This window comes from Ruegeria sp. CL5, assembly GCF_056536485.1.
This window is the reverse complement of record NZ_JBQFPS010000003.1, coordinates 173,015-288,357: the sequence shown is the minus strand read 5'-3', so window position 1 is coordinate 288,357 and position 115,343 is coordinate 173,015. Positions and strand designations below refer to the sequence as shown.

The window sequence follows — 115,343 nt, the reverse complement described above, 5'->3', positions numbered from 1 at the left end:
CTCGCGCGACAAGACGACAGACGCCATCCGTAGTTCGAGTTTCATATTTTAGGCTACGCGAAATCGATTTGGCATCGAAAAAGCGGTCAACCTCGAACCGGAAGCGAGATGAACCCATGTAGGATATAAAACTCTCATCCGCCAAATCTCGTGCGTGAATGACGGATTTGTCTTCCAGCCGGTGGCCCTTGGGCAAGACGCAGTATACATCGTCATCCGACAGCATCAGGCTGTTAAAAGATGGGTTAGACGGGACGCTGGACGTAATCCCAAAATCAAAACTCTGCGATACCAGCCATTCCACAGAATCGTCATTGGCCTCAAATTCCAACCGCGCCATAGCCTCGGGGCAGGCCAATGCGAATAAGCTGATCAGATCAGGGGCCAGTTGCGTTGCGAAGGCTGGGGTGGTTACCAGGCTTAGCCGCGCGTGTCCAAAACTGCCGATCGCTGTCGCCGCCTGCTTGATATGTTCCATACCGCTGACGGCTTGGCGCACTTCCTGTACAAGCAGTCGCGCTTCGTCTGTAGGAATCAGAACCCTTCCTGAGCGTTGAAACAGAGCAAATCCGACTTCAGCCTCAAGATCGGCGATTAGCCGACTAACTGCAGGTTGCGAAATGCCCAGCATTGTCGCGGCTTCTGTTACAGATCCGGTAGAAACCACGGATCGAAACGCATCGACCTGTCGAAAGGTAATTTTCATCCTCTAGGTCTTTTCACTCCCGGGTCGCTTAGGCAAGGGTTTCAGGCACGGTGCCGCCAGCAGATTGTCACTACTGTGGCCGGGTTGAAACGGTAATGAACTCGATCTCGTCCGATAGGATATCGTGTACTCCGTGTGGTAGTTTGGCGTCAAAGCTAAGCGTGTCGCCCGTCGCCATCAGAAATTCTTCGGCACCGCACAAATACCGGGCACGCCCTTCGATCATATAAATGAATACGTGTCCCTCGTGTTGGTATTTGGGCAAGGTGTTTTGGTCTTGCTTAGAAATACGGATGCGTGCGGATTGAAAGGACCCGCCCGGCCCGCTGTGCTTACCCAGTGTCAGGTAGTCATGTGCGTGGTCATGCGTAATTCGCCGCGACGGCAACCCTGTGCCTGCGGGAACATGGTGAACGTCTGCCGTGTGCTCGGAATGGCTGAACAACGCCATCAGAGATACTGACAAGGCATCGGCCAAAGCCTGCAGTGTGCCAAGAGAAGGCGAAACGTGGCCGTTCTCGATTCTGCTGATCATCGCCGTCGACAGGTTTGCCTGAGATGCCAGTTCTGTGACGGTCAGGTTTCGCTCTTGCCGCAGTCTTTGCAGAGTGCGCCCAATCTCCAGTTCAGTCTCAGGTTTTTTGTCCTGCATCAGGTCACGTTGATCCCAAATATATGCATAAAGCAATTTGTGACCTGATTTTCAGGCGTGTAAAGTATGATCTACTCAAAAATTGAGCTGACTTTGATGAACTAGCTCGACCTGTGTGATCAAGGGCTGTTCTTCTCGGATTCATTTACTTAGTTTGAAAACGAATGGGTTTGTTATTTCCCTTTCCAGACCGGGTCGCGCTTCTCAGCGAAGGCCCTTGCGCCTTCAAGCTGATCTTCACTGGAGTAAAGTACATCTACCGTACGCAACTGCCGTTTGGTGATGCGGTTCATCGCATCCTGAAACTTGCTGTCTTCGGCTTCGCGCACAACTTCTTTGATCGCTGCATAGACAAGTGGTGGTCCTGAGGCGAGCAGGCGCGCAAGCTCCCAAGCGCGATCCATGAGCTGATCGGAAGGCAAAATCTCATTGACCAATCCCCAGCGGTGGCCTTCTTTGGCATCGAACCAGCGACCTGTCAGAAGCAATTCCATTGCGATGTGATAGGGGATGCGTTTAGGCAGTTTGACGCTGGCGGCATCCGCGACGGTGCCAGACCTGATTTCAGGCAAGGCAAAGGTAGCGTGTTCTGAGGCCAGAATCATGTCAGCTGAAATCGCAAGTTCCAACCCACCCCCGCATGCAATTCCATTGACGGCGGCGATGACTGGCTTGTTGAGGTCGCGCAGTTCCTGAAGCCCTCCGAAACCACCCACACCATAATCCCCATCCACCGCGTCGCCGTCGGCGGCGGCTTTCAGGTCCCAGCCGGGGCAAAAAAACTTTTCTCCTGCACCAGTCAGAATGGCGACGCGCAATTCGGGGTCATCGCGAAACTCAGCAAAGACCTGCCCCATGACGCGGCTGGTGGCCAGATCGATGGCGTTGGCCTTAGGGCGGTCCAGAGTAACCTCAAGGATTGCGCCCTCGCGGCGGGTCTTGATCGGGTCCATATCTCAGGCCTTTCTGATTAGGGCATCCACTGCAACCGCGCGGGTCGGTGTGCAAAGAAGCGGGTTGATTTCGACCTCGCTAAGCGTATCGGCATTGTGCACGACATAGTTCTGAACAGCCAGAACAGCGGCAATGATCTCATCCATATCAGCCGCTGGTTGGCCGCGATAGCCAGCCAGAAGCGGAGCGATTTTTAGCGCGCCGAGCGCACCACGAATTTCATCTGGCGTCGTCGGTATCAGCAGCGAAGTGGTATCACGCAAGATCTCGGTCAGGACACCACCCGCGCCGAGGGTCAGAACAAACCCATGGGCGGGGTCGCGCACGACGCCGACCAGCAGTTCGGCCACGGTTCCCGAGATCATTTCTTCGATCAGGATCTCGTCGGTTCCGATTTCTGTGGCAACTTTCGGCACGTCAGAGGCCTGAACTCCCAATCGCACGGCGGCGTGTTCGGACTTATGGGCAAGTCCGACGCCCTTGACGGCGAAAGGCGCGTTCATCTCGTGTGTCGCGCATTGGGCTTCTTCTGCACTCCGAACCGAACGGTTCTGGGGCACACGCAGACCATGTTCTGCCAGTGCCTGTTTGGCGTCCGCTTCGGTCAAAATTCGTTTGGCTTCAAGGTCGCCTGGTAAGCAGATTGGTTCGTGCGATGGCGCACAGATCTGACCCGCGGCCCGAGTAGCAGCGAGAGTTTCACTTAAACCCATGAACGGAACCACTTCACCCGCCATCAAGGTTTGCGCGACATCCTCTGGCAGAAGTTCGGGCAAGGTCGCCGCCACAGCAAATCGTGCGCCGGTTTCTTCTCGTACTTTGAGTGCCGCGTTCGTTGCACAAGCCCAATCCGTCAAGTCGGTGGTGGGATAGTCGACGATCGAGATGGTCAGATCGATATCGTCCCCGGTCATCCCGGCCCAGGCCCTCGCCATTGCTGCCTCGTCGCGCCAGACATACGTGTGATAGTCGAGCGGATTGTTCAGCGCGACCATCGGACCAAGCGCATCGCGCAATCGGGTTTCTTTGTCTTGGCTCAGTTTGGGAAAGCTGAGGCCTGTGCCAACTGTCATATCCGCGATCAGGCTTGCCTCGCCTCCGGAACAGCTGATCGATGCAATGTTGGCTCCTGTTAACGGTCCATAGCAGTGCAGCAATTTCAGCGTTTCCAGAAACTCTGGGAGAGACTTTAGTCGTGGGATGCCTAACCGGTTCAGCAAAGCCTGCGCGCCCGCGTCGCTGCCCGCCAGTGAAGCGGTATGTGACACAGTCGCTGCCTGCGCCTGTTCAGACGCACCAACCTTCAGCGCGATCAGGGGAACGCTTTTCTCAAAAGCTTTGGCGGCAAGGGCTTCCCATTCGCGGACATCCTTAAAGCCTTCGATATGCAGACCTACTGCAGTGACCCGCGGGTCATCGATTAGCGCTGCAGCGATCTCTGCCTGGCTGGTTTGTGCCATGTTTCCACAGGTCACCATATAGGCAATGGGCAAGGCACGGCGCTGCATGGTCAGGTTGATCGAGATGTTTGAGCTTTGGGTCAGAATGGCGACGCCGCGCTCAACTGGAACTGCTCCATGTTGGTCAGGCCATAACAGCGCCCCGTCCAACGCGTTGATAAAGCCATAACAGTTTGGCCCCAGAATGGGCATGGAACCAGCCACTTTGATCAACTCTGATTGCAAGTCTCCACCCGTATCATCCTCGGCCACAGCTTCCGAGAATCCAGATGCAAAGCAAACTGCACCACCGCTGCCCATTTCGGACAAAATCTGTACCGCCTCAATCGTGGCGTGTCGATTGATGCCGACAAAGGCGGCATCCGGGGCGGAGGGCAGGTCCTCAAGCCGCGCGTAGGCTTTGTACCCCGCGAGTTCAGCCGCCTTGGGGTGGATGGGCCAGATGTCCCCGGCATACCCCATGAGTTGGGATTGCTGGATAACCTGCTGGCACCACGCACCACCTCCGATGACCGCTATGGATTTCGGACGCAGAAGGCGAGAGATATCCTTGCTCATCTACGCCTCAGGCACCCAGAGGCCGCAGCAGATCACGGCTGATGATGTGGCGTTGAATTTCGCTCGTGCCGTCCCAGATTCGTTCGACCCGCGCATCCCTCCAGAACCGTTCGATCGGGAAATCGTCCATCAGCCCCATCCCGCCATAGATCTGCAGCGTGGTATCCGTCACCCGCGCCAGCATCTCCGAAGAGTAGACTTTGGCCGACGCAATCTCGCGGTTTGAGGGCAAGTCCTGATCCAGTCGCCATGCGGCTGAGAGTGTCAGCCAATCGGCGGCGTCGATCTCGGTGATCATGTCGGCGATCTGGAAGCTAACACCCTGAAACTTGCCGATTGGTTGGCCAAACTGCTTGCGTTCAGCGGCGTAATTCAGCGCGTAATCAAAACAGCGCCGCGCCCGCCCGACTGAGAAGGCAGCGACCGTCAGGCGCGTCGCGTAAAGCCATTCGTTCATCACGGCGAAACCGCCATCGACCTCGCCCAAAACCTGTGCGTCTGGCAGGCGGCAATTGTCGAAGTACAGGATGTAATTCTTGTAGCCCTTGTGGCTTACCGAATTGTACCCCTCGCGCACCTCAAAACCCGGCGTACCCCGATCCACAAGGAAGGTGGTGATACGCTTTTTTGGGCCTTTCGGGGTTTCATCCACACCTGTTGCGATGAACACGATGAAGAAATCAGCATGTTCTGCGCCTGATATGAAGTGTTTCGAACCGTTTACGACCCAATCGTCGCCATCGCGAACCGCCTGGCATTTCATGCCTCGGACGTCCGAACCCGCGTCGGGTTCGGTCATCGCCAGCGCGTCCATTTTTTCACCGCGTACAGCGGGCAACAGATAGCGTTCACGCTGCTCGTCATTACACGCCATCAGAATGTTTTGCGGGCGACCGAAGAAATGGGTCAATGCCATGGACCCGCGACCCAGTTCGCGCTCAACCAGAGTGAAGTCGAGATGCGACAGACCTGCACCGCCCACTTCTTCAGGGAAGTTGCAGGCATAAAATCCCAGATCGATGCACTTCTGCTTGATCTGTTCGCCCAATTCGGGCGGGACTTGGCCGGTCCGTTCGACCTCGGCCTCATGCGGATAGATCTCATTCTCGACAAAACTGCGCACGGTCGAGACGATCATGTCCTGTTCTTCGGATAAGCCAAATTGCATAACGCGGTTCCCCTGATGCCTGATAGAGAATGAAACGGCATTGTCAGAACCCATGACATGCACTAATCGTAGATAATCATGCCGAGTTAGAAAAAATTGACTGAGACCTACAACTTTTTGCTGTTCGATGGTTTCTCGAACCTGTGCCTTGCCAACATGGTTGAGCCGCTGCGCGCCGCGAACACTTTGGCGGGGCAGCACCTCTATGCCTGGCAATTCTATTCGCCAGACGGTGCACCTGTGGAAAGTTCCAGTGGGTTGCAGGTGGCACCTCACGGTACCATCGGGGCTGCAGTGGGCGATGCTCTGATCGTCATGCCGTCATATGGATATCTGGAGCATTCCGTTTCAGAAACGTTGCGCGCTTTGCACCGTGCGTCAAGTCGACATTCTCGGCTGGCTGGCCTGGATACCGGAAGTTGGTTGCTTGCTGATGCAGGTTTGTTGAACGGGTATCGCGCAACCATTCACTGGGATGAATTATCGCGGTTCGAAGAGGCATTTCCAGACGTTGATGCCCTGCAAGAGCGCTTTGTGATCGACCGCAACCGGATCACCTGTTCCGGCGCTATGGCGGCTTATGATCTGGCCACGGCGCTGATCCTTGCGGACCATGGACCATTGCTGTCGATGGAGGTCGCGCATCTTCTGATGAACCGCGGTGAACCAAGCGCTGCTTCGCCACAGATGAAATCCGAAGACAGGCTTGTGAATAGGGTGCTGGGCGTCATGCAAGGCACATTGGATGCGCCGGTATTGATAAAGGATATCGCCCGCCAACTCGGGTGTTCTCAAAAGAAGATCGAAATCCGTGTTTTGGCCGAACTGGGTGTAACACCGCAGGCGCTCTATCGTCGCTTGCGTCTGAATCTGGCGCGCAAACTTGCGGTCGAGACCCAACAATCCGTGGCCGAAATCGCCAGCCGCTGCGGGTATGAAAACCCCAGTGCCATGACGCGTGCGTTCCGGGCTCAATTCGGGCAGACACCGACTGCCTATCGGAACGGCGGGTAGCTTCCGGATCAGCTACGCACGCGTGAGAGGTCTGGGTCATAGGGGGAAGGTGCAATCACCTCGGCACCGATCATTTCTCCGCACAGGTCAAGCTGCATTCGGCTGCCGGGTTCAGAAAATTCTGGATTCAAAAAGCCGTAAGCAAGGTTTAACCCTGTTCGGTGGCCCCAGTCACCTGACGTGATGGTACCAACAACCACGCCGTCCAACATCAGCGAGGCTCCACCATGGGCAGGTGCTTTGGTTGTATCGATTTTCAGGCTTACCAGTTTCTTCTGCGGACCGTTCTCAAGGCGTCTCTGCAACGCGTTTCGGCCAATGAAATCGCCTTTGGTCAGTTTCACGAACCGATCCAAACCGGTCTCAAACGGATCAAACTCTGTGAGCAGGTCGGCTTTCCAGTGCATGAATCCTTTCTCCATCCGCATGGACTCGACGGCGCGAGCACCAAAGAGTTTCATGCCATGTGTCTCACCCGCTTTTCTGAGCGCCAGATAGGCCGCATAAAGCGAGGCGTTAGGGACATGTATTTCGTAGGCCAGTTCCCCTGAGAAGCTGATATTCAACACAGTTGCTGGCGCGAACCCGACAAAGCACTCGCGAACAGACAGCCAGGGGAAGGCTTCTCGTGACCAATCTCCTCGTGCACAAGCGGACAGCACGTCGCGCGATTTGGGTCCGGCTAGCACCAGAATGGTCTGATCATTGGTGAGCGAGCGGATTTGCACGTCTTTGCCATCACGCAGATGCGCCTTCAGCCAGTCCATATCGTGATATTCGCTGGCGGCGGCGGACCCGTACCAGACCCGCGCCGGGCCGCGATCACTGGCGGGCAGGTTGGCGATTGTGGCCTCGGCTTTGACCATCCCGTGGTGGTTCAGCAAATAGCCAAGGCCGACCCGCCCGTCGCGTTTCGTTACCGTGCCGCACATCAACCGATCCAGAAACTCATGCCGATCGGTTCCGGTGATTTCCAGACGGTTGAAGCCGTTAACTTCGGCCAGTCCGACATTTTCCTGAAGGTTCTTGATTTCCCTTGCGACGACGTCAAACGTCTCATCAAAACTGAAACTCAGTGTTGGGTGAAAGTCAGAGGCTGGCTTGATGTAGTCGACCCGCTCCCAGCCGTTGACCACTGTAAATTCGGCCCCTTCTGCTGCGAAGATCGGGGTCAGCGGTGTGGTTTTGGCAGGGCGGCCGGCAGGCCGGTGTTCGTGAGGGAAATGAAAGCGGAATTCATTTTGGTAGTCCTCGATTGCTTTCAACGCGGTCAGCTCCACATTGGTGTGGCCGGTAAACCGGCGCGGATCAAGGCACCAAGTGTCATAACAGGCCTCGCCATGAACGATCTGTTGGGCCAGCAGCCAGCCATGGCCACCCCCTTCGCCCAGACCTGCGCGCAGGCCGATGATGCAGAAAGCGTTGCGCTTGCCGGGGATTGGCCCGACCAATGGCGCACCATCAATCGTGTAGGTGATCGGACCATTCACCACGGTGTGGATGCCGACCTCCATCAGTGCGGGCATCCGGGCAAACGCACCTTCCAGGACATCCGTCACGCGGTCCAGATCGTCAGGGCACAACGCGTTGACAAAATTCGGATCGATCCCCTCCATGCCCCAGGTTTTGCAATCCTGCTCATAGAAGCCGACCAGCAAACCGTTCTTTTCCTGACGGCAATAATAGTCACTGATCGGACAGCGGAGCAGGGGCATGCGATGACCTGCGTCGCGGATTGCCGCGATCTCTTCGGTCAGGAAATACTGATGCTCCATCGAGGCAACGGGGTGGTGTACACCCATCATCGCGCCCACTTCGTTGACCCGATAGCCGCAAGCGTTAACCACTATATCGCAATCAATATCGCCGTGCTCGGTGTGAACCGTCCAAGTATCGTCCTTGTGCTGCGTCAGCCCGGTGACCGGAGTGTTGCGATAAACCTCGGCCCCGGTTTTGCGCGCACGGCGTGCCAGAGCTTGGCACAGCTGTGCCGGATCGATGTCACCATCAAGCGGATCCCACAGCCCACCCAATAGGTTATCAGTCGAGATCAGCGGGTGGCGGCGGGCGCACTCCTTGGCATCTATGACCTCAAAATGCACATCCATTCCGCGCGCCATGGAAGCAAAGTGGCAATACCCCTGCATCTGCTCCGGCGTGTTGGCTAGCCTGATACCGCCGTCGCCATGATGGTAGTTGATCGGGTAGTCTGGATCCTCGGCCAATTCCTTGTACAGATTGATCGAGTGCGTTTTCAGTCCAACCATAGTCTGATTCATGCCAAAATTGGTCACCTGCGCAGCCGAATGCCAGGTTGTGCCGCTGGTTAGTTCGTTGCGTTCTACCAGTACTACGTCAGTCCAACCCTCTTGGGTCAGATGATACAGTGTCGAACACCCAGCGATACCGCCGCCAATGACAACAACCTTGGTACGCGATTTCATGGCATCACCCTCCGGCTCGTTTTTTTTGGGGATTAGCGCGATCTGCGGTGTGGATCACAAGCGCTGCGACCTTTTTGATCACAAAATCGGAAATAAAAAAGCAAAATATCGCAATAAACTGCATGTGATCAACATAAGTGACCAGCATTATGTTGAATCGCTCAACCTCATGCACCCCGAGGATCACATGGGCTTTTTCACTAACGATATGGTGCAGGGCATGAAGCGCATTTCCACCGCCAAGGGGCGAGATCGCCTCTTTCGTTCGCTCGCAGACCGGGGCGATCCATGGCATGGGCAGAGAACGGAACATTAAAGGCCCGATTGCGGGCACCCAGGGGCGTAAGAGATTTGCAGGCCATTCTCACCGCTTGCCTATCCGTCGATCAGGATGGGCATATCCGGGAACAAACTAATATCTCTAAAGAGCTAAGGTCGGTTTTATTCAATCAATTTGAAACTGTCTGCCAGCCAAGGGATCTCCGCGCACAGCGGGGCGATGATACGGTTGCTGATCAGTGATCGTGTTTTATCCTCCACCAATTCTACAACGGATCTGGAGCAATCTGGCGTCGTGACCAGCGCCAGAGTGCGCGCAAAGCTTTTACCTGGAAACGGGTGCATACGCAGGTCGGCTTGAAACCGTTTCGCCCGCGAATACAGCAGTGGGGTTGTAATGGTCCAACCAGCACCGGCTGACACCATCGACATCAGCGTCTGGTTATTGCTGCATTCAAATCTGTGAGAGGCTGATATCCCTATCCGCCGTAGTTGAGCTTCTATCTGACGCGCGATGTAAAGGTTGCTGGAAAACCTCAGGAACGGAAGTTTAGTGCGGCCTTTGACAATATCGCTCAAAGGCGCCTCGTTGGCCCTGTGCAATATGATGACAAATGGATCACTTAGAAGCGGACGATCTTGCAGATCACGTAACCTTTCGCTGGGTGTGGTGGATATTCCCAGGTCCAACTGTCGATCTCGCAACATCTCGATAATCGAATGACTGGAATCTGTGTGATACATGAAATTGCAGGCAGGCATGCTCGATGACAGGTAAACGGCCAGTTCCGGTATAATGTCGCTGTCAAAATCTTCGATGGTCCCCAATCGAAGATGGCTGGCTTCGGATACGCTTCCTGCCGACGCCTCAGCCTTTGCTATCCGGATCAACTGTAATGCATCGTCAATGTTTCGTAGAAAAGCCTTTCCTTTTGGGGTCAGAACCATTGGTCTGCGCGAGTGATTGAACAGTTCAATCCCCAGATGGTCTTCGAGATTACGCAGATGGTGCGACACTGTGCTGACAGTAAGACCTGTTTCTTTCGCCGCTGCTTGCAGCGATCCTTTTTGAGCACAAATCTGAAACAGTTCCAACCATTTGAGACTAAGATCTTTGGGGGCAGATTGGCGCGGCATTTTAAATCCTATAGATACAGGCATACCTGCGAATAATTAAGCGGTTCATGCAAACATTGATATCAAATTATCGAAATCTGGCACCCGTTTCTCAAATACCAAACGGTGATTTGAAAATCTGCAATGCGACTTGCAATTGGTCTGCCCTGCCAAATACATTTGTACTTCGACGCCAGTCGCTTGATGTCGTATCGCCACCATTGTTTGCCTCGTTTGTGCTTGAATTTCATAGAATTTGGACGTTAAACAGGCCGATGCAGCAGAAAGACCGCACCGCATGGCAATACTAGTATTTCTTACTCAACTGGCCGGAGCCACAATGCTCTTGCTGTTTGCGGTTCGAATGGTCCGAACAGGGATCGAGCGGAGTTACGGCGCCTCGTTCCAGCGTGTGCTGACACGAAACAACAGCATGATGGGTTCCAGCCTGACGGGGATGCTTTTGGCAGTTGTTCTACAGAGCTCGGCTGCTGTGGCGCTGTTGGCCTCAGGGTTCGCGGCGGGCGGATATTTGGCTTTTCCGGCGGGTCTGGCAATTGTTTTGGGAGGTGACCTTGGTTCCGCCCTTGTGATTCAGATACTGTCATTCCGTCTTGACTGGCTCGTACCGCTACTATTGGCCATCGGTGGTTGGTTATTTGTCAAAACCGAACGAAAGCGGCCACGTCAGATCGGTCGAATTCTGATGGGTGTCGCCTTTATTTTGATTTCTCTGCGGTTTTTGCGTGAAGCAATGGACCCGATCCGGGACAGCGCGTTCTTACCTGCGATTGCTGACTATCTCGTGCGCGATTATGTGACTGCATTCATTGTCGGAGGTGCGCTGGCCTTTGTCATGCACAGTTCAGTTGCGGCCATTTTGATGTGCGTCACGCTCGTCCAGATAGGTGCATTGCCGTTTTCTGCCGGATTGTCATTGGTGCTAGGCGCAAATTTGGGCAGCGCGCTCATACCAGTTTGGTTGACGCGTGGGATGGATATACGTGCCCGGCGCATTCCTTACGCAAATCTTGCGCTTCGCGGGGTCTGGGCCGTGCTATGCCTGTTTGCCGCGAACTTGGCTTTGCGCGCTGGGATGATCAGCAGCGACTATCAGGGACAGATGCTGGTCAATGCGCATTTGGCGTTCAATGCTTCGCTCCTGATCTTGTCTTTACCCTTCTGCGGAATGTTGCAGGCTCCGTTCATGCGGCTGCTACCGGATGAAAAACCAGTCGTAGAAGCCAACCCGCTCGCTCGGCCCGCAAGCGCCCTTGATCCACAAGTGGCGGGGTCTCCAACCCTGGCGATCTCGGCCCTCAAACGTGAGCTGGTTCGAATGGCTGATCTTGTGCAGTTGATGTTCAGCCCCTTGCTGGGGCTCTACCGATCTGGTGAACCCGAGCAGATCAAGGCAATTCAGGCTATAGATCAGGATGTTAACCAATGCTTGACAGATATCCGGGCATTTGTCGCAGCGTTGCCTGCGGACAAGATGGATTCGAAAAACTCTGATGCAGCCCGCGATATGCTGGAATATGCAGTCCGGTTGGAAACAGCAGGCGACGTTGTGGCAAAGCGCTTGACGGTGCTGGCCGGTGAATTGCGGGAAACAGGGAAGCAGTTTTCGCCAGAGGGATGGTCGGAAGTGCAACAGATGCACGAGAAAATACTGGCCAATCTGAAACTGGCGACAAACGTCATTATTTCGGAAGATCTGGAAAGTGCACGGCTTCTGAACTTGGAAAAGACTGAGATCAAGCGTGCCGAACGTGACAGCAGAAAACGTCATTTCCGCCGTTTGCAAAATGGCATGGCAGAAAGCTTCGAAACCAGCGATGTGCATCTCGAGACTTTGCGGGCGCTTCGAGAATTCAATAGTCATATCGCCGCTATTTCGACGCCGATCCTCTACTCCAGCGGTCAGTTGCTTGAGACTAGGTTGATCGAAGAATTGCCCCCCCGTGAGCAAGAGGCTGAAACCTAGCAGGCACATGACGGCTGCGACTTCTGCGGCGTTGAAACATCCGTCGGCTAAGCTCGTATGACGAGGCGATTACAATTCGGCCGGAGTGGGGATTGTTCGGAAATCATCTTCCAACCACTGGAACCGCGATATCATAGGTTCGGTGACGTGTTGACGGATCAGCTTTTGCAATACGTTGTGGATCAACCGGGTCGTCGATGACGGATATACATCCGTTGTAAATAACGACACGGTGCGGGCAAAACTTTTGCCGGGAAAAGGCATCGCCCGCGTGTTTTTGTGGAAGCGACGCGCACGATAGTAGCTGGCGGCGGTTGTGATGGTCCAACCACTGCCTCCTGCGACCAACCCGATAATGGATTGATTGCACTCAAGTTCGAAGCGGTTGGGTAAAATTATCTTGCTTCGCGTAAGCTGCATCTCAATAAGCTTGCCGATGGCGAGATCCCGCGAGTATCGCAGAAACGGCAGAGTACTATCCGGGTTTGCAAGGTCTTCAACCGGACCGTCAAAGGCGGGTGGAATAATCACGATGAAGGGATCACGAAGAAGAGGAAACTCTTTGAGCCCCTCGACATGGTAGGAAGGTCGAGTTGCGACTCCAGCATCCAAACCCTGCGATTGAAGCTTGTCGATGATCTCGTGGCTTTGGCGCGTAAAGTGGCGAAAGCTGCATCGCGGCAGCCGAGCCGAAAGAAGAGTAAACAAATCGGGCGCAACACGGCTGTCGAAATCATCTATCAAACCCAAACGCAAATCAGTTGCATGCTGCCAACTGCCCGAGCGCAGCTCAGCCTCTCCACGTTTCAGAGCCATCAGGCCTTCGTGGACATGTCGGGAGAACACTGTGCCAGCAGGCGTTAATCCCATCGGTCGGCGGCTGTGATCCACCAGTTCCACGTCCAGAGCCCGTTCAAGGCTGCGCAGATGATTTGAAACCGTGCTGATTGACAAACCGGTTTCAACAGACACCTTTTGGATCGACCCCAATTTCGAGACCAGTTGAAAGATTTCAAGCCATCTGAGGCTAAGTGATTTTTTGGTCACTGCAGGCCCTTCCAAAGAACTATTTATCAAAAGCGAAACAAAGTTACGGTTTTTTCGCAACATGTTTTTTGATTTACGAAATTGAACCTTACCGACTATGGTTTCTCTTACTGATCCGTAGTCGACCATCGGAAATGGTCGAACTGACGGAACCAGCAGGGAGAAAATAATCGAAATGATCAAAAAATATCTGCTTACAACGGCCTATGCCGGGATTGCCGCTGTAACCGCCTCACAAGCCGCAGCGCTTGATGAAATAACGGTTGCGTACTTTTTGGAATGGCCGATGCCGTTCCAGTATGCGAAAGCAAACGGGACCTATGAAGACGAGATGGGGGTCAAGATCAATTGGGTGTCCTTCGACACGGGCACTGCAATGTCTGCCGCCATGGCTTCAGGCGACGTTCAGATCGCGGTCAGCCAGGGTGTACCGCCTTTTGTCGTAGCCACGTCTGCCGGTCAGGATCTGCAGGCCGTGGATGTCGCGGTAAGCTATTCGGACAATGACAATTGTGTCGTCGCTGAAGCGCTTGAAATCGACAAGACAAATGCAGGTGAGCTGAATGGCAAGAAGGTTGGCGTTCCGATTGGGACCGCCGCGCATTATGGCTTCTTGTCACAGATGGACCATTTTGGCGTCGATCTAAGCTCGCTGGAAATTGTCGATATGGCTCCTGCCGATGGGGCAGCCGCCTTTGCGCAAGGCAACCTGGACATGGTATGCGGCTGGGGTGGTGCGCTGCGGCGCATGACCGAGCACGGCAATATCTTGCTGACTGGTGCTGAGAAGGAAGAGCTTGGCATTCTTGTTTTCGATGTGACCAGTGCTCCGTCTTCCTTCATCGAAGAAGAACCGGAACTGCTCTCGAAGTTTCTCAAAGTGACCGCAGACGCCAATGCGCAATGGGCCGCTGGGGACAACAAGGATGATATGTTGGCAGTCATCGCCAAGGATGCAGGTATGGATCCAAGCGATGCTGCAGCAACGATCGCTACATTCAGTTTCCCGACAGCCGAAGAGCAATTGTCGGACAAATGGCTTGGTGGTGGTGCTCAAGACTTTATGAAGGGCGTCGCAAACGTCTTTGTATCAGCGGGTAGCATCGATTCCGCGCTGGATTCCTATGAAGGTGCTGTGAATGCAGATCCGCTGAGCTCAGCCTCAAACTGAGATCGGGACGAACATTCGACAACTAAAATAATGCAGATCGCTGGGGACTGGTCCGGTTGCGGGCCGGTCCCCAGATGCAACAGCAGGAAGGAAACAGAATGCCTGAATTGGACATCGTAGACCTGTCCATGCGTTTTGACTTGCCTAACGGTACTTCAGTGCAGGCGCTCCAGGACGTATCGCTTAGTCTGAAAGAAGGTGAACTGGTCTCGGTTCTTGGCCCATCAGGATGCGGCAAGACAACTTTGCTGAACATTGTTGCGGGCTTTCTTGCACCGACCTCAGGGCGCATTGAGCTGAATGGGCATTTGGTCAAAGGTCCGGATGCGGAACGCGGAATGGTGTTTCAAAAAGGCGCCCTATTCGAGTGGATGAACGTGCGCGAGAATGTGGATTTTGGGCCACGTATGAAGGGCATGCCAAAAGCGGAACGAGACAAGATATCGGATCATTTGCTTGAGGTCGTGGGCCTACAGGATTTCAAGGAAAAGGCTGTTTACGAATTGTCTGGGGGTATGCAGCAGCGTGTCGCACTGGCGCGATGCCTGGCAAACGAGCCCGATGTGATCCTGATGGATGAACCGCTTGGTGCTTTGGACGCGTTGACACGTGAAAAAATGCAGGGCCTGGTTCTGAAGCTATGGAAAGAAACTGGTAAGACAATCATTCTGATCACCCACTCGGTGGAAGAAGCCCTGTTGCTGGGTGAGCGATTGATCGTCATGGCCCCGCGCCCTGGACGAATTCACAAGGAATATAATCTGCCATTTGCCGAGCGAGGTGTGAACGCTGACCTTCGTGACGTGAAAAAGTCCGAGGGCTTTGCGGAAACGCGCGACGAAATCCTTTCGATGATTTGGGAAATGGAAGAGGAAATCATGGGCCGGACGGAGCAAGCATCATGATGGTACTTCTTTTTTATATCGGCCTGTTCGGCGGCGCATTTCTGATCGTGCATCTGCTGCGCAGGGGTTTGCAAAGCCGTCAGGACTTTACGAGCCTCAAAACTGTGACGTTTGGCGATGAAAGTGCTGTACGCGCAGACCGGGCAGCGTCGATTATCTCGATCCTTGTGATCTTTGTGATTTGGGCCGCGTTTACCGGTTCAAAACTGCTGCCCATCCATGTCCCTGGCCCCTTTGTCGGGGATTTGCAGTTTACGTACACAGTCGAAGACGCAAACGGCAACACAGATGATGCCACGATCTATGTAAAGGTTCCCCCTTTTGGAGAGGAGGCGGAGGGCTTTGAAGTTGAGCCTGGTGACGGCTTTGCCAAGGATGTCGCCTTTGTCGCGCCCAGCGGTCGTTCCTCAACCATCTTGTTCGACAAAAATGATGAGGTGAAGCGCAAAGATGGCGCGAAGATCATCGCCATCAATGGCACGGCGATTGGCGAGGATGGTTCTGTTAGCGTGGGCGATGGCACAGTATCACTGACCGGAAAAGGTGCGATCAGCTTCACTCCGGCGCAGGGTATGCAGATGAACCCGATCTGGTTGCCGGCACCCGAAACTGTTGTCGCGCGCTTCTTCGAGATAGCCAGCGAAGGCTATCAGAACTTCTCGCTTTGGCAGCATCTTGGTTGGTCGTTGTTGCGGGTTATCGCGGGCTTTGTCGCCGGAGCGCTCATAGGCATTCCGCTCGGATACGCCATGGGATTGTCTGGCTGGTTCCGGGGCTGGTTTGACCCAATCGTAGAGTTCATGCGCCCTGTGCCGCCATTGGCGCTGATCCCGTTGGTCATCATCTGGTTTGGCATCTGGGAGACCGGCAAGATCGTCCTGCTGTTCCTAGCGGCGCTTTGGATCATGACTATTGCTGCACGTGCAGGTGTGTCTGGTGTGAACATCTCAAAAATCCACGCGGCATACTCGCTGGGGGCGTCGAAGTGGCAGATCATGCGCCATGTGATTGTACCCAACTCGTTGCCCGAGATATTCACCGGCGCACGCGTCGCCATGGGTGTATGCTGGGGTACTGTTGTGGCGGCCGAACTTGTCGCGGCACAGAAAGGGGCTGGTATGATGATCATCGCGGCCTCGAAATTCCAGCTGACGGATATTGTCATCATGGGCATCGTGCTTATCGGCATCATTGGCTATGGCATCGATATCCTGATGCGCAAGGCTGAAAACTGGCTGGTTCCGTGGAAAGGCCGGAGCTGACCTTCATCACCGAAGTCAGCTTTTGCTGAATTAACAATTAAGCTGCCTCCGAATAATATTGGGGGCAGCTCTTTATTTGAAGCTAGTCTCTTGCCTCGTGTTGGTTGGCAGCAAAGCACTTCTTTGTTTCCATATCCAAAGAAAGTCCGATGTTAGATAGCGTGAGGATCTAGCTGCGCGCTCTCAGGGGAGTAAAATGTGGCAAGCACTTCATGGCGTATTGCGATATCGGTGTCGGGATATTGGCGGACGCCGATGCACGGTTTCTGGATGGTCTGATCTCAAGGCTGAAGAGAGTCTTGACCAATTGGTTAACGGGTGAGGCCGCACCAATCATACTTGGCTGGATCATGTTGGTGCTCTGTCGCTTCGGCTGATCAGGTTCTCAGCGTCGCCAGCGTGCCTGCGGGCACAATCTGTCTCATTTCATATAGCTCAAATCTTGCGACAAGATATTTGTAGAGGAACTAAGTTGATCCGCAGATAGCTATCTGCTTGGGCAAGACCTGACCGTGTTGCAGCCAAACTGCCAAATTCACTGCGTTTGAAGGGGCATAATATTCGCTGAAGGGTGACCTCAAGATGTTTTCCATCACTTCCGGCGTCTGTCCAAAATCAGAGGTCCTGCGCCCAGGGTGGGTTTGCCCCGGCGCGCGATACGGTCACCGCGGCAACTTTTGCCCCAAACTCCAGTGCGTCGCGTAAACTGTTTGACGGCAAGGCGCGCAGGGATGACTTATCTAATTGATCCGCGTGACTTAGTGCGGCCAGAACGCCCGCATTGAATGTATCTCCGGCACCGACGGTATCGACGACTTTAACCTTCTGAACTGGTACCGAGACCTCAGTTCCATCCGCTAGATAGCCGGATGCACCGTCGCCCCCTTTGGTCACGATCACGACAGCAGGACCTGCTTGTAGCAGCAGTGGGACTTTCTCGGCATGGCTTTCGGGACCGGGGATAATCCAATCAAGATCCTCGTCTGATACCTTAATTATGTCAGTCTTGGCTATCATGTGGTTCAGCCGGGTCCGGTATCGGGTCTGATTTTTAATGAACCCCGGGCGAATGTTCGGGTCCAGCATTACCGCACGCTCTGCGCCATGGCGTTCAAGCAAGGCAGCGTAGGCATCGGCGCAGGGTTCGCAGGCCAAGCTGATCCCACCAAAATACAATGCCGAGATGCCCGGTAGTTTATCGGGCATATCTTCTGGCCTCAGCATTCGCCCAGCAGAATTCTCATCAACAAAACTGTAGGTGGCATGCCCGTCTTTCAACTGCACAAAAGCCAGCGTCGTTGGACGATCCGAGCGAACAGCATGTGTAGTTGTGACGTGGCTGATTTGTAGGGCGGCTATTAGTTGTTCCCCGAACATATCCGTTGACAAACCTGTCAATAGACCCGTCGAGACACCCAAGCGCCCCAACGCGACCGCGGTATTGAAGATGGCTCCGCCGGAGTGAGGAACAAAACCCTTTGCACCCGAAACCGTTGGTTCTGCGATCATGTCGATCAGAGCTTCTCCGCAGCACAGGATCATCCTGCAGTCCTTCGTTGTTCAGAAAAGGCGTGGTTAGTTTAACGTGCGAGCGCATTCTTACAGAAATTGTTAGCGCCAACAATGCCAAATTCATCCTGTTCCGAAACATACAAGTTCATCGCTTTACGCAAATCATCGAAACGTCCGCCAGCGTTGAATGCACGTAGAAAATCCTGACCGAACAACCAACGGTTCTTTTCAGCCACCCCTCCAACTAGAAACACTCCACCTGTAGGCGTCAGGGCGACGGCAAGGTCTCCCATAAGTGCACCCAGATGTTCAGTAAACATACGAGCGGCTTTTACCGCGCAGGCATCAGAGCCATCTTGCGCATCCTGAAGAATGTCTTTTGCCGAACGCATGGTGACATTGAGCTGACCCTCAGTCATCCCAATCGCCTGATAAAGCACCGGCAGCCCGGTGCCGCTTAGAAACATCTCGGCTTCGATGGCCAGCGTATCACTGAAGAAACACTCTGGTACGATCTGACGTGCGGCGTTAAAAACCTCGACCTCATCCAGATGGCGCGGCGATAGACCCATATGGCCCCCCTCGCCAGACACAGTGTGAAAATGACCCTCGGAATAGAGCAGGGCGCCTACGCCCAATCCTGTCCCCGGCCCGACGACCAAGCGCGTCCCTAGAGGCGGTGATGCCTCACCCTGCAGAACTTCGACATCATTCTGGGTAATTTCGGCAACTGACCAAGCAGCTGCTGTGAAATCGTTTATGACATAGGTGTGATGCGCGCCTGTGGCTTTGGCCAGAGCGCCCTCGGAGAGATCGAGATTGGCGTTGGTCAGACGAATTGTGCCATTCTTAACGGGTCCTGCACCTGCGGCGACAACCGCGCGCGGCTGGGTGCCAATTTCGTCACATAATTCATGAAGCGCCTCCTGCAGATCGCTGACGGTCCCGGTGGGGTGCTTGCGCAGATCAGTCAGTTCCCCCTCAGTCACGACGCCAAGTCTTGTATTGGTGCCACCGATATCGGCAACAAGGTTCCAATGCGCGTGCAGCCCTCCTTTGGGGCGAACCCATGGCGCAGGTTGGCTGCCAACATTCAGGAGTAGCTGAAGCGCATCGGCTGTGCTGCTACTCTCGTATTCAAAGAAAGCCCCTTGAATCAAGCTGCCCTGTTTCAGAGCGATGTGTATCGCATCCAATCCATGGGTCAGGTCTGAAGCATCATTCGAAGCCACATTGATGAAAACCGGCAATGGCTTTTTGTGTTCAGGAATTATGTTCAGTACGGTGTCAACATCGACGTCCTGACTAACTGTCACGCTGAGCCAGTCAATCGGTTCTGCGATGGTCGCTAAATCATCTGACCAGTTGTCAGGAAGGTAGTCCTTCAATCGATCCAGCAGACCCTCGGGGTACTTCGCGTTCAGAATTGAAGCGAGCGAGACTGGTTCAAGCTCTCCGCCTAGGTTGGTCAAACCATAGCTGCGCATTTCTTGACGAGCAGCGCCTTGAGCAAGCAGTTGATGGTGCAGGCTGCGCGCTTCGATGCGTGGGCTACCTTGGTTTTTTGTAATCAGGCACGAGGTTGAGACCTTGAATAGGCGATCGCCCATCCGCGCCACGATTGTTTCAGCGAAATCCGAGAAATATGCGGCTATTTCTCGATTGCACCAGCCGCCAATGTCTTCCAGTGCTGGGGGTACCTCTGAATGATCTAGCACCACACATGGCCGGAAGTTCAGAGACAGAATTTGATCGATCCGCTGTTCGCACCGATCCAACGCATCAGTATCAGGTGTGCGACCATCTGGCAGGATATCAATCCAACGGATCGGCATGCGGTACATATCCAACCCTGTGACTATTTCAGCAGAGGCATTCGCCCCAAATAGGAAGCCATCGGGAAAGTCTGAACGGGTGTATTTCATTGTCGCAACCTGTTGGAGCCATGACCTGCGTCATGCCCTGTATCAGGTTATGTTAGCGGTATCTATATTAACGTTGATATGAGGCGTGTTTCCTGAACATGACATCACAACCTTGGATCTGAAGGCCGTTCCACGAAACTGGATGCGCATTGTAATTGATAAATGCCTCATGCGACTGCGTCTCGCGCCGTCGTAGTCCCGGTGGCATTGGGTGGAGCATAAGATTGGTTTCCTGAGCAGCCATCTTAATGACCCGATCCCAAAGCAACACATCCGGGAATCCGGCCAGATACCAAAGCCCCGCTTCGCCATGGAGAGCTGGCGTGCCATCGGCAAAGGTCAGCAGGGTCTTGGCTCCACCCGACAAACGTTCAACCCAATGTTCCGACTTGCCACCCCCGTCGACGGTGCGGACCACGCTGGGTGGTAGCGTTTCGATCAGGTCGACATGAGTATCAAGATAGTCAAGGCCGGGACGCCCTTCGCGAGGGATTTGAAAGTCTTCCGTGATTGCTCCGCTACGTGGACCCAGAATGGCCAGATCACAACCCTGTATCAGCCGCTGTTCCAGATCGCCCAGCACAGCTACACCCGGTGCGAGGATCAGGTTGTAGTGCCTTTCGCCGACCATAGACGGAGAAAGAAAGTCTACTGACAATCCGGCGCGTCGCAATGCGCGATAGGCTGAGAACACCAACTTGAAATAGTCGAACCCGGCACCTTGAGGCTGCGTGGCCCATGCCCAGTCCGACGCATAGTCGAACACAATCGCTACAGGCGCGCGTGCCGGATGGATCTCGTCCAGTTCGGCCAGATCGATGGCAGTTTGGCGCGCCTCGGCCAATCCGGATGCGTCGTGGCCGTTTGGGGCCAACAGGCCAGCATGCATCTGTTCCTGACCGAACGGTGCTTGTCGCCAGCGGAAGTAGCTAACAACTTCGGCCCCGTGTGCGACAGCTTCAAGCGACCACAGGCGCACCATGCCGGGCAGGGGGGCTGGGTTGTATGGGGCCCAATTTACCGGCCCCGGTTGTTGCTCCATCACCCACCAGCGGCCATGACCGACAGCGCGGTAGAGGTCGTGGTGAAAGGCCTGCATGTCGGGATCGCCCTGCTTCAGAAACGCGGTTTTGTGCGCCTCATCCGCTTCCAGACGATCCGAAAGGAAGCCAATCGGATAGCTGTCCCATGTGGCGATATCGAGATCATTCCCGACATCGAAATGATCGAATTCCAGCACGCGGCCCATATAGTTGTGCAGCAATGGTGCATCCGTCAGCGGGCGTAGCGCGTCGACCTGGGCCTTGTTGAACGCCACCACCTGATCCGAACTGAACCTGCGAAATGCCAGTACATGCGCTGGGTTGGGCTCGGTCACGGTTTGGTTCGGCAACTCGATCTGATCGAAGCTATTATACTCCATCGACCAGAACACATTGCCCCATGCTGTGTTCAGTGCCTCGATCGAGCTGTAGCGGTCCGCGAGCCAGCGGCGAAACGCTTTCAAAGCGGCGTCGCTGTAGCTGATTGTCGTATCGTGACAGCCATACTCGTTGTCGATCTGCCACGCCGCGATATGCGGGTTGCGGCCATAACGCTGACCTATAATCTGCGCGATCCGCGTGCATTCGTTGATATAGCCGGCATGACTAAAACAATAGTGTCGGCGCGAACCAAATTTGCGCGGATCGTCATTGGCGTCCATGGCCAGCATGTCGGGATACTTATCCAGCATCCAACGTGGCGGAGTTGCCGTCGGTGTGCCCAGCACAATCTTCAAGCCCGCAGCGCCCAGGGTTTCAATCGCGCGATCCAACCAGCCAAACTGTAGATCGCCCGGAGTGGGCTCCATCCGGCTCCAAGCAAATTCTCCGATCCTGACCCAGGTCAGGCCGGTCTCGATCATGCGTGCCGCGTCTTTGGCCCAATTCTCTTCGGGCCAGTGTTCAGGGTAATAGCAGACGCCAAGTTCTGGCTTCATATGATAACTCTGTGCTCCGCTTGACCTTCGCCAACATTTGCGGCGGCGAGGGTCATGCCGTTTGCTGGTGTTTTTGTCAGTGTGTCGGCTTCAAGCCCTTGTCGGGCGGAGGTGCAAAACAACGTTGTCAGATCGTTGCCACCAAAACTCGGGCACGACGTGTGTTTGGCGTTGAAATGGACTGATTTCAAGAATTGACCGGCTGGCGTATAGGCCGCGACCCGGCTTGCACCCCATTGAGCGATCCAGATATTGCCGGTGCTGTCGACAACAGCCCCATCCGGGTCCAAGCCGTCGCTTTGCAGGTCAAGGAACACGGCGGCTTCGCCCATGGGCCAGCCAGTCTCCGCATCCAGTTCCCAGCGCATGACCTGTTTGGTCAAAGTATCGCTGTAATAGGCACAGGCGCGGTCAGGCGCGAAACAGATCGCGTTCGAAATCGTCACATCCCGAACCAATGGCCTTAGCTCACCTTTCCAATACCGGTAAATCGATCCGGCGCCTGTTTCAGCATTCTTGCCCATGGTGCCAATCCAGAACCCGCCCCAAGGATCGGCGCGGCCGTCATTAGATCGAGTCACCAGGTTGTCGGCCTCAATCGGAACAATCAAATCCTTGGCGTGGCTACCCAGCTCAAATCGCCACAGACCTGTCTCTGATGCGATCAGCAGGGTTTCGTTGTCGACCCAACCAGCGGCGGAGACATGTTCTTCAAATTCCCAGACCCGAGCTTGGTCGCCTTCTCTGGACATCAGGCGATTGCTAAGAATGTCAAACCAGAAAAGCTGTTTTCGCTCCGGGTGCCACAATGGTCCTTCACCCAATTCGCAGGGGCGATCATCGTAAACGTGGCTCATTTCGTTGACTCGTCATAGGCTGCCACGATCTGCTGGGCGTGGTCTGATACTTCAGCAACAGACATGCCAGGCTTGTAAAGCGCTGAGCCAATCCCGAAGCCATCGGCACTGGCCTTGATCCATTGATCAAAATTCTCTGGGCCCGCGCCACCGACGGCATATACCTGCGTGCCAGGTGGTAGTATGGCCCGCATTGCGGCCAAGCCTGAGGGGCCTGCCATCGACCCGGGGAACAATTTCAACCCAGTTGCTCCAGCTTGTAGGGCCGTGAAAGCTTCGGTCGTGGTGAAAACGCCTGGCCAGCTTTGCAATTCAAGTGCAATAGCACGTTGGACTACCGATACATCGCAATTCGGTGAAACGATAAGTTTGCCGCCAGCGTCCGCTACCGCATCAACCTGATCAGGGGTAAGCACAGTTCCTGCGCCAATAAGTGCCCGATCACCGATATCCGAGGCTAGGATACGGATGCTTTCCAGAGGATCGGGTGAATTCAGCGGTACTTCGATCCGGTCAATACCCGCTTGCACCAACGCGTGCCCGACAGGCCCCGCCTCATCAGGTGTCAGCCCGCGCAAGATGGCGATTATGGGACGGCTCATGCGGTTTGCCTCGTGAGTGTGCGGGCCTGTGCCAGCCCCGCAAGTGTTGTCGCGGTTGCGTCAACGGTTTCGACCAATGCGCCTTGTTGCTGTAGTGCGGTGGCGTAGGCCTTGGTTAGACTTTCCGAGCCGATGACTGCCAATTGCTGACCCAGCCAATAGGGCCGCGATGCGGCAAGCTCTGCTCCTATCAGGAAGCCCGAAAGACTGGCGTGCGCGATGTTCTTATTCTGACCATGCAGCAAGTCAGCCGCCCGTAATCCAAAGAGTCGCGCAGCAAGCTGTTCAGGTTTCGATAGCGTATCCGCCACTGCGTCAATGAAGCTTGCTTCGTCCCATCCATCATCAATTGAATGCCGAAGAACGGACTGCCCGCACAGCAGATCAAACATCTCACCGGTCATAAAGGTTCGGAAACTGACGACTTCACCAGCACTGATCTGGGCCCATTTTGTATGCGTGCCGGGCAGGCAAATCACACCGTCCCAATTCTGATGCGCACTGAGGAACCCTGCGATCTGAGTCTCTTCACCGCGCATCACATCGGGGGGGCTGTTCTGCTTTAGTCCCGGAACTACGAAGGCCCGAATACGCGGATCGGTGTTTGGAACGCGGAAGGGTACGACCGGGATTGGCTCGGACGGCACGGCGGAATAGGGCGCCTCGACCCAGCCCTGCCGCGCACCAACCATTCCGCAGGCGATCACGTCTACTGGCTTCTCAGGCAGCCAGTCTTTGATCAGAGCCAACAGGGCTGCCTGAAAATCTCCCCCAGCCGTGCGCGACATACCATCCTGCGAAACCGCCTGAGCGATCACTCTTTCTCCCTGCATGGCCCAAACGCGCAGATGAGAGGTACCCCAGTCAACAGCGATCCACTCAACATTCATAGCGTTACCCCGTTACCACAACGCCGCCGTCGACAACCATGCATTGACCCGTCATGGCACGGCTTGCGCTTGAGGCCAGAAACAGGGTTGGTGCGATCATGTCTTCGGGCGTTAGATGTTCTTTCAGGCATTGGCGATCCAAATGCGCGGCCAGATCTTCGGGCGTTGCCCACATGTCCAGCTGTTTCTGCGTCAGAACCCATCCCGGAGCCAATGCATTGACCCGGATTTTCTGAGGCCCAAGCTCGCGCGCCAAAGAGCGAGTCATACCGGTGATTGCCGCGTTTGAGCTGGTGTAGATCGGATAGCCTGCGTTCCCCATCATGTAACTGATTGAACTGAAATTGATGATCGACCCGCCGTTGTCTTTCATCTGCCGCGCGGCTTCCTGACAGGCAAAGTAATAAGCTTTGAGGTTCACCTCGATCATCCAGTCCCAGAAATCGGGAGTGGTTTCCTCAAGCGAGTGACGCTTGTCATTGGCTGCATTGTTGACCAGCACTTTCAGCGGACCGTGGGTCTCGGCTGCTTTGGTCATGGTGGCGTGCATCAGTTCGGTATCGGTCATGTCACCCTGCAGAAATAGAGGGGCGCGGCCATGCTTGTCACGCATCTCTTCGACGAAAGCGCTCGCATCGGAACGACCTATGAAGGCAACATTTGCACCTTGGCCCATGAAGCCATCGGTTAGTGCCGCGCCAACACCCGATCCACCGCCGGTAATGTATACGGATGCACCGCGCAGGTCATGAAATGTAGCTGGTTGATCCATCAGTGGCTCTCTCTCGTCACAAGGCGTGTGTCTTTGCCCACAAGGAAATCAAGGTCGGCGCCCTGATCGGCTTGCAGCACGTGGTCGATATAGAGTTTCGCATATCCACGCGTGTAATGCGGATCGTCCGGTTGCCACAGGGCGCGGCGGGCGTCCAGTTCCTTTTCGTCAACCAGCAGTTCCAGTTCGCCTTTGCTGGCGGACACTCGGATGCGGTCGCCGGTATTGACCAAGGCGAGTGTCCCACCGGACTGCGCCTCAGGGCTAACATGCAGGATCACCGTGCCGAAGGCTGTGCCCGACATGCGCGCGTCCGAGATACGGATCATGTCGCGCACACCTTCTTTGACCAGCTTCGCCGGGATCGGCATGTTCCCAACCTCCGGCATGCCCGGATAGCCTTTGGGGCCACAGCCTTTGAGCACCAGAATGGTCTCGGGTGTGACAGGCAGGTCGTCGCGGTCGATATTTGCTTTCAGGTCCTCGATGCTCTCGAAAACATATGCTTCTGCCTCGGTTTCCAACAGTGCGTCTGTGGCCGCCGAAGGTTTCACGATCGCCCCGTTGGGCGCAAGATTTCCGCGCAGAACCCGCAGGCCAGCGGCGGGTTTTACCGGATCGTCGAAGGGGCGAATGACATCTGTGTTGAAACACTCAGCGCCTTCATAATGCGCCGAGATATCCTTGTTCAGAACCGTTTTAGCTGGGCGCAGGAAAGGTTTGAGTTCGCTCAGAACCACTGGCACGCCGCCTGCATAACAGAAATCCTCCATCAGGTATTTGCCAGAAGGCATGCAGTTGACTAGCAGTGGGATTTCTGACCCGATTTCAAAGTCTTTCAACGTCAGATCGACGCCCACGCGCCCTGCCAGCGCCAGAAGGTGGACCACTGCATTTGTTGATCCTCCGACGGCCGCATTGGCGAGAATGGCGTTTTCAAAGGCTTCCTTGGTCAGAATGTCCGAGGGTTTGAGGTCTTCGTCCACCATCTCGACAATTCGTTTGCCGGTCATATGCGCCAGTGCCATGCGGCGGGCGTCGACGGCGGGCAGGGCGGCGTTGGTGGGCAGAGACATGCCCATCGCCTCAACCAGCGAGGCCATGGTACTAGCGGTGCCCATGGTCATGCATACACCCGCGCTGCGCGACATGCCGGATTCCGCGCTCATGAATTCCTGCAGGGTCATTTCTCCGGCACGAACCGCCTCGGAAAACTTCCAGACATCCGTGCCCGAGCCGATATCCTGACCCCGGTACTTACCGTTCAGCATCGGGCCTGAGCTGACCACGATGGATGGCAAATCGACCGAGGCTGCCCCCATCAGCTGCCCGGGTGTGGTCTTATCACATCCCCCCAGTAGGACAACGCCGTCGATACCATAGGCGCGGATGGATTCCTCAACATCCATCGCCAGCAGATTGCGAAATAGCATGGCGGTGGGCTTCATCTGAGTCTCGCCCAGCGACATTACCGGGAATTCGACAGGGAAGCCGCCCGCCTCCCACACACCCCGTTTGACACCCTCGGCCAGGTCACGCAGACCCGAGTTGCATGGGGTCAACTCCGACCATGTATTACAAATGCCAATGATGGGGCGTCCGTCGAACGCATGGTCCGGAAAGCCCTGGTTCTTCATCCACGACCGATGAATGAACCCGTCCTTGTCAAGTTTTCCGTACCAATGTTGAGAACGGCGTTTTTTGGTCATTTTTGGCTCTGTCTGTCTGGCTTGCGATGGAGTTGATTGTTTTTCGAATAGATGAAGATCAGGCCGCACGGGCTGATTGGCACCAATCGGGTAGCCAGTCGCCATGGGCGGAAAGCAGATCAGTGACGAGGCTGCGAATTTGGCGCAAATCCAACTCCGCCGCAGTATGGGGATCCAGCATGGCGGCGTGATAGATATGTTCGGGGTTCTGCTCTGTCAGCGCCCGAACTGTCAGTTCCTGCACGTTGATCTGAGTCCGCATCAGCGCGATCAGCTGGGGCGGGATGTCGGTGACGACAGATGGCTGCACACCGTTGCTGTCCACAAGGCAAGGTGTTTCCACCGCAGCGCCCAAAGGCAATTGCGGGATCTGGCCTGTATTGGGCAGATTGCCATAGGCTGTGTAGGGTGTGTTGGTGACGATGGCGTTCATAAGGTCAGCGGCAAATTCGTGGCTTCGGGTTACTTCGATATCCCGACCATCGGTCAGTGTCTTGGCTTGGTCCTTCCAATTCGACACCTGCTCGACGCAGCGGGTCGGGTATTCGTCCAGCGGTATGCTGAACTGTTCGATCAGGTCATTGCGTCCGTCTTTGATGAACCACGGAACGTATTCTGCAAAATGCTCGGAACTTTCGGTGCAGAAGTAACCGAGTTGATCCATCACTTCGTACCGGACTTTGTTCGGACAACGAGGCATGAGAAGCGGAGGCTTGGGCAAGTGCCCGGTGAGATAGCCCTGTCGCAGAGCAGGATAGATATCGCGGCCCTCATGCTCGAGTTTGAGAAAGAAGGCGACGTGGTTAATGCCTGCAACTTTGTAGCGTATATCCGCCTTGGGCAGATCCAGATCATGCGCCAGTTCCTCGACTGTGTTCTGAACGGAATGACACAGTCCCACATGTTTCAGAGCAGGGAAGCGCTCGGCCAGGGCCCAGGTATTGATGGCCATCGGATTCACGTATTGCAGCAGCGTAGCATTGGGGCAGAGTTGCATCATATCCTGCGCGACACCCCACAGAACGGGCACAGTACGCAGGCCGCGCATGATACCGCCTACACCCAGCGTATCGGCGATGGTTTGGCGCAGGCCGTATTGTTTCGGGATTTCGAAATCAGTCACAGTGCACGGCTCGTATCCGCCGACCTGAAAGGCAGTAATCACGAAATCCGCGCCGTCCAGCGCCGCGCGGCGATCCGTGTGGGTCGAGACGGTCGCACCCGTGCCGACTGATCGGATCATGGCCTTGGCCACAGCCTCGCTCTCGGTCAAGCGCACCGGATCAATATCCATCAACGCAAAATGGCTGTCGGCGAGGGCAGGGGTGAGCAGGGCGTCGCCCACGATATTCTGCATGAAGATCGTGGAACCCGCACCTACAAAGGTGATCTTGGTCATGAGGTAAACCTCTGGTTTGGCGTTATTTTACAGCACCGAGGGTCAGGCCCGCGATAAAGTGTTTCTGCATCAGGAAGAACATGGCAACAGGTGGTAGGGCTGCCACAATTGAACCGGCACTCATCAGCTGATAGGCGGCGCGGAACTGGGCGTTGAAGCTGGTGATCCCGGCGGTCACGGGCTGACTTTCGGCGCCTTGGGTCAGGACAACCGCCCAGAAATAATCGTTCCAGATGAAGGTGAAGATCAGCACGCTGAGCGCGGCAATTGCGGGCTTCATTAGCGGTAGGACCACATACCAGAAAATCCGCCATTCGCTGATACCTTCAACCCTCGCCGCCTCGATGAGTTCGAAGGGTAGGGCGCGGATGAAGTTGCGCATGAAGAGTGTGCAGAAGCCGGTCTGGAAGGCGATATGGAACAGAACAAGCCCGGTTTTGGTGTTGTAGAGGCCCAGTTCCAAAGTCAGATCGCGTACGGGGACCATCAAAATCTGGAAGGGGACAAAGTTGCCCGCCACGAACATGAAGAAGATCCAAAGGTTCGATTTGAACTTGTAGATTCCAAGCGCAAATCCGGTCATGCAGCTGAGCGCCACGGCTCCGATCACGGTGGGTACGGTGATCAGGAATGAGTTCAGCAAATATCGAGGCATGTCTGAATTAAAGAAGACCTGCCCATAGTTGAAAGCGCCCTCAAAGCTGGACGGCATGCCCCAATAGTTCGCGTTGGTGAAGTCTGCCGCCGGTTTGACCGAGAACAGGGCGACCGCCAGCAACGGCCCCAGCCACAGCAACAGCGCCAGAGGCAGCATCGCCTGATAGGTGATCTGGGCTGCGCGGGGTTGTTTTTCGATGGGTTTGGGAAACATCTCAGTGCCCCTTTTCTTCGCGATACATCGACCACAGGAAATAGGCGATGAAGCAGAGCATGATGAGGAACAGGATCACCGCGATGGCGGCTCCATATCCCATGCGGAAACCGTATTCGGACAGGGCGACTTCGAACATGTAATAGGCCAGCACACGGGACGACCCAAAAGGCCCCCCCTGTGTCATGATCGAGATCAGGTCAAAGCTGCGCAACGCACCGATGATGGTTACGACAAAAGCGATGAACGTCGCGGGTCGCAGTTGCGGCAGGATGATGTGCCACAGCATCCGCCCACCTTTTGCACCGTCAAGCCGTCCGGCCTCGATTTGCTCGGGGTCAACGGCGTTCAGGCCGGTGAGGTAGAGGATCATGCAATAGGCGGTTTGCGGCCAGAGCCCTGCGAAGATGATGCCATAGGTAACGAACCGTTCGTCGCCCAACACATTCAGCGGGCCCATACCGAATAAACCTAGGAATTCGTTCAACAATCCGAATGTCGGGTCGTAGAACCATGTGAAAACAAGGCCAACAACAACCTGAGAGATGACGAACGGAAAGAAGAACAAAGACTTATAGAGCCGTATGCCCCAGACCGTCTGATTCAGGAACAGTGCGATGAACAGGCCTGCGGGAATTGCAGCAAGATACAGGACCAACCAGATCAGGTTGTTCTTGAGCGAAATGTAGAATGCGTCACGGTCGACCCATTCCCAATACAGATCCTCATAGTTGCGCATGCCTACATATTCGGCGGCTCCCAGCCCATCCCACTCGTAAAGAGACAGGTTGAAAGACTGAAACACCGGGATGATCACATAGACCAAGAAGAACAGCAGGCCCGGAGCCAGAAACAGCCAAGGCGCGATGCGCTGCTGGTTTCTGTGGAACCAGCTTTCCTGTTCTGGGGTGTCAACTACAGCGGTCATGGAACATCTCTGGTTAGGGGGTGAAGGCGGGCTGAAGCCCGCCCTACGATTTTGAATGTTTTAAGGCCGAACTGAGTTCGGCCCTAATTACACTTAGTTGTCGTAGATGCGCTCACGCGCGCGTTCCAGCTTGGCCAGAATCTTATCCGCGTTGTCAGGCTTGACCATGAATTCCTGGAAGCCCTCCATCGAGACCTTGGCCATTTCTGCTGGTGCGTCACGGTCCCAGAACTGGGCAACACCGCCAGGGCTGTTGGACGACAGCATCGTGAAACCTTGCTGCAGGAACTTATCGTCATCTACCGCAGATTGCGCATTCACAGGCAATTGGCCGAGGTTCGCACCGTTGTTGATTTCGGTCTGCTCGTCCGCGGAAACCGCAAAACGCAGGAACTCACGGGCGGCTTCCTTGTTTGAGGCATTGGCCGGAATGTGGAACGTGTCCGTCGGCGCATCTTCGGCCAGTTCGACATCGGGGTTGATGGCAACGAACTGGTAGAAATCCAGCTGATCGTCCGTCAGACCCGCCTCACGCAGGGGCGCCACGGCGAAGTTGCCCATCAGATAGGCCGCCGCCTCGCCGTTGACCATGAAGGGCAGGGCTTCCTGCCAGCTATAAGTCTGGTGATTGTCGATGAACGCGCCCATGTCGATCAGCTGTTTCCAGTTGGCGAAGGTCTGCTTGACCCGGTCGTCTTCCCAGCTGATTTCACCATTTGCGAGTTGGTTGTGGAAATCGAACCCGTTGGTGCGCATATTCAAGTAGTCAAACCAGCCACCGGCGGTCCACAAGAACTTGGTTCCGATGGTGTAGCAGGCGCGGCCTGAATCAACTATCTTCTGGCAATTGGCCAGCTCTTCTTCCCAAGTGGTTGGCTCGGTCAAGCCAAGTTCATCAAAGATGTCTTTGCGATAGTAAACCCCCCACTGATAGTATGTGTACGGGACACCCCATTGCTTTCCATCAATGGTCATCGCGCCTTTGGTGGATGCCAGATTGTCGGCGATTTCAGGCTCGGCCCACAGATCTGAGACGTCCTCGAACAGGCCCGCCTCGACATATGGCTTCATCCGGTTGGCAGCGTACCATGTGGCAACGTCAGGCGTGTCTGCCGTCAGGAAGTTGCGGATCTGGGTCTTGTAAGCCTCACGGTCGATCACGGTGGTCTCGATTTCCAGACCAGGATGTTCAGCCGCGAATCGCTCGATCATCGCTTCCATCGTCGCGCGCGGCGCCGGGTTGGATGTATCGAGGAAGATTCGCAGCTCGCCGGTCAGCTCAGCTGCAACAGGCGCAGCAAGTGCCACACTGGCAGCCAAAGCAGCTGCTGTGCGCTTGAACATGGAATGCATGGTTTCCTCCCTTAAGCTTCCATATTGGTTCCAAATATTGAAACCTTGTTTTATATATTGAAAACTACACATCGACTCGGCTAGTCTTGTCAAGACCCTCGTGCCCATAGCCGGGGGAAAGTGGAGGAGAACAGGCACCCGTGGCAGGTGACGGAACAATAGGAAAAGCATGTGACGTGCTGGAGCAAGTTGCGGCGTTCGAGCGCCCAGTGCGCTTCGGTGAGCTGTTGGAAAGCAGCGAATTCCCCAAGGCGACGCTGTATCGCTTTCTGCAATCGCTGACCAATCAGGGCATGCTGCATTACGAACCGGAACGGCAAACATATTCTCCGGGGATGCGGTTGGTGCGGTTGGCTCATTCGGCATGGACCCAAAGCTCGCTTGCGCCCATTGCGCGGCCTTTCTTGGACGCCCTCAGCGCCGAGACAGGGGAAACGGTGCACCTGGCGCAGCTTGATTCCGGTCAGGTGCTTTACGTGGATAAACGCAATGCTCAGCGACCGATCGAAATGTATTCCGAGGCTGGCAAGGTCGGCCCGGCTTATTGTACCGGCGTCGGTAAGGCGATGATGGCTTATCTGGACGAGACTCAGTTGGAGAAGACGATCTCGCAACAAAGCTTTCACCGGTTCACCGACAAGACACTGGCCTCGGAGAAGGCATTGCGAGCCGATCTCGAGCTGATCCGCAACCGGGGTTACGCGGTTGATGATGAAGAGCATGAGCCCGGCATCATCTGTATTGCCTGCCCGATCCTGACCTCCGGGGACCGCATGTTAGGGGCTCTATCGGTGACGGGATCGACCGGAAGGATGGATTTCGAACAATTACAATCTTGGGTGCCACGCGTCCGGCGCGTCGCTGAACAGATTGGCACAGAAGCACAGGCGTGGCGGTTCCCCGAGGGCCAACAGAATAGGATGCAAGCAACATGACAGGTGTAACCCTGAAAGGCGCGATCAAACGGTATGGCCAGACTCAGGTCATTCACGGGATCGATCTGCAGATTGAAGATGGCGAGTTTTGCGTGTTCGTGGGCCCTTCGGGCTGCGGCAAGTCTACTTTGTTGCGGATGATCGCGGGGCTTGAGGAAACCTCGGATGGTGAGATCCATATCGGCGCACGTGAAGTCACGCATGTCGACCCGGCCAAGCGGGGGGTGGCGATGGTTTTCCAGACCTATGCGCTCTATCCCCATATGACGGTGGCCGAGAATATGGGCTTTGGCCTGCGGATGAACGGTGTCGCCAAGGCTGAGATTGACCAGAAGGTTCAGGAAGCGTCGAATATCCTGAAACTCGACCAATATCTGAAACGCAAACCCAAAGCGTTGTCCGGCGGTCAGCGTCAGCGGGTTGCGATTGGGCGCGCCATTGTGCGCGGCCCCGAGGTGTTCCTGTTCGACGAGCCGCTTTCGAACCTTGACGCAGAGCTACGCGTGGAGATGCGGGTCGAGATTGCGCGACTTCATCAGGAAATCGGCGCAACGATGATCTATGTTACGCATGATCAGGTCGAGGCGATGACCATGGCCGACAAGATTGTGGTATTGCGCGACGGTCGGATCGAGCAGGTGGGTGCCCCTATGGACCTGTATCGTGACCCCGATAACAGATTCGTGGCGGGCTTCATTGGCTCTCCGGCCATGAACTTCTTAGAGTGCGATGTCGTGGATGGCACGGTGCGGCACCCTGCGCTGACTGATGCGATCCCGGTTACTGAAAGTGTGCCGAGTGGAGCTACTAAAGTTACACTGGGCATTCGCCCCGAACATATTCAGGTGGATCGAAACGGTGACACCTGCACGGTCGATCTGACCGAAGCGCTGGGTGGTGTATCCTATTCCTATCTGCTTACGCCCAATGGCGATAAGCTGATTGTGGAAGAGCGGGACGACCAGCGCAGTACGACCGGTGACCGTATCGGGCTTTCGATCCGGCCCGAACGCGCGATGCTGTTCGATACCGAGTCGGGTCAGCGGCTGCGATAGGGCTTGCCAGACCGAAGCTGTTTTGCATGACTGCGCATTAATCATCGGCTTTCAGGAGGCCATATGCGCAGTTCCAAAACCATCCATGTGATCTCAGCCCATGCCGAAGGCGAGGTGGGCGATGTAATCGTTGGAGGTGTTACCCCACCTCCCGGGGAAACGGTTTGGGATCAGAGAACCCATATCGCCGAAGATCAGACCCTAAGGGATTTCATGCTGAATGAACCCCGCGGCGGTGTCTTTCGCCATGTGAACCTGCTGGTTCCACCAAAAAACCCCGAGGCCGCTGCCGCTTTCATCATCATGGAGCCGGAAGACACGCCGCCGATGTCCGGTTCGAATTCCATCTGCGTTTCTACGGTTTTGCTGGATAGCGGCATCCTTCCAATGCATGAACCAGAAACTCGTTTGACGTTAGAAGCTCCCGGAGGGCTGGTCCGCGTCCGCGCCGAATGCCGCAATGGCAAGGCCGAACGCATCTATGTGCAGAACGTGCCAAGTTTCGTCGACAAGCTGGATGCCCGGATCGAGGTTGAGGGCATCGGAACGCTGCGCGCAGATACCGCGTTTGGTGGCGACAGTTTTGTAATTGTCGATGCAGCTGATCTGGGTTTTGACCTGACGCCTGATGAAGGCGCTGATCTTGCCAGAACCGGCGCGCGTATCACCGATGCCGCCAATGAGCAGCTTGGCTTCAATCATCCCACCAAAGACTGGAATCACATTTCATTCTGCCAGATCGCAGGCCCGCTGGATCGGCAGGGTGATATCCTCACCGGTCGCAATACAGTCGCCATCAAACCCGGCAAGCTGGATCGTTCACCCTGCGGCACCGGAGCTTCGGCCCGAATGGCTGTTTTGCTTGCCAAAGGGCAGATGTCGATGAATGACCGCTATCACGCGCGCTCGGTTATCGACAGCGAGTTTCGCTGCCGCATCGTGGATCAGCTCGATCTGAATGGGCGCGTGGCGATCACCCCGGAAATCTCAGGGCGGAGTTGGATTACGGGCACGCACCAGCACATGCTGGACCCGGAAGACCCTTGGCCCGGTGGCTACCGCTTGAGTGATACTTGGGGTGCATAAGTCGGGGCCAAAATTGACCCCGTACTTTGGTTGATCTTCAGCTATCGAGGTTGAACATCAGTCTTGCTGTCACTGGTACGGTACGGGTGATGCTGGGAAGTTGCGCCAGCTCCATTAGCTTGTCGACACCTGCTGAGACGCCCGCATCCTCGGTGCTGATGAAGACCATATCGTTGGTTGACACCATGACAGTGTCTTCGGCCACGCGCAAAATGAACATATCGGTGTAGAACTCAACCTCGGTCCCGGCCAGAGCCAGTTTGACATCCACTTCAACCGTGTTGCTGGAACCCACATCCAACTTGGACACCTCATCCAAATCAATCTCTGCGGTCAGCGTGGCTGTTGCCACCTTGCGGAACACATGTTCGATCATCCGCTCGTTGCGGATATCGATATTCGTTTCGACCGAGGACAAGTCGATATCAATCTCAACTTTGCCATCCTCGCTGACATGGCCCGATATGTTGGTGAAGGAATTGACCTCGCCCACATCGTCGATCTTAACCGTGCCATAGGCCAGATGAGAGGCGCTGGGATTTAGTGTCCAATCAGCGGCCAGCGCGGGACCTGCAACAAAAGCCGACGCAATCGTGATTGTTTTGAACAGAAGTTTCATTTCATTCCTCCAGAGTCTATGACAGTTCAGACCAAGCGGGCCCGGTCCCGTGACAAAGCAAACACACACAGGTCGCGATTTATTCGATGAGTGTTGAGATGAGCACCGAACAAGCCGTGCGCGGCGCGATCCAGACCCATTCAAAACGGGTCTGGAGGTTTGGATTGGCGCTGTCGGGGGCGTCGGATGTTGCGGACGATCTGCTGCAGGCAACAGCCTTGCGGGCGTTAGAAAAGCACCATCAGGTAACTTCATATGATCGGTTGGACAGCTGGCTGATGACGATCTGCCGCTCGATCTGGTTGAACGAGATACGGGCACGGTCTGTGCGCAAGGCGCAAGCATTGTCGGTTACACCTGAGGCGGAATTGGTTGCACACGGACCCGACTCAGAAACGAATATTTTCGCCGCTCAGGTGTTTACTCAAGTGATGCAACTGCCAGAGGCGCAGCGCGAAACGGTGATGCTTGTATTTGTAGAAGGGTACAGTTACCGCGAAGCTGCGGCCATGCTGGATGTTCCCATCGGCACGATCATGAGCCGGTTGTCCAACGCCCGGCAGAAACTGAAAACCGTAATGCAGCACGAAGCGGGCGACGCGGTGCAACGGAGTGGCAAATGAAGTTTTCCGACGAAACACTTCTGGCCTATCTGGAAGGCAGCCTTGATGGGGCCGAAGTCCACGCCATCGAAGTGGCCGTGGCAGAGGATACGGGTCTTGAAGCCCGCTTGATGGCGTTGGATCCGTTTGCCCCTGTTGTACAGCAGGTTTTTGATGACGTCCCGGCTGAGGTTCCTGAAATTGATCTGCCTGCGCCCACTCCGCAGCAATACAAATCAGGACCTCTTCGATTGCTGGCGGTTGCGGCCTCGGTTGCCGTTATCGCAGTATCCGCAACCTTCTGGGTGACGCGTCCGAAGGCTTTGGGCTGGGCAGAGCAAGCCGCAATTTATCAATCACTCTATTCAGCCGAAACGATTGCTGATCTGGATAACTCTCCGCAAAAACTGGACGCGCAATTTGCTCAGGCTGAGGCTCAGCTCGGCCGACCCTTAAATCGGGAGGTGCTGGAAAATCTTCCCGGCCTCGACCTGAAACGCACACAGGTTTTATCATTCAAAGGTAAGCCATTGGTTCAGGTTGTCTTTGCTGATGCACAAGGAAATCCATTTGCGTTCTGCGTGATCCGGCAAGGTCCAAATGCCCCATCGAAGGCAGTTAATCTTGCAGTGCTGAGCGGCCTATCAACCGCGACATGGGCAAAAGATGGGTATGGTTATATGCTGTTGGGTGGCGATCGCGAGACAGATCTGAGTGGAGAGCTGCATGCTCTGACCGCAGCCTTTGCGGGTTGATTATCGGGATTTCGGGAAACCCCTTGTGAACTTCGGCAAATGCTCGAAGAATGCCAGATATGAAGCCGATCCCTCAAGAACCGGACCCAGACGATGATGAGGCCCTGGACGCAGGGCCGCGCAGCATCTATGACACCGATCCACCGGATGAAGAGGATCTATGGTTTCTCCCTCTAGCGGATGAAGAAGATCCTGAAGAATTTCTTCCGTCTGTCCCAAGGCCTGATCAAAGCCTCCTTTTTGATCCAAGGGATTGGCGCACGGCTCAATCTGAACTGTCCGCTGAACTTGCTGATCTGGCCGTGACTTTCGGAGCGCTGGATGAACGTTTGCGCGCAGGGCCGAAAGGATGGGGTCACCGTCTGGCCTTAATGGAAGTGTCGGATTTGGGCTGGTGGACCGGAGACCGGATCAGCGTCGATCGTCTTGCGCTATGGACCGGATTGCGGATCGGTGCGACGAGTGATGACGTTCAGGCGTTGTACCGGGCAGGCTGGGCGGTGCGGCGACTATCCTCGGGTGCTGGGCCATCAGAGGGCGGATGGGACGCTGGGCTGACCGCTTTTCTGGATCGTCAGGCCCAGGGCATCGAGGACGCCCCAGAGACCGTGATAGATCTGGCCGAAGTGATGCGGAATGTGGCTGCGTTGCACCCGGTGACTCAGGCTGCAATCGGGTTCCACGCGTGGCGCGCGCTCTCTCCAGGCATTGGACAGGATACCGAAGCTGCCGTTATTGCAGCCCGCCATGCGGCATCGATAGGGCGAGGAGGCGCATTGTTCATGCCGCTTTCCTTGTCGGGACCGGGTGCGTTGCGCGGTGCAGGCTCATTGGATGAAAAGCTATCCGCCTGGATAGGTGGGGCAGGTCAGGCCTCGCTTGCAGCTCTGCTGCATCTGGACCGGATCAGCGCTTGGGAAGAACGTGCCCGTGAGGCTGTATCAGATCTGAGTGGGCGAACTCCACCAGTGTTGATCGATGCGCTGACAGCTTGGCCGATGGTATCGGCACCATTGGCCGAAGAGCTGACCCAAGCCTCGCGCGCGGCCATACAGCGAAATCTGGACAAATTCAGCGACAGAGGATTGATCCGCGAGGTGACAGGGCAGGGCCGTTATCGAGTCTGGACAGCGGCATTATAACCGATCTTTCGAATTCCCCGTTTGCTTGCATTTGGCCGAGTCTTGCTGTTTCTGGAAGAACAAACAGGCGAAGTAGAACCATCGGGGCGCAATCATGAGCAAATCAGCACTGATAACCGGTATTACGGGTCAGGATGGCTCTTACCTGGCTGAGCTGTTGCTTGCCAAAGGCTATGACGTTCACGGTATCAAACGACGCGCATCGTCTTTCAATACGCAGCGGATTGATCATATCTATCAGGATCCGCATGAACCAGATCCCAGGCTGCATCTGCATTATGGTGATCTAAGCGACACCTCGAACCTGACCCGGATCATTCAGGAAGTGCAGCCCGACGAGGTCTATAACCTTGGTGCGCAATCCCATGTCGCGGTGAGTTTTGAATCGCCTGAATACACGGCGGATGTGGATGGGTTGGGTACGCTACGCCTGCTCGAAGCGATCCGGTTTCTGGGACTGGAGGGCAAGACCCGGTTTTATCAGGCCTCTACCTCAGAGCTCTTTGGTTTGGTGCAGGAAACACCGCAACGCGAGACAACGCCTTTTCACCCGCGCTCACCCTATGGGGTCGCCAAGCTGTATTCCTATTGGATAACAGTAAATTATCGAGAGGCTTACGGGATGTACGCCTGCAACGGTATTTTGTTCAATCACGAAAGCCCCCGGCGTGGTGAGACCTTTGTGACTCGTAAGATCACTCGTGGCCTTGCAAACATCGCGCAAGGTTTGGATGACTGTTTGCATATGGGTAATATCGATAGTTTGCGCGATTGGGGGCACGCGCGGGACTATGTGAAGATGCAGTGGCTGATGCTGCAACAGGAGACGCCCGAGGACTTTGTAATCGCCACCGGCAAGCAGTATTCCGTGCGCCAGTTCATCGAATGGTCTGCCAGCGAGCTGGGTTTGGTGCTGGAGTTTTCAGGGGAGGGTGTCGAGGAATTTGCGATTGTTCGCGAAGTAGTGGGTGATAAGGCGCCTGCCCTGAAAGCTGGCGATATCGTGATGCGGATCAACCCGCGTTACTTCCGACCGGCCGAGGTTGATACGCTGTTGGGAGACCCGTCCAAGGCCAAGCAAAAACTAGGTTGGGAACCCGAGACCTCTGTGCAAGATGTATGCGCCGAAATGGTTGCCGAAGATTTGAAAATCGCACGGCGCAATGCCCTGCTCAAAGAACACGGGATGGCTGCGCCAGTCACACGGGAAAACGGCTGAAATGGGCAGCTCGCGCAGAATATATGTAGCGGGTCATCGCGGCATGGTCGGAAGCGCGATTCTGCGAAGGCTGCAGCAGCGCCAACAGGCAGGTGAAAAACTCGAGCTAATCACGCGGACGCGGAGCGAATTGGATCTGACCGATCAGGTTCAGGTTCAGAATTTCATGCGCTCAGAACGTCCGGACATCGTGATTTTGGCCGCCGCCCGTGTTGGCGGTATCTATGCGAACAACACATATCCGGCGGATTTCATCTACGAGAACCTGATGATCGAATGCAATGTGATCCATCAGGCGTTTTCGGCAGGTATAAAACAGCTGCTGCAACTTGGAAGTTCCTGCATTTATCCGCGCTCAACACACCAGCCTATGCGCGAAGACGCGCTTTTGACCGGGCCGCTGGAGCCGACAAATGAACCTTACGCCATCGCCAAGATTGCCGGGATCAAGCTTTGTGAAAGCTATAACAGGCAGCACGGCGTAGACTACCGGTCCGTCATGCCGACGAACCTTTATGGCCCCGGAGACAACTTTCACCCTGAAAACAGTCACGTGCTCCCGGCACTGATCCGACGTTTTCACGAGGCACAGCGTGATGGGCTAGATGAAGTTGTCATATGGGGAACCGGAAATCCGCGACGCGAGTTCTTGCATGTTGATGATATGGCCGAGGCGTCGGTGTTTGTTTTGAACCTGCCACGCGAAATATATGAGGCAAATACTGATCCAATGTTAAGCCACATTAATGTGGGTACGGGCAGCGATACATCGATCGCAGACCTCGCAACGATCATTGCGGGTGTCGTCGGTTTCACTGGCCGGATCACGTATGATCCAGACAAACCGGATGGCACGATGCAAAAACTGATGGATGTATCGCGCCTCGCAGGTATGGGCTGGAGTGCTGGCATCAGTCTTAACGACGGAATTCGCCAGACCTATGCGTGGTTTCTAGATCAATCAGAAACCGATCTGCGCGAAAGGTGACCGCCCGCGCAATGGCCCGGACGGTCTGAGCTGTCAGAACCAGCGGCCGATGGCGATCATTGATGGTTCAATATTTGTGGCATCCGAAATTGCCGCCAGCACCTGGAATGTCGCTTGTGTTTCCGATGGCGTGTCAAATCCTACAAACCGACCGAGCCCGCCACCATTCCCGCTAAGGGCTGGTTTACTGCCAGCGGCAAAAGCGATGGGAAAATTCCAGTTGGCAGAACCGCTGGTGAACAAGGCACCGGTTGCGGTCGTACATCCGACAGCATCAAGAGTTGTTGTACAAATTTGGGTACCGTCAGCAAATCGCGTGTAGTCTCCATTTGTATTACTGCCATGCTCGATCACAGCCCCAGAAGGTACACCACTGTTTTGTGACACTGTGCCCAGTACGTTGCCCGGCCCGTATCCATAATCTGCCCGCATCAGGCGACCAGGCGTGGTATCATTGGCGCTGCTCTGTATGGCTGCGCCACCCGCTATACCAGATGAGGCGTCAAACCGTAGTGCTTCAACCCAGCTCCCGCCATCTGGCGAGACTTTGATCGAGAACTCCGTGTTGCCAGAAAGGCCCATCTCGGCGTGACCGGTCCAGTTGGATTGAAACAAAAGCGAGGCCGTGTCGCCGTCGCTGGCTTTGTTGACCTTCAACTGATGACCACCACCTTCATGGGTTAGCAACGTCGCAGGGCTACGCACCGCCAGCCGATTGGTGCTGTCGGATCCGGTTGCAACGCCAATTCCTGGCAGATTCTGCAAATCAACAGGCGGGTCGATCCAGGCGAATCCGTTCCAGATTTTCAACTGCTCCGAGCTTTGGTCCCAGGCCCGCCACCCCAATTCCGGCGCTAAGAAATGCCATCCGTGGTCCAGCCACGCTGCCAATTGGCCGTCGTGACCAGCCCAAGTCCCCGTAGGCGCTGTGCCGAGTGCATGCGTTTCCCCCTGATCGGGCGCAGCGGGCGGTATTGTCGCGTCGATGGAGACTACGCTCAGTTGGACTACAAGATCGAGTGTACGCAGCGCCTCGTTATGGGTCACTTGTTTCTGGGCCTGAGACGGTTGAATAAAGGGCAGGTTCAAACGAGGTGAGTTCTGTGGCACGGGCGTCCTCCTGAGATGTCGCTTTGACAATGATCGCGCGCCACCCTGCCTCAATCGGAGTGAAGCCCACCTGACGAACCCGGACGCTGGGTTTTTGATTTGTTAGGATTTGAGAAATGTCAAAAACCCACCTGCATTGCAGATAGCGAGATTTAATCAGAGATAAAGGGCTACTAGCGCCTACTGACTTAGGTCAATTACGCGCATATACATCTTCATAGCGAATAATGTCGTCTTCACCCAGATAGGTCCCGGTTTGTACTTCGATCAGGACCATGGGGACTTTGCCGGGGTTCACCATCCGGTGAACCGCACCCAAAGGCACATAGACCGACTGGTTTTCTGACACCAGCTGAACATCGTTATTTATCGTCACTTCGGCGGTGCCCTCCACGACGATCCAGTGCTCGGACCGATGATGGTGAGATTGCAGACTCAGCGATGCACCGGGATGGACATGGATACGCTTGACCTGGAACCGGTCTCCAATGACGAGGCTTTCGAACCACCCCCAGGGTCGATGATCGACGGGCAGGGATTCCGCCTGCTTGGCGCCTTTTGCTTTCAAGGCTGCGACGGCCTGTTTGACATCCTGCGCGCGGTCCATGCTGGCCACCAGAACCGCATCGGGCATCGCGACTGTAATCACGTTTTCCAGCCCCATCGCTACTACCTCCTGTGCAGGAGATTCTGAGCGCACCAGCACATTGTGGCAATCAATGGCAGTGACTTCACCGGCGGTAGCGACCCCATTTGCATCAGGGTTGCTGAGCTCCTGCACCGCCGACCAACTGCCTACATCTGACCAACCGGCTGCATAAGGAACAACGCTGAGGTTGCTAGCCTTTTCCATAACCGCATAGTCGATCGATATGTCCTGAACTGAGTTCCAAGCGATGGGGTCAAGCCGCAGAAAGCCCAGGTCAGACTGCGCCTGATCAACAGCGTTCTGAACCGGAGCTACAAGATCCGGCGCATGTTGGTCATAGGCCGCAAGGATATCGCGGACCGCAAACAGAAAGATGCCGGAATTCCAAAGGTAACTACCTTCGGACACCATCGTTTCGGCGCTCCTCAGGTCGGGCTTTTCAACAAATCGATCGAGAGGAATCGTCGCACCCGATGCGTCGGGAATCTGCCGAAGTTTGAGATAACCATATCCAGTCTCTGGCCGGTCAGGCGTGATTCCGAATGTAACAAGGTCTCCGCGCTCATCGATCGTACGGATACCTTCCGCAACTGCCTCGTGAAAGGCCTGAGTATCCGGAATGACGTGATCGGACGCCGCCACCAGCATCAATGCATCGGGATCGCTGGACGAAAGGTGCAGAGCTGCCGCCAGGACAGCCGGAGCTGTGTTGCGCCCTTCAGGTTCAATAAGGATCGGGCCTGGGTCAATTCCAACGGCCATCAACTGCTCAGGTACAACGAAACGGAATGCTTCATTGGTTAACAGCAACGGCTTTGCGTAAGGCGTTTCGACGGGTCCTTTAAGACGCTTTGCACATTGCTGCAAAAGGCTGGTTTCACCAATCAGCGCCACGAATTGTTTTGGGTAGCTTTTGCGTGACAGGGGCCATAACCGTGTTCCGGAGCCACCGCATAAAATTACCGGATAGACGGTCCTCATGCTGCCCTCGCTCTCTGTGTTCTTGGGGTCGAGCTATTGCAATGAATGCCAACTGTTTGAAGCATCTTACCTATTGCGCGGCCTGGTCCGACGAAACGATATCATGCAGATACTGACTTAAATCATCACGCAGATCGTCGCGGGCCAGCGCAAACGATACCGTGGCCTGAAGGAAACCGGCCTTTGAGCCACAATCAAATCGTTGGCCTTCAAATTTGTAACCAAATACAGGAACGCCATTTCCGATATCCTCGGCGATCGCGTCAGTCAGCTGGATTTCGCCTCCGCTGCCTTTCTTCTTCTGGTTCAAATTGTACAGTACCGAGGGGCCCAAAATATAACGACCAATTACGGCGAGATTTGATGGTGCCTCCTCAGGTTTTGGTTTTTCAACCATTCCCTTGGCTCGGACAACCGTACCGACGTTTTGGCCTGTATCCAAAATACCGTAAGAGCTTGTCTTTTTATTTGGAACTTCCATCGCAGCAACCATATTGCCGCCGGTTTCCTCATAGGCCTCGACCATTTGCTGCAGGCAGGGTTTGTCAGCAGCAATAACATCATCGGGCAGCATTACCGCAAAGGGCTCATCTCCGATCAGTCGCCGTGCACACCAAACTGCATGTCCAAGCCCCAGCGCCTTGTGCTGACGAATATAGGCGATCGCGCCGCTTTCCATATTGGTCGCGTTCAATATCTCAAGCAAATCGTCTTTGCCCTTGGATTTCAAATCCTGCTCCAACACAAGGTTGTGGTCAAAGTAATCCTCAAGCGCTGACTTCCCGCGTGACGTCACGAAGATAAACTCGGTGATCCCGGCTGCCCGCGCTTCGTCAATTGCATATTGAACCAGCGGCCTATCGACCAAAGTCATAATCTCTTTTGGCACCGATTTGGTCGCCGGCAAAAAGCGCGTCCCCATACCCGCGACGGGGAAAATAGCCTTTGTGACTTTGCGTGCCATGTTACCTCATGATTTCCATAGTCTGCCCGCGCGCTTTGTAGGCGCTGGGGTCCTCACATAAAACTTAAATTCGCATCAATCAATCTCACCCGACAGTAGTGCAGCGGGCACGATGGAATCTGCCACTAACCTGCACACAGAGTCAAAACGAAACACACCCAAACGTGGTTTTAGCTAAGGTACACTGAGTATTTGGTGCGCTGAAAAGTAGGATTCGCGCCCCTGAAACCTTCAAGCTTCGGGGCGCGAATAGTCAGGAGTTAGCCATAATCGCATCAAGCGGATCATGTTCGGCAACGAAATGGTCAGGAGCAATTTCGCTAAGCCGCGGAACATAATCCGTTTCGCCCGAGGACAACTTGCTGGGCAAGAAACGCAATGTGGCCTTGGGATCCATCGGGGACGGTAATTCACCCGGTAATTTAAGCCTTTGACGGTTACGCTCAACATCCGGATCAGGAATCGGAACCGCCGAAATCAGGGATTTGGTGTAGGGGTGTATTGGTTCAGAACATATCACTTCACCATCGCCCAATTCGACAATGCGACCCAAGTACAAAACCATGATTCGGTTAGACACTGCGCGTACAACTGAAAGGTCATGACTAATGAAAATCATCGACAAACCGAACTCTTGTTGCAATTCTCGCAACAATTCCACGATCTGGGCCTGAATGGACACATCCAGTGCCGAAACGGCTTCATCGCAAATGATCAACTTTGGTTTGTTGATCATTGCCCGAGCGATTCCGACGCGCTGATTTTGCCCACCTGACAGTTCATGTGGATAACGGTTGATCATATTGGTTGGCAGGCCAACACGTTCCATCATCTCGGCGACCAAGTCCTTGCGTTCGCGTTCCGTCAGGTCTGGGCGATAGGTTTTTAATGGTTCCGCGATTGAGGCCGAGATTGTCATCCGTGGATCAAGGCTGGCGAGTGGATCCTGGAATACAATCTGCAGATCTTTGCGATATTTGTTCAACTCGGACCGTTTCAACCCGACGATCGGATGGCCCAGCCAGCTGACGTTGCCCGCACTGGGTTCGATCAGTTGCAGAACCGCCCGCGCCAGCGTGGACTTGCCGCAACCGGATTCACCCACAACACCCAGCGTTTCGCCCTTGCGAATATCAAAGCTGACACCATCCACGGCCTTGAGCGGCACCTTGTGGCCGAACAATCCGCCCGGAACATGGATTGGGAAATGAACCTTGACGTCGTCAACGCGCAGCAGTGGCTCTTCGGTCTTGCCCAATGCTTTGGGCGCGTCACCGGCGTCTATGCGAGGCATCGCCTCAAGCAGGGTGCGGGTGTACTCGTGTTGCGGAGCGCGAAAGACTTCACGGGTTGCCCCGGCCTCGACAAATTGACCAAGGCGCATGACCTGTATGCGGTCGCACATCCGCGCGACGACGCCCATGTCATGGGTAATCAAAGCAATGGCTGTGCCTTCGTCTTTTTGCAGTCGCACCATCAGGTCCAGAATGTCGGCCTGTACGGTGACGTCCAGCGCGGTTGTGGGCTCATCCGCGATCAGCAATTTCGGGTTGCACAGCATCGACATGGCAATCATGACCCGCTGGCGCATCCCGCCCGACAGCTCGTGCGGGTACTGATCCAGTCGCCGTTTCGCCTCGGGGATGCGGACGCGATCCAGCCATTCAAGGCATCGCGCTTTGGCGGCAGAGCCCTGCAAACCCTCATGCACTTGCAACACTTCGCGCATCTGTTGACCGACTCGCAAATGCGGGGTCAGGGCGGTGAGCGGATCCTGAAAGATCATACCGACATCATCGCCGCGGATACGGTTCAGCTTGCTCACTGGCAGGTTCAGGATTTCCTGACCGTTCAACATGGCAGACCCCATTGCACGACCCGCCGGAGGCAATAGCCCCATCGCTGCCATGAAGGTCTGGCTTTTGCCCGACCCACTTTCGCCGACGATGCCCAGACACTCGCCTGGATTGATGTCGAAACTGATGCCCTTGACGGCTTCGACGATGCCATCTGGAGTATCGAACTGCACGCTCAGGTCTTTGATGGAAAATAGACTCATATCAGCGATCCTTCGGGTCCAGCGCGTCACGCAAACCATCACCGATGAAAAACATGGTGATGATGATGGCGACGTAGAATGTCAGGGGATAAAGAAGCTGCCACAAAGTGCCATAGCCCATAGTCCCGGCACCTTCGGCAATCAGGCGGCCCAAAGAGGTGTAGGGTTCCGAGATCCCGAGACCCAAAAACGAAATGAAGCTTTCGGTCAGGATCATTTCGGGCACCAACAGCGAGGCGTACACGATCACAACGCCCAACAGATTGGGCAGAATGTGGCGATACATGATGGTAAACTCACTGACACCGGCGGCACGAGCGGCTTCGATGAATTCGCGGTTCTTCAGCGTCAGGGTTTGCCCCCGAACGATCCGCGCCATGGTCAGCCAACCGACTGCACCCAACGCGATGAACAGCATGAAAAAGGACCGCCCTGCCACGACAAGCAGAAGGATGATGATCAGAGTTGCCGGGATCGCCAGAAGTATGTCGACAAAGCGCATCATGGCGCTGTCGGTACGCCCTCCGATATAACCAGCGGCAATGCCATAGCAAGTGCCAACGATCAACGCAGTTGCTGCCCCAATCAGACCAACCAGTAGCGATGTGGTGGTCGCCTGAATGACACGGCTGTAAAGGTCGCGCCCCAGATCATCGACACCGAAATAGTGACCAGTCTCGATCGAGGGCATTCCCATGCCGCGTACGTCACCCATAACGTTCCAGTCGATCTCTTCATTGGACCAGGCTGCAAAATATGGTCCGATAATCGTGAACAGCACGATCAGACCCAAAACAAAAACACTGGCCATTGCGGCCTTGTTGCGGACAAAACGCATACGTGCGTCCTGCCAGAGCGAGCGCCCCTGAATGACCGTGTAATCTGTGATTTCTTCGGCCAGATGGGCGGCTTTTTGAGATTTTCCTAGCATGAGCCTGCCCCTCAGTAACGAATTTTCGGATCAAACCAGGCATAAGCCAGGTCGGTCAGAAGGTTCACGACAACGGTCAATGCGCCATAGAGAATAGTGACCCCCAGCAGCACCGCATAATCACGCGATAGTGCAGAGCCCACATAGGCCTGACCCAGGCCACCGGTCGAGAAATAGATATCGACAAAGACTGAACCCGTAAGCACGTAGACGAACACCGGCCCGAGATATGAGACAACCGGCAACAACGTAGGTTTCAACGCATGACGCCAAATTACGGTTCTGGTCGGCAAGCCCTTGGCGCGCGCGGTACGGATGAAGTTCGAGTTCAGAACCTCGAGCATCGACGAACGCGTAATCCGTGCAATCGAACCCATATAGGATGTTGCCAGCGCAATCACCGGCATGACCAGATATTGCCATTGGCCTCCGTTCCAGCCACCTCCCGGCAACCAGCCCAGCCACAGGGTGAAGGTAAGGATCAGGATCGGCCCCATGATGAAGTTTGGCAGAGCTTGCGCCGCGATACCAAGACCAACAGCGAAATAATCGATCCAGCTATTGTGTTTGATCGCGGCTGCGATCCCAAGGCTTACACCAACGGCTGTTGCGACAAGAAATGAAAGCGAGCCATAGGTCAGAGAAATCGGAAACCCTTGAGCGATGATATCGTTGACGTCCCTGTCTTTGAACTTGAAGGACGGGCCGAAATCAAAATGCACGACGATGTTGTACAGGTAGTCCCAGAGTTGTTTCCACAACGGTTGGTCCAACCCATAACGTGCCTCGATATTGGCCAGCACCTGCGGCGGCAGTGGCCGTTCCGAGGTAAAGGGCCCGCCGGGCGCAAAATGCATCAGAAAGAAACAGGCGGTGATCAGCAGCAAGATCGTCGGGATAGCGACCAGTAGTCGCCGCAGGCTGTAGGCAAGCATTTCATGCCCCCATGTTTATTGGCCCTGCCCCGGATACCTCCGGGACAGGGCGTGGTTCTATGGCGATTATTCGGCGACCTTGTACAGGTTCTTCGAATACCAGTTCTGCTCGACGTTGTTGACGGGCCAGTTCCCTACATCGCTGTCCATCATGTAAACGCCTGCATAGTGATAGATCGGGATTACAGGAGTTTCCTGTGCAATAATCCGCTCTACCTCGGTATAAAGCGGTGCCGGATCGTCCGAAGTTTTGGCTTCGGCCAGTAGCTCATCAACGCGTGCGTTGTTGTACTTTCCGTCGTTGTAACCGGAATCCGATTGCAGCAGATCAAGGAAGGTCGAGGCTTCGTTATAGTCGCCACACCATGCACCGCGAGCCAGTTCGAAGTTCTGGTTACCGCGCTCTTCCAGGAACACTTTCCATTCCATGTTTGCCAGCTCTGCATTGACGCCCAGCTTCTGTTTCCACATCTGGCTGAGTGCCACGGCCACTTTCTTGTGCGCCTCTGAGGTGTTGTAAACCATCTCAAAGCTCAGCGGATTATCCGGACCATAGCCCGCTCCTGCCAGCAACTCTTTTGCAAGCTCATCGCGCTCAGCCTGGCTCATCGAAGCCATCTCCACGTCAGGAACCGTAAAGTTGGCAGTGGCGGCGGGTGCGAACGTGTAAGCCTGGGGCTGACCACCAGCCATCACCTTTTCAGTGATGATCGCGCGATCCACGGCCAGGGACAGTGCCTGACGGACGTTGGGGTCCTTGAACGCTTCGGGACCGCTGTCAGAGACGTTGAAGGTATAGTAATAGTTGCACAAACGAGGGAAGCTGATGGCTTCATCCGGATGCTCCTGCTGCAGGCGCGGGAACTGACCGGCAGGAACTTCGGTGCGATCCAACTCACCCGCAAGGTAGCGGGTCAGGGCGACATTCTCGTCATTGATGACCAATGCCACAACTTTTTCGATAATGGTGTTGTCATTGTCCCAGTACATCTCGTTGCGCTCACGCACCGAACGTTCCTGTGGCAGATGCTCGGTCAGGACATAGGCTCCGTTCGATACGATGTTTTCCGGCTTAGTCCATGCATCGCCGAATTCTTCAATCACTTTCTGCGGCGCAGGGAAGGTTGTCGAATGCGTGGTCATCTGAGGGAAATAGGGGAGGGGCGTGCTCAGTGTGACTTCTAGAGTGTGGTCGTCAATGGCTTTGACACCCAGATCATCCACTGATTTTTGACCCGCAATGATCTCAGCCGCGTTTTCAATCGACATCAATTCCATGAACCACGCGTAGGGCGATGACAGCTCAGGATCGACAGCACGTTTCCATGCAAAAACGAAGTCACCTGCGGTAACCGGATCTCCGTTTGACCATTTCGCGTTATCGCGGAGGGTAAACGTATACACATCCTTGGTGTCATTGACCGAGTATTCGGTGGCAACGCCGGGGACCAGATTACCATCTTCGTCCTGGTTCATGAGACCTTCGAACAAGTCGCGCACGATTTCGGCGCCCGACACATCTTCAACCACTTGCGGGTCGACCGAGCTGTGCTCATCCAGAATGCGATAGATAAACGTCTGATCATCCGCCAGCGCTTCGCCGGTTTCGGGGTGGGTTCCTGCGGCGATTGCTGCGCCAGTTATGATGGTCGAGGACAACAGCCCCGCCAATGAAGTACGGACAATTTTGTGCATGTGATTACTCCCATTATTATGTGGCGTCGGGCTATCCTGCTATTGCAGCGGATACCCATCTACCTGTGTGTCTCCGACAATTGCCGTGCGTTCACCTTGATCTAGATCGCGGCAGAGTCCAAATTTCAGACCATTTCCATTGGGCAGCGTCGGAAAGCCGATTGCGAAAGTTCTCTTTCACTGCTGCAAAATCTGCTGGTTTTTGGAGAAAGGTAAAGAGTTTTAAGTCGCATTGAAGGCTCAAAGATCGATTGAAACCGTAACGTAAGGGAGCATCGAAAGATTATTCTGAAACGCTTTGCTTTGGTGACATTTTCGTGAAGTCATACAAATTGCAAAGGGCGAATGGGTTTTCGTCAACACGCGCAAATGGCGAATCAGGGCAGAATTCAGGGCTTCAGCGCTGCCTTTAAACGGTCATTTGGAAAACATGTCGGCGCACGGCCTGATGCGGCTTGCCAGCGACCGATCGAACGCCGGGTTTTATATCCAGGCAGACCATCGATGCCGCCTACATCATGACCCTGTTCAACAAGCGCTTGCTGCATTGTTGCGATATCCGACCGATAGAGGTTGCCGACGTCACCCCAGCGCCCGCGAAAATCGCCAACACCGTATTGGATGCGATCGCCGACATGGCCCACAAACAAAGCGTAGAGGTCACTGGTATTATAGTCTTTGAGGACATAAAAATTAGGCGTGACGATGAACGCCGGACCGCTGCGACCTGCGGGCATCATCAGATAACCTTCGGCAGCCAGTTCGTGCGCTGGAAAAGGTTTGCCGGAAACACGGCTGACGCCCATTGCTGCCCAATCCCGGATAAGACGCCCTTGATCAGGCCCCTCTAAGACGCATGAAACGGTATTGGGCAGATTAACCTCAAATCCCCAATCGCGATCCGCAATCCATCCGTGCTCTTCAAGATAGGCTCCAATCGACGCAATAGTATCTACGGCTGAACCCCAGATATCCGCTCTGCCATCGCCGTCGCCATCGCGCGCATAGGTCAGAAAATTTGTTGGCATGAATTGTGGCTGACCCAATGCTCCTGCCCAACTGCTCTTTAGTTCTCTTCCTTGCGCATGACCCGCTTCGGCAATTTGCAGTGCTGCGATCAGTTCTGCGGTGAAATAGTCGGCGCGCGTGCTCATGAACCCTTTCGTACCAAGAACCTGAAATGCATCGTGGCGGATTGGTACCTGACCATATCCACTCTCGCGCCCCCAAATGGCCAGAATGATGCGTGCTGGCACACCGGTTTCAGCTTCAACGCGTGCCAGGGTTTCTGCGTGACGTCTGGCCATTTTACGGCCGACCGACGTGGCGCCCTGTACGGATCCGGCATTAAAATACCGACCCGGCGAGCCAAACTCGGCTTGACGCTGCACCTTTGGTGTTTTTTGAGGGCTGCGCGGTGGCACCAGATCCGGCAGATCCCAATTTAGTTTCACCCCATCAAAAGCTTGCCGAAAAGTTTGCTTGGAAACACCCTTTGCCTTTGCCTGTGGCCAGACGGTTTGTTGCAGCCAGCTCTGAAACTGACGTTCAACCAAAACACGATCCTGCGCCAACAAAGGAGCTGCCAGAACAACCAGGAAGAGAACAGTGAAAACGAAACGCATGGAACCGATCTTGCGCGCCCGTGACGTGGTGTCAACAAGCACCTTTAGGAGCAAAATTGCAAAAGTTCTTGAGAAAATCCGTGACTCTGTCGATAGTTGCCGGGAACCCCCGCCGTAAGAGGATCATCAGGCGTGACCTTTTCCCGGATGTCTTCGATCGCAGTGTCCGCTCTGGTGACGCTAGTTGCGCTGTTGCTGACAGTGCAGGCAGCTGGGGCAAGTGATAGTTTCATCAACCCACAGGGGCCAATAGCCGAGATCCAAAAAAAGCACCTTCTGCGAGCGACCGCTCTGATTCTGATTGCGGTGATCCCGGTTTTGGTCTTGGTGCCGCTGGTCGCCTATCGGTATCGCCGACGTAAAGGTGGAAACGCATATTACAAACCACACTGGGATTTCTCTGCAAAGCTTGAGGTATTGATGTGGGGTGTACCGGTGCTGATTGTGGCGATCCTGTCATTCTACCTTTGGAAAACCACATACCGTCTCGATCCCTATGCAGCCCCTTTCGGGGAGGAACCTGCCTTGCGGGTGCAGGTGGTTGGCCTCGATTGGAAATGGTTGTTCATCTATCCCGATCTTGGAATCGCTACAGTCGGAGAGTTTGGCATCCCCATCAAAAAGCAGGTCGCGATTACGCTGACGACCGACACAGTGATGCAATCGTTTATGATCCCTGCATTGGCTGGGCAAATCTACGCCATGCCTGGCATGACAACGCAACTGCATGTGGTGGCCGACACGCCCAATACGATGCAGGGTGAGAACACGCAGTATAATGGTCGCGGGTTCACCAAGCAGAAGTTTCTAACGCAGGCTATGCAACCCGTGGATTTTGAGGCCTGGGTTGCCAGCGTCCGGGCGCATGGTATTCCGTTGACAGAAGACACGTATCAGACACTGGCCATGCGCACGGATCGGGACGAAGTTCAGGCGGCGTTAGGAACCGAACTCATGCCGCTGAACGCGCTTTATTTTACGCTGGAAGAAGGTGATTTGTTCCGCTCGATCCTGCATCGTTATCACAGCGGTGAGCCTCTTGCCCTTGACCAGCAACCCGGCACCACTGCGTTCGGGTCGGAGGCAAAACAATGACTTCAGTCGAGACTGGCATTTTGGGTCGCCTGAGCTGGGATGCGTTGCCGATCATCGGGCTCATCCGGACGCCCGATGCCAATGAAATCATCGCCAACGCTGCGGCCGGAATAGTGATAGTGGGCGTTTTGACGGTGCTGTTCCTGCTAACGTGGTTTCGCCTTTGGAGCCCTCTCTGGCGGGATTGGTTGACCAGCGCTGATCACAAGAAAATCGGCATCATGTATATCGTCTTTGCCATCGTCATGCTGGCACGGGGCGTGTTGGAAGGTGTTGTGATGCGGGCTCAACAGGCGGCAGGGCCGGGAGACGGATTTCTGGAGCCCGAACATTTCGCCGAGCTATTCAGCACCCACGGCACCATCATGATCTTCTTCGTTGCCGTCCCCTTTGTCTTTGGAGTGGCAAACTATCTGGTTCCGTTGATGATCGGTGCGCGGGACGTTGCATTTCCGGTTATGAACCAAATCAGCCTTGGCCTGACGGTATCTTCCGGCATGATGTTGATGGTCTCGCTGGTGGTTGGCGAGTTTTCGACCGGAGGTTGGACCGCATATCCGCCCTACACAGGCGCCGCGTTCAATCCCGGCGTCGGGCCGGATTATTGGATTTGGGCCATTGTTGTCTCGGGCGTAGGCACCACTCTCACTGGTATCAATTTTGCCGTTACAATTTACAAGCTGCGTGCACCAGGGATGAAATTTATGCGGCTGCCGATGTATTGCTGGACGATCATCTGTAGCTCAATCCTGATCGTCTTTGCCATGCCGCCCCTTGGCGTGGCTGCGCTGTTGCTGGCTGCTGATCGGTATCTAGATTTCCATTTCTTCACCAATGATCTTGGTGGAAACATGATGAACTATGCCAACCTGTTTTGGCTGTTCGGTCACCCAGAGGTCTATCTGCTGGTCCTGCCTGCTTATGGCATCTATTCCGAAGTCTTTGCCACTTTTTCGGCCAAGCGTCTCTATGGCTATAACTCGCTGGTCATTGCCACGATGTCGATTGCAGTATTGTCTTTCACAGTATGGCTGCATCATTTCTTCACCATGGGCCAAAGCGCGCTGATCAACGCGGTATTCGGCATTGCGACGATGCTGATCGCGATCCCAACCGGTGTGAAAGTCTATGACTGGATGGCCACGCTCTATCGCGGGCGGATACGGTTTTCCGTTCCGATGCTCTATGGTCTGGCCTTTTTGATGCTGTTCGTGATTGGTGGCCTTAGCGGGGTAATCCTGGCCAATCCGACGATTGACTATCAGGTCCACAACACGTTGTTCCTTGTGGCGCATTTCCACAACGTCCTTTTGCCCGGAGTGCTGTTTGCGCTGCTCGCGGGCTATAACTACTGGTTCCCGAAAGCCTTCGGTTTTCGCCTCAGCGAGTTCTGGGGGCGCGTCTCGGTCGTTTTCTGGACCGTGGGATTCCTGCTGACCTTCATGCCGCTTTACTTTGTTGGTTTGATGGGCATGCCGCGCCGCTCCTACAGTTGGGAGGACCCGAGCTTTCACCCCTACATGATCATTGCCGTAATCGGTGCGTTAGTCATTACCTGCGGGTTGTTCTCGATCCTTATCCAACTATGGGTCAGCATCCGGGATCGTGAACAAACCCGTGCTCCGATAGGTGATCCGTGGGATGGGCGTACACTGGAATGGTCGATTCCGTCTCCGCCACCGCCCTACAACTTTGCCATTATCCCGGAGATCACCGACCGCGACAACTTTGCCGCCGCCAAAGTGCGTGCCGCAGCTTATCCAAAACCTGAAGTCTATGAAGATATCGAGATGCCGCGCAATACCGGCATCGGGTTCATACTCTGTGTGCTCAGCGGTGTCTGGATGTTCGCGCTGGTTTGGTGGATTTGGTGGCTGGCGCTCCTGATGACGTTTGCTATCATCCTGGCAATTATCATCTGGAGCTTTGATACCAGCACCGAAATCATCATTCCTGCCGAAGAGGTCCGCAAAGACCATGAAGCTTGGCTGGACCTTGTCCATAGCACTGCAGCAGTGGATCGCGATTATGAAATCGCCCCAGAAAATCGCGGTCTCGCACACCCGGATATGGAGGCCGTGACATGAGGCGCGCACCCACGCAAAGCTATCCGGGCATCAACCTTGGCGATGGCCATGCAAGCGCCCACAAAGCCACCGAAGTTGTCACTTTTGGCTTCTGGGTCTTTCTTATGAGCGATCTGGTTTATTTCGGCCTGATGTTCGCGATCTACATCACGATGATTGATGCACAGGCCGGTGGGCCCGGACCACATGAATTGTTTGATCTGAAAAGCATCTTTGCTCAAACCCTGATATTGTTGACCAGCAGTCTGACCGTAGGGCTGGCGATGCTGGCGTTGAAATACAACTTGCCGCGGGCGCGGATCGTTCTGTGGTTTGGGGTAACACTGGTGCTGGGGCTTAGCTTTCTGGTTCTGGAGATCCGCGATTTTCTGAACATGGTAGCCCAGGGCGGTATCCCTCAGCGCAGCGGATTTTTGTCGGCTTTCTATGGCCTTGTGCCACTGCACGGTCTGCATGTCGCGTCGGGGTGCCTGTGGCTGATCGTCTTGGGCATTCAGCTAAGAATGTTCGGACTAACTGACTTGCTGATGTCCCGTATGGTGCGACTGGCATTGTTCTGGCACTTTCTTGATCTGATCTGGGTCGGCATCATCACAATTGTGTATTTCGGAGGGCTGACCTATGGATAGACGCGCTGACCTGCACAAGCGAGAGCGTCGCCGATATGTTATCGGATATGGTGGGTCTCTTCTGCTGACGCTGGCGGTCTTCTTAATCGCTCACCGATACGGGATTGAAACCAAAGGGGTCTATCTTTGCATCGGCCTACTGGGCTTGGCACAGTTGGTTGTGCAGTTGGTGTACTTTCTTCATATCGACAGGCGGCGCAACAGCCGAGAGGATCTGGACCTGATCCTTTTCTCAACGCTGGTCTTATTGATTATCATCGGCGGGACGGTCTGGATTCTAGGTAATTTGGCCATTCGGATGCACATGCAGATGATGTGATCCGCCAAGCCCTGACCCGCTTGTAGCCGCATCAGGAATGGTTCTTCGCACCACTATCATTGGTTCCATAACCGGTAACTCGATTGGTCAGGCCATCAGGACCAATCCTAACCAAAGCGCGATCCAGCATAATACCAGACTGAGAATAATGTTGCCAGCTGCGAACGCGATGGTTCTTTCACGGTTCAACTGCAGTGACTGATAAGCAAAGCTGGAAAACGTTGTGAAGCCACCGCAAAAGCCGAATACCAATCGGTTCTGTTGCTCGCTCATTTCGATTTCCCCGCCGAGATAACCAACCCAGAGACCAAGCAACAGGCTGCCTGCCACATTCACAATGAGTGTAGCGTAAGGCAGATCGTGGGTCACCTGAAGCGTCAACCAGTGGCGCAGTACGGCACCTGCTCCTCCTCCCAGCGCAAACATGACGTGCAGATGCAGGTCGTTCATTCTGGATGCCTCCAAGGCAAATACTTTCGACCCAACGCTTCACCCAAAGCCGCTACAGTTAAGCCAATTGCGATTTCTGCCCCTAAGGCGGTGATGACGTACCAACCGGTGGTTTCGGCCAAACGCTCCAACTCGGCTACAAATGAAGAAAAAGTAGAAAGGCCGCCACAAAACCCAACAGCACCCAAGTGCAGCACATGTGCATGAACTTTGTGGCGGATAGAATAAAGCCAGCCAAGGATGAAGCAGGCCACAATGTTAATACCGAACGTCTCTGTCAGGAATGGAGCACCGGGTATCGGCACCGTGAACAGTTCGCGCAGCAGCGAACCCGCAGCGCCACCAACAAAGACGGCTGCGTACATCTTGGCACTACGCCTGAGGGCAGGTGCAGTTTGTGACACTTAGATTGATCCCGCTCTTACCTGTGTCTTATCCCGCATATAGATTGCGAATGGACCGATCAACTGCCCTTGCTAACTCAACCGTTACTAACGACCGATTAGCAAGGTCTTGCAAATTCAGTTGAATCTGGTTCACGTTTAAAAACATCTGCCGGGCTTCGCGCCCACGATCCAGCCGAGGATACACAGCTCTTTACGCCACCCAGGGAGGTCAGGGATGATTGTTCGCAGACTATATTATGTGCTCAGCTTTGTGGTCCTGCCACTTACCCTATTGTTGGGGTATTTCTGGTCCCCTGCGAATTGGCTGTTGGTCATTCTGATCCCGTACGCGATTGTAGGAATGTACGATATGCTGACGACCAAGCATAACGTATTGAATAACTATCCCGTTCTCGGCCACTTCCGCTATATGCTGGAATTTGTCAGCCCCGAAATCCGGCAGTATTTTGTGGAAACCAACGAAAGTGGTCGACCTTTCAATCGGATTATCCGCAGTCTGGTCTATTCCCGCGCTAAAGGGCAGGTGGATACGCAGGCATTCGGGACCCAGTACGACATACTGAGTGTCGGTTATCATCGTTCAAATCATTCACTTTCGCCAAAACATGTCGATGAAAGTGAGGAGCGGATTATGCTTGGCGGGCCTCAGTGCGACAAACCCTATAACGCTTCGCGCCTGAATGTTTCAGCGATGAGCTTTGGTGCACTCAGCGCAAACGCGATCCGGGCACTGAACGGTGGCGCCAAGGATGGTGGGTTTGCACATAATACCGGCGAAGGAGGGCTGTCCCCGCACCATCTGGCCGAAGGTGGTGACATCATCTGGCAAATCGGAACAGGGTATTTTGGATGTCGCACCGCCGAAGGGGGGTTCGACAAGGACAAATTCGCCGAAAAAGCCAAAATGGATGTGGTGAAGGCAATCGAGATTAAACTTTCACAAGGGGCAAAACCGTCTCATGGAGGGGTATTGCCGGCCGCAAAAGTGGACGAGGAAATCGCGGAAATCCGAGGCGTTCCTGTGCATCAGGATGTAATTTCACCCCCAATACACTCGGCGTTCGATGGGCCGACAGGGTTGATGCAGTTTGTTCAGCATCTGCGGGAAATGTCTGGCGGTAAGCCGATTGGCTTCAAATTGTGCATCGGCCAACCTTCGGAATTCATGGCGATCTGTAAAGCCATGTTGGAAACCGGCATACTGCCCGATTTTATTACCGTTGATGGTGCGGAAGGAGGGACCGGCGCGGCGCCGGTTGAATTTACCAACCGTCTGGGGATGCCCCTGAACGAAGGGTTGATCTTTGTAAACAATTGCCTGCGTGGGATTGGAGTGCGCGACAAGGTGCGCGTGATTTGCTCGGGCAAGGTTGCGACGGGTTTCGACATGGTCGAGAAAATGGCCTTGGGTGCTGATATGTGCAACGCGGCGCGGGCGATGATGTTTGCCGTTGGGTGCATTCAAGCACTGCATTGCAATACCAATCGGTGCCCTTCGGGCGTGGCGACGCAGGATCCGATCCGGGGCCGAGCGGTAAACGTGCCGCAGAAACGTCAGCGTGTGCACCGGTTCCATGACGCGACATTGGAAAGCTTCCGCGAGATCTTGGGGGCTATGGGCAAAGCCAAGGTTTCTGAATTGCGACCCAGCGATATCCTCCGTCGCATGGCAGATGAGGGAGAACGATCTTACGCTGAGCTTTACAGCTTTCTGGAAGAAAACGCATTGCTGGGCAAAACCGTGCCGCAGGAATATGCTGCGGACTGGCAGGCAGCTTCGGCCAGCCAGTTCTGACAACCCCTAGCTTGGGCTTGATCGTGGGTTGTTCTGCACGTGAGTATTAATTTTGCGGATACTCCATTCAACCGCATCCCGCATGGTCCGGCCCAAAGCCACATCAAATGCTTCGACTAGATCAGGGGTCTGATCAGTCGTGGCCATTACGTTTTCCCTGAACGAGCTGGAGGCGATAATCTTGTCCTCGTACTCATCGATGATTTTGATGTTGATGCGAACTTCCACGCGCACCGTTTTTGAGTCTCCGGTTTCGCTGACGACTATGCCCTGAAACTCGCGCAAATCGGGTGCAATCACATAATCAGCCCGCAGGCCAACCGTCGATCGCCCCACGGCCGCAACCTTGCCGGAGTTTTCATAGCTTTCGACCATCAGCGCCTGAACGATCAATGGCGCACGATCCACCCAACGGGCCCGAGGTAAGTATTGAACTTGCAGCAAGGTTGGCTGAACGGCGATCTGATCGGTGTTTACTGCTGCCGTCGCTGTGGGTTCCTCAACAACGATCTGTTTCTGTATGCGCGGCAGTGAAGACGAAAACGTGCTCTTTGGGGTTAGCAAATAAAGATCGTTGGGCTTTGAGGCTTGCCGCAGCGTTCCTAGGCCGGTGCAACCCGTCATTGCGGCCAATATCAGAGACAGTGTTAAGGGCCGTATCATTGACGAAACTCCGATGCTTGGGTGCCTAACAAAAAGCGGGCGGGGTCGCGTTCGACCTTGTCGACCAGTCGGTCGAGACTAATCACCAGACGCTGCGATTCCTCGATGAAGCGGATAAACTGAGGCAAGCCAACGCGCAAGAAATCCGAGACCTGACGGCGGTTATCCTGAACGACGCCATCGATCGTACCCAACAGATCTGACGCCGATTTAGAAGCGCTCAGGACGTCGTCTGATATTTCGTCGATTTTTTCGGTTATGTTCGAAACGGTTTCCGCGACTTGATTGGCTGCCTTACTTACATCGGCTGCGACCGGAGATATATCCTCGTCCATCACGCGATTGGCCGAGTCGAATGCTCGCTCGGCCGAGTCTAGCGCCCCTTTGGCCGAGTTCATCGTGGATGTAACCGATTCAAGGGTCGTGTTTGCGTTCAGAACAGTTTCACTTATCACGCCAAGTGTCAGGCTGCCCTCATCTGACAGTCGGGTCAGCCTTTCGGCAAGGATTGAACCCCGCTCGATAAATGGTCGAATCTCCTCCTGAATTACGTTTTCAGCGCTGGCAATGGCGGTGTTTGCAGTCTCGAGAGTTGTTTTGGCAGTTTCTGACGTCTCTTTGATGCTCTTGAGCGTATCGGTTCCTGTGCTCAACGTTGTTTCGGCCGTGTTCGCTAACGTATCCAATCTCTTGGTGAATTCGCCAACATCTTTAGCGGCACCGCCCAGATCCGACGAAAGCGACTGGAAATCCGTCAGTGTTTTATCCAGTTTGCCCGACGCTTCCGCCAGATTGTTCAGGATATCCGACACCGCCTTGCGATTGCTCTCATCTACAACGGAATTGAGGTTCTCCAGCAGGGTGACCGCCTTTTCCAGAACCTCTGGTGCGCCTTCCAGTAAGGACTGGATCGAGCTGCGCTTACTTGTGATGACGCTGTTCTGGGGCAATTTCTGTGCGGTTGGTGATCCACCGGACAACTCAACATATGCCACGCCGGTGACGCCCAGAGACTGCAATTGCGCGATGGTTTCCTTGGTGACGGGGATGCCTGCATCAATCTCAAGTCGAACCCTTACTTTCGAGGGGTCATCTTTGTCCAGATCCAGGGAAATTACCTGTCCCACCGGCAAGCCGTTATAGTTCACGCCACCGGCGGCAGACAGGCCCGAAACATTGTCGAACAAAACATCATAGTAAGCGTATTGACGGGTTACTTCGAATTTGGCGAGCCATAGGAAGAACCCGAAGGCACCAAGAATGCCTGCCAAGGTGAACGCACCAATCAGGATATAATTCGCTCGGGTCTCCATCGCCTCTACCTGTCTTGCCCCTTCTGTTGTGCCGCACGGGCGCGGGGGCCTGTGAAATATTCCTGAACCCAAGGATGGTCGACCTTGGTCATCTCTTCTATCGGACCTTCAACCAGCACACGCTTTTCCGCAAGTACAGCGATGCGGTCACAAATGGCGTATAAACTGTCCAGATCATGCGTCACCATGAACACAGTCAGACCAAGCGCGTGCTGAAGTTCACCAATCAATTCATCATAAGCGGCAGCCCCGATCGGGTCCAACCCAGCGGTTGGTTCGTCCAGAAACACGATTTCGGGATCCAACGACAGGGCGCGGGCCAACGCGGCGCGTTTTCGCATACCCCCGGACAGTTCCGAGGGGAATTTGCTGCAACTTGGCTGAGGTAGTCCGACCAGACTGATCTTAAGTCCCCCAAGCGCGGCCATCAGTTTTTCACTTATGCCGGTATGTTCACGCAGAGGCGCCATCACGTTTTGCAGCACGGTCAGCGAGGAAAACAGCGCTCCGTCCTGAAAGGCGACACCCCAGCTTTTTTCGATGCGCTGACGCTCTTCTTCGGGGCCGTTGAGGACATCAACGCCCAGAACTTCGATGCTGCCCGACTTAGGCTTGTTCAACCCAACGATCGTGCGCAATAGCACCGACTTACCGGTGCCCGAGCCGCCGACCACACCCAGAACTTCACCACGCCAGACATCCAGATCAAGATTGTCATGGACCACTTGATCTCCAAACTGATTGGTCAGATGGCGCACACGAATAACGGCTTCACGTTTCGTATCGGATTGGGTTTTGTTTTGCAGCGCGGCCCCATCCATCTCATATCCCCATTTCTGAGAAAAAGATCGAGAACAGCGCGTCTATCGCAATTACCATGAAGATCGATTGCACGACCGAGGCCGTCGTCCGCTGACCAACACTTTCGGATGAGCCTTTGACCTGCATGGCTTGCCAGCAGGCAATAACTCCGATCACCAACGCGAAGAAAGGAGCTTTGATCATTCCAACGGCAAGTTGTGCCACCCCAGTATTTTCCTTCAACCGGGTCAGGAACATGCCAGGGCTCACTCCAAGGTCGATCCAACTCATCAAAGCGCCACCGATTAAACCTGCCATGTCGGCCACAAAGCCCAGGATTGGCAGCATGATAAGCAAGGCTACGACACGCGGGATGACGAGAACTTCGATCGGGTCAAGCCCGAGTGTCCGCATCGCATCAATTTCTTCCTGCACCTTCATGGAGCCGATTGAGGCGGTAAAGGCCGATCCAGAACGGCCTGCGACTATAATCGCGGTTAGCAGGATACCCAGCTCTCGCAGGATAGAGATTGAGATCAGCTCCACTACAAAGATCTCGGCCCCAAACTGTTTTAACTGAGTCGCGCCCTGGAACGCTAAGACAACCCCAATCAAAAAGCCCATCAAGGAAACGATCGGCAGAGCTTTGAAGCCGACCTGCTCCATCTGCGAGAACAAAGCAGCACGCCGCAACCGCCAGGGCATGATCAAAGTTCGAACCAAGCGATGCAGGGTAAGGCCCAGGAAGCCGACGATCGACAACGTGTCCTGCCAGGCACCAAAAGTCTTTTGACCGACCCGAGCAACCCAGTTCACAAAACCCTGCGGCGGCAGCTCCTCTCCGGCCGCATCGGGTATGTTGTGCGATACCGTCTCGATCAACGAAGAATGCGCTGGGGCCACCCCTTCAAGCCGAACCTGGGCCCCATTGGAACTCATCCGTCGTACGAGGTTGGCAACAAGCCATGCCCCTCCGGTATCCAAAGACTCGACTTGTGACATGTCTATCGTAGCATCTTGCCCGTTGGGCGTAAGAACCGCAAAATCCCCTTCAACACGATCCAACGATTGCGTGCGCAAGTCCCCCGATATCCGTATGCAAACGCCGGTTGCGCTCGTCTCAGAATTTATCGTCGGCCGTGTCATAGCCGTATGTGATGGCAAACACTGGGGACCTGCAATGGATTTGTTCAATCAAGCTAAGATTTTACCCTCACGCATGGCGAGTGTGCGACAGTGAAATTCGGGGCGAAGATTGCTACAGAAACAGTCCAATTGGTCAAAACCCGTCATTTGATTACCAAGATTCTGCTGGCCAAACCTCAAAGGATATTGATAGGCGCGCGGGAGCAAAACAGGTTAATATTCAGATAATTATGGACAAATATCCTTCTTGAGGTATCGTGTGCTGGAAATTTCAAGTTGTGGTTGATTTTGTCGAACGTGCGGCTTGGTCGGCAAATAGATTAGCTTGCAGGGCGCATTTCTGCCTCGCCACCGACGCTTGCACCACATGCCTATTGCGCACGAACTGAGAGGTGGATGATGGTCGATTGGTTGGTGAATATTCTACAGAATTATCCTGAGCTGGCGGTATTTTTGTCGATCGGTATCGGTTTCTTAGTCGGCCCGTGGAAGGTGATGGGATTCAGCCTGGGCACAGTCACCGCAACGTTGCTGGCGGCTGTGGTGATTGGGCAAGCCCAGATTGACATCGACTCGGCCGTTAAATCGACATTCTTCATTATGTTTATTTTTGCCGTGGGCTACGGAGTCGGACCGCAGTTCATTCGCGGTTTGAAGGCAGACGGCGCACGCGAGGTGCTCTTTGCGCTCAGCGTGCTCGCGCTTTGCCTTGTTATTCCGATCATCGCAGCCAAGGTGGCGGGGCTAGAGCTTGGCTATGCAGCGGGGCTTTATGCCGGATCGCAGACGATTTCGGCGGCGATTGGAGTTGCCACTGACCAGATCGGTCAGCTAGGCCTGTCTGCGGAACAGGCCAAGACCTATGCTAACCAGATTCCGATCGCCTATGCGGTGACCTATATCTACGGCACTATCGGGTCGGCCATCATTCTGGCCAAAATCGGTCCGCGCCTGATCGGTGTTGATCTGGTTGCGGCCTGTAAGGAGTACGAGGCCAAGTTGGGTGGCACGACGTCGGTGGAAACCGGTGATGGCATCGTCTCAGCTTATCGCGCGATCGAGGCGCGAGCCTTCGAGATCCCAGAGCGTAGCGATCTGCTGGGGCAACCCGTCAAAGATCTGATGCCCGGTATCCGCATCTATGCCGAACGCCTTAGACGCGACGGGAAGATCATTGAGGTAGACGATAACACCGTATTGCAAGCCGGAGATATCGTGATGTTCTCAGGCCGCCGCGCTGATCTGGTGGGGTTGCTTGAGACCAACCTCACAGAAGCTGATGCGCCTGATCTACTGAGTATTCCATCGGAAAAGCTGGATGTGCTGATCACCAGCAAAGAGGTGCATAACAAGACGCTTGAAGAACTAAGCAAATTGTCGATCGCGCGGGGCATTTATGTCTCGAAACTGATGCGCAACATGCAGGATTTGCCGCTGCTGCCAGGCACCGTTGTGCATCGAGGTGACATCGTCACAATTCAGGGCAGCAAGCGGCACGTTGAGGCCGCAGTTGCCCAGATCGGCTATGCAGACCGCCCGGTAGACACCACGGATCTGGCCTTTGTGGGTTGGGGCATATTCATCGGTGGGATCATCGGAACTCTGTCAGTCATAATGGGCGGTTTTCCGATCAGCCTTTCCACCACCGGAGGCGCGCTACTGGCTGGGCTGGTGCTGGGCTGGCTGCGCACTGTCCATCCGACATTTGGCCGAATACCTGGCCCGGCGCTCTGGTTGATGAACACGCTGGGTCTGAACGTCTTTATCGCGGTGATCGGGATCACCGCAGGGCCGGGATTTGTCGCGGGGCTGCAACAGGCTGGTATTGCGCTGTTGCTGTGGGGGATCGTCGCGACTTCGTTGCCGATGATCTTTGCGGTCTATGTCGGGCACTACGTGTTCAAATTTCACCCTGCGATCTTGTTCGGCGCCTGTGCCGGCGCTCGGACCACCACTGCCGCATTGGGTATGATCCAGGAAGCCGCTCAAAGTCGCATCCCGGCGCTCGGCTACGGAATGCCGTATGCGATCGGGAACACATTGCTGACCATCTTCGGTATGGTCGTTGTTTTGATCTTAAGCTGATTTAGAGAGGTTCACGTTATGGATAGAGTAACGCTGCACGATTACGAAGCACTCAGCCCGTTTCAGATCAAAGATGAGCTGATCAAACTGGCATCGGCTGAGGCGCACAAGGCCAACAGCGCCTTTCTGAATGCAGGACGAGGCAATCCCAACTGGGTCGCCACCCGCCCACGCGAAGCGTTCTTTGCCCTTGGTCAATTTGCAATAACTGAATCCAAACGCATGATGGACCATCCTGCTGGTTTAGGCGGAATGCCTGCGCAGAAAGGCTGCCATGAACGGCTGCAGAGTTGGGCGTCTGATCATTCTGAAACACCGGGCGTCGACACGCTGCTTGAGGTCGTGGCGCATGCCATTTCCGCATTTGATTTCGATGCGAATGAGTTTGTGCATGAGCTGACGGATTCGATCATCGGTGACAACTATCCGGTCCCCGACCGCATTCTAAAACACAATGCCGCCATCGCCCATGAGTACCTGATGTGGTCCATGTGCCGGGGTCACCGGCCTGACGCTCAGTTCGATCTGTTCGCAGTCGAAGGCGGTACGGCGGCGATGTGCTACATCTTCAAGTCGCTGAAAGCCAATCGGCTGCTGAACCCCGGCGACACGATTGCACTGTGCACACCGATATTCACCCCCTATCTGGAAATGCCAGAGCTGGATGACTACAGCCTTGAATCTGTCCATGTGGACACCGACGAGGAAGACGGGTTCCAACTGACCGACGACGCTGTGGAAAAGTTGAAAGATCCCAAAGTAAAGGCGTTCTTTCTGGTCAATCCCGGTAATCCGTCTTCAGTTGCGCTCAACACCGCTTCGTTGCGCAAGTTGGCGGATTTAGTGGAAAATCAACGTCCTGACTTGATCGTGCTGACAGATGATGTCTACGGCACCTTTGTGCATGATTTTACCTCGGTCATGGGCCATCTGCCGCGCAATACGATCGGAGTATATTCCTATTCGAAGTATTTTGGCTGCACCGGCTGGCGGCTTGGTGTGATTGCCGTAGCGCAAGACAATATCTTCGATCTGAAACTGGCGGATCATCCGGACGAGATCAAACAGGCCTTGGACAAGCGCTATGGCACACTCAGCCTGACGCCACGGGATATCCGCTTTATTGACCGGTTAGTGGCCGATAGTCGCGATGTCGCTCTAAACCACACGGCGGGTCTATCACTGCCGCAGCAGGTTATGATGACTCTGTTTTCGCTGTGCGAATTGGTCGATAGCAAGAAAATCTATCAGACCGCCTGCATGGAACTGGTTCATCGCCGTTTTAAACTCCTGACCGAAGCGATGGGGATCGAGGTGCAGGCAGGTGAGCACTACGACGCATATTACGGCATCATCGACTTTGAATACTGGCTGCGAAAATATGTCGGCGAAGATGTCGTGGCATGGATTAAGCAGAATGTTCACCCGTTGGATATCGCATTCAAGCTGGCCGAAGACTATGGCATAGTTTTGCTGAACGGCAGCGGATTTGATGCACCCGGATGGTCCGCTCGCGTGTCCTTCGCCAACCTGCCGGATGAAGCCTATTCGCAGATCGGAACAGCCGTTCGATCAGTTGCGCGGGGTTACGTGCAGGCCTACCGTGCCGCGAACAATTTGCCGCTGCATGGCTAGATCAAATTCCCTACACCTGTGCCTGAACTGGTGTTACCCATAGGCGCAGGGGAGGATGAATTTGGAGATATCCGAACAACGCATTAAGGCGATGACAACGGCTGGCCTGAACCTGATCGGTCAAGCGCTGTCGATCTATGACAGTCAGTTGCGTCTTGTAGTCAGCAATTTGAGATTTCAGGAAATGTTCGGATTGCCGGATGAACTTGTCGAATCAGGTGCATTGTTCCACGACACCATTCACTTTCTCGCCAGCCGTGGCGAGTACGGCCCGGACGGTGATGTCGCCGAAATGGTTGAGACCCGCGTTGCTCAGGCGTTGGCGTTCGAGCCACACTACATGGAGCGTACTCGACCCAATGGCCAGGTGATCTCGGTCGAAGGTGCACCCTTGCCGAATGGTGGTTGGGTGGCTGTTTACACAGACATTACGCGCACCAAACAGGTCGAAGAATTGCTACGCAGTCGTTCGGAAGAACTGTCCGGTCAACTTTTAGGACACGCCGAAGAGCTTTCCGCAACCAACCGCAAACTTGCAGCAACCATTACCGCTTTGGAAGAAGCCAAGCGTCAACTGACCGAGATCGAGGCGCGCACGCGGATGACAACCGAGATGATGCCGGCTCATATCGCGCATCTGGATACTGATGGTCGATACGATTACTCAAACCGCCGCCTCAGTTCGGTTATGCCCGGCCGCCCGTCTGACATTCTGGGCCTTCACATATCAAAGGCCTTGGGGCAATCGGCCTATGATCGGGTAAAACCGCATCTGGAACAGGCGTATGGCGGCCAACCTTCGGTTTTTGAGTTTACCGAGGATCAGGATTCGCGCCGCATTCGCGTGTCCTTCACGCCAGACAAAGCTGGTGGCGTTTATGTCATGTCGGTGGATATTACCGAAGAGACACAAGCTCGTGTCGCCCTTCAGCAAACGCGACGCAGAGCGATGGCGGCGCAAATGACCAGCGGGCTCGCCCATGACTTTTCGAATTTGTTGACCATCATATTGGGTATGCAGGCGCGACTTGAGAAGATGGATTTGCCTGTCGAGGCAGGTCAGCTTGTATCAGCCACGCAGCAGACCGCACGGCGAGGCGGGCAATTGTTGAACCGCATCGCAGACATGACTGGCAATCGCACGCCCCAACCACAGGCGACGGATATGCGCGGGCTACTCGAGGATTTGCGCATTCTGGCCACACCTTCCTTACCGCGCGGAATGGGACTGTCGGTCGTAAATACTTTGCCCAATAAGCCGTTGATGCTTGATCCAGGTATGGTGCAGGATGCTCTACTAAATCTCGTGCTGAATGCCCGAGACGCCTGTGGTACGTCCGGTCAAATTACCATTAGTGTGCATGCGATCGGAACCATTTGGATCGAGATTACGGTCTCGGACACGGGGTCAGGCTTTACTCCGGAGGCGCTGGAGCAAGCATTAAATCCATTCTTTACCACCAAAGGCAGCGATGGATCGGGGCTGGGGCTTCCGATGGTTTATGACACCGTAAAGCTCGCCGGGGGCGATCTGAATTTACGGAACACTCCTTCTGGTGCATCGGTCGTAATTCGCCTGCCTTTCCGACCAGCGCCGCCCTCTCAGGCGGGTCTTGTACTTTTGGTTGAGGACAACGATGAATTGCGCAGCCAATTTCGGGAAATTCTGATTGGATTGGGCTGTTCCGTCATCGAAGCGAGCTCGGTTGAAGAAGCACTTACTTTGACGTCCGATATTGAAGATATCACGCTGGTGCTATCAGACATCCGGCTTGAGGGTGAAGGCACCGGTATCGATATCGTCGACCATCTGAGTGGTGCTTTGCCTTGCATCCTGATGACATCCCTACCGATTTCCGATCCGTTGCATCATCAAGCGCTGAAACGCGCGCCTGTCCTGAGCAAACCTTTCACACCAGAGCAGCTTTCCGCTCTGATCCGTACCGAGGCCGCGTAGATGACACAACCATTGGTGACCATTCTTGATGATGAACCTGAAATACGGCACATTTTGACAGGCGCTCTCGAAGATGCGGGTTTTCGAACCCAAAGCTTTGCGCGCGCGCGTGAATTCGAAGCGTCGTTGAAGCGGGTCACGCCAGATGTCTGCCTTGTGGATTTGTCGCTACCTGATACTGATGGACTGGCACTGGTACATCGCCTTGCGCTCGAGCAGGGTGCCGCTGTCATTATCATCTCGGGCCGGGCACAGGTGCAGGATCGAGTGACAGGGCTCGAACTTGGGGCGGACGACTACATAACCAAACCTTTCGACCCCGCAGAGGTCATTGCGCGTGTTCGCGCCCGCTTGCGGTCTACTGGTCCTGCTGTGCAAAACTCAGATGCCGCCGAATTCAACGGATGGACCGCGCATTTTGACCGATACGTTCTGATTGATGAAAATGGTGCGGAAACACCATTCAGCCACGCCGAAGGTGAGGTTCTGCGCCTCTTCCTCGAAAGTCCCAAACGCCTTATCAGTCGGGCCCGTATGCAAGAGATTTTAGGTGGTGGCGCTGGTGACAGCTTTGATAGAGCGATGGATGTACGTATCTCACGGTTGCGGACAAAATTGGGAGAGGACCCAAAAAATCCGCGCCTGATCAAAACTATCTACGGCGCAGGGTACATCTTTCTAGGCGACGTTGCCTGGCGATGAGCATCCCCTTCAAACAATTGTCAATTTACCGCCACGACGAATGAGCCAGCATTTCTTGAGGCGAGAGCTCATTCGCGAAATGCCCGGTCCTTGATCTTCAATACCGGTTGGATCAGGTAATCCAGCACCGTTTTTCGTCCCGCAAGGATATCAACTTCCGCGATCATTCCGGGTATGATCTCGACCGCCATACCAGATCCGTCTAGCATGGTGTCCGAGGTCTGAATTTCAACTGCGAAGACCTCTTCTTCACTCCTGTCAGTACGCGTTACTGCGTCAGCTCCAATGCGAATGATCTCACCGTCTAAGCTGCCGTATCGAGAATAGTCGTAGGCCGTAATCTTTATCTTAACCTGTTGTCCTGCATGCAAAAATGCGATGTCATCGGGGCGAATGTAGGCTTCCACCAACAGTCCGTCGTCCAATGGGACGATTTCGATCAATTCTTCACCGCTGCGCGCCAGACCTCCGATTGTCGTGCTGTGGATGCGATTTACAATGCCTCGAACCGGAGCACGAATCTGCGCGCGCGACACCCGGTCACGAAGCGAGGGCAGGGCAGGTTGCAACGCCGACAGCTCAGCCGTAACCAATGCCAAATCCGTAAGTGCAGCGCTGCGAAATCTGCTGCGCGTAGCGCTTACTTTTTCATCTATTTCGTTAAGACCGGCCTTAAGGCGGCTTATCACCGCCTCAGCCCTGGTCTTTCGGCCAGTCCATTCTGCCTCACTCCGACGCAATGCAAGCAATGTAGTTACAGGTTCCATGCGTTGCTCAACCAGAGGCTCCATCATTGCGCGCTCTTCAGCCAGAACATTCAATGTTTCCACTGTTGTAATCTGATCCACCAAACCCTCTTCGTACTCGCGCTGTCTTTGTTCGTGTTGTTTCGTCAGAATTGCAATCTCGGAGGCAAGTTCAGCTTGCCTCCCCCGATACAGCGCTGTTTCTGATCGTACGACGCTAGGAGCTTCGCTCAACAAGGGTTCGCCAAACTGCAGATCACTCCCGTCTATTTCCGCCTGCAGTCGCTGGGCACGCGCCATTAAAGCATATGCGCGTTGTTGTTCCTGAATTAACTCACGTTCAATCTGGTTACTGTCGAGTTCCATCAACAACGCTCCGGCTTCGACCAGCTGCCCTTCATATGCATGCAGAGATTGCAGAACCCCCGGCTCGGTGGCTTCAATAACCTGAATGTCTCCGGAGGGTACTATGCGGCCATCGGCGCGTACAACATCGTCCAACTCTGTAAAATTTGCCCACGCAACCGCGGTGATGATGCATCCCACTATCAGGAACAGTAACACGGATCCCCGGAGCGGTGCCTGCCCTTGCATTTCGCGCGCGAGCTGTTTGAGTTCAGGATGCCGCGACATTCAGATGCCTCCCGGGATTGCGAACATGTTGCGCAAGAACGCCTTTGGGTCCATCCATGCCGACCTTGCCATCCTCAATCACGATGACGCGGTCCACCAGTTCCAACAAACTTGTACGATGTGTCACGATCACCATCGTGGTGTGTTGCGTTGCAGATTTTAACCTTTTGATTGTCTCCGCCTCGGATTTGATATCCATGGCACTTGTCGGTTCATCCAACACCAACACCGGGGGGCGGCCGATGAGCGCCCGCGCCAGAGCAACTGATTGTCTCTGACCGCCTGACAGGCCTTCACCACGTTCGGCGATTTGTTGATCGTAACCGCGCGGGTGCTTGGCGGTGAAATCCTCAACCCCCGCTACCTGGCCCGCGCGGATTACATCGCTATCGTGCGGACGCATCATACCGCTGGCAATATTGTCCCTGATTGAACCGGAGAACAGCCAAATATCTTGCAAGATCGAGCCAACGTTGTGACGCAATTCTCCGGGATCGATTTGACGGATGTCCAGCCCATCGAGCATTACAGATCCCACGCGCGGCTGATATAAACCCAGCAGCAATCGCGCAATCGTACTCTTGCCCGATCCAATTTGGCCAAGGATCGCTACCTTTTCACCCGGTTCGATGGTGAAGGAAACACCCTTTAGCGTATCGTCTGTTTGCTCGGGGTAAGTAAAATGGACATTATTAAACGCGATGCGCCCGGAAATCTCGGGTCGGCTCACCCATGACCGGCCCTGCGGCCGTTCGTTATCTGCCTGCATAAGCTTATCGAGATTGCTAAAAGCACTACGCGCATGATTGATGCGCGTAAGTGTCTGAGCCAACTGGCCCAATGGCGCCAAAGCCCGTCCAGTCAGCATAACTGATGCCACAAGCGCACCCATGCTGGTTTGGCCATCTGCAATAAGAAATACGCCGTAGAACACAATCAACACTTGCGCGGCTTGTTGAGTAAGCCCGGTCAGGTTCAGTGCGAACTGGGTAATGGCGCGACTACGCGCCCCATGCTCCGACTGGCGCACGATTGCATTCTCCCAGCGCGTTTGCATTTTCCGACCTGCAGCTGTGGTCTTGATCGTCTCAAGACCAGTTGCTGTCTCGACCAGTACAGATTGCTTTGACTGTCCATCGGCAAAGCTATTTTCCGCCAGCCGTGACAACATTGGTTGGACAGCTAATCCGCTCAGCAAAACAACCGGTACGGCAAGTGCTGGAACCAGCGCCAATGGCCCCCCGACGAGGTAGATGGTAAGGATAAAGACGGCGATGAACGGCAAGTCCACAACCGCAACCAAAGTGGCCGAAGTAAAGAACTCACGCAGGGTTTCGAATTCTCTTATCGTGCTGGCCATTTCACCGACTGAACCTGGCCGTGCGGTCATGCGGATATTCAGCATCTGGTCGAAGATGCGCCGCCCCATGAACTTGTCGGCTTGTTGTCCGGCGCGGTCAATGAAACCGGCGCGCAAGAGCTTAAGCGCAAAGTCGAATATCAATGCCAAGCACACGCCGAAAGTTAGAGCTAGGAGAGACTCCGTTGCTTCGTTCGGCAACACCCGGTCGTAGACAATCATTATGAAAACTGAAGTCGTCAGCCCCAGAATATTCGCCATCGCAGCCGCCAACGCGACCTGAAAGTAAGACCAGCGATTCGCCGCGAGCGCGGACCAGAACCAGTGCCCTTCGTGCCTCGCGTCAGAGGTGCCGACCTCGTCATCGTGCGACCGTCGAAAAAGTAAGGCATAGCCTGTATATGCTTCCTGAAAGTCTCCCTCAGAAATCTCTCCGACGCCATCGCCTAACGCTGGATCAAAGAGTAAGAGATCACCCGATTGCGAGCGGCCATGATAAACGACGGCACGATCATCACTCAACAACAGGATCGCTGGCGCCAGTGTTGCGTCAAATGCGTTGATTTTTTGTGCTCCAAAACCAACCTGCATTCCGGCATTTTGCGCCAAAGTTATCGCGTCGCGAACGGTTAGATCATCCGCCTCACCCGACCGTGCGGCAGACAGGGTCGAAATTGTCAAAGTGCGTTCGAGCGTGGCTGCTACATTTAACAAGCAAGATTCTAGCGGTGTTAAAGAACCATGGGTAACTTTCATGTGAGCCTATCCCAATAGTTTAATTTGACGATCACCGGATCATTCGAATTTACGGATTGGCTCACAAACGTTACCCGCTTTTCAAAATTTAGGTTTGGCGCTATTTTCTGAGTAGAAAACAGCACGGTCGCCAGAAACGGTAGATTTGATAGATAGTTAGCCCATCTCATTGATCGGCTCTGCGTTTGTGTGATCATGGGCTACATCATTGACCATCGCGGTTAAGAACCCGTTTAGTGTGTCGCTCGAAGACGAATGATAGTATTCTGAGCCTCTCTGCGCTTGTGCCAGCCATGCACATTGCGACAACGAAATTTGATGAGCGTGGATAAGTTCAAACGCATCATTTTTTATCAGCGTCAGATTGAAAACATCCGGAGCGCGATTTAGTTTATTTCTATCGATGCCCCAACATGCTGGGGGCAGAGCGATCCCTTCAAAATCCTGAAGGGGAATGAAAAGCTCCATTTCTGCAAGCAATGTGCAAAGGCCGTGGGTTGTGATTGCTGCGGCTTCACGATGTTGCAAAAACTGCAACACGTCCTGGAGGTCCTGAGTCAGTTTATTTTGATCGGTAAAAAATGGATTATCTTGTGGATCGCGCGTCAACAATCCAGAGTTTTCATCTACGTACAGGCACAACTTTTGCACCGCAGGAACGTCGGAATTTCTAGAAGGCCCTGCGTAAAACGGGTAGGAACGAAGCGCTGACGGTACATACGGCGCACGCCAATGCCCTTTTGGATCGACAAAGGGTGACGCTATGCCAGCAGCGACTGAAAACAGCGCCGTCGGTATGAAATCATCCCCCTGCCGCTGGAACACAATGGGGAACGCAGACGCAATCCGAGATATTTCTGAAACGACGATCGGACATCCGGCCATGCCTTGGGCAAATCCGAAAGACGTGAAACGACGCCAGAAAAAGTTGCGATGACGCCCAACATGTACGGGGACAAGACCATTCTCTGTCATACAAACCTCTTGTAAGGATAAGGCGAGATCAACTCAGGTAATCTCGCCAAATGCCTATCGGCGATTTACGCAGAAGCGCCGGTCGGGTCGGTCAACAGGACGTTGTCTGATGTCAACGCACTTAGGTCCGCAAGCCCTTCAAACTGGGCCAGTGTTTCGACCGACGCTGAACCTGGGCTTGAATAATCGACTTTGACAAGAAGGCTGTCAGAGCCATCTGTTGCAAGAAGATATATCTCCCCTCCGGCCTGAGCACCTGTCAGGTTCTCTGCAGCGCTGGCAATCGTGTTGACATCCAGATCAGCAAGTGAAGTTTCCAAACCAACGAAGCCGGTGTTTGAGCCGATTGTGCCTCCTGCCATAAGCAACTCAACTCCAGTACCGTCACCGCGCAGCGTACTTGCATCGAGATTATGAAATAGCAGCGCGTCTGATACGCTCGCTGCCGGGCCGAGTGTAAAGTTGCGAACACTATCCAGGCCATTCGCCGCCGGATCTGCATCAAACACAACAACGTCACGACCTGCGCCTGAGAGGTCAATCATATCGCTTCCATCGCCGCCATGGATGACATCGTCGACGTTTGACCCGATTAGATGATCAGCCCCAGCGGTGCCCAGATGAAGTTGCGACGGCCCGCCATCCGGTGTGGTCAACGTCAGCACTATCGGTTTGGTTGCATCCTGCACGGTCATCGTGAATGTAACAACTGGTTGCGACAAATCTCCATAGCTTGTCGCAGCTCCGGCGAAACTGATCGTTGAACCTCCGCTTGGGTTCGCAAGGAACAGGTTGAAATCCGCGTTCTCGATCTCGGACCCATTGTCATAAGTCGCAATCGAAGAATCAAAGCCCAGATCAGCTGTAAATGCCAGCCCGCTGGAAATATCGCGATCCGGGTCTGCGTAGATCTCAAATGTCACCGCCGATCCGCTTCGACCAACCTCAGAAATAGTATAAGCGGCTGGCACATGAGCGAAGGTTTCAACCGAAATTGGGGAGGGGTTCGGACCACCAGACACAGTTGCCTGTGCAGAAAAATCGAGAGAGTCTCCAGCATCGATCGAGGCGAAGGTTGCAGCCGACACTGCAAGGCTCCAACTTCCATCAGCGGCAACGGTTGCGCTGCCGATGGAGACTGAATTTAGCGTGACATCGATCGCCTGACCTGGCGTTAAACCCGTAGACCCACCAGAGATCGTTAATCCAGTGCTTTGCGCTTCGGTTAGTGAAACTGCTCCATTCGTTCCGGGCGTATTGAGGCTCAGGATAGGACGGAAGTTTGTATCTAACGTTGCTGTTGCGTCAATTGCCGGATTCCCTGCTGCGTCCTGGACCGATGCTGTGATCTGAAAGCTGCTGCTATCAGCGAGCCCAAGCAAATCGGCAGAAGGTATAACCGCAGCCCAAGTACCACCAGAAACCACAGAAGTATAATCCGCACCGTTTAGATTGACAGTAACCAACTGTCCATCTTCAGCGGAGGTGAAACCTGAAACGTTCAGATTAGATCCCTGTTCAATCACGTCCAGTATAGGACCCACAGTCAGAGGGTTCATCGTAATCGTAGGTGCATCAAGGTCCGTGCTGAAACTTGCCGAGGCGCTACTGTCATTCCCAGCGGCATCGGAAACCAAAGCATTTACGGTGTATGATGCCCCATCTTGCAAACTGCTCAGGTCAGATGCGGCCGCAGTGTAAGTCCAGCCACCTCCGCTGACAGGGGTGAAACCACTTAGCAAAACAGTGCCATCTGAAGCTACAATTTGGACAGTAACTTGTGTTCCATCACCGACGTTGGACGTTCCGGAAATTTCCAAATCAGTAACCTGCTCGGCGATGTTTATCACCGGACCATCGGATAGGGACGAAATCACCAATGCTGGAGGTGTGAAGTCAGTGTCGAAGCTTCTGGAAGCCTGCAATGACGGGTTACCAGCAGAATCGGAGACATTTGCAGTCACGGATATCGTCGCGCCATCTGACAGCAGCGCCAAATCTGCGGTAGGTACGGTGGCAATCCAAGACCCTCCTGTAACAATACCCGTATAGGATTGTCCGTTGAGGGATACGGTCACCGTTTGGCCATCCTCAGCCGAAGTGATTCCTGAGACGGTCAGGTCGGTATCACGCTCTGTCGCATTCATGACTGCGCCATGCGAAAAGCTGTCAATGTTCAATGTGGGCGCTGAAACATCTTTGGACAGGCCGACAACGTCCTGCGGAGCCGGTAGGCCGTCAGCGTCAGTAACGTCGGCCGTCAGGTTGAAGCTTCCGCCATCAGCGAGTGCTATGAGATCTGCACTTGGAATATTCACGCTCCAACTGCCGCCCGATACCAAATCTGTATAAGTTTGGCCGTTCAGAGTGACCGAAACTTGCTGACCGTCAGATACGTTTCCTGTTGTCCCATTTACGGTCAGATCAGAACCCACCTCAGCTGCGTTCAAGACGGCACCGACGGATAGGGGAGCAATTGCTATCGAAGGACCAGTGAGATCGACCGGTACAGAGACAACAATGGGTGTTGCAGGGTTACCCGCAGCATCGCTGATCGCAACAGAAATGGTAGCGGGCACCCCGGTGGCCAGTCCAGAAAGATCCCCATTCGGGATCGTCACCGACCAACTGCCGCCCGAAGCGGTTCCGCCATAATCTTGGCCGTCGAAAGATACGGTAACGGCCTGACCGTTCTCGGCGGTGGTTGTCCCCGTCAGAACCAGATCGCCGCCAACATCTGCAAGATCGATAGATCCGCCGGCAACAGGGTTCAGGGTCAGAGCAGGAGCAGAGAAGTCTGTATCAAATGCATCATTTACCTGAACGGCGGGATTGCCTGCGCGGTCAGTTACATCTGCCGTTACTGCTATGTTAGCTCCGTCTGGTAAAGCCGCAAGATCAACGGCTGGTACCGAGACGTCCCAGCTGCCCCCAGAAACTGTCCCTTGATAGGTCTGACCACCGACCGTTACCGCGACAATTTGGCCATTTTCCGCATCTGTTGTGCCCGAGATTTCAAGAGCGCCGTTCTGTTCTGCGCCATTCAAAACTACGCCAGCTGAAAACGCGGTGATTTCCAATGTAGGAGGGACTGTATCGACGTCAAACTTGGCGGTATCCACCGAAATTTCCGTGCCCACACCATCCAGATGTCGAATTGTAACCGTTGAAATCCCCTGAGGGAGCGCGGCTGCTTCGGCTTGAGTCAGCGAAACGCTCCAGTTTCCATCGATATCGGGGGTGACAGCTCTGGTGACGGGACCAATAGTTACTTCTACCGAAGTTGTGCCCTCGGGGGTCGCTGATTTGCTGCTGATATTATTAAGTTCATTTGTCTGCAATTCCTGCAGGTTAAGGCTGGGTGGGCGAGGAGGTTCTGTTGCGACCGTAGGTGGCTCGGGGTCTTCATCACTCCCGCCCCCTCCACCACCACCTCCGCCAGCAGCGGCTGCTGCACCGGCAATACCCAGCCCACCTAATGCAAGCCCCGCGCCACTCACCCCGCCCGCGGCGGCGGTCGCTCCGGCGGCTTCCGCTGCGAGACTGAATTGAGCTATTTCTTCGGCAACCCCGTCGGCAAGCATAATCGCGCCGTTTTCTAGAATTTGAACGTTATCGGCGGTGACAACAATCGTTCGACCATCCGCCAAGCTTAGTCGGACATCACCATTTGCAAGCAATTTAATAACCAGAACTCCGGGGATCGAATTTGCAAATTGATAGGATTCGAGCTGTTCGTCGGTCGTCTGTGCCAACACCGGCAATGCCAATAGTGTTGACCCAAAACCACCTGCAAATCCACGCTTGGCCAATAGCTTGAGCTTTTTGTCTATCCAGTTGCGAACATGGCGCTTGCGCTGCGCATTGGGCTGAGAGTCCGTGATCGAAATTTTGGTCGAGCCGATGTTGTTGGTCATGTTGCCCTCACATTTGATGGACGCGGTTTTTTGCAGTTCCCGCATTTCCCGGTTCGAACCCATTGATCAGTGGCGCGATCTGACACCTTTGGGGGAGCAAACCGGAAAACTTGAATTAATCTGGAACCGAAGTCCCTATTTTCACCACATTTCTGCTCTGGTTCTGGTCTGCGCATCGTTCCATCCTGTTTCCACTGCCAGGGGTGGTAGGGGGTAGGGGCGATGAAGCTTCAGTTCGAAAGTGTGGTGGCAACGGGGACCGCAGCGCTCGATTCAGGTATCGGCGATACGGCTTTAAAAACGTTTAACGGAGAAACGTATCTCTATAGTATCACTGGACCCGGAGGCGGGATCGTTTCGTGGCAACTTGGTTCGGAAGTATCGCCTCAGGAAATAGACCTGCAGTATTTCGACGCGTCGATCTCGTATCAAGTCGGTCGGAGTGGCATTCCAATCCAACTCGCCTCTGGCGATCAGCTAATTTTGGACGTCGATACCTCGACGGGTCTGATCGGATATGACCTGAACCCGGATGGAAGCATTGGCAGCATCCGCGAAACAAACACTCTGTCTGGCGGCGGAGATATTTCTGCAGCGACACAGTTGACGGTAGGTACAAACGAAATTCTTACGCTTGCACAAACTGATACAGGGCAGCTTGCAACGTATCACATCAATCTAGACGGGACTTTGAGCCTGATAAATTCGGTTGCAGGCTCAGCAGATGAGCTACGGGCGTTACAAGTCGGATCGAAACATTTCGTCATGTCCATTGATACTGCAAGCAGCTCTATCCAGCCGTATTTGGTCGACCAGAATTCAGGTGTACTATCCGCGGTAGATGGAAATACTTCGATTCAGACGCTCGGGATAAGCGCGCCAACTGCTATCGAAGTTGTTCAGGCTTATGGCAAATCATGGGTCGTCGTAGCGGGTTCGCAAAGCAACTCAATAAGCGTCATGGAATTGGGCGACAATGGACAGCTCAGACCAACCAATCACGTCCTGGATACACTGCATACCCGATTCGAATCTGTACAGGATCTATCGGTCATTGAAGTAGAGGGGCGGGTTTTTGTCCTGGCAGGGGGCGGCGATGACGGCGTTACACTGTTCACGATGACCCCGGATGGGCAACTCGTTCATATGGATAGTTTTGCAGACACGCTGGAAACCAGATTACAGAATGTTGAAACGCTCAGCGTGGCGCATGTAGGGGATGAACTACAGGTTTTTGCAACGTCTCAAATAGATCCGGGCATAACCCATCTCAGCGTATCAGTTGCGGATTTGGGAGTTGTCTCGCAAGGCTTGGGGTCGGTAACCGGGACCGCGCAAGACGATTTGTTAAGCGGAGGGATTCTGGATTCAACCCTGAACGGTGGAGCGGGCGACGACATCCTGATCACCGGTACAAGTTCAACGATCATGACAGGTGGTGCAGGCGCAGATGTCTTCGTGATCCGTCAAAGCAGTGGTCCAACTGTAATTTCGGATTTTCAGGCCGGGACAGATCGGCTGGACTTGTCGCACTACCCGTTCCTTAGGACTCCTGCGCAGCTGGATTTTACCTCAACAGCGACAGGCGCACGCATAACCTATCTTGATGAAACAATCGACCTGATTTCGGATACCAACACCCCTTTGACCAGCGCTCAGGTGTTCGGGTCCGGGTTTAGTGGGCCGGACCACATCCCGGTTGATTTGGGTTCCGGTCCGGATAACAACGCCTCTGAAGGTTTAGCTGGCGCATTTACGCTTGATGCTTTCGTCCGCAATCCAGCGCTTGGGGATGCCGAAATCCGGTTTACGCCTGATGGAGGCTCTACTCTCACAGTGCAAGCCAATGAATATGGTGAATTCGATTTGGAAGTACCGGATGGGACGTTTCCCGGACAACTAGAAATCATCAAGTCTTATTCGACAGCGAGCGGCGAAATTACCGCGCTGGATGCTCTGCAGGTTCTGCGTATGTCGGTCGGTCTGGATCCAACCTGGGGGTCTGCCGCTGCAGAGAATTTCATCGCAGCCGACATAACCCGAGATGGGTCGGTTAATGCCCTCGACGCGCTGGCGATTCTACAAGTCGCGGTTGGACAACCCACCGCACATGGGGCCGAATGGGTATTTCTGGACGCGAACGAAAATTTGTCTGATATCTCCAGAAACAATGTAAATTACAATACAAGCGTCGATGTCACCATAATAGATGGCGCTTTGACGCTTGATATGACTGCAATACTCCTGGGAAATGTCGAAGCAGTTTGAGCATGGGCTTCAGGCCCCGATCACTCCCTGAATGCGCGATAAAAATAGTCAGCCAATGGTTTGATCAGATAGGATAGAGGCGTACGCTCATCTGTCTTGATCATAGCTTCAACTGGCATTCCAGGCAGCAGTTCCTGACCGTTGAGACGATCAAGCTGGCCTTCATCGGGCACTACTTCGGCCCGATAGAAAGTGAAACCGCTGGTCTCATCGGTGAACGTGTCAGCCGAAACGTTGATTACATGGCCTTCGATCTCGGGGGTGTCACGCTGGTTGAAGGCCGGGAACCGAAGGGCGACATCCTGTCCACGATGCAACTGATCCACATGCAATGCATCAACACGCGCGGCAACCAGTAACGGAGTGTCCTGAGGAACTACGTACATCATCGGTTCACCGGGTTGTATGACCGACTGAATCGCAAAAACCTGGCTGTCATAAACTGTGCCAGCAACGGGTGCGCGAATATCCAGGCGCGACAAACGCTCGGTTAGTGCAAGGCGCCTTTCTGCCAACTCAACCGCACGAGATTGAACGTCTCGAAGTTCGGTAATCGCCTCTTCGCGGCGGGTGGCCTGCAGTTGGACAATCTGAATTTCGGTCGTTGCGATCTGGCCCTTGAGCCGTGCAATGGTTGACTCAAGCTGTCCTATTTGCCCGGTAAGATTTGCCTCTTCTCTTTGTAGCGCAGAGACGCGGCTTGCTTGCGTCAGACCGCGTTGCAGCAAACCCTGCTGATCTTCAAGTTCGGTTCTAATGAGTCCAACTTGCGTGTTCAGCGATGCAAGTTGCGCTTGCGTGCCCTCAATCTCGTTTCCGATCTGAACCTTCTGCTTGCCTAACTGGTCAACTTGCTGGGATAGCGTGTCAAGTCTTGCATTGAACAAACGTTGCTGGCCTGCCAGCAAATCCTCACCGATTGTTTCATTGGATTTGAGCTCCTGCAGGCTTTGGGCAAGTGCATCGATATCCGCGCCGTCCCTCTCTGCCTCAAGCCGAGCCTTTCGGGCAAGCAACTCGAACAACTGTGATTCAACGATGGTTGTCTCCGACGCCAAAAAAGTATCGTCGAGCCTCAGCATCAATTCGCCTTCAGTGACACTATCACCGTCACGCACGAAGATTTCACCGACTACCCCGCCATCCGGATGTTCGATAACCTGACGGTTGCTTTGGACTTCAATCACACCCTGGGAAATGATCGCCCCGGCCAGTTCGGTGCGGACGCTCCAGATTCCTAATCCTAACACCAGAATTGCCAGGGCCAACAAGCCGACAACGGCTGGTGCCGTGATGCTCCAGGTTGGACGTGAACTCTTGTCTGACATCATTCACCCACCTTGTTCAGATGCCGTTTTATGACGTTGGCGTTTTGTACCATTGTATTCAACACTTCATCGCGCCCGCCGGATTTTACGATCTGACCCTTTTCAACGACGACAAGATCATCGCACTCTGAGATAGCTTGCGGGCGGTGGGTCATGATGATGGTGGATTTGCCTGCTTTCTTAAGCTCGCGTACCGCAGTGTTCAAAGCCAGAGTTCCATCGGCATCCAAAGCCGAGTTGGGTTCATCCAAGATCAATACAACTGGATTGCCATAGAGTGCCCGCGCAAGTGCAATGCGTTGTTTCTGACCACCCGAGAGTTGACTATCGTTCCCTTCGAGGAACGTATCATAGCCCTTTTCAAGGCCGAGAATCAAATTATGTGCATTGGCCGTTTTCGCTGCTGCAACTACAGCTTCGGGATCAGGTGACTGAGACATACGGGCAATATTCTCGGCCACAGTGCCATTGAACAAGGTTACCTGCTGCGGCAGATAACCAATGTGTTGCCCCAGATCGTCAGGATCGTATTGGTCCAGCGTTGCGCCGCCCAGACGGATTTCGCCTGCTGCAGGGGACCATAGACCAAGCAGCGCCTTTGCAAGCGTTGTTTTGCCAGATCCGCTTTTGCCGATGACGCCAAGCGCTCTGCCGGGCTCCAACTCAAGCGCGGCATTGCGCAATGTGGGTGTCTTGGCGCCGGGCGGAATTACGGTCAAGCCTTTTGCCACAAGATGTGCCTTGGGGGTAGGCAGCTTCGTGCGCGATGCCTCTGGTGGTGTAGAGTCGAGAAACTGGTTCAGGTTGATCCAGGCTGTACGCGCACGCTCAATCATAGACCATTGGCCAACAGCCATCTCAATCGGCGCCAAAGCACGACCCAATAGAATAGTGCCTGCGATCATCGCACCGGGTGTCATTTCATTGCGAAGAACAAGCCATGCACCTAGTGCCAACATCGCAGATTGAAGAAACAGCCGAAGTGATTTGGTGAGAGAGGTGAAACTGCCTGTCCAGTCACTGGCGGAAATCGACTGCGAGAGCGCTTCGGTCCGCTGTTTCAACCAACGCTTAGATACATCCTCCTGCATACCTTGCGATCTAACCACCTCGGCAGCTTGCCGTGCGTGTTCAGAAAATGCGTTGGCTTTGGCTGTGGCCGCCTGCGCTTCAGCGACTTTACGGTGCGTTAAACCTTGGTTGAGTAGAGCAATCACTACCAAAAGTGTACCACCAGCCACCGCTAGCCAGCCCAACAATGGGTGAAACAGAAAAATCGCAGCAAGAAATACTGGGGTCCACGGAAGGTCCATCACTGCAAGCAAAACAGGGGAGGCACATAACGAGCGAATCGACTCTAAATCGCGCAACGCCGTAGCAGGCGCTGAGCGAATTTGCGGAAACAGGGCACGACGCATCGTTCCTTCAAACACGCGTTCATCAAGGGATGACTGGAAACGGGCGCCAAATCTGGCAACGATGCGGCCACGTGCATAGTCCAGCATCGCCATCAGCGCATAAAGCAATGCGACAAGCAGAAACAAAGCTGACAGTGTTTCGGTCGAGCGTGACCCAAGGACCCGGTCATATACCTGCAGCATAAACAGAGGGCCGGTCAACATCAGCAAGTTGACAAACACACTGAACAGGAACGCAAGCGCAAGGAAGCTGTTGCCTTGGTTGCGGACTTTTCGAAGCTCGTGGCGCTCGGGTGGGGTGTTGCGATTTTTCAAACTCACACGTAATGCCCTTGATAGCTCACATATACAACTCGTCAAAAGCCGAACGTCCAGAACCCGAAATCGACCTGACAATTGTGGCAACTATATCTGCGCGCTTATGCAGGGACAACGCGCGTTATCCGCTGCTTTGTCGCTTTCGGCGATGTTTATGCTGTTGCTCGCTCGGAAATGGCAGGAACACGCCGACTGCCTTAGCGTGATCCGCTCCGGCTTTGGAAAACTCCGCCAGCCATTTTCAGCCTGAGTTTACTCCAGCTTCCAAAACACGGCAGCCATTCAGGCGCGAACGATGTGATCCTCTGACGTGCGGTATTTGCCTCGAGTATCGATGAGAAGCTTCGCGTATTTCTTGATCAGATCATAATCAAAGGCATCATGATTGGTTGTCAAAACAACAGCGTCCTGCGCCTCCAACACTTCTGGAGACAGATCTACCGAAGAAAGTTCGAAGTAATGTTCTCGCATCGGTGGGAACATCGGGACATGCGGGTCGGAATAGCTGAGATCACCACCGTTATCCCGGATGAGTTCCATCAAAGTGACCGAAGGGCTTTCACGCATATCGTCAACATTTTTCTTATAGGCGATGCCTAAAATCATGATCTTGCTGCCGCGAACCGCTTTACTGCGTTCATTGAGTGCAGTTGCAAGTTTGCCAAATACATACTCGGGCATCGCGGTGTTGACTTCGCCCGCCAACTCAATGAACCGCGTGTTAACGCCATACTCGCGCGCTTTCCAGGTCAGATAAAACGGATCGATTGGTATGCAATGTCCTCCCAAACCTGGTCCCGGATAGTAGGGTGTAAAACCGAAAGGCTTGGTCGCCGCCGCATCAATCACCTCAAATATGTCGATACCCATACGGTCAGCCACGACCTTCATTTCGTTTACGAGACCAATATTTACCGCCCTGTGGATGTTTTCGAGCAGCTTTGTCATTTCTGCCGTTTCGGTCGAGCTTACGGGCACAAGCTTGTCGATAGCCTGCTCATAAAGCGCAATGCCAGCTTTCAGACACGCGTCACTGTGGCCGCCAACCACTTTCGGAATCGTGTTTGTTGTAAATTCCGGATTGGCTGGATCCTCACGCTCGGGAGAGTAGACAGCGAAAATGTCTTCCCCGACTGTTAATCCATTCTTCTCAAGCCGTGGCAATACCTCTTCTTTGGTCGTACCGGGATAGGTCGTACTTTCCAAAGCTACCACCTGTCCTGCCCGCAAATGATCCGCGATCTGATCACAAGTATCTGTAACAAAGCTCAAATCCGGCTCGCGGTATTTATTGAGCGGGGTAGGAACACAGAGCATGATGCCATCGGCTTCGGTAATGCGCGAAAAATCGGTTGTGGCCTCAAAACCATTGTCTATCGCTTCGGCGATACGATTGTCTTCGATATGCTCAATCGAACTGTGACCGCTGTTAAGTCCCCGGACCTTTGCATTATCTAGGTCGAAGCCGATGACCTTGAACCCAACTCCCGAGTAACGCAACGCCAGAGGTTGCCCAACGTAACCCAGCCCGACAATACCTATAACGGCTTGTTTGTGAGATAGCTTACTCAACAGAAATTCTAACGAAGAATTCTTGGATTTTTTTTTCGTCGCGCTCATTTGTGCATGCCGTATGAAGTGTGATGAAATTTTAGCTACGTGACCGTCCTAGAGAGTTTGCTCTCTAATAGACAATAAGAGAGAAAGGGCAATGGAAAGTGGTGGCATTGTGAGACTTTTAGCCACAATCTTCACGCAGCCATACCCTGCTTGTATCAGGATAGAAAGCTAGATGCTCTCATACAGCGTCTCGAGCTTCTTAGTTTGTGCTGCCCAACTATACTCCGACCAAAGCCGATTGGCCGTATCTGCGGCGAGCTTGAATCGTTCAGGCTGCTCCAAAACTTCACTCAGCGCAGCCGCTATCGATTTGGGGTCGGTTTGATCCATAGATCTCCCAATCCCCATCGTGTCAACGAAATTCCGCATATCTGGAAGGTTTGAAACACAGACCGGCAGACCTGCGAAAGCGGCTTCAAATAACTTATTTGGCATAGCAAACCTATAGCTCAAAGAAGCATCCTGAATCGGGCAAATTGCTACATCAGCAGATTTGATCGCTACTGGTACATCAGCCGCAGAAACTGGTGGCAACAATTTGACCCGATTTGCAACCCCCAGTTTCTGAGCTATATCGAAAAGCCACTTGTCATCACGTGTATGCCTTGGTCCTAGAGCGACAAAATACACACCTGGCAATAGCACAAGCGCCTCGAGAACTTTATCCAATCCCCTATGGGCTGATTGCACGCCACCTGTAAAAACAATCAGCGGCTTATCTTTTGAAATACCTGCGTTGACGCGGATGCACAGGGAGTTCTCAATCTGTCCATTGAGATTATCCAATGAACCTGAATCAATTTCTGGAACGTTATAAATAAGGGTAGGATTGCGCTTGAAGCGTTTAGAATAATACTCGGCAATGGATGGCGAGACTGTGATCATCTGGTCGACGAAAGGGAGACAATCATCTTCGAGCCTTTCTGCAAAATTTGATCCATCCAAGGGATTCTTAGTTACTCGTGCTGGCTCATATTCATGGGCATCATATACAAGCTTTGCCTGATATCGCTTGGCAAGGGCCACACCTGCAGGAAGACAATAGATGTCATGTGCATGAATAACATCGGGTGTTTCGCCAAGCTCCAAGTTACAAATGTTTTCAGCAAAAACCAGCGAGGTAAGCTGGTATAACTTGAAGAATTTTTCTCTGACCTCTCGGGACTTTGAGCGGAAGGTTTTCAAATCTCGCCGCAGTTTGCCAAAACCGTATTTAATTTCCATACGCCAAAGTAATCTTTTATGCACGAGCTTGCGCCGGCGCCTTTCCCGACCCGTACAGTTTTTATAATACATTGGATCGAGTATTCGCATTTCTTTTTCTGTGAGAAATGTACGAAATTTGGATTTTGATGCATTAAGCTGGCTCGCTGCGTCGATATAAGGGATGACTCGATGTTCGACATCTTTGGATATACGTTCCAAGAAAAAGAAACGATCGAGCGTATTTTCATTGATATGATCGGAGGATTGCCAGTTGAAACGGGTGACTCGAATTCCGTCAATGTAGGCTTCCTGTGGCAGGCCTTCAGGCCAATCACAGAATATATGCACCTTATGCCCGGCAGAATGTAGAGCACGCGCTTCTTTTAGTACGCGGGCGTCTGCCGTTATCTCGTGATATGTTAGGCAAAAGACGGTTTTGCGGGGACTGTTCTCGGAACTGGACATGTGTGCTAAGACCAAGTTAGCTTAAACTATTTCTGATCGCTCTAACAGAGGTTGATTTGACATTCCAGTGCGATTGAAGATGTTCCATAAGCCCTTTCTATTGACTTCCTGCCCAAATTCTTCGATGCGCTGAAGCATGAATTGGGCACTTGGGAAGCATTGAATGAGCAACTTTGCATTGATTGGAACCGCAGGATACATCGCACCGCGCCACATGAAGGCGATCGCGGATACCGGGAACAATTTACTGGCGGCATTAGATACGAGCGACTCAGTCGGGATCATCGATAGTCACTTCCCGGACGCGCATTTTTTCACCGAATTCGAGCGCTTTGATCGATACGTGGATATGCTTCGTCGCAGTGAAACCGATAAGATCGACTTTGTGTCGATATGTTCTCCAAATTACCTTCACGATAGTCACATGCGGTTTGCATTGCGATCAGGTGCCGATGCGATCTGCGAGAAACCTCTGGTCCTTAATCCCGAAGATATCGACGGGTTGGAAGCCATCGAGGACGCGACTGAGCAGAAAGTTAACACTATACTGCAGCTGCGCGTACATCCCTCCATCATTGCGCTGAGAGATAAAATCAAAAATAGCGTCGGAGACACCAAGTACGAAGTTGATCTTACTTATGTCACTTCCCGGGGACGATGGTATTTGGAAAGCTGGAAAGGAGACATACGCAAATCCGGGGGTATTGCAACCAATATCGGAGTCCATTTCTTCGACATGCTGCACTTCCTGTTCGGTGACCTGCAGGAAAATCACGTGCATCTGAATTCGCCGACCAAATCTGCGGGCTACCTGGAATTCGAACATGCGCGGTGTCGCTGGTTCCTGTCTCTAGATATTAACGACGTACCAAAAGAGGCGCGGCAAGCAGGGGGTCGTACATACCGCTCAATCACCATTAATGGCGAAGAAATTGAATTTTCGGGTGGCTTCGCTGATTTGCATACCCGCAGTTATGAAGAAATCTTGGCAGGGAAAGGATTTGGATTAAACGAGAACCGCCCTGCGATCGAGATGGTGAGCTACATACGGAATGCGTTGGTTCAAACCGGCAAGGGTGAGCAGCACCCAAAATTGAATTTGGGCGCGAACCACTGATAAGAGCAATGGTGACTATATCTTAAACGGATAAGGTAGTATTAGAGCAATGCAGTTTATCGATCTTGCAGAACAACAAAGGCAGATCAAAGACCAGTTAGATGCCCGCATTGCAGGTGTACTGGCCCATGGAAAGTATATTCTCGGCCCCGAAGTCGCTGAACTCGAAGACAAGCTAGCTTCATTCACCGGCGCTAAACACTGCATCACATGTGCCAATGGGACGGATGCCTTGCAGGTCGCTCTCATGGCGCTTGAGGTTGGGCCTGGGGATGAAATCATCACACCTGGTTTTTCCTACATCGCGACGGCGGAATCTGTCAGGCTATTAGGAGCGGTGCCTGTTTATGTCGATATTGATCCCACCACCTATAATCTTGACCCAAATAAGTTGGACTCGGCGATAACATCCCGGACCAAGGCCATCATCCCGGTATCGCTTTATGGGCAGCCTGCTGATTTCGAACGCATAAATAAAGTTGCTTCTGCACATGGTCTGCCTGTGATCGAAGATGGGGCGCAGAGCTTTGGCGGATCTCTGCACGGAAGGCGTTCAGGGAACTTGTCAACAATCTCGTGCACCAGCTTCTTTCCATCTAAGCCGCTTGGTTGTTACGGCGATGGGGGCGCTATTTTTACTTCGGATGATGAACTGAGCGTTGTTCTCCGACAGATTGCTCGGCATGGGCAGGATCGGCGCTATCACCACATCAGAGTAGGAGTAAACAGCCGTCTGGACACACTGCAAGCCGCAATATTGCTTTGCAAACTGGATGTTTTCGAGGACGAATTGGATCTGCGAAACACGGTCGCTGAACGTTATAAAACGCAGTTGAAAGGCACCAACATTGCGGCTCCGACGCTGATGGACGGAGCCATCAGCGCGTGGGCGCAATATACCATACGCGTGGATAGGCGTGAGGACGTGCAGGCCAGACTCAAAAACGCTGGAGTACCAACGGCAGTTCATTATCCGATGCCATTGAATAAACAACCCGCCGTGTCAGATCCAAATGCTGATCTGCCGGTTGGCGATCAGGCAGCAGCAAGTGTGATCAGCCTGCCAATGCACCCATACTTGCAGGAACATACGCAAGCACAGATCATCGACGCATTGAAACAAGCAATTTGATTACGGTGGTGACTCCAATAGGGTCCGCCTAGATTCCCAGAGTAGCTGTTGGTTCAAGATTGACCAAATCGCAATCTCTATTTGCTCTCTATTTGCTGTAATAGTCGCGATACCAGTCTACAAAAGCCTGAATGCCGTCCTTGATTTCTGTCTTTGGGCGATAGCCAGTCAATCGGTGCAGCAAATCGGCATTGGCCCAAGTCGCGGGCACGTCTCCCATCTGCATCTCCATGTAGTTTCGGATCGCGGGCGTGCCGAGGCTTTCTTCGATCGCGTCAACGAAATCCAACAGGCGCACTTTGTCAGAGTTACCGATGTTAACAATGCGGTATGGCGCGACAGGGCTTAAGCTATCGCCTTCAGCGATATCGTCAGGAGATTCGGGCCGAACCGGAGCGACATCGATCAAAAGCGAAATGGCTCGCACCAGATCATCAACATATGTGAAGTCCCGATACATGTCGCCATGATTGTAGATGTCGATGGGCCGATCTTCTAGAATCGCATCTGTAAATTTGAAAAAGGCGAGATCCGGACGCCCCCAGGGGCCGTAGACCGTGAAAAAGCGAAACATGGTTGTCGGCAGATCCCAAAGGTGCGCATAGGAATGCCCCATCGCTTCGTTCGCTTTCTTGGTCGCAGCGTACATCGTAAGTTGATGATCTGCCTTCTCGCATTCGTCAAAAGGCATATCAGGATTAGCCCCATAGATTGACGAGGTGGAGGCCATCAGCAAGTGCTGTACTTTATGCCGCCGTGCCGCTTCCATCACGTTAAATGTTCCGACAACATTGCTTTCGACATAGGCGCGCGGGTTTTCCAAGCTATACCTGACGCCGGCCTGCGCCGCGAGGTGGATTATCACGTTCGGTTCGAATGCGTCAGCCATTCGATCGAAGCTCTCAGTGTCTTCCAGCATCCCTTCGTCACACGAAAAGTTCGGGTTTTCCAACAACAGCGCGTGCCGGCTCTGCTTGAGGCGAACATCGTAGTAATCCGTCATCCCGTCATAACCGTGAACGCGATTACCGTTCTCAAGCAAATATTTGGCAAGATGAAATCCGATAAATCCGGCGGTGCCTGTGATCAGAACCTTTTGCATGAGGTTGCTTCCTTGTGTCTGGGCTTGGCGCTTGCGTCCACCGGCACATATGACGCCTACAGTCCTACTGCTCAAGCCGTCATTTCCCTATTGGCCGGTTTTCACTTTTCTATCCAAATCAACCTGCTCGTCCGGGCCAGGGGAGCGAATAGGTTTTGACATTCGTAAAGAACTTCATGGCCTCAATGACCCCTTCTTTGACACCATTTCCTGAATCTTTAATGCCTCCGAACGGGGACATCTCGATGCGATACCCGGGTTGTTCCCAGATGTTGCAGGTGCCAACATTCAGACCATTGATATAGGCAATGGCACGATTAAGGTCGTTGGTGCAGACGCCCGAACTAAGACCAAACCCCGTAGAATTCGAGATGCGTATCACCGCTTCGTCATCTTCAGGCACGCGAATGATCGGGATGATGGGGCCAAAGGTTTCCTCCATGACCAGTTCGCAGTCATAGGGCACTTTGTCGACCACGATGGGCGGTAGCAACGCGCCCTGACGGCCAGGGTGGTATAGTATTTCGGCTCCTGCTTTCTCAGCAAGATGAACGCGTTTATCAAATAGTTCAGCGGCTTCGTCGTGGATAACACAACCCAGCTCAGTCTCGGGGTCTTGCGGATCTCCAAATTTGATCTTCTTCGCCTTCTCCAGAACCGATGCCACAAACTTGTCGGCCACGCTGTCCTGCACCAGAATACGTTTGATTGCGGTGCAACGCTGGCCAGAGTTTCCGGTAGCACCTGCCACCGCAATTCCAGCAGCCTTTTCAAGATCGGCGTCACACAGATCGTTCAGAACTATAAGTGGATCATTGCCGCCAAGCTCAAGCGCCTGACGCTTAAATGCGGCCTTCTCCGCTATCATCTTGCCCACTGGCACCCCACCGGTGAATGTGATGATGTCAATGTTTTCATTGGTGATCATCTCATCGCCGATATCCTGCGGCCACCCGGTGATCACCTGAAACATCTCGGAGGGCAGACCGGCTTCGTACAGGATGTCCGCCAGTGTCAGACAAGTCAGCGGAGTCAGCTCGGTTGGTTTACAAACCATGCAATTGTTTGTTGCAATTGACGGAGCAACCTTGTGGCTGACCATGTTCAAAGGGTGGTTAAAGGGGGTGATCGCGCTGATTGCGTTCACCGGTTCGCGCATAGTGAAAATCTTGCGGGCCCTGCCATTATGCGTCAAATCGCACGAAAATATCTCACCATCATCCCTCAGCGCTTCACCGGCTGCGAATTGAAACACATCCTGCGCGCGTTTAGTCTCATAAATTGCGTGCTGATGGCAGATGCCCAGCTCTAGCACAAGCCATTTAACCAGATAGCCACGGCGCAGGCCGATTAACTCTGATGTCCGTTGTAGGATCTGGTTACGCTCATAGCGTGTCAGGCTGGGTTTGTATCGAGCGGCAACCTCAAAAGCGTGACGCGCATGTTCGGCTTGGCCAGCAGGAACATTGCCGACAACTTCATTGGTGTAAGGGTAGTGGACCGGAATTGTCTCATTTGCAAAGACGACCTCGCCACCGATCCTCATCCCCTCGGTTCTGATTTCGTTTGCTGACATGTCCCGAACTTTCCTACATTAAGCGAATGAGCGGGAATATGTCATCCAAATCAGATCATGTCTCGCCCGATTGCTCTGAAAACACATCAAACGCTTTCAGTGCCTTGGCGCTGTAGGCATATGACGGTCCGCCCCCCATGTAGGTCGCCATAGCCAGAGCCTCGCACAGTTCGCCGCGGGTCGCACCCAAACGAACCAAAGAACGGACATGGAAACCGATGCAGCTATCGCATCGCGTGGCGATCGCAATGCCAAGGGCCATGAACTCCTTGGTTTTCTCACTCAGTACACCGTCCGTTTTGGCAGCTTTACCCATAATGCCAAACCCACGCACGGTTTCCGGCACTTCCTTTGAGAACACACCGATATTGGCCTCAATTTCGGCCATGAATTCTTTCCAGTCCAACTGTTTTCTCCTTATCCGCGTTCATCCGCGCCCATACGACGCTCTAACCAACGGACGCCAGCACTGATTATCAAGACCAGCACCAGATATTCAAAGATCAGCAAAGTATAGATTTCGAGCGGACGATATTCGGTCACCACTAGCTCGTTTGCGCGGCGTGTCAGTTCCTGCATACCAATGACGCTCGCAAAAGCGCTCATTTTCACGATGTAAATGAACTGATTGGCCAATGGCGGCAAAATGCGTCGGATTGCCTGCGGCAGGATCACATAGCGCATAGTCTGAAAGTAGTTCAGCCCGATTGTCTGCGCAGCTTCGCTTTGGCCTTTGGCAATTGATTGAATCCCGGCGCGGTAAATCTCAGCGGTAAAGGCACTGTCCGAGATTGCCAATGTGATGATCGCCCCCCAGAATGGATCGATGGGTATATTCATGCCCATCGACTGAAAGACGATTGGCAAACCATAAAAGACCCAAAACAACATCGGAAGCAGAGGGATCGAGCGGACAAATTCCACGTAGATCCGGTTCACCAGTCGCCAACCACGTTTTTCAGACAGACCTGGCAGCGCCACCAGCAGACCAATCACAATCGACATGATCGCCGCGATCAACGATATCTGGATCGTCGCACCCATCCCAGACACCAGAAACTTGACATTGGTCCAGCCTGATGCGGTGGTGGGGTCAATCACATACCAGCCCCATGTTTGAGACGACGAACACCCAGCTAAAAGTACGAACAGCGGGAGGAACAGGAGCGGTTTCTTCATGACATCCAACTCAATGTTGCAGAATCTGGCTTAAGAATTTCTGACACCGCTCAGACCGCGGATTAGTGAAGAAATGTTCCGGTTTTCCTTGTTCGACGATCTCACCCGCATCCATAAACACCATGTTGTCTGCAACTTTGCGTGCAAAACCCATCTCGTGGGTGACAACCACCATGGTCATTCCTTCCTGCGCCAGTTCAACCATCACGTCGAGGACTTCGGAAATCATTTCGGGGTCCAGGGCCGAGGTGGGTTCGTCAAACAACAAAACCCTCGGCTCCATGCAAAGCGAACGAGCGATGGCCACACGTTGCTGTTGTCCACCTGAAAGCTGAATGGGACGTTTGTCGGCCTGGTCCGGGATATGGACCCGTTCAAGGTAATGGCGGGCTTTTTCTTCGGCCTCTTTTTTACTCAACCCTCTTGCTTTGATCGGACCCAAAGTCAGGTTTTCGAGCACGGTCAAATGCGGAAAAAGATTAAACTGCTGGAACACCATCCCGACTTCTGATCGAATTGTGGCGACGGATTGGGCGTCATCTGACAGCTCTGTCCCGTCTATGCGGATCGTACCTTTTTGGTGTTTTTCAAGCTGGTTAATGCATCTTACAACCGTCGATTTTCCAGAACCGGAAGGCCCACAGATTACAACTTTTTCACCGCTATTTATCGTAAGATTGATATCCTTGAGCACATGAAATGTGCCATACCATTTGTTTACGTCGACTAACTCGATCGCGGCGTCTGGCATTAGCTGGCCTGCCTTTGTTATTCTCAGTCAATTATTTTCTTGAGGTTAGCGTGGTCTTTGCGCTTAGATCAAGAAACAATCCAGCTAAACTAGCCGACTGCCACCAACAGGAGAAATACATGAAACATCTTTTCAAAGTAGCCATTGCCGCTGCGATTGGCCTAGCAATTGGTAGCGCCGCTCAGGCCCAGTCTGCACTGAATGAAATCCTGGATTCTGGTGTGATGAAAGTCGGTACAACTGGAGATTGGAATCCAATGTCGCTGCGCGATCCTGCGACTAACAGCTACAAGGGTTATGATATAGATATCATGAACGCACTGGCTGCAGATCTTGGCGTCGAAGTTGAATATGTTCCGACAGACTGGAAAACCCTGGTCAATGGGGTGGTCGCCGGGAAATATCATATCACCGGCTCGGCTTCGATTTCTCCGCCGCGCTTGAAGGTTGCCGGTTTCTCTGACAGCTACATCTCTGTTGAGCTGTTCCCGTACACGACCAAAGACAAGGCCGACAAATTTGACGGGTATGACTCGATCAACAAACCCGATGTAAAAGTCGCAACAACCCTGGGTACTACCTTTGAAAAACGTGTGCGCGAATGGTTCCCAGATGCTGATATCAAGGTGGTCGAAGCTCCGGCGCGCGGTTTTCAGGAAGTGCTTGCCGGTCGGGCGGATGTGTTCATCACGTCAAATATCGAAGGCTCGACGCTAGAGGCCAAATTTCCGGTTGTTCGCGTGAAAAATGCCGGCCCCCGGTCGCCATCCCCGATCGCGATGCTGTTGCCGCAGGATGATCAGGTCTGGATCAATTATGTAAACAGCTGGATCGAAGTGAAAAAAGCTCAGGGCTTCTTCGATGAAAATCAGAAGCGGTGGGGCCTCTGATAACAGCTGACACCGCAGTAATGGTCTGAGCGTGGACAGGAAGTCATGAAGCTTGATCACATGACCTGGTACGAGGTTGACGCTCGTATCAAGCAAGGCGCTGCGGTGTTTTTGCCAATTGGTTCGACCGAACAGCATGGTCCGATGGGCCGCATTGGTACGGACACAATTTGCGCTGAGGCAGTCGCGCTTGCGGCTGCCAGTCGATGCGGGGGGATCGTTGCACCCCCGCTAGCCTACACCCCCGCGCCTTTCAATACTGGCTTTCCCGGTACGGTTTCGGTATCGGCCGAAATATTTCAGATGCTGGCAAATGAAGTCATTGCGGGACTGCTGGCACAAGGTTTCCGTGGCGTATTTGTGGTAAATGGGCATGGTGCCAATCTGGAACCCCTTCGCACCATCAAATCCACTCTTCCTGACAACCAGATGATGATCCGCAGCTGGTGGGAGCCGGACACAGTAAACAAGCTGCGCAGACAGCTATACGGCGAATGGGAGGGGATGCATGCAACCCCATCCGAGATTGCAATAACGCAATCTCTGCTTGGCGAACTGCCAGCAAACCAGGCAGCCGAGCCGCCAAAAAAGCTCACTGCAGAATATGTGCGGGATCACGCAGGCGACCGGCATGGTCCACCCGATGAACATCGTATAGAATTTCCTGATGGGCGGGTCGGTTCACATTCTGCCCTCGCCAACCCAAAGGATGGTGAGCGCCTGCTGACCGAGGCTGCCCTCGCAATTGCAGACGAATTTCGTTCTTTTGAGTTAGACAGATAGTCACAAGATACCGAAGTGAAAGGCGGGGTGTCGTCTACTCCGCCTCAAGACCATCGGTCGACAGGTCATCAAGCTTTGGCATAAGCCGCAGCAACTCGCTTGTGTATTCGGTTTTCGGATTGGCAAACAACTCGCTTGTCTCCTGAACTTCGACGATTTGGCCCTGCTTCATGACCGCGACCCGGTCGCACATCTGGCGGACGACGGGCAAGTCGTGGCTGATAAACAGCATGGTCAGGCCCAGATGCTCTTGTAAATCCTTCAGGATGTTCAGAATCTGAGCCTGAATCGATACGTCAAGCGCGCTCGTTGGCTCATCGCAGATCAGGAACCGGGGTTGTGTCGCCAAAGCGCGGGCGATCGATATACGCTGCCGCTGACCACCCGAAAACTCGTGCGGGTATTTTTGACCGGCTCCGGAACCCAGACCCACCTGATCCAACAATTCATCCACCCGGCGCTTGATGTGTGCGCCATCCATCAGGCGATGATGGCGAATTGGCTCAGCAACAATTTCATCCACGCGCATCCGAGGATTGAGGGAAGAGTAGGGGTCCTGAAAGATCATCTGGATGTTCTTTCGGTACTCGTCTTGCACCGAACGATTGCTTAGATCACTGACCCGCTGGCCCTGAAAATCAATCGTGCCTCCGTCAACCGGGTAGAGCCCGGCGATCATCCGCGCGACGGTCGATTTACCCGAGCCTGATTCACCCACGACCCCGAAGACCTCGCCCGCGTGAATATCGAAGCTGACACTATCAACGGCCGTAAAATATGTCCGATCCCAAGGCAACAGGCCACGTTTCTGCAGGAATTTCTTTGTCAGGTTGCGGATCTCAAAAAGCGGTTTGCTGGTGTCGTTGTCCACCTTTGGCCAATGGCGCGCCATATCTTCGACGGCGAAACGTGTTTCGCGCCCGCCATAGCTGATCTGAGGGAAGCGATGCAGTTTCAGCGTCGGGCGAGGTACCGCGGCGATCAGGGACTTGGTGTATTCGTGGTGCGGCTGGCCCATCACCTGTGCTGTGGTGCCGCTTTCAACCACCTTGCCCGCATACATCACGGTCACGCGGTCGGTGGTGTCCGCGATCACGCCCATATCATGGGTAATCAGGATGACACCTACTTGGCGCTCCTGGGCCAGTTCCTTGATTAGGTCCAAAATCTGCGCCTGAACTGAAACGTCCAACGCCGTAGTGGGTTCGTCCGCAATGATCACATCCGGTTCGGTGCACAAGGCCAGAGCGATGACTACCCGCTGGCGCATCCCGCCTGAAAACTGATGCGGGTATTGATCAAGCCGCGTGTCCGGGTCCGGAATGCCCACGCGGTCAATTAGGTCTCGGGCGCGTTTGTTTGCCTCGGCTTCAGTACCGCCCAGATGGGTCTGGATCGTTTCAACCAGTTGCTCGCGCACCGTGAACAGCGGGTTCAGCGAGGTCAATGGGTCCTGAAAGATCATCGAGATCTTCTTGCCGCGAAGCCCTCGCATCGCCTCGGCATCAATGCCACTGATCTGCTCGCCGCCCAGCTTGATCTGGCCACTGGCGATACGTCCGGGACGTTCCAGCAGGCCCATGACAGCGGCGCCGATTGTGGATTTACCGGCACCGGATTCCCCCACAAGCCCGTGAATTTCACCGGGCTCAACGGACAGGCTGGCGTGATCCACCGCTGTGAAAAGCTGGCGGCGGGTCGGAAACTCAACGGTGAGGTCTTGGATAGTCAAAAGGCTCATGAAATCACCGCAGTTTGGGGTTCAGCGCGTCACGCAGCCAGTCGCCCAGCAGGTTGACCGACAAGGCAAGGGCCAGCAGCGTACAGGCCGGGAAGAACAAGATCCACCACTCGCCCGAGAACAAGAAGCCTTGGCCGATACGGATTAGTGTGCCCAGAGATGGCTGGGTCGGGGGTGCGCCAACGCCTAAGAAGCTCAGCGTCGCCTCGGCGATAATGGCCAGCGCCAGCGAAATTGTGGCGATGACCAGAACGGGGCTCAGGACATTGGGCAGGATGTGGCGGAACATGATCGGGAACGATCCGCGGCCAATCAGGCGCGCGGCTTGCACATATTCCTTGTTCTTCTCAACCAACGCCGCACCACGCACGACCCGCGCGAACTGCACCCAGTCCGACAGCGCAATCGCAATGATCAGAACATAGATTGCCATCTCATCACGGTATTCCGGTGGGGTTATCCCTTTGGCGATGCCAAAGATCAGCATTGCCACAAGAATGGCAGGGAAGGTCAATTGCACATCAGCGATCCGCATGATCAGTGTTTCGATCCAGCCGCCGAAATAAGCCGCGACCAGCCCTAGGATCACACCGATAACAAGTGCAAGAAGCACCGCCGACGCTCCGACGAACAGCGAAATACGCAAACCATAAAGGATGGTGGAGAACACATCGCGCCCCTGATCGTCGGTACCCAACAGGAAGGTTTCTTGCGTGAAGGCATTCGGTGTGCCCGGCGGCGTGAAGCCGTTCATCAGGTTCAGCGTTGCAGGGTCGAACGGGTTATAAGGCGCGATCAAGGGTGCGAAGATCGCAGCCAACACCAGAATGACCACAACCAGTGAAGCGATCACAGCAACCGGGGAATGACGGAAGGACCATGCGAAATCACTGTCCCAAAACTTGGCCATGCGCGTCTTAGGTGTGGCTTTCGGAGTTTCCATCGTATCGCTCATGTGGCCCTCGCGTCGACACGCAGGCGCGGGTCAATTGCATAATAAAGAAGATCGACAATCAGGTTGATCGTCACGAACATTACCGAAATCAGCATTAGATAGGCCGCCATCACGGGAATATCGACAAACTGGATTGCGTTGATGAAAAGCAGGCCCACGCCTGGCCACTGAAACACTGTCTCAGTGATGATGGCGAATGCGATGATCGAACCCAGCTGCAAACCCGTGATGGTAATCACCGGCACCAGCGTATTCTTCAGCGCGTGGCGGAAGTTGATAACGCGATCTGAAAGCCCACGGGCGCGTGCGAAACGGACATAGTCGGCGCGCAGCACCTCAAGCATTTCGGATCGGACCAGCCGCATGATCAGCGTCATCTGATAAAGGCCCAAGGTAATTGCAGGCAAAATCAGCGCCTTGAGGCCCGAGGCCGTCAGAAACCCGGTTGACCAATGCCCAATCATAACGGTCTCGCCCCTCCCGAAGCTGGGCAGTAGGTCAAGCTCGACCGAGAAAATATAGATCAGCAGGATGCCTATCAGGAATGTAGGTAACGAAACCCCGATCAGGGAAACCGTCATGATCACATTCGCAGCAATCCCTTGTCGTCGGATCGCAGTGAAGACACCTAGCGCGATGCCCATCGTGATTGCCAGAAACCCAGACACAAAGGCCAGTTCCAGCGTAGCCGGAGCCCGCTCAAGCAGGATAGTCGAGACCGGTCGGCCCTGCCGGTAGGATACTCCGAAATTACCCTGAACAGCACCTTGCAGGAACTTGGCGTATTGCACCACAAAAGGCTGATCCAGCCCAAGTTCGGTTCGTAGGCGGTCGATATCTGCCTGCGTACGCTCCTGTCCCAGCATGTTGTCGATCGGGTCGCCAACAAAGCGGAACATCGAGAATGCTACCAGCCCCACGACCAGAAGTACGATGATGGACTGGAACATCCTTCGGACGATAAATGCGAACATTGATTTTCCCCATTGGTGGGTCTGTCTATGCTTTAACCGACCGGGTGGTCAAGCTATCTCGGCCATGCGGAGTGGTCCAATCGATTTCCGGACCCAACGGCACGATGCCAAGTGGATTGCGCAGCTCGGAAGGTGAGAAATAACCCAGTTTGTAAATGTCGAACTTCACCGTCTCAGCGACACCCGGCAGCGTATAGAGCTCTCGCGCATAGCCCCAGAGATTTGGATAGTCGATCAGGCGGCGCAGATTGCATTTGAAGGCGTAATGGTACGCGACATCAAAACGAGCCAGTGTCGGGAACAGGCGCAGATCGGCCTCGGTCAGGGCATCACCGCAGAGATAGCGGTTGGCGGCCAAATGTGCATCGATTTCATCCATCGTGGCGAAGACATCTTGGAATCCCGCCTCATAAGCCTCCTGCGTGCGTGCAAAACCTGCGCGGTAGACCCCGTTGTTGAGGCGCGTATAGATTTTGTCATTCCACGCTTCGATTTGATCAAGCTTTTCTGGTGGTGCCAGATTTGGGCCATGGCCCGGCAGGGTGCCCAGCATCCGCACCAGATCAGCGGATTCGTTTGAGACGGCCTTGTCGTGAAGCCGATCCCAAAGCAGCGGCACCGTGATCCGCCCGGTATAAGCGGGGGTCACGCGGGCATAGGCGTGATGCAAAGCGGTCGCGCCATAAACCGCGTCGGCGCCATCCGCATAAACCCAACCATCTGCTGTGCGACGCGGTTCTGCATAGGCAACCGTGACGAGATCTTGCAGACCTTTGAAGGCTAGGACCAATAAAACGCGATGCGCCCAAGGGCAATTCCACGCCGCGTAAAGGTGAAACCGCTCTGGTTCCAGTGCCGTATCGGGTAAGGTATTACGGATGGTTGAGGCTTGACGGCGAAACGCGCCGTCAAGCGTGCTATCGGGCGCCGGATCTTCTGCATGATAGATACCGGCTATCATCAGGCCCATTGCTCAGTTCACCGTCACCCAGCGCAGAAGGAAGAAGTTGTCCGGGCGCTGTGTCAGCTCGACATTGCTGCGCGTACCCCAGACCAACGGTTGAACATACATCGGTACGTAGACCTGTTCGTCCTGATAAATCTGCGTCACCTCATCCAGCATGGCTTGCCGCTTGGTCTGATCCAGCTCGGATTGGATCATCGGTAACAGCTCATCGACCCGCGCATTCGAGAATCCACCGAAGTTCCAGCTGCCCAGCTTTTTCTCTTCGTTTGGAGTGGCGACGAGGAAGCGGACCGGATGTTCAGCGTCAAACGTACCTGGGCTCCAGCCCAGAAGATACATGTCATAATTGTCCTCACGCAGCTCCGGCCAGTAGTTCCGCACAGGCATTGCATCCAACTCGGCCGTTATGCCGATTTGCGCAAGCATGCCAACAACTGCCTGACAGACGGCCTCATCATTCAGATAGCGGTCGTTCGGACATTTCAGGCCAAATGAGAATCCATCTGCATAGCCTGCTTCGGCAAGCAGGGCCTTCGCAGCTTCTACATCAAACGCTGGACGTTCCGCATTGGCGTCGGAAAATCCACTCATCGCCGGGCTGACGAGTTGTGAGGCGGGTTCGGCATTGCCTCGCATGATCGTGGCCAGAATGGCATCCACATTGACGGCTTGTGCAACTGCCTGACGCACACGTGCATCACGGAACGGGTTAGGCTTGCCTGCATCGTCGGTGTATTTCAGGGCTTCGGCTTGGTGGTTGAAACCCAGCATGATCACACGTGCTTCGATGCCCTGAATGACATCAACCTCTGCGTTCTGCTGCAGCCGAGCGACGTCCTGAATTGGTACAGGGTTGATCATGTCCACGTCACCCGAAAGCAAAGCTGCAACGGCAGTCGCCGGGTTCTGGATCGGATTAAATTCAGCACGGGTGATGTTGTGTTCGACATCTCCCCACCAACCCTCAAATGGTTCCAGCACAGTTTTGAGGCCTGGCTCACGCTCGGTGACTTTGAATGCCCCGGTGCCATTGGCATTGATAGTTGCGTAGTTGCCGGTCTCTTTATCAGGCACCACCGCGTCGTTGGCTTCGGTCCAGCCCTGATCCATGATCATCCAGTTGGCAATCGAAGACGGAAACAGAGGGTTCGGTGCAGTCGTCATGATATCGACGGTGTAGTCATCGACCACGACGACATCACTGACAGGGGCGAACCAACTGCGGGTATCTGCCGCTTCGCCTGATGCGCGTTGATAGCTGAACAGGACATCCTGTGCGTCAAAGTTGCTGCCATCGTGGAATGTTACGCCTTCACGCAGCTTAAACCGCCAACCTTCACCATCTCCAATCGGCTCCCAGCTGACGGCCAGTGCGGGCTCGACGCTCATGTCCTTGCCGCGGCGGACCAGACCTTCGTAAACGTTGTTCAGGAACCCAAGTACGGGGGCTGAGTTAACCGCATGGGGGTCCATCGTCTGCGGATCGGTGGTCGAGGCCCATTTGAAATCGGCGGCCTGTGCGGTGCTGGCAAGCAACATGGCCAGGCCAATGGCACTTTTTCTGAAGATCATGGCGAAAACTCCCTGTTATCGCTGAAACAATCCAGCTTTTTGGCCACCACGTAAAGACACTCTCGGTTTGAGATCACGGTCCCGTTACCTGCGGCACAAACAAGAACAGGGCGCGAAAACGCGCCCTGATCAACATCCAAATGGATGGTTTAGTTCATCTCGAAGTATTTGATCTTCGGTGAATCTTCCGGTTCTACGATGGTGCCGACACCCGATTTCATACCCCAGTTCAATACCTGGTGGTGGATCGGGATATACAGCTGCTCGTCCTGAACAACTTGCCAGATGTCTCCGATCTGCTGATCGCGCGCAGGCAGATCGGTTTCCGAGGCCAGGGCTACGATCTTGGCATCCAAATCAGGGTTGGAGTACCGCGTGCCATTCCAAGAGCCATACTTCTCACCCTTCGAGTGCACCAAGAAGTTGAAGATGTATTCCGAGTCATATGTCGGAACACCCCATCCCAGCATGTAGAAGTCTGTCTCCAGATTGTTGATCAGCGGGAAATGCTGAGCCTTCGGTTTGGCGTCTAGGTTCACGGTGACCCCGATCTGGGCCAACATGCCAACCGCCGCCTGACAAATTGCCTCATCATTGATGTAGCGATCATTCGGGCAGTTCAGGGTCAGCGAGAATCCGTCAGGATAGCCCGCTTCGGCCATCAGCGCCTTGGCCCCTTCGATATCGGTTGACGAAGACGCGTCCATATCTGCGTCCCAACCATTCACAAACGGGGGTGAGATCATGCCCGCAGGAGCAGACTGGCCACGCATCACTACCTGTTTGATCGCATCACGATTGATCGCTTTCGACATCGCCTGACGAACTCGGACATCAGCCAGCGGATTTTTACCATCCACATTGTCCGAGGTCAGATCGGCGTCACCCATGTTCATACCAAAGAAGATCACCCGGTTCTGTGGTGCTGTCCGTACATCCAGCCCATCAGTTCCGGCGACACGCTCAAGATCCTGCACCGGCACGTCCTGAATGAAATCCACTTCACCCGACAACAAGGCGGCGACGCGTGTCGCGGCGTTCTGGATTGGGGTGTAGACGATCTCGGTCACTTGAAGCGGGAATTCATCCTTGCCCCAGTAGTTCTCGTTGGCAGTCAGAACGGTTTTCACGTCCGGTTCGCGGCTGACCAGCTTGTAAGGTCCGGTGCCATTGGCGTTCTTAGCTGCAAAGGTATCCTCACCGCCTTCATAGTCCTGCACCTTGACGGCATTGTTTGCCTCAGCCCAATCCTTGTCCATCATGAACATGTTGGTCAGGTTGTTGGGCATGATCGGGTTTGGGCCATCAGTTTCGATTTCAACCGTGAACTTGTCGGGTGCACGCACCTCTTTCACCGAAGCAAGCAGTTCCTTGTAATCGGAATCCGGCGTCATGGCGCGGTTTAGCGAGAATACAACGTCATCGCTGTCAAACTCGGCCCCATCGTGAAACGTGACGCCTTCGCGCAGTTTAAATACCCAGACGTTCGGGTTGTCTTCGGACGGCGCCCATTCAGTTGCCAGAGAGGGTACTAGTGCACCGGAATGATCACGCATCACCAGAGTTTCCATGATCTGGTGCGCCATGGCCGAAGTTGGACCCTCGTTCTGCGCGTGCGGGTCCAGCGTCAGTGCATCACCGGCACGCGCCCAACGCAGCGTTTCCGCCGAAGCACCCGCCGCGATCATCGCTGTTGCGCTGGCGGCAAGCATCAGAGTTTTGAATGACATAAGTCGTCTCCCCATTTTTTGTTGTGACCGCATTTTCATGCGGTTGGCCGAATTTGTCGGCCATCATGGATCAGCATCATCCAGATCATCGCCCGAGTTGCAACACCCGAATGTTAGCGCCCCGTTTTGTCCTCGGCTCAGCTGGGGATCAGTTGACTGGTATGCCGTGAGGAACACGCCGCCTAGTTGCCTTGTGCAGGGGTTGCAACCTAACGTTTGTTGAAGGCGTCTCTGAGGGCGTCACCAAAAGCACCATTCTGGGTGCACTGGCCCCCATGTCCGCGCCGCTGTTCCCCCGGCTTGACTGGTCGCGCGGGTTTGCCCTTGCCACGAAGCGCATTGTCCTCACGGGCAGAAGCTCCACCATCCTTCCGCATGGTCAACCCAATGCGTTTACGAGGTACGTCGACCTCAACCACCCTGACTTTGACAACCTGCCCTGTCTTAACCACTTCATGCGGATCTTTTACGAACCGATCGGCCAGTTGGCTGACATGAACCAACCCGTCCTGATGCACACCGATGTCAACAAATGCGCCGAAGGCGGCCACATTGGTAACGGTACCTTCTAAAACCATGCCAGGTTTCAGGTCTATGATCTCTTCAACACCATCGGTAAAGGATGCGGTTTTGAAACTTGGCCGGGGGTCTCGGCCTGGCTTTTCAAGTTCGGTGAATATGTCTCGCACCGTGGGTAAACCGAAATTGTCGTTCACAAACTGTTCGGCGCGCAGGCCTTTCAAGGCACCGTCGTGCCCCATGATCTGGCGAATATCGCGCCCGCAGGCCGCTACCACCCGACGGGCGACATCATAGGCTTCGGGGTGAACCGAAGACGCATCCAAAGGCTCTGATCCATCCCGGATACGCAAGAAACCTGCGCATTGCTCGAAGGCGCGCGGGCCAAGGCGAGCCACCTTCAACAAATCCTGACGAGACGCGAAGGCACCGTGGATGTCCCTGTGGGTTACGATCGCATCAGCCAAACCCGGACCAAGACCTGATACATGTGAGAGAAGGGGTGCCGATGCAGTGTTCAGGTCCACACCCACTGCGTTCACCACATCTTCGATCACTGATTCCAGCGATTGCGACAAACGGTGCTGATCGACATCATGCTGGTACTGACCAACCCCGATGCTTTTTGGCTCAATCTTGACCAGTTCGGCCAGCGGGTCTTGCAGGCGGCGTGCGATCGAAACCGCCCCACGCAGCGAAACGTCAAGATCAGGAAATTCACGCGCAGCAAGTTCGGAAGCGGAGTAGACTGAAGCTCCGGCTTCGGACACAACGACCTTGGTGGGCGCTTTAATCGTGTTGGGCAGCAGCGACAGCGTGTCTGCCACCAAACGTTCGGTCTCGCGGCTGGCTGTGCCGTTGCCAATGGCAATAAGCTCGATCTTATGGGTGGCGATGAGGTTCAGGATCGCAGCCTGCGCACCTCGCAGGTCGTTCTTGGGCTGAAAAGGATAGAGTGTATCCGTTGCAACCACCTTGCCGGTTGCATCCACTACGGCTGCCTTGACGCCAGTGCGTATGCCGGGATCCAACCCCAGCGTCGGGCGTGCACCTGCCGGAGCTACAAACAACAGGTCTTTGAGGTTGCGCGAAAACACCTGGATTGCCTCGTCCTGCGCGCGGCTGCGCAGGTCAGCCATCAACTCGACCATCATCGACAGCGACAGCTTGACCCGCCATGTCCAACCCGCAACCTTACGCAGCCACTTGTCCCCTGGCGCGTCACTTCGTGTGTTCAGATGTGCCGCCACCATGGCCTCAGCCCGTGCAGCCCCTGCCTCGGGTTCCGGCGCGATATCGAGTGTTACGATACCTTCCTTTGAGGCACGCAACATTGCGAGCGCCCGATGCGATGGGGTCTTGGACCAAAGCTCCGAGTGATCGAAGTAATCACTGAACTTAGCGCCCTCCTGTTCTTTTCCCTCGACAACTTTCGCACTCAGCAGCGCTTCGCGTTGCATGAAGTTGCGCAGTTCTCCCAACAGTACAGCGTTCTCGGTCAGTCGTTCCGTGATGATGTCACGTGCGCCATTCAGGGCGTCTCTGGCCGTGGGAATGACCTCATTCAGATACTTCTCGGCCAAGCCCTCTGGCTCCGCTAAACGGTCAGTCAGAATGGCATCGGCCAGTGGCTCCAAGCCATTCTCACGGGCAATCATCGCCTTGGTCCGACGCTTGGGCTTGTAGGGAAGATAAATGTCTTCGAGTTGCGCCTTGGTCTCGGCCTGGACAATCGATTTCACCAAATTATCCGTCAGTTTCCCCTGATCTTTGATCGAGGCCAGAATCGTCTCGCGTCGGGCCTCAAGATCGCGCAGATAAGTTAAGCGGTCGGACAGAGTGCGCAGTTGTGTATCGTCCAAGCCACCCGTCACTTCCTTCCGATAGCGGGCGACAAAGGGCACGGTCGCTCCTTCGTCCAACAATCGAACGGCGGCCCCAACCTGTTCGGGACGTGCTTTGATTTCGGTGGCGATGGTGCGGGCGATACGGTCCAAAGGGGTCTCCTGACTTACAGTTGGAAAACCGTCTTAGCCAGCTAAAGGTGCAAGGGAAAGAGGACTTGATCTGGGAAAAAACGTCTCTGCACAAAATCTGCACGACCGCTGCGCGGTGATCTGCACCCAAGCGGGCCAAATAGGGCCAGCGTAAACAAGGAGCAGTAATATGGGACAGTTCATCGTGCGCGGTGTTCCTGCGTCAGTTTTACAGGATAGTTGGTGGTTTGACGCCGCTGACAAGAATCCGAGCAAACAAGATGGCACAACGGGACCAGGTAATCGCGATGCCACCGTCGGATTGGTCATTCTGGTTGCACTAGCAGATGTATTGTTTTTCGAACATGCGCCCGGCATTTCTTTAGCGGCCTATACGCTCGCGGTTGCCGGAGTTGTTTGGGTATTGCTGGGCCGCCGTGCTGGTATGACGGGACCGGCAGTGCTTTTGGTCCTCAGCATATTGCCGGTCGTGGAATATGTTCAGGCCTTGTCCTTGGCCTTCTTGCTGGGCGGATCGACCGTGGCGTTATGTTGGGCCGTGTCGGGGCAATGTCAGGGGACCTCGGTGCGCCGATTTCTGTCCCAATATCCTTTGCTGTCGATCAGACAAGGGCTTGAGGCGGCTCAACACGGTCATTCTATATCTAAGGACCAAAGGATAGCGCATCGCATTTTGCGTGAGTGGAGCTTTCCCGTTGGTGGGGCATTGGTTCTGGCCTCTCTGATAATATCAGCCAATCCTGTTTTTTCGGATTGGAGTGATCGGATATGGCATTTTGATCTGCGCTTCGATCGGCTGTTGTTTTGGTTCGGAGTCGCAATACTCATCTGGCCGATCCTCGCGGTTGTCCGACAACCAGAATTGCTATCCCCGCGGTTAGGACCCAAGCAGAGGCGTGGTTTTCCAGCGTTTGGCGTGAACGTACAGTCTGTTGCCAACGCACTGATCACATTCAACATGCTTCTGGCGATCCAAACCGGTATGGATGTCGTGTATCTGTGGGGTAGCGCGGAACTTCCCAAAGGGATGAGCTATGCGGAATATGCGCATCGCGGCGCCTATCCGTTGCTGGCAACGGCCTTACTTGCAGGTGCGTTTGCGCTGGTTGCACGGCCTTTTTTGAACGAGAGGTCAGGGCTGACAAGATGGATGATGTTATGGCTTGCGCAGAACGTGCTGCTGGTGATCTCTTCCATGATGCGCTTGTCGCTATATGTGGAATCCTACGGGTTGACCTACCTACGGGTTCACGCTGCGATCTGGATGGTGCTTGTTATAGTGGGATTGAGCCTGACCGGTTGGCAAATTCTGAAAGGCAAATCGAACCGGTGGCTAATGGTCCGATCAACAGCTTTGGGGATTATCGTGCTCTATGCGTGCTGTTTTGTAAATTTCGCCGCATTGATTGCCCGCTGGAATATTGAGCATCCGGTTCGGTTTGATTTCTACTACGCATGCCAGCTCAACCATATGGCTGCGGCCGAATTGATGAAAGACAGCCGACTGCGGGATTGCGCAACCCCTCCGGTCATCGACAATTGGAGGAATTGGGGCTTTCGCGCAGATCGGGTGATCCGTAATCTGAACGCCGAAACATTGCCGGAGAAGGTTGATGAAAATCCTCGTCGTGGATGATGATCCGCGCTTGCGCGAGTTGGTTTCGATCACGCTCGAGCGTGCAGGCTATCAGACGGTCACAGCACGCGACGGTCAGATGGCGCTGACCCATGCGACACGGGAAGCGCCTGATCTGATTGTGTTGGACGTCGGCTTGCCCGAGCTTGACGGACTTGAGGTCTGTAGTCGCCTGCGGGCGCGTTCTGACGTACCGATCCTGTTCCTGACCGCACGCGATGATGAGATAGACCGAATTTTGGGTCTTGAACTGGGGGCCGACGATTACGTCACCAAACCTTTCAGCCCGCGCGAATTGGTAGCGCGGATCAAAGCCATCCTCAAACGCAGTACCGCAGAAGGCTCGACCACGTTTCTTCGGCATGGCCCTGTAGAGTTGGATGTTTCCGGCCATTCGGTTTGGGTTGATGGGACTATACTCGCGTTGACCGCAACCGAGTTGTCAATCCTGCGCCGATTGATGCAAACACCCGAGGCTATAGTCTCGCGCCGTCAATTGATCGATGCGATCTATGGCGCAGGTAGCGCCGTAGCCGACCGCACACTGGACAGTCATCTAAGGAATCTTCGCCGCAAGCTTGGGGATCAAGGCTGGATCGGGGCCATAGAGACCGTGCACGGAATCGGGTTACGGATGGGCACATGGCCGGGTTAAGGCGCAAGTGGCGTCCTTCATTGGGATTTGTTCTTGGCGGAGGTCTTGCGGGTACGCTCGTTTTGTCTCTGCTGGGTCTGATCGCTTTGCGCTACCTTGGACCTGAAATCGGGTTTCGCAATGCTGCAGGTCTTCTGGCGGTCCTGATCGGCTGCGCGACCGGAGTGCTTGGGTATCTTATGGTCCGGCTATTACTCCGACCGATTTCGGCGCTCGCTTCTTATTCAAGCGCGGTGGAACAGGGTCAGCCCGCCGAGCCCCCTGATCACTTTGGAACGCAGGAGCTGTCTCGCCTCGCCGGTTCAGTGCTGAGTATGGCAGATACTTTACAACGGCGCGAAGCTTCGGTCCGTGTGTTTGCAGATCACGTCACGCATGAGCTGAAAACCCCGGTCACAGCAATCCGCGCTGCAGGAGAGCTATTGACGGAGGCCGATGCACTTACAGATCAGGATCGCACATTGTTACACCAGATACTGGGCGCAAGCGATCAAATGCAAATGCAGCTTGCCGCCTTGAATCGTGTTGCCCAGGCAAGGGTGCCTGAACACCATGGAACATCCACGATTGCTGGACTTGCTCACAAAATGCGTACGTCATTTCCCGAACTGGATATCAGCGTTGAAGGGTGCGAGCGGACCTTTCCTCTTGCCTCTTCTGGTCTGTGGATTGTGTTGAACCAACTGTTAGACAATGCCCGCCGACACGGGGCAGGGCGGGTGGCCCTGACGGCGGAAGCCGAACGGTTGATAATTCAGGATGATGGACCTGGCATTTCCGATTGGAACCGGGATCATATCTTCAATCCGTTCTTCACCACGGCCCGCGAACGGGGAGGGACCGGTATGGGATTGACTATCGTCGCTAATCTGATGAGCGCGCATGGCGGGCATATTGCGCTGATCCCTTCCGATAGAGGTACGCAGTTTGAAATCCGTTTCCCAGATGGGTGAAAACTAGGCATCAGCAAAAGGTATTAAGGCCCGTGTCAATTTGCGCCTCTGTATTCGATTGATCCTAAGCCAATCCTCATTTATTGGAGGCCCTGTCAAATCAGAGTCACCCGTGGGGCCGACGTGTCCCCTTACGGCTCGGTGCCAAAACTACAGCGGCACATACTCTTGGATCGCACGCCCCTGAAAGGCTTAAAAAAGGTAAGGGAATATGGCAGAAAAATCGAACTTCGACGTATTGTATACCATTGTAGACGAAGCGCCTGAACTGGCGAGCGCCTCGTTCCTGCCCATCATCCGCAAGTTTGCATCAGCCGCTGGTGTCAGCGTTGGAACCAAAGACATTTCGCTTGCCGGGCGTATTATCGCGACCTTCCCCGAGAACCTGACAGACGAACAACGCATCACCGATGACCTAGCTGCATTGGGTGAGTTGGTGAAAACTCCAGATGCAAATGTGATCAAACTGCCGAACATTTCGGCCTCGGTACCGCAATTGGTGGCTGCCATCGAAGAGCTGCAATCGCAGGGCTACAACATTCCGAACTACCCTGAAGAGCCTTCGACAGATGAAGAAAAGGCAATCCGCGCGCGGTATGACGCCATCAAAGGATCAGCTGTGAACCCTGTGCTACGGGAAGGCAACAGCGACCGCCGTGCTGCACGTGCCGTAAAGAATTATGCTCAGAAAAACCCGCATTCGATGGGGGAATGGAGCGCTGACAGCAAGACCAAAGTTTCGTCGATGTCAGGCGACGACTTTTACGCCAACGAGAAATCGGCAACTATCACGGCGGCGCAGGCTGGCGATGCAAAGATTGAATTCGTCGGTAAAGACGGCGGGGTAACAGTTCTGAAAGACGGTTGGCCGCTGGCTGAAGGTACCGTGGCGGATGCAACTTTTATGTCGGTCAAGGCTCTGTCCTCCTTCCTTGCAGATGCCATCGAAGACACCAAGAAAGACGCCACCATGTTCTCGCTGCACATGAAGGCGACAATGATGAAGGTCAGTGACCCAATCATCTTTGGTTATGCTGTCAAAGCTTGGCTGGCGCCAGTATTCGAGAAATTCGGCGCAGAACTGGATGCGTTGGGCGTAAATCCGAACTCAGGGCTCGGTGATCTGCTTGAACGGGTTCAGGGCAACGCAGAAATCGTCGCCGCAATCGACGCGATCAAAGGAGATCGCCCCTCGATGTACATGGTGGACTCTGATCGCGGCATCACCAACCTGCACGTCCCGTCAGATGTGATCATTGACGCGTCGATGCCTGCCGTGATCCGCGCTGGCGGCAAAGGTTGGGACGAAACTGGTGCCAAGGGCGATACCAACTGCGTGATCCCTGACCGTTGCTATGCACCGGTGTATGATGAGGCCATCAAATTTTTCAAATCCAATGGCGCATTGAACCCAGCCACCGCTGGTGCCGTCGCCAACGTTGGACTGATGGCGCAGAAAGCCGAGGAATACGGATCGCACCCGACGACGTTCGAAGCACCCGCAGATGGAACCATCCGTATCGTGCTGGCCAATGGTGAAACGCTGCATGAGCATGCAATTGAAGAGGGTGACATCTGGCGCGCCTGTACCGTCAAGAAAGCTCCGATCGAGAACTGGATCCAACTGGCGATGGACCGTCAGCGCCTGACTGGTTCCGAGGCCATCTTCTGGCTAGATGCCAACCGCGCCCATGACGCCGAGCTAATCAAATACGTTAAACCGGCGCTTGAGGCCGCAGGCGTGGCCGACAAGTTCCTGATCATGGCCCCACGCGAGGCGACCCGCCAATCGCTGGAAACCATCACGGCAGGCAAGGACAGCATCGCCATCACTGGCAACGTTTTGCGGGACTACCTGACCGATCTGTTCCCAATTCTGGAGCTCGGTACGTCAGCCAAGATGCTGTCGATTGTTAAATTGATGAATGGCGGTGGTCTGTTTGAGACCGGCGCGGGCGGTTCGGCTCCGAAGCACGTGCAGCAGTTGGTCGAAGAAAACCACCTGCGCTGGGACTCCATGGGTGAGTTCTGTGCACTCGGAGAGTCTCTGAACTTCCTGGCAGACAGTAAGGGCAACGCCAAAGCAGGCGTGCTGGGTGCGGCTGCCGAAGCGGCGACACAGGGTATTCTGGACAACAACAAGTCGCCCAGTCGTAAGGTTGGTCAGCCGGACAACCGCGATAGCCACTATTGGTTCGCCCGCTACTGGGCCGATGCTCTGGCTGCGCAATCCGATGATGCTGATCTTGCCGCCGAGTTTGGACCGCTTGCAAAAGAGCTGGCAGACAAGGAAGAACAGATTCTAGCAGAGCTGGCAGCGGCCCAAGGCGCTCCTGCGGATTTGGGTGGTTATTATCACACCGATCCCGCCAAAGCGGCAGCTGTAATGCGGCCAAGTGCGACGTTGAACGCGCTTATTGACTAAGCGCGGTTCAGGCACCGATGCCCAAAAAATCTACCGGCCCCATTGCGGGCCGGTTTTTTTGTTTCCAGAATAAGAAAAGGGCCGACCCCCATAGCCAGCCCTTTTCTGAGTGAGTGGTGGGGCTTTCACCTCACCGGTGCAGTTGAGTTAATCCTACGCTTATTACTCGCGCTGAATATTGGGGGATTCCCGTAGGAAGCTGCTTTTTATTAGCAAAAAGTGTTTTTTGTTAACCTTATGTCTGCGCTTTAAGCCCAATACACTGTTTTCGACCCGTGATTCTTCGCCTTGTGGTTCTTGTGCTCTACTACTCTCTTTCGTAGTAATGACCTGATAAAAAAAGGCCGGTCATAAGACCGGCCCAAAAATGGTCGTATCGACCGAGGGATTAGTTGGATGCCGCGTTAAGCTTTTCGTTCTGTTCGCGCAGCGTGTCCGAGATAATCGCATACCATTCGCCGGATTCACGCATCTCAATCAGACCCTTGTTCATCATCGCTATGTATTCGCGTGCGAACGGGTTGGTGCGATGTGCGAGGAAGCTCATCGACGACAGAGTGGATACATACGGGTTTTCAACGATGTCAGCCGAAGTCAAACCCATGTCTTTCATTGTCGACGCGAACAGATCGACCTCGAACGCGGCCACATCTGCGGTTCCGGTCAATACCGCATCAAGGCAATCTCGGGCCGAATTGGGCTGAACAACAGTTGTATTCTCGCGGTTCAGACCTTGTTCTTCCAGTACAACCATGCTCCAGCCTGCCATACGGCAAATGGTTGATCCCTCAAGGTCTGAAAAATCCGTTGCCTTTGCGTACTCGCTTTCAGGCAAAGTGAAGAAGCCGCCGACGATGTCATATACCGGAACAGAAGCGACAAATTGGGTGCAGCGGGCTTCGGTCTCTGCAGACCACTCATAAGAGCGGTTGGTACAATCCGGTACAGTCCACGCGATCGAAATATCAAACGCACCCAATGGCAACAGTGTGTCCAGATGCGAACTCCAGTCATCTACAAAGCTGACTGAGAAGTCGCGGCTGTTGCCTGCACGCTGGAGGCTTGTTGTCGCCAGGCGGGTCATGATGCCGCCACCATTCAGGGCTTCAGTCGTGAACGGCTCCCAACCGTTACCCGCGACCATCTTGATCGGCGGTGCGTAGACGTTCGAGCGTTTGACACTCGCTGCACGCTTTTCTTCAGCAGCAATCAGTTCTTGCGCGCTCTGACCGTTTGGCAGGCTGCCATCCTCACAGGGCAATGCCAGAACCAAGCCATTTTCAAGCGAACCTGGATTGGTGATCGCGTTGCGGTTCGCGTTGAATATCGGCTGATAGTTCGAGGTGCCATAGGCTGCGATGGCAATGGTTGCCAGTGTGTCACCATCCTGAACGGTATAGTTAGAGCAGGCCTCTTGTGCGGCAGCTGCGCCTGCGATCAGGGCGGTGAGGGCTGTTGCCGACAGTACTGCTTTCTTCAGTTTCTTGTTAAACATGTCCACTTCCTCCAGACTTTTGTTTTGTCAGGCCTTCGGGGGCCTTAGCCATTTTCCATTTGATAGCGCAGTGCGGTTGATACGATGTCGCGCCACTCGCCAGATTGTTGCATGATCGCCAGACCCTGGTTGAGCGTCTCAAGGACGGCTTCCCCATCTGGATTATCTTTGTGGGTCATGACGTTAAGCGACTTGATTGCCGCCAGGTTGGGGTTTTCGATGATCTGATGCTCATAGCCGAGCCGTCCGATTGCCTCGACCGCCAAGTGGGCTTCAATTGCGACAATATCGGCGGTGCCATCCATGACCGCATGGAAACAATCATCCGGCGATACCGGCCGCATCAGGGTGACTGCCGGCTCATAGAGACCGACCGCATCCATATGTGACAGCGACCAGCCTTCTGGTCGACAGATCGTGGCGCCCGCGAAATCCGAATAGGTCAGAGTCTGTTCGTAACCCGACCCGCCCTTCGCAAAGAAGGTATCTACAACTTCGTAGAACGGGTTCGAGAAGTTATAGGTTTCGCACCGAGTACGGTCCTTTTCAGACAGACCATCCGCTGCTTCGCAATTTGGACGCGACCAAGGGAATGTGGCATCAAAGGCAAGGGTTGGCATCAGAAGATCGAGATGCGAAGACCAGTCATTCACAAACTGAATTTTATACGGCTGTTCGGGCGCGGCTCGCAGCATCGCTGTTTCCACGAGGTTTGTATAAAGCCCACGATTTGGTAAAGCCTCGTCCGTGAACGGAGCATAGTTGCCACCTGTGATCATCAAGATCTGACGGTCACGAACTTCCGGGCGCTCGCCACCCTTTGCGTCTCGGATCAGCGCTGCACCTTCGGCACGAGCGGCTTCGATTTCTTCCAAAGCCGCCGCTTTTGCAGCAACTACCGCATCTTCGCTTGCTTTTTGCGCTTCTGCCTCAGCAGCAGCCACGCGTGCCTCTGCTGCGGCAATGGCTTTTTCGGCGCGCTCTTCCGCTGCTTTAACCAATTCCGCCGCCATTTCCGCCGCTATACGACCAGCCTCGGTATCAGGAACCAGAGCTTCGCGCCCCAAATCCTCCAGACAAGGAAATGTCAAAATATCTCCAACACGAATGATATTTGGGTTCGAGCCAATTACATCGCGGTTTGCATCGTATATTGGCCGATAGTCTTCGGTCGCATACACCGCGATCGCCAACTCCCGTAGGCTATCGCCGCGTTGGATCTCGTAGGTTGAACACGCCTCTTGCGCTGAAGCCGTCCCTGTTGCGGCTGCTAGAGCGAGGCCGGATATGATAAGATGGTTTCTCATTTTTTCCTGTTTCTCTGCCTAGTTCATGTCTGTGCCGGTTTAACCACGGCGATTGAAATGTTGTCCTGATCCGGGTCTGCTTTGGCCTTCAGCGCCTGAAGAAGCGCGTCGGCGATATCGCGGGCCGGAGATTGATTATGAGTGCGCAGCAAAGTCTCGATCTCGGTGTTATCGAGATATTGCAGTCCATCACTGCCAAGGATCAGAATATCTGCCGGCACCAGATCTAAAGGCTGTTCCGGGCAATCAACCTTCGGGATTGCAGCGCCCATGATGACCGAGGTCAGCTGGTTGCGATCCGGATGCATCTGCGCCTCTTTTGCGCTGAGCAGACCCTGTGCGATCTGCGCATCGATCATCGGGGCCATCGAGTGGTCCTCGTTGATCTGTGACAGGGTATCATCGCGAAACAGATACAAGGGGCTATCCCCGATCGAAATCCAAAAGACCCGCTGTTCCAACATCAGCATGCCCAGAAGGGTAGAGCCCAAGTTGACCTTGTTCTCTTCGCCATGGCTGGCGATTGCGGCGTTAGCCTGCATTGCGGCCATCGGCAGAGCGTCGAGCAGTGCGCTCTGAACAAGGTCAGGCTCATCCAACTGGGCATCCATCGCGTCGCGCCAGGCAGAAATTATCAGCTGCGAGGCAACTTCACCCGCATCATGGCCACCCATACCATCGGCAACGACGACGTATCCTGCATCCGCCGTATCAGAGACCCGTGCGGCAATCGCGTCTTCCTGCGAGTCGCGCTGACCCTGGTCGAGGATCAGGGCAATATCATATGCAGGGGTCGCCAGCATTAATCGGCATCCCGCCAGTCAAAGCCATCATCGCAGAAGGCCATGAAACGGATCGATGTCTCGCTGATGCGGATAGAGTCTCCGTTTGACAGGGCAATGGTGCTCAGCACGGGTTTGCCATTCAGACGGACCAGATTGGCCTTGCCGCCATGACCCAGATAACATTTCCGATCCTCAGGATCATAGGCGATAACAGCATGGTTGCTGCGCGAGATTCCGGTATCTCCGAAATCCAGCTGAATAGCTTGATCATCGTTCCGGCCGATCTGCATCAACCCTTCGGTTAATGTGATTGCGGCACCTCGGCCCGGACCGGCGGTTACAACCAACCATCCGACAGGGAAAGTTTGTTGCACGGCCTCGGCTTTTGCGACAGGTTCGGATGTTTCCATCAAGTCCTGAACATGCGTGTCTGCCCGTTCAAAACCCAGGAAAGTGGTCTTCACACGCGAACGCCGGTCTTCTGAAGGCGCGGCTGGCGCTTCAGGTTCAGTCACTTCTACAACCGAGACAGCCTCCGGTTCGGGTGCGGGCTCAGGCTCCGCAATTGCTTCTATCTCAGCTTGGGCTTCAAAGGCTTCCTCAGGCTCCGCAGTCGCAATTTCCGCGACGGCGGCGAGTGTCTTGTCGTCCTCGGCTTCATCCTCAGTGCTGAGATGAAGCGTCACGATTTGCTCGTCTTCGTCTTCAGCTTCCTGCAAGTCAGACGCTTCTTCTTCCACAATTTCTTCAACGATCTGATCTTCTTCGAACTCCGGCATAGGCTCTTCCGGGATCAATTCGTCAGATTCTTCATAGTTGTCTGAGCTCACGTTGCCACCAGCCAGTGCAGCGCGCAGCGCGTTGAAGTCGGCAATTGGCTCAGGCTTTTCGTCCTGTACTACGTCTGCTTCTACCGCTTCATCTTCTTTCGGTTTGCCGGCACCCTCGAGAAGCCGGCTAAGAGGGCTTTTGTATTTAAACATGGTGACGACACCTTCTTTGTTTTCTGTTGCGGGGATCAGCCCGCAGGATGGCTACTAACCGCTGCCTAAAAGGGCAGAGGCACTATTGAATAAGAAACAGGGAAACTCTTACTTCGCGACGGTCCGGTTCCCGACGGGGCGACGATGGAGATGCCGCCCCCAGTACACACACTGGCGATTTTCACATAAACCGGTTCAATTACTCCTGCGTTAGCTGCATAACCGCAGTGCCTTCTCCGCCATTGCGCAGTATGATCAAGCGCGCCTGGGGCTGATTGTCGGAAGCAAGAACAGCGAGAACGTCATCAAGACTTTCTGGCTGGTCGAGTGTAGTACCTGTCTGCGCTTCACGCAGAACAACATCACCTTTTTGTAAGCCCCCCACGCCGTTCTCCGGGACAGAGGCGACAACGGTTTGCCACCCCGCGTCACCTGCATGATGGGCTTTGAAAGTGTATCCGTTCTGCAATCCAAACATTCGGTGAGCAGGCAGTGCCAAAAGCCCGTTTTGTGCACGCGTCTGACCCAGTTCACGATAGCGCGCCGCAACACGGATATACCCGTCCGGATCGACCGAGAAATTATCCAGAACCTGTGAAACCAGAGTTGCGTCCGGGCGGATCGGCTCGCTGTTGAGTCTAAAGATCGTGGTCCCACGCTTCACCCAGTCGCCGATGACAGCCGTGTTCAGGTTCGCGTCGACATCATTGATCGCAATGACACTGCCTGTCGCACTGCGACGTTTGGAAATATCAAAGGGTACTTCAATATCCCAATGTCCAAAGGCCACTTGATTTTCCGCCAAAGTCACCGGTTCTGAAGTGTTCTCATCGTTCAGTGCTGTCTGTACCGCAGCCTCTTCGGCTTCATCTGAGGGAGCGGGTTCCGCGTCAACTGCAGCGGGCGCCTCTGATGCCACTTGTGTTTGCTCGACAGGATCTTCCTGTTTGGTTTCTGTTTCGACAACCGGTTCTGCCTGTGCATCTTCTGGGTCTGCCGCTACGACCTCAGGCTCTGTGGCCGAGATAGTTTCAACCTGTTGCGGTTCGGTCTGGGAAACTGCGGCCTGCTCGATCGGCTCCGGCGTTGCCTCGATGGAGTCGGGTGTTACCTGAGTTGCCTCATGTGTCGGCTGATCACTTGACAACATGAA

At 54.3% G+C, this 115,343-nt stretch carries 92 protein-coding genes (2 of these 92 running past the window's edge); 32 read left to right on the top strand and 60 right to left on the bottom strand.

Annotated features, from left to right (window positions below):
- The 5 genes from ACR0IU_RS07410 to ACR0IU_RS07390 all read right to left on the bottom strand — a co-directional run.
- On the bottom strand, nt 1–706 hold the 5' portion of the coding sequence (locus ACR0IU_RS07410; protein WP_170774352.1) for a LysR substrate-binding domain-containing protein. Its footprint begins 185 nt before the window's first position; the window shows 706 of its 891 coding nt (coding positions 1–706); its start codon is at nt 704–706; its stop codon lies off the left edge, out of view.
- Between the two features lie 70 nt (nt 707–776).
- On the bottom strand, nt 777–1,358 hold the full coding sequence (locus tag ACR0IU_RS07405) for a helix-turn-helix domain-containing protein (RefSeq protein ID WP_480715799.1): 582 nt from the start codon (nt 1,356–1,358) through the stop codon (nt 777–779).
- Nucleotides 1,359–1,531: 173 nt separating this feature from the next.
- A complete protein-coding gene (locus ACR0IU_RS07400; protein WP_480715798.1) occupies nt 1,532–2,311 on the bottom strand; it encodes a carnitinyl-CoA dehydratase in 780 nt (259 codons plus the stop codon).
- A gap of 3 nt (nt 2,312–2,314) precedes the next feature.
- Nucleotides 2,315–4,330: an acetate--CoA ligase family protein gene (locus ACR0IU_RS07395; RefSeq protein ID WP_480715797.1), complete on the bottom strand. Its 2,016-nt coding sequence runs from the start codon at nt 4,328–4,330 to the stop codon at nt 2,315–2,317.
- 7 nt (nt 4,331–4,337) lie between these two features.
- Nucleotides 4,338–5,498: an acyl-CoA dehydrogenase family protein gene (locus tag ACR0IU_RS07390; protein ID WP_480715796.1), complete on the bottom strand. Its 1,161-nt coding sequence runs from the start codon at nt 5,496–5,498 to the stop codon at nt 4,338–4,340.
- A 96-nt stretch (nt 5,499–5,594) separates the two neighbouring features.
- Between ACR0IU_RS07390 and ACR0IU_RS07385 the strand changes: the two genes are divergently transcribed.
- Nucleotides 5,595–6,512 carry a GlxA family transcriptional regulator gene (locus tag ACR0IU_RS07385; RefSeq protein ID WP_480715795.1) on the top strand — a complete coding sequence of 306 codons (918 nt, stop codon included), beginning with the start codon at nt 5,595–5,597 and terminating at the stop codon, nt 6,510–6,512.
- 8 nt (nt 6,513–6,520) lie between these two features.
- Here ACR0IU_RS07385 and ACR0IU_RS07380 read toward each other — a convergent pair whose 3' ends face one another.
- On the bottom strand, nt 6,521–8,956 hold the full coding sequence (locus ACR0IU_RS07380; RefSeq protein ID WP_480715794.1) for a GcvT family protein: 2,436 nt from the start codon (nt 8,954–8,956) through the stop codon (nt 6,521–6,523).
- Here ACR0IU_RS07380 and ACR0IU_RS07375 point away from each other — a divergent pair.
- Nucleotides 8,955–9,272: a hypothetical protein gene (locus ACR0IU_RS07375; RefSeq protein ID WP_480715793.1), complete on the top strand. Its 318-nt coding sequence runs from the start codon at nt 8,955–8,957 to the stop codon at nt 9,270–9,272. The two genes, ACR0IU_RS07380 and ACR0IU_RS07375, sit on opposite strands and share 2 nt — an antisense overlap.
- A gap of 125 nt (nt 9,273–9,397) precedes the next feature.
- Here ACR0IU_RS07375 and ACR0IU_RS07370 read toward each other — a convergent pair whose 3' ends face one another.
- A complete protein-coding gene (locus ACR0IU_RS07370; protein WP_480715792.1) occupies nt 9,398–10,372 on the bottom strand; it encodes a LysR family transcriptional regulator in 975 nt (324 codons plus the stop codon).
- Nucleotides 10,373–10,649: 277 nt separating this feature from the next.
- Here ACR0IU_RS07370 and ACR0IU_RS07365 point away from each other — a divergent pair, with 277 nt between their 5' ends.
- Nucleotides 10,650–12,338, top strand: a complete 1,689-nt coding sequence (locus ACR0IU_RS07365; protein WP_480715791.1) for a Na/Pi cotransporter family protein — start codon at nt 10,650–10,652, stop codon at nt 12,336–12,338.
- A gap of 69 nt (nt 12,339–12,407) precedes the next feature.
- Here the strand turns inward: ACR0IU_RS07365 and ACR0IU_RS07360 are convergent, their stop codons facing one another.
- Nucleotides 12,408–13,385: a LysR family transcriptional regulator gene (locus tag ACR0IU_RS07360; RefSeq protein WP_260026931.1), complete on the bottom strand. Its 978-nt coding sequence runs from the start codon at nt 13,383–13,385 to the stop codon at nt 12,408–12,410.
- A gap of 175 nt (nt 13,386–13,560) precedes the next feature.
- On the opposite strand from ACR0IU_RS07360, the gene ACR0IU_RS07355 reads away from it, so the two are divergent.
- The 3 genes from ACR0IU_RS07355 (at nt 13,561) to ACR0IU_RS07345 (ending at nt 16,723) form a co-directional block, all read left to right on the top strand.
- Complete coding sequence (locus tag ACR0IU_RS07355) at nt 13,561–14,556, top strand: taurine ABC transporter substrate-binding protein (protein WP_010441535.1); 996 nt, start codon at nt 13,561–13,563, stop codon at nt 14,554–14,556.
- A 98-nt stretch (nt 14,557–14,654) separates the two neighbouring features.
- Complete coding sequence (locus tag ACR0IU_RS07350; protein WP_010441534.1) at nt 14,655–15,461, top strand: taurine ABC transporter ATP-binding protein; 807 nt, start codon at nt 14,655–14,657, stop codon at nt 15,459–15,461.
- Nucleotides 15,458–16,723 carry an ABC transporter permease subunit gene (locus tag ACR0IU_RS07345; protein ID WP_170544074.1) on the top strand — a complete coding sequence of 422 codons (1,266 nt, stop codon included), beginning with the start codon at nt 15,458–15,460 and terminating at the stop codon, nt 16,721–16,723. Before ACR0IU_RS07350 ends, ACR0IU_RS07345 begins: the two co-directional genes overlap by 4 nt.
- A gap of 615 nt (nt 16,724–17,338) precedes the next feature.
- Here the strand turns inward: ACR0IU_RS07345 and ACR0IU_RS07340 are convergent.
- From ACR0IU_RS07340 to ACR0IU_RS07285, 12 genes are all read right to left on the bottom strand, one after another.
- A complete protein-coding gene (locus ACR0IU_RS07340) occupies nt 17,339–18,265 on the bottom strand; it encodes a carbohydrate kinase family protein (protein WP_480715790.1) in 927 nt (308 codons plus the stop codon).
- Nucleotides 18,266–18,303: 38 nt separating this feature from the next.
- Nucleotides 18,304–20,160: a family 1 glycosylhydrolase gene (locus ACR0IU_RS07335; RefSeq protein WP_480715789.1), complete on the bottom strand. Its 1,857-nt coding sequence runs from the start codon at nt 20,158–20,160 to the stop codon at nt 18,304–18,306.
- Between the two features lie 67 nt (nt 20,161–20,227).
- Nucleotides 20,228–22,141 carry a beta-galactosidase gene (locus tag ACR0IU_RS07330; RefSeq protein WP_480715788.1) on the bottom strand — a complete coding sequence of 638 codons (1,914 nt, stop codon included), beginning with the start codon at nt 22,139–22,141 and terminating at the stop codon, nt 20,228–20,230.
- Nucleotides 22,138–22,998 carry an SMP-30/gluconolactonase/LRE family protein gene (locus ACR0IU_RS07325; protein WP_480715787.1) on the bottom strand — a complete coding sequence of 287 codons (861 nt, stop codon included), beginning with the start codon at nt 22,996–22,998 and terminating at the stop codon, nt 22,138–22,140. The genes ACR0IU_RS07330 and ACR0IU_RS07325 overlap by 4 nt, the downstream gene beginning before the upstream one ends.
- Nucleotides 22,995–23,600, bottom strand: coding sequence for a 2-dehydro-3-deoxy-6-phosphogalactonate aldolase (locus ACR0IU_RS07320; protein WP_480715786.1), 606 nt, complete (start codon nt 23,598–23,600; stop codon nt 22,995–22,997). Before ACR0IU_RS07320 ends, ACR0IU_RS07325 begins: the two co-directional genes overlap by 4 nt.
- Entirely contained in the window at nt 23,597–24,490 is an 894-nt protein-coding gene (locus ACR0IU_RS07315; protein WP_480715785.1) for a 2-dehydro-3-deoxygalactonokinase, read from the bottom strand. The genes ACR0IU_RS07320 and ACR0IU_RS07315 overlap by 4 nt, the downstream gene beginning before the upstream one ends.
- Nucleotides 24,491–24,494: 4 nt before the next feature.
- Nucleotides 24,495–25,262 (bottom strand): SDR family NAD(P)-dependent oxidoreductase, encoded by a 768-nt coding sequence (locus ACR0IU_RS07310; protein ID WP_480715784.1) that lies wholly within the window; start codon nt 25,260–25,262, stop codon nt 24,495–24,497.
- Nucleotides 25,262–26,971, bottom strand: coding sequence for an IlvD/Edd family dehydratase (locus ACR0IU_RS07305; protein ID WP_480715783.1), 1,710 nt, complete (start codon nt 26,969–26,971; stop codon nt 25,262–25,264). Before ACR0IU_RS07305 ends, ACR0IU_RS07310 begins: the two co-directional genes overlap by 1 nt.
- Nucleotides 26,972–27,029: 58 nt before the next feature.
- Nucleotides 27,030–28,370, bottom strand: coding sequence for an alpha-galactosidase (gene melA / locus ACR0IU_RS07300; protein WP_480715782.1), 1,341 nt, complete (start codon nt 28,368–28,370; stop codon nt 27,030–27,032).
- 22 nt (nt 28,371–28,392) lie between these two features.
- The gene (locus tag ACR0IU_RS07295; protein ID WP_170475148.1) at nt 28,393–29,241 is read right to left on the bottom strand and encodes a carbohydrate ABC transporter permease; all 849 of its coding nucleotides are present in this window, start codon (nt 29,239–29,241) and stop codon (nt 28,393–28,395) included.
- A gap of 1 nt (nt 29,242) precedes the next feature.
- Complete coding sequence (locus ACR0IU_RS07290; protein WP_170475146.1) at nt 29,243–30,169, bottom strand: carbohydrate ABC transporter permease; 927 nt, start codon at nt 30,167–30,169, stop codon at nt 29,243–29,245.
- 93 nt (nt 30,170–30,262) lie between these two features.
- A complete protein-coding gene (locus ACR0IU_RS07285) occupies nt 30,263–31,522 on the bottom strand; it encodes an ABC transporter substrate-binding protein (protein WP_170475143.1) in 1,260 nt (419 codons plus the stop codon).
- A gap of 140 nt (nt 31,523–31,662) precedes the next feature.
- On the opposite strand from ACR0IU_RS07285, the gene ACR0IU_RS07280 reads away from it, so the two are divergent.
- The 3 genes from ACR0IU_RS07280 to ACR0IU_RS07270 all read left to right on the top strand — a co-directional run bounded on the left by ACR0IU_RS07280 (nt 31,663) and on the right by ACR0IU_RS07270 (nt 34,598).
- Nucleotides 31,663–32,457, top strand: a complete 795-nt coding sequence (locus tag ACR0IU_RS07280) for an IclR family transcriptional regulator (protein WP_170780452.1) — start codon at nt 31,663–31,665, stop codon at nt 32,455–32,457.
- Nucleotides 32,454–33,512 carry an ABC transporter ATP-binding protein gene (locus ACR0IU_RS07275; protein WP_480715781.1) on the top strand — a complete coding sequence of 353 codons (1,059 nt, stop codon included), beginning with the start codon at nt 32,454–32,456 and terminating at the stop codon, nt 33,510–33,512. Before ACR0IU_RS07280 ends, ACR0IU_RS07275 begins: the two co-directional genes overlap by 4 nt.
- Nucleotides 33,513–33,575: 63 nt before the next feature.
- Nucleotides 33,576–34,598, top strand: coding sequence for a trans-3-hydroxy-L-proline dehydratase (locus tag ACR0IU_RS07270; RefSeq protein ID WP_480715780.1), 1,023 nt, complete (start codon nt 33,576–33,578; stop codon nt 34,596–34,598).
- Between the two features lie 37 nt (nt 34,599–34,635).
- On the opposite strand, the gene ACR0IU_RS07265 is transcribed toward ACR0IU_RS07270, so the two are convergent.
- Nucleotides 34,636–35,217, bottom strand: coding sequence for a YceI family protein (locus ACR0IU_RS07265; RefSeq protein ID WP_480715779.1), 582 nt, complete (start codon nt 35,215–35,217; stop codon nt 34,636–34,638).
- 98 nt (nt 35,218–35,315) lie between these two features.
- Between ACR0IU_RS07265 and ACR0IU_RS07260 the strand changes: the two genes are divergently transcribed.
- The 5 genes from ACR0IU_RS07260 (at nt 35,316) to fcl (ending at nt 39,923) form a co-directional block, all read left to right on the top strand.
- A complete protein-coding gene (locus ACR0IU_RS07260) occupies nt 35,316–35,840 on the top strand; it encodes an RNA polymerase sigma factor (RefSeq protein ID WP_010441513.1) in 525 nt (174 codons plus the stop codon).
- Complete coding sequence (locus ACR0IU_RS07255; RefSeq protein WP_480715778.1) at nt 35,837–36,574, top strand: hypothetical protein; 738 nt, start codon at nt 35,837–35,839, stop codon at nt 36,572–36,574. The genes ACR0IU_RS07260 and ACR0IU_RS07255 overlap by 4 nt, the downstream gene beginning before the upstream one ends.
- Nucleotides 36,575–36,633: 59 nt before the next feature.
- Entirely contained in the window at nt 36,634–37,716 is a 1,083-nt protein-coding gene (locus ACR0IU_RS07250; protein WP_480715777.1) for a helix-turn-helix domain-containing protein, read from the top strand.
- Between the two features lie 94 nt (nt 37,717–37,810).
- Nucleotides 37,811–38,935, top strand: coding sequence for a GDP-mannose 4,6-dehydratase (gene gmd / locus ACR0IU_RS07245; RefSeq protein WP_480715776.1), 1,125 nt, complete (start codon nt 37,811–37,813; stop codon nt 38,933–38,935).
- Between the two features lies 1 nt (nt 38,936).
- Entirely contained in the window at nt 38,937–39,923 is a 987-nt protein-coding gene (gene fcl, locus ACR0IU_RS07240; RefSeq protein ID WP_480715775.1) for a GDP-L-fucose synthase, read from the top strand.
- Between the two features lie 33 nt (nt 39,924–39,956).
- Here the strand turns inward: fcl and ACR0IU_RS07235 are convergent, their stop codons facing one another.
- The 8 genes from ACR0IU_RS07235 to ACR0IU_RS07200 form a co-directional block, all read right to left on the bottom strand.
- The gene (locus ACR0IU_RS07235; RefSeq protein ID WP_480715774.1) at nt 39,957–41,033 is read right to left on the bottom strand and encodes a DUF2793 domain-containing protein; all 1,077 of its coding nucleotides are present in this window, start codon (nt 41,031–41,033) and stop codon (nt 39,957–39,959) included.
- 193 nt (nt 41,034–41,226) lie between these two features.
- A complete protein-coding gene (locus tag ACR0IU_RS07230) occupies nt 41,227–42,663 on the bottom strand; it encodes a mannose-1-phosphate guanylyltransferase/mannose-6-phosphate isomerase (RefSeq protein WP_480715773.1) in 1,437 nt (478 codons plus the stop codon).
- A gap of 70 nt (nt 42,664–42,733) precedes the next feature.
- A complete protein-coding gene (galU, locus tag ACR0IU_RS07225) occupies nt 42,734–43,627 on the bottom strand; it encodes a UTP--glucose-1-phosphate uridylyltransferase GalU (protein WP_480715772.1) in 894 nt (297 codons plus the stop codon).
- Between the two features lie 253 nt (nt 43,628–43,880).
- Nucleotides 43,881–45,686, bottom strand: coding sequence for an ABC transporter ATP-binding protein (locus ACR0IU_RS07220; RefSeq protein ID WP_480715771.1), 1,806 nt, complete (start codon nt 45,684–45,686; stop codon nt 43,881–43,883).
- A gap of 1 nt (nt 45,687) precedes the next feature.
- The gene (locus ACR0IU_RS07215; RefSeq protein ID WP_170475103.1) at nt 45,688–46,617 is read right to left on the bottom strand and encodes an ABC transporter permease subunit; all 930 of its coding nucleotides are present in this window, start codon (nt 46,615–46,617) and stop codon (nt 45,688–45,690) included.
- Between the two features lie 11 nt (nt 46,618–46,628).
- A complete protein-coding gene (gene oppB / locus ACR0IU_RS07210; protein WP_480715770.1) occupies nt 46,629–47,552 on the bottom strand; it encodes an oligopeptide ABC transporter permease OppB in 924 nt (307 codons plus the stop codon).
- A gap of 66 nt (nt 47,553–47,618) precedes the next feature.
- The gene (locus ACR0IU_RS07205; protein ID WP_480715769.1) at nt 47,619–49,247 is read right to left on the bottom strand and encodes a peptide ABC transporter substrate-binding protein; all 1,629 of its coding nucleotides are present in this window, start codon (nt 49,245–49,247) and stop codon (nt 47,619–47,621) included.
- Between the two features lie 389 nt (nt 49,248–49,636).
- Nucleotides 49,637–50,872, bottom strand: a complete 1,236-nt coding sequence (locus tag ACR0IU_RS07200) for a lytic murein transglycosylase (RefSeq protein WP_480715768.1) — start codon at nt 50,870–50,872, stop codon at nt 49,637–49,639.
- Nucleotides 50,873–51,004: 132 nt separating this feature from the next.
- Between ACR0IU_RS07200 and ACR0IU_RS07195 the strand changes: the two genes are divergently transcribed.
- The 4 genes from ACR0IU_RS07195 to ACR0IU_RS07180 are packed head-to-tail and all read left to right on the top strand — an operon-like array spanning nt 51,005 to nt 55,002.
- A complete protein-coding gene (locus ACR0IU_RS07195; protein ID WP_480715767.1) occupies nt 51,005–51,967 on the top strand; it encodes a cytochrome ubiquinol oxidase subunit II family protein in 963 nt (320 codons plus the stop codon).
- Nucleotides 51,964–54,054 (top strand): cbb3-type cytochrome c oxidase subunit I, encoded by a 2,091-nt coding sequence (locus ACR0IU_RS07190; protein WP_480715766.1) that lies wholly within the window; start codon nt 51,964–51,966, stop codon nt 54,052–54,054. Before ACR0IU_RS07195 ends, ACR0IU_RS07190 begins: the two co-directional genes overlap by 4 nt.
- Entirely contained in the window at nt 54,051–54,683 is a 633-nt protein-coding gene (locus tag ACR0IU_RS07185; protein ID WP_480715765.1) for a cytochrome c oxidase subunit 3, read from the top strand. The genes ACR0IU_RS07190 and ACR0IU_RS07185 overlap by 4 nt, the downstream gene beginning before the upstream one ends.
- Entirely contained in the window at nt 54,676–55,002 is a 327-nt protein-coding gene (locus ACR0IU_RS07180; RefSeq protein ID WP_480715764.1) for a cytochrome o ubiquinol oxidase subunit IV, read from the top strand. The genes ACR0IU_RS07185 and ACR0IU_RS07180 overlap by 8 nt, the downstream gene beginning before the upstream one ends.
- An 87-nt stretch (nt 55,003–55,089) precedes the next feature.
- On the opposite strand, the gene crcB is transcribed toward ACR0IU_RS07180, so the two are convergent.
- Nucleotides 55,090–55,452 carry a fluoride efflux transporter CrcB gene (gene crcB, locus ACR0IU_RS07175; protein ID WP_010441479.1) on the bottom strand — a complete coding sequence of 121 codons (363 nt, stop codon included), beginning with the start codon at nt 55,450–55,452 and terminating at the stop codon, nt 55,090–55,092.
- The gene (locus tag ACR0IU_RS07170; RefSeq protein WP_480715763.1) at nt 55,449–55,817 is read right to left on the bottom strand and encodes a fluoride efflux transporter FluC; all 369 of its coding nucleotides are present in this window, start codon (nt 55,815–55,817) and stop codon (nt 55,449–55,451) included. The genes crcB and ACR0IU_RS07170 overlap by 4 nt, the downstream gene beginning before the upstream one ends.
- A 256-nt stretch (nt 55,818–56,073) precedes the next feature.
- On the opposite strand from ACR0IU_RS07170, the gene ACR0IU_RS07165 reads away from it, so the two are divergent.
- Nucleotides 56,074–57,654: an FMN-binding glutamate synthase family protein gene (locus ACR0IU_RS07165; protein ID WP_480715762.1), complete on the top strand. Its 1,581-nt coding sequence runs from the start codon at nt 56,074–56,076 to the stop codon at nt 57,652–57,654.
- A 6-nt stretch (nt 57,655–57,660) separates the two neighbouring features.
- On the opposite strand, the gene ACR0IU_RS07160 is transcribed toward ACR0IU_RS07165, so the two are convergent.
- The 4 genes from ACR0IU_RS07160 to ACR0IU_RS07145 are packed head-to-tail and all read right to left on the bottom strand — an operon-like array spanning nt 57,661 to nt 61,577.
- Complete coding sequence (locus ACR0IU_RS07160; RefSeq protein ID WP_010441473.1) at nt 57,661–58,317, bottom strand: ABC-type transport auxiliary lipoprotein family protein; 657 nt, start codon at nt 58,315–58,317, stop codon at nt 57,661–57,663.
- The gene (locus ACR0IU_RS07155) at nt 58,314–59,630 is read right to left on the bottom strand and encodes an MlaD family protein (RefSeq protein WP_260026870.1); all 1,317 of its coding nucleotides are present in this window, start codon (nt 59,628–59,630) and stop codon (nt 58,314–58,316) included. Before ACR0IU_RS07155 ends, ACR0IU_RS07160 begins: the two co-directional genes overlap by 4 nt.
- Nucleotides 59,631–59,635: 5 nt before the next feature.
- Complete coding sequence (locus ACR0IU_RS07150) at nt 59,636–60,451, bottom strand: ABC transporter ATP-binding protein (protein ID WP_480715761.1); 816 nt, start codon at nt 60,449–60,451, stop codon at nt 59,636–59,638.
- A 1-nt stretch (nt 60,452) separates the two neighbouring features.
- Nucleotides 60,453–61,577, bottom strand: coding sequence for an ABC transporter permease (locus ACR0IU_RS07145; RefSeq protein ID WP_319544592.1), 1,125 nt, complete (start codon nt 61,575–61,577; stop codon nt 60,453–60,455).
- A 399-nt stretch (nt 61,578–61,976) separates the two neighbouring features.
- Here ACR0IU_RS07145 and aspT point away from each other — a divergent pair, with 399 nt between their 5' ends.
- From aspT to ACR0IU_RS07125, 4 genes are read left to right on the top strand one after another with little or no spacing between them, the layout of a single operon-like run.
- The gene (gene aspT / locus ACR0IU_RS07140) at nt 61,977–63,662 is read left to right on the top strand and encodes an aspartate-alanine antiporter (protein WP_480715760.1); all 1,686 of its coding nucleotides are present in this window, start codon (nt 61,977–61,979) and stop codon (nt 63,660–63,662) included.
- 18 nt (nt 63,663–63,680) lie between these two features.
- Nucleotides 63,681–65,297, top strand: coding sequence for a bifunctional aspartate transaminase/aspartate 4-decarboxylase (locus ACR0IU_RS07135; protein ID WP_480715759.1), 1,617 nt, complete (start codon nt 63,681–63,683; stop codon nt 65,295–65,297).
- A 55-nt stretch (nt 65,298–65,352) separates the two neighbouring features.
- On the top strand, nt 65,353–67,254 hold the full coding sequence (locus ACR0IU_RS07130; protein WP_480715758.1) for a PAS-domain containing protein: 1,902 nt from the start codon (nt 65,353–65,355) through the stop codon (nt 67,252–67,254).
- Entirely contained in the window at nt 67,255–67,956 is a 702-nt protein-coding gene (locus ACR0IU_RS07125) for a response regulator transcription factor (RefSeq protein ID WP_170544146.1), read from the top strand.
- Between the two features lie 68 nt (nt 67,957–68,024).
- On the opposite strand, the gene ACR0IU_RS07120 is transcribed toward ACR0IU_RS07125, so the two are convergent.
- The 4 genes from ACR0IU_RS07120 to ACR0IU_RS07105 form a co-directional block, all read right to left on the bottom strand.
- Nucleotides 68,025–69,335 carry an HlyD family type I secretion periplasmic adaptor subunit gene (locus ACR0IU_RS07120; RefSeq protein WP_480715757.1) on the bottom strand — a complete coding sequence of 437 codons (1,311 nt, stop codon included), beginning with the start codon at nt 69,333–69,335 and terminating at the stop codon, nt 68,025–68,027.
- Nucleotides 69,319–71,451, bottom strand: coding sequence for a type I secretion system permease/ATPase (locus tag ACR0IU_RS07115; protein WP_480715756.1), 2,133 nt, complete (start codon nt 71,449–71,451; stop codon nt 69,319–69,321). Before ACR0IU_RS07115 ends, ACR0IU_RS07120 begins: the two co-directional genes overlap by 17 nt.
- A gap of 156 nt (nt 71,452–71,607) precedes the next feature.
- Complete coding sequence (locus tag ACR0IU_RS07110) at nt 71,608–72,426, bottom strand: SapC family protein (RefSeq protein ID WP_480715755.1); 819 nt, start codon at nt 72,424–72,426, stop codon at nt 71,608–71,610.
- Nucleotides 72,427–72,491: 65 nt separating this feature from the next.
- On the bottom strand, nt 72,492–76,343 hold the full coding sequence (locus ACR0IU_RS07105) for an Ig-like domain-containing protein (RefSeq protein WP_480715754.1): 3,852 nt from the start codon (nt 76,341–76,343) through the stop codon (nt 72,492–72,494).
- Nucleotides 76,344–76,565: 222 nt separating this feature from the next.
- Here ACR0IU_RS07105 and ACR0IU_RS07100 point away from each other — a divergent pair, with 222 nt between their 5' ends.
- Nucleotides 76,566–78,611, top strand: coding sequence for a dockerin type I domain-containing protein (locus ACR0IU_RS07100; RefSeq protein ID WP_480715753.1), 2,046 nt, complete (start codon nt 76,566–76,568; stop codon nt 78,609–78,611).
- Between the two features lie 20 nt (nt 78,612–78,631).
- On the opposite strand, the gene ACR0IU_RS07095 is transcribed toward ACR0IU_RS07100, so the two are convergent.
- From ACR0IU_RS07095 to ACR0IU_RS07080, 4 genes are all read right to left on the bottom strand, one after another.
- Entirely contained in the window at nt 78,632–79,939 is a 1,308-nt protein-coding gene (locus ACR0IU_RS07095; protein ID WP_480715752.1) for an HlyD family type I secretion periplasmic adaptor subunit, read from the bottom strand.
- Complete coding sequence (locus ACR0IU_RS07090; RefSeq protein ID WP_480715751.1) at nt 79,939–81,678, bottom strand: type I secretion system permease/ATPase; 1,740 nt, start codon at nt 81,676–81,678, stop codon at nt 79,939–79,941. Before ACR0IU_RS07090 ends, ACR0IU_RS07095 begins: the two co-directional genes overlap by 1 nt.
- Before the next feature lie 279 nt (nt 81,679–81,957).
- On the bottom strand, nt 81,958–83,295 hold the full coding sequence (locus tag ACR0IU_RS07085; protein WP_480715750.1) for a nucleotide sugar dehydrogenase: 1,338 nt from the start codon (nt 83,293–83,295) through the stop codon (nt 81,958–81,960).
- Nucleotides 83,296–83,463: 168 nt separating this feature from the next.
- The gene (locus ACR0IU_RS07080; RefSeq protein ID WP_480715749.1) at nt 83,464–84,966 is read right to left on the bottom strand and encodes a glycosyltransferase; all 1,503 of its coding nucleotides are present in this window, start codon (nt 84,964–84,966) and stop codon (nt 83,464–83,466) included.
- A 163-nt stretch (nt 84,967–85,129) separates the two neighbouring features.
- On the opposite strand from ACR0IU_RS07080, the gene ACR0IU_RS07075 reads away from it, so the two are divergent.
- Together ACR0IU_RS07075 and ACR0IU_RS07070 are read left to right on the top strand one after the other, a co-directional pair.
- A complete protein-coding gene (locus tag ACR0IU_RS07075; protein ID WP_480715748.1) occupies nt 85,130–86,083 on the top strand; it encodes a Gfo/Idh/MocA family oxidoreductase in 954 nt (317 codons plus the stop codon).
- A 49-nt stretch (nt 86,084–86,132) separates the two neighbouring features.
- On the top strand, nt 86,133–87,215 hold the full coding sequence (locus tag ACR0IU_RS07070) for a DegT/DnrJ/EryC1/StrS family aminotransferase (protein WP_480715747.1): 1,083 nt from the start codon (nt 86,133–86,135) through the stop codon (nt 87,213–87,215).
- Between the two features lie 88 nt (nt 87,216–87,303).
- On the opposite strand, the gene ACR0IU_RS07065 is transcribed toward ACR0IU_RS07070, so the two are convergent.
- From ACR0IU_RS07065 to ACR0IU_RS07045, 5 genes are all read right to left on the bottom strand, one after another.
- Nucleotides 87,304–88,317 carry an NAD-dependent epimerase/dehydratase family protein gene (locus ACR0IU_RS07065; RefSeq protein WP_480715746.1) on the bottom strand — a complete coding sequence of 338 codons (1,014 nt, stop codon included), beginning with the start codon at nt 88,315–88,317 and terminating at the stop codon, nt 87,304–87,306.
- Nucleotides 88,318–88,435: 118 nt separating this feature from the next.
- Nucleotides 88,436–89,893 carry a phosphonoacetaldehyde dehydrogenase gene (gene phnY, locus ACR0IU_RS07060; protein WP_480715745.1) on the bottom strand — a complete coding sequence of 486 codons (1,458 nt, stop codon included), beginning with the start codon at nt 89,891–89,893 and terminating at the stop codon, nt 88,436–88,438.
- Between the two features lie 55 nt (nt 89,894–89,948).
- Complete coding sequence (locus tag ACR0IU_RS07055; RefSeq protein WP_480715744.1) at nt 89,949–90,299, bottom strand: carboxymuconolactone decarboxylase family protein; 351 nt, start codon at nt 90,297–90,299, stop codon at nt 89,949–89,951.
- Between the two features lie 11 nt (nt 90,300–90,310).
- A complete protein-coding gene (locus tag ACR0IU_RS07050) occupies nt 90,311–91,072 on the bottom strand; it encodes an amino acid ABC transporter permease (protein ID WP_029621928.1) in 762 nt (253 codons plus the stop codon).
- 10 nt (nt 91,073–91,082) lie between these two features.
- Nucleotides 91,083–91,823 (bottom strand): amino acid ABC transporter ATP-binding protein, encoded by a 741-nt coding sequence (locus ACR0IU_RS07045; RefSeq protein ID WP_319544607.1) that lies wholly within the window; start codon nt 91,821–91,823, stop codon nt 91,083–91,085.
- 119 nt (nt 91,824–91,942) lie between these two features.
- On the opposite strand from ACR0IU_RS07045, the gene ACR0IU_RS07040 reads away from it, so the two are divergent.
- Both ACR0IU_RS07040 and ACR0IU_RS07035 read left to right on the top strand, forming a co-directional pair.
- A complete protein-coding gene (locus ACR0IU_RS07040) occupies nt 91,943–92,713 on the top strand; it encodes a transporter substrate-binding domain-containing protein (protein WP_170780419.1) in 771 nt (256 codons plus the stop codon).
- Between the two features lie 45 nt (nt 92,714–92,758).
- Complete coding sequence (locus ACR0IU_RS07035) at nt 92,759–93,496, top strand: creatininase family protein (RefSeq protein WP_480715743.1); 738 nt, start codon at nt 92,759–92,761, stop codon at nt 93,494–93,496.
- 34 nt (nt 93,497–93,530) lie between these two features.
- Here the strand turns inward: ACR0IU_RS07035 and ACR0IU_RS07030 are convergent, their stop codons facing one another.
- From ACR0IU_RS07030 to ACR0IU_RS07000, 7 genes are all read right to left on the bottom strand, one after another.
- Nucleotides 93,531–95,237, bottom strand: coding sequence for an ABC transporter ATP-binding protein (locus ACR0IU_RS07030; RefSeq protein WP_480715742.1), 1,707 nt, complete (start codon nt 95,235–95,237; stop codon nt 93,531–93,533).
- 4 nt (nt 95,238–95,241) lie between these two features.
- The gene (locus tag ACR0IU_RS07025) at nt 95,242–96,147 is read right to left on the bottom strand and encodes an ABC transporter permease (RefSeq protein ID WP_375543917.1); all 906 of its coding nucleotides are present in this window, start codon (nt 96,145–96,147) and stop codon (nt 95,242–95,244) included.
- A 41-nt stretch (nt 96,148–96,188) separates the two neighbouring features.
- On the bottom strand, nt 96,189–97,166 hold the full coding sequence (locus tag ACR0IU_RS07020; protein ID WP_010441429.1) for an ABC transporter permease: 978 nt from the start codon (nt 97,164–97,166) through the stop codon (nt 96,189–96,191).
- A gap of 25 nt (nt 97,167–97,191) precedes the next feature.
- A complete protein-coding gene (locus ACR0IU_RS07015; RefSeq protein ID WP_480715741.1) occupies nt 97,192–98,136 on the bottom strand; it encodes a glutathione S-transferase family protein in 945 nt (314 codons plus the stop codon).
- A gap of 3 nt (nt 98,137–98,139) precedes the next feature.
- On the bottom strand, nt 98,140–99,705 hold the full coding sequence (locus tag ACR0IU_RS07010; protein WP_480715740.1) for an ABC transporter substrate-binding protein: 1,566 nt from the start codon (nt 99,703–99,705) through the stop codon (nt 98,140–98,142).
- A 149-nt stretch (nt 99,706–99,854) separates the two neighbouring features.
- Nucleotides 99,855–101,435, bottom strand: a complete 1,581-nt coding sequence (locus ACR0IU_RS07005) for an ABC transporter substrate-binding protein (protein WP_010441423.1) — start codon at nt 101,433–101,435, stop codon at nt 99,855–99,857.
- A gap of 209 nt (nt 101,436–101,644) precedes the next feature.
- Entirely contained in the window at nt 101,645–103,951 is a 2,307-nt protein-coding gene (locus tag ACR0IU_RS07000; protein WP_480715739.1) for a Tex family protein, read from the bottom strand.
- 169 nt (nt 103,952–104,120) lie between these two features.
- Here ACR0IU_RS07000 and ACR0IU_RS06995 point away from each other — a divergent pair, with 169 nt between their 5' ends.
- The 4 genes from ACR0IU_RS06995 to ACR0IU_RS06980 all read left to right on the top strand — a co-directional run bounded on the left by ACR0IU_RS06995 (nt 104,121) and on the right by ACR0IU_RS06980 (nt 109,620).
- Nucleotides 104,121–105,587: a DUF4153 domain-containing protein gene (locus tag ACR0IU_RS06995; RefSeq protein WP_480715738.1), complete on the top strand. Its 1,467-nt coding sequence runs from the start codon at nt 104,121–104,123 to the stop codon at nt 105,585–105,587.
- On the top strand, nt 105,565–106,242 hold the full coding sequence (locus tag ACR0IU_RS06990; protein WP_480715737.1) for a response regulator transcription factor: 678 nt from the start codon (nt 105,565–105,567) through the stop codon (nt 106,240–106,242). Before ACR0IU_RS06995 ends, ACR0IU_RS06990 begins: the two co-directional genes overlap by 23 nt.
- Entirely contained in the window at nt 106,230–107,195 is a 966-nt protein-coding gene (locus ACR0IU_RS06985) for a sensor histidine kinase (protein WP_480715736.1), read from the top strand. Before ACR0IU_RS06990 ends, ACR0IU_RS06985 begins: the two co-directional genes overlap by 13 nt.
- Nucleotides 107,196–107,406: 211 nt before the next feature.
- The gene (locus ACR0IU_RS06980) at nt 107,407–109,620 is read left to right on the top strand and encodes an NADP-dependent isocitrate dehydrogenase (protein WP_480715735.1); all 2,214 of its coding nucleotides are present in this window, start codon (nt 107,407–107,409) and stop codon (nt 109,618–109,620) included.
- 388 nt (nt 109,621–110,008) lie between these two features.
- On the opposite strand, the gene ACR0IU_RS06975 is transcribed toward ACR0IU_RS06980, so the two are convergent.
- The 5 genes from ACR0IU_RS06975 to ACR0IU_RS06955 all read right to left on the bottom strand — a co-directional run.
- Entirely contained in the window at nt 110,009–111,115 is a 1,107-nt protein-coding gene (locus ACR0IU_RS06975) for a peptidoglycan-binding protein LysM (protein ID WP_480715734.1), read from the bottom strand.
- A 44-nt stretch (nt 111,116–111,159) separates the two neighbouring features.
- Nucleotides 111,160–112,422, bottom strand: a complete 1,263-nt coding sequence (locus tag ACR0IU_RS06970) for a type 2 periplasmic-binding domain-containing protein (protein WP_480715733.1) — start codon at nt 112,420–112,422, stop codon at nt 111,160–111,162.
- Nucleotides 112,423–112,445: 23 nt separating this feature from the next.
- Complete coding sequence (locus ACR0IU_RS06965) at nt 112,446–113,225, bottom strand: PP2C family protein-serine/threonine phosphatase (protein WP_480715732.1); 780 nt, start codon at nt 113,223–113,225, stop codon at nt 112,446–112,448.
- A complete protein-coding gene (locus tag ACR0IU_RS06960; protein WP_480653630.1) occupies nt 113,225–114,190 on the bottom strand; it encodes an FHA domain-containing protein in 966 nt (321 codons plus the stop codon). The genes ACR0IU_RS06965 and ACR0IU_RS06960 overlap by 1 nt, the downstream gene beginning before the upstream one ends.
- Nucleotides 114,191–114,389: 199 nt before the next feature.
- Nucleotides 114,390–115,343: the 3' end of a serine/threonine protein kinase gene (locus ACR0IU_RS06955; protein WP_480715731.1), read on the bottom strand. Its footprint extends 1,242 nt past the window's final position; 954 of the gene's 2,196 nt are visible here — the last part of the coding sequence; the start codon falls outside the window, past its right edge; its stop codon occupies nt 114,390–114,392.

Bases quoted from the DNA above. Each gene is read 5' to 3' on its own strand.
- ACR0IU_RS07405 (WP_480715799.1), bottom strand. From the start codon at position 1,358: ATGCAGGACAAAAAACCTGAGACTGAACTGGAGATTGGGCGCACTCTG.
- ACR0IU_RS07400 (WP_480715798.1), bottom strand. From the start codon at position 2,311: ATGGACCCGATCAAGACCCGCCGCGAGGGCGCAATCCTTGAGGTTACT.
- ACR0IU_RS07395 (WP_480715797.1), bottom strand. From the start codon at position 4,330: ATGAGCAAGGATATCTCTCGCCTTCTGCGTCCGAAATCCATAGCGGTC.
- ACR0IU_RS07390 (WP_480715796.1), bottom strand. From the start codon at position 5,498: ATGCAATTTGGCTTATCCGAAGAACAGGACATGATCGTCTCGACCGTG.
- ACR0IU_RS07375 (WP_480715793.1), top strand. From the start codon at position 8,955: ATGGCATCACCCTCCGGCTCGTTTTTTTTGGGGATTAGCGCGATCTGC.
- ACR0IU_RS07380 (WP_480715794.1), bottom strand. From the start codon at position 8,956: ATGAAATCGCGTACCAAGGTTGTTGTCATTGGCGGCGGTATCGCTGGG.
- ACR0IU_RS07370 (WP_480715792.1), bottom strand. From the start codon at position 10,372: ATGCCGCGCCAATCTGCCCCCAAAGATCTTAGTCTCAAATGGTTGGAA.
- ACR0IU_RS07365 (WP_480715791.1), top strand. From the start codon at position 10,650: ATGGCAATACTAGTATTTCTTACTCAACTGGCCGGAGCCACAATGCTC.
- ACR0IU_RS07355 (WP_010441535.1), top strand. From the start codon at position 13,561: ATGATCAAAAAATATCTGCTTACAACGGCCTATGCCGGGATTGCCGCT.
- ACR0IU_RS07350 (WP_010441534.1), top strand. From the start codon at position 14,655: ATGCCTGAATTGGACATCGTAGACCTGTCCATGCGTTTTGACTTGCCT.
- ACR0IU_RS07345 (WP_170544074.1), top strand. From the start codon at position 15,458: ATGATGGTACTTCTTTTTTATATCGGCCTGTTCGGCGGCGCATTTCTG.
- ACR0IU_RS07340 (WP_480715790.1), bottom strand. From the start codon at position 18,265: ATGATCCTGTGCTGCGGAGAAGCTCTGATCGACATGATCGCAGAACCA.
- ACR0IU_RS07335 (WP_480715789.1), bottom strand. From the start codon at position 20,160: ATGAAATACACCCGTTCAGACTTTCCCGATGGCTTCCTATTTGGGGCG.
- ACR0IU_RS07330 (WP_480715788.1), bottom strand. From the start codon at position 22,141: ATGAAGCCAGAACTTGGCGTCTGCTATTACCCTGAACACTGGCCCGAA.
- ACR0IU_RS07325 (WP_480715787.1), bottom strand. From the start codon at position 22,998: ATGAGCCACGTTTACGATGATCGCCCCTGCGAATTGGGTGAAGGACCA.
- ACR0IU_RS07320 (WP_480715786.1), bottom strand. From the start codon at position 23,600: ATGAGCCGTCCCATAATCGCCATCTTGCGCGGGCTGACACCTGATGAG.
- ACR0IU_RS07315 (WP_480715785.1), bottom strand. From the start codon at position 24,490: ATGAATGTTGAGTGGATCGCTGTTGACTGGGGTACCTCTCATCTGCGC.
- ACR0IU_RS07310 (WP_480715784.1), bottom strand. From the start codon at position 25,262: ATGGATCAACCAGCTACATTTCATGACCTGCGCGGTGCATCCGTATAC.
- ACR0IU_RS07305 (WP_480715783.1), bottom strand. From the start codon at position 26,971: ATGACCAAAAAACGCCGTTCTCAACATTGGTACGGAAAACTTGACAAG.
- melA (WP_480715782.1), bottom strand. From the start codon at position 28,370: ATGACCAAGATCACCTTTGTAGGTGCGGGTTCCACGATCTTCATGCAG.
- ACR0IU_RS07295 (WP_170475148.1), bottom strand. From the start codon at position 29,241: ATGTTTCCCAAACCCATCGAAAAACAACCCCGCGCAGCCCAGATCACC.
- ACR0IU_RS07290 (WP_170475146.1), bottom strand. From the start codon at position 30,169: ATGACCGCTGTAGTTGACACCCCAGAACAGGAAAGCTGGTTCCACAGA.
- ACR0IU_RS07285 (WP_170475143.1), bottom strand. From the start codon at position 31,522: ATGCATTCCATGTTCAAGCGCACAGCAGCTGCTTTGGCTGCCAGTGTG.
- ACR0IU_RS07275 (WP_480715781.1), top strand. From the start codon at position 32,454: ATGACAGGTGTAACCCTGAAAGGCGCGATCAAACGGTATGGCCAGACT.
- ACR0IU_RS07270 (WP_480715780.1), top strand. From the start codon at position 33,576: ATGCGCAGTTCCAAAACCATCCATGTGATCTCAGCCCATGCCGAAGGC.
- ACR0IU_RS07265 (WP_480715779.1), bottom strand. From the start codon at position 35,217: ATGAAACTTCTGTTCAAAACAATCACGATTGCGTCGGCTTTTGTTGCA.
- ACR0IU_RS07260 (WP_010441513.1), top strand. From the start codon at position 35,316: ATGAGCACCGAACAAGCCGTGCGCGGCGCGATCCAGACCCATTCAAAA.
- ACR0IU_RS07255 (WP_480715778.1), top strand. From the start codon at position 35,837: ATGAAGTTTTCCGACGAAACACTTCTGGCCTATCTGGAAGGCAGCCTT.
- ACR0IU_RS07250 (WP_480715777.1), top strand. From the start codon at position 36,634: ATGAAGCCGATCCCTCAAGAACCGGACCCAGACGATGATGAGGCCCTG.
- gmd (WP_480715776.1), top strand. From the start codon at position 37,811: ATGAGCAAATCAGCACTGATAACCGGTATTACGGGTCAGGATGGCTCT.
- fcl (WP_480715775.1), top strand. From the start codon at position 38,937: ATGGGCAGCTCGCGCAGAATATATGTAGCGGGTCATCGCGGCATGGTC.
- ACR0IU_RS07230 (WP_480715773.1), bottom strand. From the start codon at position 42,663: ATGAGGACCGTCTATCCGGTAATTTTATGCGGTGGCTCCGGAACACGG.
- galU (WP_480715772.1), bottom strand. From the start codon at position 43,627: ATGGCACGCAAAGTCACAAAGGCTATTTTCCCCGTCGCGGGTATGGGG.
- ACR0IU_RS07220 (WP_480715771.1), bottom strand. From the start codon at position 45,686: ATGAGTCTATTTTCCATCAAAGACCTGAGCGTGCAGTTCGATACTCCA.
- ACR0IU_RS07215 (WP_170475103.1), bottom strand. From the start codon at position 46,617: ATGCTAGGAAAATCTCAAAAAGCCGCCCATCTGGCCGAAGAAATCACA.
- oppB (WP_480715770.1), bottom strand. From the start codon at position 47,552: ATGCTTGCCTACAGCCTGCGGCGACTACTGGTCGCTATCCCGACGATC.
- ACR0IU_RS07205 (WP_480715769.1), bottom strand. From the start codon at position 49,247: ATGCACAAAATTGTCCGTACTTCATTGGCGGGGCTGTTGTCCTCGACC.
- ACR0IU_RS07200 (WP_480715768.1), bottom strand. From the start codon at position 50,872: ATGCGTTTCGTTTTCACTGTTCTCTTCCTGGTTGTTCTGGCAGCTCCT.
- ACR0IU_RS07190 (WP_480715766.1), top strand. From the start codon at position 51,964: ATGACTTCAGTCGAGACTGGCATTTTGGGTCGCCTGAGCTGGGATGCG.
- ACR0IU_RS07185 (WP_480715765.1), top strand. From the start codon at position 54,051: ATGAGGCGCGCACCCACGCAAAGCTATCCGGGCATCAACCTTGGCGAT.
- ACR0IU_RS07180 (WP_480715764.1), top strand. From the start codon at position 54,676: ATGGATAGACGCGCTGACCTGCACAAGCGAGAGCGTCGCCGATATGTT.
- crcB (WP_010441479.1), bottom strand. From the start codon at position 55,452: ATGAACGACCTGCATCTGCACGTCATGTTTGCGCTGGGAGGAGGAGCA.
- ACR0IU_RS07170 (WP_480715763.1), bottom strand. From the start codon at position 55,817: ATGTACGCAGCCGTCTTTGTTGGTGGCGCTGCGGGTTCGCTGCTGCGC.
- ACR0IU_RS07165 (WP_480715762.1), top strand. From the start codon at position 56,074: ATGATTGTTCGCAGACTATATTATGTGCTCAGCTTTGTGGTCCTGCCA.
- ACR0IU_RS07160 (WP_010441473.1), bottom strand. From the start codon at position 58,317: ATGATACGGCCCTTAACACTGTCTCTGATATTGGCCGCAATGACGGGT.
- ACR0IU_RS07155 (WP_260026870.1), bottom strand. From the start codon at position 59,630: ATGGAGACCCGAGCGAATTATATCCTGATTGGTGCGTTCACCTTGGCA.
- ACR0IU_RS07150 (WP_480715761.1), bottom strand. From the start codon at position 60,451: ATGGATGGGGCCGCGCTGCAAAACAAAACCCAATCCGATACGAAACGT.
- ACR0IU_RS07145 (WP_319544592.1), bottom strand. From the start codon at position 61,577: ATGACACGGCCGACGATAAATTCTGAGACGAGCGCAACCGGCGTTTGC.
- aspT (WP_480715760.1), top strand. From the start codon at position 61,977: ATGGTCGATTGGTTGGTGAATATTCTACAGAATTATCCTGAGCTGGCG.
- ACR0IU_RS07135 (WP_480715759.1), top strand. From the start codon at position 63,681: ATGGATAGAGTAACGCTGCACGATTACGAAGCACTCAGCCCGTTTCAG.
- ACR0IU_RS07130 (WP_480715758.1), top strand. From the start codon at position 65,353: ATGAATTTGGAGATATCCGAACAACGCATTAAGGCGATGACAACGGCT.
- ACR0IU_RS07125 (WP_170544146.1), top strand. From the start codon at position 67,255: ATGACACAACCATTGGTGACCATTCTTGATGATGAACCTGAAATACGG.
- ACR0IU_RS07120 (WP_480715757.1), bottom strand. From the start codon at position 69,335: ATGTCGCGGCATCCTGAACTCAAACAGCTCGCGCGCGAAATGCAAGGG.
- ACR0IU_RS07115 (WP_480715756.1), bottom strand. From the start codon at position 71,451: ATGAAAGTTACCCATGGTTCTTTAACACCGCTAGAATCTTGCTTGTTA.
- ACR0IU_RS07110 (WP_480715755.1), bottom strand. From the start codon at position 72,426: ATGACAGAGAATGGTCTTGTCCCCGTACATGTTGGGCGTCATCGCAAC.
- ACR0IU_RS07105 (WP_480715754.1), bottom strand. From the start codon at position 76,343: ATGACCAACAACATCGGCTCGACCAAAATTTCGATCACGGACTCTCAG.
- ACR0IU_RS07100 (WP_480715753.1), top strand. From the start codon at position 76,566: ATGAAGCTTCAGTTCGAAAGTGTGGTGGCAACGGGGACCGCAGCGCTC.
- ACR0IU_RS07095 (WP_480715752.1), bottom strand. From the start codon at position 79,939: ATGTCAGACAAGAGTTCACGTCCAACCTGGAGCATCACGGCACCAGCC.
- ACR0IU_RS07085 (WP_480715750.1), bottom strand. From the start codon at position 83,295: ATGAGCGCGACGAAAAAAAAATCCAAGAATTCTTCGTTAGAATTTCTG.
- ACR0IU_RS07080 (WP_480715749.1), bottom strand. From the start codon at position 84,966: ATGTCCAGTTCCGAGAACAGTCCCCGCAAAACCGTCTTTTGCCTAACA.
- ACR0IU_RS07075 (WP_480715748.1), top strand. From the start codon at position 85,130: ATGAGCAACTTTGCATTGATTGGAACCGCAGGATACATCGCACCGCGC.
- ACR0IU_RS07070 (WP_480715747.1), top strand. From the start codon at position 86,133: ATGCAGTTTATCGATCTTGCAGAACAACAAAGGCAGATCAAAGACCAG.
- ACR0IU_RS07065 (WP_480715746.1), bottom strand. From the start codon at position 88,317: ATGCAAAAGGTTCTGATCACAGGCACCGCCGGATTTATCGGATTTCAT.
- phnY (WP_480715745.1), bottom strand. From the start codon at position 89,893: ATGTCAGCAAACGAAATCAGAACCGAGGGGATGAGGATCGGTGGCGAG.
- ACR0IU_RS07050 (WP_029621928.1), bottom strand. From the start codon at position 91,072: ATGAAGAAACCGCTCCTGTTCCTCCCGCTGTTCGTACTTTTAGCTGGG.
- ACR0IU_RS07045 (WP_319544607.1), bottom strand. From the start codon at position 91,823: ATGCCAGACGCCGCGATCGAGTTAGTCGACGTAAACAAATGGTATGGC.
- ACR0IU_RS07040 (WP_170780419.1), top strand. From the start codon at position 91,943: ATGAAACATCTTTTCAAAGTAGCCATTGCCGCTGCGATTGGCCTAGCA.
- ACR0IU_RS07035 (WP_480715743.1), top strand. From the start codon at position 92,759: ATGAAGCTTGATCACATGACCTGGTACGAGGTTGACGCTCGTATCAAG.
- ACR0IU_RS07030 (WP_480715742.1), bottom strand. From the start codon at position 95,237: ATGAGCCTTTTGACTATCCAAGACCTCACCGTTGAGTTTCCGACCCGC.
- ACR0IU_RS07025 (WP_375543917.1), bottom strand. From the start codon at position 96,147: ATGGCCAAGTTTTGGGACAGTGATTTCGCATGGTCCTTCCGTCATTCC.
- ACR0IU_RS07020 (WP_010441429.1), bottom strand. From the start codon at position 97,166: ATGTTCGCATTTATCGTCCGAAGGATGTTCCAGTCCATCATCGTACTT.
- ACR0IU_RS07015 (WP_480715741.1), bottom strand. From the start codon at position 98,136: ATGGGCCTGATGATAGCCGGTATCTATCATGCAGAAGATCCGGCGCCC.
- ACR0IU_RS07010 (WP_480715740.1), bottom strand. From the start codon at position 99,705: ATGATCTTCAGAAAAAGTGCCATTGGCCTGGCCATGTTGCTTGCCAGC.
- ACR0IU_RS07005 (WP_010441423.1), bottom strand. From the start codon at position 101,435: ATGTCATTCAAAACTCTGATGCTTGCCGCCAGCGCAACAGCGATGATC.
- ACR0IU_RS06995 (WP_480715738.1), top strand. From the start codon at position 104,121: ATGGGACAGTTCATCGTGCGCGGTGTTCCTGCGTCAGTTTTACAGGAT.
- ACR0IU_RS06990 (WP_480715737.1), top strand. From the start codon at position 105,565: ATGAAAATCCTCGTCGTGGATGATGATCCGCGCTTGCGCGAGTTGGTT.
- ACR0IU_RS06985 (WP_480715736.1), top strand. From the start codon at position 106,230: ATGGCCGGGTTAAGGCGCAAGTGGCGTCCTTCATTGGGATTTGTTCTT.
- ACR0IU_RS06980 (WP_480715735.1), top strand. From the start codon at position 107,407: ATGGCAGAAAAATCGAACTTCGACGTATTGTATACCATTGTAGACGAA.
- ACR0IU_RS06975 (WP_480715734.1), bottom strand. From the start codon at position 111,115: ATGTTTAACAAGAAACTGAAGAAAGCAGTACTGTCGGCAACAGCCCTC.
- ACR0IU_RS06970 (WP_480715733.1), bottom strand. From the start codon at position 112,422: ATGAGAAACCATCTTATCATATCCGGCCTCGCTCTAGCAGCCGCAACA.
- ACR0IU_RS06965 (WP_480715732.1), bottom strand. From the start codon at position 113,225: ATGCTGGCGACCCCTGCATATGATATTGCCCTGATCCTCGACCAGGGT.
- ACR0IU_RS06960 (WP_480653630.1), bottom strand. From the start codon at position 114,190: ATGTTTAAATACAAAAGCCCTCTTAGCCGGCTTCTCGAGGGTGCCGGC.